107 protein-coding genes, 1 tRNA gene, 5 pseudogenes and 1 riboswitch (1 of these 114 running past the window's edge) are annotated in these 115,343 nt (G+C 69.5%); of the genes and pseudogenes, 23 read left to right on the forward strand and 90 right to left on the reverse strand.

Translation table 11 applies throughout. The annotated features are described in order from the left end of the window. The first annotated feature begins 371 nt into the window (after positions 1-371). Together VNG13_08630 and VNG13_08635 are read left to right on the forward strand one after the other, a co-directional pair. Positions 372-1,112, forward strand: coding sequence for a hypothetical protein (locus VNG13_08630; GenBank protein HVA60588.1), 741 nt, complete (start codon positions 372-374; stop codon positions 1,110-1,112). Next, complete coding sequence (locus VNG13_08635; protein HVA60589.1) at positions 1,109-1,582, forward strand: NUDIX domain-containing protein; 474 nt, start codon at positions 1,109-1,111, stop codon at positions 1,580-1,582. Before VNG13_08630 ends, VNG13_08635 begins: the two co-directional genes overlap by 4 nt. Here the strand turns inward: VNG13_08635 and VNG13_08640 are convergent. Both VNG13_08640 and VNG13_08645 read right to left on the reverse strand, forming a co-directional pair. Then, entirely contained in the window at positions 1,572-2,138 is a 567-nt protein-coding gene (locus tag VNG13_08640) for an HD domain-containing protein (protein HVA60590.1), read from the reverse strand. The genes VNG13_08635 and VNG13_08640 overlap by 11 nt on opposite strands. A 257-nt stretch (positions 2,139-2,395) precedes the next feature. Continuing rightward, positions 2,396-2,689, reverse strand: a complete 294-nt coding sequence (locus tag VNG13_08645; GenBank protein ID HVA60591.1) for a DUF4160 domain-containing protein — start codon at positions 2,687-2,689, stop codon at positions 2,396-2,398. A gap of 265 nt (positions 2,690-2,954) precedes the next feature. On the opposite strand from VNG13_08645, the gene VNG13_08650 reads away from it, so the two are divergent. Continuing rightward, positions 2,955-4,331, forward strand: a complete 1,377-nt coding sequence (locus tag VNG13_08650) for an IS1380 family transposase (GenBank protein HVA60592.1) — start codon at positions 2,955-2,957, stop codon at positions 4,329-4,331. A gap of 865 nt (positions 4,332-5,196) precedes the next feature. Here the strand turns inward: VNG13_08650 and VNG13_08655 are convergent. The 3 genes from VNG13_08655 to VNG13_08665 form a co-directional block, all read right to left on the reverse strand. Further along, complete coding sequence (locus tag VNG13_08655) at positions 5,197-8,058, reverse strand: RHS repeat-associated core domain-containing protein (GenBank protein HVA60593.1); 2,862 nt, start codon at positions 8,056-8,058, stop codon at positions 5,197-5,199. Beyond that, entirely contained in the window at positions 7,977-9,755 is a 1,779-nt protein-coding gene (locus tag VNG13_08660) for a DNRLRE domain-containing protein (protein HVA60594.1), read from the reverse strand. The genes VNG13_08655 and VNG13_08660 overlap by 82 nt, the downstream gene beginning before the upstream one ends. Before the next feature lie 1,056 nt (positions 9,756-10,811). Beyond that, a tRNA-Tyr gene (locus tag VNG13_08665) sits at positions 10,812-10,896 on the reverse strand. 76 nt (positions 10,897-10,972) lie between these two features. Between VNG13_08665 and VNG13_08670 the strand changes: the two genes are divergently transcribed. Then, the gene (locus tag VNG13_08670) at positions 10,973-11,464 is read left to right on the forward strand and encodes a YajQ family cyclic di-GMP-binding protein (GenBank protein HVA60595.1); all 492 of its coding nucleotides are present in this window, start codon (positions 10,973-10,975) and stop codon (positions 11,462-11,464) included. On the opposite strand, the gene VNG13_08675 is transcribed toward VNG13_08670, so the two are convergent. From VNG13_08675 to nuoB, 3 genes are read right to left on the reverse strand one after another with little or no spacing between them, the layout of a single operon-like run. Further along, the gene (locus VNG13_08675; protein ID HVA60596.1) at positions 11,461-11,886 is read right to left on the reverse strand and encodes a 4Fe-4S binding protein; all 426 of its coding nucleotides are present in this window, start codon (positions 11,884-11,886) and stop codon (positions 11,461-11,463) included. The two genes, VNG13_08670 and VNG13_08675, sit on opposite strands and share 4 nt — an antisense overlap. After that, positions 11,883-12,425: an NADH-quinone oxidoreductase subunit C gene (locus tag VNG13_08680; GenBank protein HVA60597.1), complete on the reverse strand. Its 543-nt coding sequence runs from the start codon at positions 12,423-12,425 to the stop codon at positions 11,883-11,885. The genes VNG13_08675 and VNG13_08680 overlap by 4 nt, the downstream gene beginning before the upstream one ends. Continuing rightward, complete coding sequence (gene nuoB, locus VNG13_08685) at positions 12,418-12,873, reverse strand: NADH-quinone oxidoreductase subunit NuoB (GenBank protein ID HVA60598.1); 456 nt, start codon at positions 12,871-12,873, stop codon at positions 12,418-12,420. Before nuoB ends, VNG13_08680 begins: the two co-directional genes overlap by 8 nt. Positions 12,874-12,983: 110 nt before the next feature. Here nuoB and VNG13_08690 point away from each other — a divergent pair, with 110 nt between their 5' ends. From VNG13_08690 to VNG13_08700, 3 genes and pseudogenes are all read left to right on the forward strand, one after another. After that, entirely contained in the window at positions 12,984-14,843 is a 1,860-nt protein-coding gene (locus VNG13_08690) for a 2-oxoacid:acceptor oxidoreductase subunit alpha (protein ID HVA60599.1), read from the forward strand. A gap of 35 nt (positions 14,844-14,878) precedes the next feature. Further along, positions 14,879-15,889: pseudogene (locus VNG13_08695) on the forward strand (2-oxoacid:ferredoxin oxidoreductase subunit beta). Between the two features lie 28 nt (positions 15,890-15,917). Then, complete coding sequence (locus VNG13_08700) at positions 15,918-17,063, forward strand: acyl-CoA dehydrogenase family protein (protein HVA60600.1); 1,146 nt, start codon at positions 15,918-15,920, stop codon at positions 17,061-17,063. Between the two features lie 16 nt (positions 17,064-17,079). On the opposite strand, the gene VNG13_08705 is transcribed toward VNG13_08700, so the two are convergent. The 23 genes and pseudogenes from VNG13_08705 to VNG13_08815 all read right to left on the reverse strand — a co-directional run bounded on the left by VNG13_08705 (position 17,080) and on the right by VNG13_08815 (position 42,319). Then, positions 17,080-18,078 (reverse strand): polyprenyl synthetase family protein, encoded by a 999-nt coding sequence (locus tag VNG13_08705; protein HVA60601.1) that lies wholly within the window; start codon positions 18,076-18,078, stop codon positions 17,080-17,082. A gap of 16 nt (positions 18,079-18,094) precedes the next feature. Next, positions 18,095-19,651, reverse strand: coding sequence for an NADH-quinone oxidoreductase subunit NuoN (gene nuoN / locus VNG13_08710; GenBank protein HVA60602.1), 1,557 nt, complete (start codon positions 19,649-19,651; stop codon positions 18,095-18,097). Then, positions 19,648-21,219: an NADH-quinone oxidoreductase subunit M gene (locus VNG13_08715; protein HVA60603.1), complete on the reverse strand. Its 1,572-nt coding sequence runs from the start codon at positions 21,217-21,219 to the stop codon at positions 19,648-19,650. Before VNG13_08715 ends, nuoN begins: the two co-directional genes overlap by 4 nt. Next, positions 21,216-23,138, reverse strand: coding sequence for an NADH-quinone oxidoreductase subunit L (gene nuoL, locus VNG13_08720; GenBank protein HVA60604.1), 1,923 nt, complete (start codon positions 23,136-23,138; stop codon positions 21,216-21,218). Before nuoL ends, VNG13_08715 begins: the two co-directional genes overlap by 4 nt. A 58-nt stretch (positions 23,139-23,196) precedes the next feature. Further along, positions 23,197-23,496, reverse strand: a complete 300-nt coding sequence (nuoK, locus tag VNG13_08725) for an NADH-quinone oxidoreductase subunit NuoK (protein HVA60605.1) — start codon at positions 23,494-23,496, stop codon at positions 23,197-23,199. Then, a complete protein-coding gene (locus tag VNG13_08730) occupies positions 23,493-24,269 on the reverse strand; it encodes an NADH-quinone oxidoreductase subunit J (GenBank protein HVA60606.1) in 777 nt (258 codons plus the stop codon). The genes nuoK and VNG13_08730 overlap by 4 nt, the downstream gene beginning before the upstream one ends. Next, positions 24,266-24,823: an NADH-quinone oxidoreductase subunit NuoI gene (gene nuoI, locus VNG13_08735; protein HVA60607.1), complete on the reverse strand. Its 558-nt coding sequence runs from the start codon at positions 24,821-24,823 to the stop codon at positions 24,266-24,268. Before nuoI ends, VNG13_08730 begins: the two co-directional genes overlap by 4 nt. Positions 24,824-24,878: 55 nt before the next feature. Beyond that, positions 24,879-26,138 (reverse strand): NADH-quinone oxidoreductase subunit NuoH, encoded by a 1,260-nt coding sequence (nuoH, locus tag VNG13_08740; protein HVA60608.1) that lies wholly within the window; start codon positions 26,136-26,138, stop codon positions 24,879-24,881. Beyond that, positions 26,135-28,567 carry an NADH-quinone oxidoreductase subunit G gene (locus VNG13_08745; protein ID HVA60609.1) on the reverse strand — a complete coding sequence of 811 codons (2,433 nt, stop codon included), beginning with the start codon at positions 28,565-28,567 and terminating at the stop codon, positions 26,135-26,137. The genes nuoH and VNG13_08745 overlap by 4 nt, the downstream gene beginning before the upstream one ends. Then, complete coding sequence (gene nuoF, locus VNG13_08750) at positions 28,564-29,856, reverse strand: NADH-quinone oxidoreductase subunit NuoF (GenBank protein HVA60610.1); 1,293 nt, start codon at positions 29,854-29,856, stop codon at positions 28,564-28,566. Before nuoF ends, VNG13_08745 begins: the two co-directional genes overlap by 4 nt. A 2-nt stretch (positions 29,857-29,858) precedes the next feature. After that, positions 29,859-30,665 carry an NADH-quinone oxidoreductase subunit NuoE gene (nuoE, locus tag VNG13_08755; protein HVA60611.1) on the reverse strand — a complete coding sequence of 269 codons (807 nt, stop codon included), beginning with the start codon at positions 30,663-30,665 and terminating at the stop codon, positions 29,859-29,861. Beyond that, entirely contained in the window at positions 30,665-32,005 is a 1,341-nt protein-coding gene (locus tag VNG13_08760) for an NADH-quinone oxidoreductase subunit D (GenBank protein ID HVA60612.1), read from the reverse strand. Before VNG13_08760 ends, nuoE begins: the two co-directional genes overlap by 1 nt. Beyond that, positions 32,002-32,634: pseudogene (locus tag VNG13_08765) on the reverse strand (NADH-quinone oxidoreductase subunit C). The gene VNG13_08760 and the pseudogene VNG13_08765 overlap by 4 nt, the downstream one beginning before the upstream one ends. A 122-nt stretch (positions 32,635-32,756) precedes the next feature. Further along, positions 32,757-33,209: pseudogene (locus VNG13_08770) on the reverse strand (NADH-quinone oxidoreductase subunit B family protein). Between the two features lie 17 nt (positions 33,210-33,226). Beyond that, positions 33,227-33,589, reverse strand: coding sequence for an NADH-quinone oxidoreductase subunit A (locus tag VNG13_08775; GenBank protein ID HVA60613.1), 363 nt, complete (start codon positions 33,587-33,589; stop codon positions 33,227-33,229). A gap of 101 nt (positions 33,590-33,690) precedes the next feature. Then, positions 33,691-34,965 (reverse strand): geranylgeranyl reductase family protein, encoded by a 1,275-nt coding sequence (locus VNG13_08780; protein HVA60614.1) that lies wholly within the window; start codon positions 34,963-34,965, stop codon positions 33,691-33,693. An 84-nt stretch (positions 34,966-35,049) separates the two neighbouring features. Beyond that, positions 35,050-35,742, reverse strand: a complete 693-nt coding sequence (locus VNG13_08785; protein HVA60615.1) for a demethylmenaquinone methyltransferase — start codon at positions 35,740-35,742, stop codon at positions 35,050-35,052. Continuing rightward, entirely contained in the window at positions 35,739-37,016 is a 1,278-nt protein-coding gene (locus VNG13_08790; protein HVA60616.1) for an amidohydrolase family protein, read from the reverse strand. Before VNG13_08790 ends, VNG13_08785 begins: the two co-directional genes overlap by 4 nt. After that, the gene (gene mqnC / locus VNG13_08795) at positions 37,013-38,197 is read right to left on the reverse strand and encodes a cyclic dehypoxanthinyl futalosine synthase (protein HVA60617.1); all 1,185 of its coding nucleotides are present in this window, start codon (positions 38,195-38,197) and stop codon (positions 37,013-37,015) included. Before mqnC ends, VNG13_08790 begins: the two co-directional genes overlap by 4 nt. 95 nt (positions 38,198-38,292) lie before the next feature. Further along, the gene (locus tag VNG13_08800) at positions 38,293-38,643 is read right to left on the reverse strand and encodes a response regulator transcription factor (GenBank protein ID HVA60618.1); all 351 of its coding nucleotides are present in this window, start codon (positions 38,641-38,643) and stop codon (positions 38,293-38,295) included. Between the two features lie 113 nt (positions 38,644-38,756). Continuing rightward, positions 38,757-39,605 (reverse strand): menaquinone biosynthesis protein, encoded by an 849-nt coding sequence (locus tag VNG13_08805; protein ID HVA60619.1) that lies wholly within the window; start codon positions 39,603-39,605, stop codon positions 38,757-38,759. Positions 39,606-40,522: 917 nt separating this feature from the next. Beyond that, positions 40,523-41,308 carry a heavy metal-binding domain-containing protein gene (locus VNG13_08810; protein HVA60620.1) on the reverse strand — a complete coding sequence of 262 codons (786 nt, stop codon included), beginning with the start codon at positions 41,306-41,308 and terminating at the stop codon, positions 40,523-40,525. 60 nt (positions 41,309-41,368) lie between these two features. Next, entirely contained in the window at positions 41,369-42,319 is a 951-nt protein-coding gene (locus tag VNG13_08815; protein ID HVA60621.1) for a heavy metal-binding domain-containing protein, read from the reverse strand. A 44-nt stretch (positions 42,320-42,363) separates the two neighbouring features. Here VNG13_08815 and VNG13_08820 point away from each other — a divergent pair, with 44 nt between their 5' ends. After that, positions 42,364-42,744, forward strand: a complete 381-nt coding sequence (locus VNG13_08820) for a hypothetical protein (protein HVA60622.1) — start codon at positions 42,364-42,366, stop codon at positions 42,742-42,744. Here the strand turns inward: VNG13_08820 and VNG13_08825 are convergent. The 3 genes from VNG13_08825 to VNG13_08835 are packed head-to-tail and all read right to left on the reverse strand — an operon-like array spanning position 42,737 to position 45,794. Then, positions 42,737-43,054, reverse strand: coding sequence for a DUF4229 domain-containing protein (locus tag VNG13_08825; GenBank protein HVA60623.1), 318 nt, complete (start codon positions 43,052-43,054; stop codon positions 42,737-42,739). The two genes, VNG13_08820 and VNG13_08825, sit on opposite strands and share 8 nt — an antisense overlap. Further along, positions 43,051-44,190: an aminofutalosine synthase MqnE gene (gene mqnE, locus VNG13_08830; GenBank protein HVA60624.1), complete on the reverse strand. Its 1,140-nt coding sequence runs from the start codon at positions 44,188-44,190 to the stop codon at positions 43,051-43,053. The genes VNG13_08825 and mqnE overlap by 4 nt, the downstream gene beginning before the upstream one ends. Positions 44,191-44,228: 38 nt before the next feature. Further along, the gene (locus VNG13_08835) at positions 44,229-45,794 is read right to left on the reverse strand and encodes a hypothetical protein (GenBank protein ID HVA60625.1); all 1,566 of its coding nucleotides are present in this window, start codon (positions 45,792-45,794) and stop codon (positions 44,229-44,231) included. A 212-nt stretch (positions 45,795-46,006) separates the two neighbouring features. On the opposite strand from VNG13_08835, the gene VNG13_08840 reads away from it, so the two are divergent. Continuing rightward, entirely contained in the window at positions 46,007-46,255 is a 249-nt protein-coding gene (locus VNG13_08840; protein HVA60626.1) for a BldC family transcriptional regulator, read from the forward strand. Between the two features lie 7 nt (positions 46,256-46,262). Here the strand turns inward: VNG13_08840 and VNG13_08845 are convergent, their stop codons facing one another. From VNG13_08845 to VNG13_08920, 16 genes are all read right to left on the reverse strand, one after another. Next, entirely contained in the window at positions 46,263-46,883 is a 621-nt protein-coding gene (locus VNG13_08845) for a UbiX family flavin prenyltransferase (protein ID HVA60627.1), read from the reverse strand. Next, positions 46,880-47,797, reverse strand: a complete 918-nt coding sequence (gene mqnP, locus VNG13_08850; protein ID HVA60628.1) for a menaquinone biosynthesis prenyltransferase MqnP — start codon at positions 47,795-47,797, stop codon at positions 46,880-46,882. The genes VNG13_08845 and mqnP overlap by 4 nt, the downstream gene beginning before the upstream one ends. Continuing rightward, positions 47,794-49,239, reverse strand: a complete 1,446-nt coding sequence (locus VNG13_08855; GenBank protein ID HVA60629.1) for a menaquinone biosynthesis decarboxylase — start codon at positions 49,237-49,239, stop codon at positions 47,794-47,796. Before VNG13_08855 ends, mqnP begins: the two co-directional genes overlap by 4 nt. 18 nt (positions 49,240-49,257) lie before the next feature. Beyond that, the gene (ccsB, locus tag VNG13_08860) at positions 49,258-50,286 is read right to left on the reverse strand and encodes a c-type cytochrome biogenesis protein CcsB (protein ID HVA60630.1); all 1,029 of its coding nucleotides are present in this window, start codon (positions 50,284-50,286) and stop codon (positions 49,258-49,260) included. A gap of 2 nt (positions 50,287-50,288) precedes the next feature. Next, on the reverse strand, positions 50,289-51,914 hold the full coding sequence (locus VNG13_08865) for a cytochrome c biogenesis protein ResB (GenBank protein HVA60631.1): 1,626 nt from the start codon (positions 51,912-51,914) through the stop codon (positions 50,289-50,291). Further along, a complete protein-coding gene (locus VNG13_08870) occupies positions 51,914-52,708 on the reverse strand; it encodes a cytochrome c biogenesis protein CcdA (protein HVA60632.1) in 795 nt (264 codons plus the stop codon). The genes VNG13_08865 and VNG13_08870 overlap by 1 nt, the downstream gene beginning before the upstream one ends. Continuing rightward, positions 52,705-53,283, reverse strand: a complete 579-nt coding sequence (locus VNG13_08875; GenBank protein HVA60633.1) for a TlpA disulfide reductase family protein — start codon at positions 53,281-53,283, stop codon at positions 52,705-52,707. Before VNG13_08875 ends, VNG13_08870 begins: the two co-directional genes overlap by 4 nt. Then, positions 53,276-53,923, reverse strand: a complete 648-nt coding sequence (locus VNG13_08880; protein HVA60634.1) for a histidine phosphatase family protein — start codon at positions 53,921-53,923, stop codon at positions 53,276-53,278. The genes VNG13_08875 and VNG13_08880 overlap by 8 nt, the downstream gene beginning before the upstream one ends. After that, positions 53,920-55,236 (reverse strand): glutamate-1-semialdehyde 2,1-aminomutase, encoded by a 1,317-nt coding sequence (hemL, locus tag VNG13_08885; protein HVA60635.1) that lies wholly within the window; start codon positions 55,234-55,236, stop codon positions 53,920-53,922. The genes VNG13_08880 and hemL overlap by 4 nt, the downstream gene beginning before the upstream one ends. After that, a complete protein-coding gene (hemB, locus tag VNG13_08890) occupies positions 55,233-56,219 on the reverse strand; it encodes a porphobilinogen synthase (GenBank protein ID HVA60636.1) in 987 nt (328 codons plus the stop codon). The genes hemL and hemB overlap by 4 nt, the downstream gene beginning before the upstream one ends. Beyond that, on the reverse strand, positions 56,216-57,802 hold the full coding sequence (locus VNG13_08895) for a uroporphyrinogen-III synthase (protein HVA60637.1): 1,587 nt from the start codon (positions 57,800-57,802) through the stop codon (positions 56,216-56,218). The genes hemB and VNG13_08895 overlap by 4 nt, the downstream gene beginning before the upstream one ends. Continuing rightward, positions 57,803-58,741 (reverse strand): hydroxymethylbilane synthase, encoded by a 939-nt coding sequence (gene hemC, locus VNG13_08900; GenBank protein ID HVA60638.1) that lies wholly within the window; start codon positions 58,739-58,741, stop codon positions 57,803-57,805. After that, on the reverse strand, positions 58,738-60,051 hold the full coding sequence (locus VNG13_08905) for a glutamyl-tRNA reductase (GenBank protein ID HVA60639.1): 1,314 nt from the start codon (positions 60,049-60,051) through the stop codon (positions 58,738-58,740). The genes hemC and VNG13_08905 overlap by 4 nt, the downstream gene beginning before the upstream one ends. Then, positions 60,048-60,740 (reverse strand): redox-sensing transcriptional repressor Rex, encoded by a 693-nt coding sequence (locus VNG13_08910; GenBank protein HVA60640.1) that lies wholly within the window; start codon positions 60,738-60,740, stop codon positions 60,048-60,050. The genes VNG13_08905 and VNG13_08910 overlap by 4 nt, the downstream gene beginning before the upstream one ends. 86 nt (positions 60,741-60,826) lie before the next feature. Beyond that, entirely contained in the window at positions 60,827-61,081 is a 255-nt protein-coding gene (locus tag VNG13_08915; GenBank protein HVA60641.1) for a glutaredoxin family protein, read from the reverse strand. A gap of 3 nt (positions 61,082-61,084) precedes the next feature. Then, the gene (locus tag VNG13_08920) at positions 61,085-62,620 is read right to left on the reverse strand and encodes an AMP-binding protein (GenBank protein ID HVA60642.1); all 1,536 of its coding nucleotides are present in this window, start codon (positions 62,618-62,620) and stop codon (positions 61,085-61,087) included. A gap of 167 nt (positions 62,621-62,787) precedes the next feature. Continuing rightward, a riboswitch (cyclic di-GMP riboswitch) is annotated at positions 62,788-62,867 on the forward strand. Positions 62,868-62,940: 73 nt separating this feature from the next. Here VNG13_08920 and VNG13_08925 point away from each other — a divergent pair. Next, positions 62,941-63,645, forward strand: a complete 705-nt coding sequence (locus VNG13_08925) for a CAP domain-containing protein (GenBank protein ID HVA60643.1) — start codon at positions 62,941-62,943, stop codon at positions 63,643-63,645. A gap of 48 nt (positions 63,646-63,693) precedes the next feature. Here the strand turns inward: VNG13_08925 and VNG13_08930 are convergent, their stop codons facing one another. Beyond that, positions 63,694-65,829, reverse strand: coding sequence for a transglycosylase domain-containing protein (locus VNG13_08930; GenBank protein HVA60644.1), 2,136 nt, complete (start codon positions 65,827-65,829; stop codon positions 63,694-63,696). A gap of 183 nt (positions 65,830-66,012) precedes the next feature. Here VNG13_08930 and VNG13_08935 point away from each other — a divergent pair, with 183 nt between their 5' ends. From VNG13_08935 to VNG13_08950, 4 genes and pseudogenes are all read left to right on the forward strand, one after another. Continuing rightward, a complete protein-coding gene (locus VNG13_08935) occupies positions 66,013-66,771 on the forward strand; it encodes an ECF subfamily RNA polymerase sigma factor, BldN family (protein ID HVA60645.1) in 759 nt (252 codons plus the stop codon). 151 nt (positions 66,772-66,922) lie between these two features. Then, positions 66,923-68,038 carry a DUF5667 domain-containing protein gene (locus VNG13_08940; GenBank protein HVA60646.1) on the forward strand — a complete coding sequence of 372 codons (1,116 nt, stop codon included), beginning with the start codon at positions 66,923-66,925 and terminating at the stop codon, positions 68,036-68,038. Between the two features lie 237 nt (positions 68,039-68,275). Further along, entirely contained in the window at positions 68,276-69,754 is a 1,479-nt protein-coding gene (locus VNG13_08945; protein HVA60647.1) for an LPXTG cell wall anchor domain-containing protein, read from the forward strand. Between the two features lie 170 nt (positions 69,755-69,924). After that, positions 69,925-70,632: pseudogene (locus VNG13_08950) on the forward strand (HAD-IB family hydrolase). 208 nt (positions 70,633-70,840) lie between these two features. Here VNG13_08950 and VNG13_08955 read toward each other — a convergent pair. The 11 genes and pseudogenes from VNG13_08955 to VNG13_09005 form a co-directional block, all read right to left on the reverse strand. Next, complete coding sequence (locus VNG13_08955; GenBank protein ID HVA60648.1) at positions 70,841-71,875, reverse strand: lysophospholipid acyltransferase family protein; 1,035 nt, start codon at positions 71,873-71,875, stop codon at positions 70,841-70,843. Continuing rightward, positions 71,868-72,908, reverse strand: a complete 1,041-nt coding sequence (locus VNG13_08960; GenBank protein HVA60649.1) for an NAD-dependent epimerase/dehydratase family protein — start codon at positions 72,906-72,908, stop codon at positions 71,868-71,870. Before VNG13_08960 ends, VNG13_08955 begins: the two co-directional genes overlap by 8 nt. A 132-nt stretch (positions 72,909-73,040) precedes the next feature. After that, positions 73,041-73,853: an SAM-dependent chlorinase/fluorinase gene (locus VNG13_08965; protein ID HVA60650.1), complete on the reverse strand. Its 813-nt coding sequence runs from the start codon at positions 73,851-73,853 to the stop codon at positions 73,041-73,043. A gap of 56 nt (positions 73,854-73,909) precedes the next feature. Continuing rightward, positions 73,910-74,008 carry an AURKAIP1/COX24 domain-containing protein gene (locus VNG13_08970; GenBank protein HVA60651.1) on the reverse strand — a complete coding sequence of 33 codons (99 nt, stop codon included), beginning with the start codon at positions 74,006-74,008 and terminating at the stop codon, positions 73,910-73,912. 85 nt (positions 74,009-74,093) lie between these two features. Next, positions 74,094-74,306, reverse strand: a complete 213-nt coding sequence (locus VNG13_08975) for a helix-turn-helix domain-containing protein (GenBank protein ID HVA60652.1) — start codon at positions 74,304-74,306, stop codon at positions 74,094-74,096. Between the two features lie 132 nt (positions 74,307-74,438). After that, entirely contained in the window at positions 74,439-75,239 is an 801-nt protein-coding gene (locus VNG13_08980; GenBank protein HVA60653.1) for a phosphatase, read from the reverse strand. Next, positions 75,236-76,405, reverse strand: coding sequence for an acetoin utilization protein AcuC (locus VNG13_08985; protein ID HVA60654.1), 1,170 nt, complete (start codon positions 76,403-76,405; stop codon positions 75,236-75,238). Before VNG13_08985 ends, VNG13_08980 begins: the two co-directional genes overlap by 4 nt. A gap of 3 nt (positions 76,406-76,408) precedes the next feature. Continuing rightward, entirely contained in the window at positions 76,409-77,218 is an 810-nt protein-coding gene (gene proC, locus VNG13_08990) for a pyrroline-5-carboxylate reductase (protein ID HVA60655.1), read from the reverse strand. Between the two features lie 88 nt (positions 77,219-77,306). Next, entirely contained in the window at positions 77,307-78,227 is a 921-nt protein-coding gene (locus tag VNG13_08995; protein HVA60656.1) for a proline dehydrogenase family protein, read from the reverse strand. 67 nt (positions 78,228-78,294) lie between these two features. Continuing rightward, the gene (locus tag VNG13_09000) at positions 78,295-79,071 is read right to left on the reverse strand and encodes a class I SAM-dependent methyltransferase (protein HVA60657.1); all 777 of its coding nucleotides are present in this window, start codon (positions 79,069-79,071) and stop codon (positions 78,295-78,297) included. A 128-nt stretch (positions 79,072-79,199) separates the two neighbouring features. After that, a pseudogene (locus tag VNG13_09005) lies at positions 79,200-79,982 on the reverse strand (sugar phosphate isomerase/epimerase). 41 nt (positions 79,983-80,023) lie between these two features. Here VNG13_09005 and VNG13_09010 point away from each other — a divergent pair. From VNG13_09010 to disA, 3 genes are read left to right on the forward strand one after another with little or no spacing between them, the layout of a single operon-like run. Next, positions 80,024-80,761, forward strand: coding sequence for a hypothetical protein (locus VNG13_09010; protein HVA60658.1), 738 nt, complete (start codon positions 80,024-80,026; stop codon positions 80,759-80,761). Positions 80,762-80,810: 49 nt separating this feature from the next. Then, complete coding sequence (gene radA / locus VNG13_09015) at positions 80,811-82,208, forward strand: DNA repair protein RadA (GenBank protein HVA60659.1); 1,398 nt, start codon at positions 80,811-80,813, stop codon at positions 82,206-82,208. A 48-nt stretch (positions 82,209-82,256) separates the two neighbouring features. Next, positions 82,257-83,351, forward strand: a complete 1,095-nt coding sequence (disA, locus tag VNG13_09020; GenBank protein ID HVA60660.1) for a DNA integrity scanning diadenylate cyclase DisA — start codon at positions 82,257-82,259, stop codon at positions 83,349-83,351. Here disA and VNG13_09025 read toward each other — a convergent pair. The 14 genes from VNG13_09025 to VNG13_09090 all read right to left on the reverse strand — a co-directional run bounded on the left by VNG13_09025 (position 83,253) and on the right by VNG13_09090 (position 98,032). Next, positions 83,253-83,762, reverse strand: a complete 510-nt coding sequence (locus tag VNG13_09025; protein HVA60661.1) for a chemotaxis protein CheW — start codon at positions 83,760-83,762, stop codon at positions 83,253-83,255. The genes disA and VNG13_09025 overlap by 99 nt on opposite strands. Next, positions 83,759-85,156, reverse strand: coding sequence for a CheR family methyltransferase (locus VNG13_09030; GenBank protein ID HVA60662.1), 1,398 nt, complete (start codon positions 85,154-85,156; stop codon positions 83,759-83,761). Before VNG13_09030 ends, VNG13_09025 begins: the two co-directional genes overlap by 4 nt. After that, positions 85,153-86,286 (reverse strand): chemotaxis-specific protein-glutamate methyltransferase CheB, encoded by a 1,134-nt coding sequence (gene cheB / locus VNG13_09035; protein HVA60663.1) that lies wholly within the window; start codon positions 86,284-86,286, stop codon positions 85,153-85,155. The genes VNG13_09030 and cheB overlap by 4 nt, the downstream gene beginning before the upstream one ends. A gap of 1 nt (position 86,287) precedes the next feature. After that, entirely contained in the window at positions 86,288-86,641 is a 354-nt protein-coding gene (locus tag VNG13_09040) for an Hpt domain-containing protein (GenBank protein ID HVA60664.1), read from the reverse strand. A 101-nt stretch (positions 86,642-86,742) separates the two neighbouring features. Beyond that, a complete protein-coding gene (locus tag VNG13_09045; protein ID HVA60665.1) occupies positions 86,743-87,807 on the reverse strand; it encodes a HAMP domain-containing sensor histidine kinase in 1,065 nt (354 codons plus the stop codon). 27 nt (positions 87,808-87,834) lie between these two features. Beyond that, on the reverse strand, positions 87,835-90,369 hold the full coding sequence (locus VNG13_09050) for an ATP-dependent Clp protease ATP-binding subunit (GenBank protein HVA60666.1): 2,535 nt from the start codon (positions 90,367-90,369) through the stop codon (positions 87,835-87,837). 171 nt (positions 90,370-90,540) lie between these two features. After that, positions 90,541-90,882, reverse strand: coding sequence for an Lsr2 family protein (locus tag VNG13_09055; protein HVA60667.1), 342 nt, complete (start codon positions 90,880-90,882; stop codon positions 90,541-90,543). Positions 90,883-91,029: 147 nt separating this feature from the next. Further along, a complete protein-coding gene (lysX, locus tag VNG13_09060; GenBank protein ID HVA60668.1) occupies positions 91,030-92,514 on the reverse strand; it encodes a bifunctional lysylphosphatidylglycerol synthetase/lysine--tRNA ligase LysX in 1,485 nt (494 codons plus the stop codon). Further along, the gene (locus VNG13_09065) at positions 92,507-93,277 is read right to left on the reverse strand and encodes a type III pantothenate kinase (GenBank protein HVA60669.1); all 771 of its coding nucleotides are present in this window, start codon (positions 93,275-93,277) and stop codon (positions 92,507-92,509) included. The genes lysX and VNG13_09065 overlap by 8 nt, the downstream gene beginning before the upstream one ends. 5 nt (positions 93,278-93,282) lie before the next feature. Further along, positions 93,283-94,176, reverse strand: a complete 894-nt coding sequence (nadC, locus tag VNG13_09070) for a carboxylating nicotinate-nucleotide diphosphorylase (protein ID HVA60670.1) — start codon at positions 94,174-94,176, stop codon at positions 93,283-93,285. Beyond that, on the reverse strand, positions 94,173-95,801 hold the full coding sequence (locus tag VNG13_09075; protein HVA60671.1) for an L-aspartate oxidase: 1,629 nt from the start codon (positions 95,799-95,801) through the stop codon (positions 94,173-94,175). The genes nadC and VNG13_09075 overlap by 4 nt, the downstream gene beginning before the upstream one ends. Further along, the gene (gene panD, locus VNG13_09080) at positions 95,798-96,223 is read right to left on the reverse strand and encodes an aspartate 1-decarboxylase (GenBank protein HVA60672.1); all 426 of its coding nucleotides are present in this window, start codon (positions 96,221-96,223) and stop codon (positions 95,798-95,800) included. The genes VNG13_09075 and panD overlap by 4 nt, the downstream gene beginning before the upstream one ends. Positions 96,224-96,236: 13 nt before the next feature. After that, complete coding sequence (panC, locus tag VNG13_09085) at positions 96,237-97,112, reverse strand: pantoate--beta-alanine ligase (protein ID HVA60673.1); 876 nt, start codon at positions 97,110-97,112, stop codon at positions 96,237-96,239. Further along, positions 97,109-98,032 carry a DUF2520 domain-containing protein gene (locus tag VNG13_09090; GenBank protein ID HVA60674.1) on the reverse strand — a complete coding sequence of 308 codons (924 nt, stop codon included), beginning with the start codon at positions 98,030-98,032 and terminating at the stop codon, positions 97,109-97,111. The genes panC and VNG13_09090 overlap by 4 nt, the downstream gene beginning before the upstream one ends. Positions 98,033-98,104: 72 nt before the next feature. Between VNG13_09090 and VNG13_09095 the strand changes: the two genes are divergently transcribed. Together VNG13_09095 and VNG13_09100 are read left to right on the forward strand one after the other, a co-directional pair. Further along, complete coding sequence (locus tag VNG13_09095) at positions 98,105-99,103, forward strand: SAM-dependent methyltransferase (GenBank protein ID HVA60675.1); 999 nt, start codon at positions 98,105-98,107, stop codon at positions 99,101-99,103. A gap of 60 nt (positions 99,104-99,163) precedes the next feature. Continuing rightward, entirely contained in the window at positions 99,164-100,318 is a 1,155-nt protein-coding gene (locus VNG13_09100) for a hypothetical protein (GenBank protein ID HVA60676.1), read from the forward strand. 31 nt (positions 100,319-100,349) lie between these two features. Here the strand turns inward: VNG13_09100 and VNG13_09105 are convergent, their stop codons facing one another. The 13 genes from VNG13_09105 to dacB form a co-directional block, all read right to left on the reverse strand. After that, entirely contained in the window at positions 100,350-100,640 is a 291-nt protein-coding gene (locus VNG13_09105; protein ID HVA60677.1) for a hypothetical protein, read from the reverse strand. A 20-nt stretch (positions 100,641-100,660) separates the two neighbouring features. Beyond that, the gene (locus VNG13_09110; protein HVA60678.1) at positions 100,661-101,119 is read right to left on the reverse strand and encodes a DUF3180 domain-containing protein; all 459 of its coding nucleotides are present in this window, start codon (positions 101,117-101,119) and stop codon (positions 100,661-100,663) included. Then, on the reverse strand, positions 101,116-101,610 hold the full coding sequence (gene folK, locus VNG13_09115) for a 2-amino-4-hydroxy-6-hydroxymethyldihydropteridine diphosphokinase (GenBank protein HVA60679.1): 495 nt from the start codon (positions 101,608-101,610) through the stop codon (positions 101,116-101,118). Before folK ends, VNG13_09110 begins: the two co-directional genes overlap by 4 nt. Next, complete coding sequence (folB, locus tag VNG13_09120) at positions 101,607-101,969, reverse strand: dihydroneopterin aldolase (protein HVA60680.1); 363 nt, start codon at positions 101,967-101,969, stop codon at positions 101,607-101,609. Before folB ends, folK begins: the two co-directional genes overlap by 4 nt. Then, positions 101,966-102,391, reverse strand: coding sequence for a nuclear transport factor 2 family protein (locus tag VNG13_09125; GenBank protein ID HVA60681.1), 426 nt, complete (start codon positions 102,389-102,391; stop codon positions 101,966-101,968). Before VNG13_09125 ends, folB begins: the two co-directional genes overlap by 4 nt. Continuing rightward, positions 102,388-103,281, reverse strand: coding sequence for a dihydropteroate synthase (folP, locus tag VNG13_09130; protein HVA60682.1), 894 nt, complete (start codon positions 103,279-103,281; stop codon positions 102,388-102,390). The genes VNG13_09125 and folP overlap by 4 nt, the downstream gene beginning before the upstream one ends. 23 nt (positions 103,282-103,304) lie before the next feature. Then, positions 103,305-105,056 (reverse strand): phosphatidylglycerol lysyltransferase domain-containing protein, encoded by a 1,752-nt coding sequence (locus tag VNG13_09135; GenBank protein ID HVA60683.1) that lies wholly within the window; start codon positions 105,054-105,056, stop codon positions 103,305-103,307. Then, positions 105,053-105,652, reverse strand: coding sequence for a GTP cyclohydrolase I FolE (gene folE / locus VNG13_09140; GenBank protein HVA60684.1), 600 nt, complete (start codon positions 105,650-105,652; stop codon positions 105,053-105,055). The genes VNG13_09135 and folE overlap by 4 nt, the downstream gene beginning before the upstream one ends. Before the next feature lie 13 nt (positions 105,653-105,665). Beyond that, positions 105,666-107,867, reverse strand: coding sequence for an ATP-dependent zinc metalloprotease FtsH (gene ftsH, locus VNG13_09145; GenBank protein ID HVA60685.1), 2,202 nt, complete (start codon positions 107,865-107,867; stop codon positions 105,666-105,668). Between the two features lie 331 nt (positions 107,868-108,198). Next, on the reverse strand, positions 108,199-108,780 hold the full coding sequence (hpt, locus tag VNG13_09150) for a hypoxanthine phosphoribosyltransferase (protein ID HVA60686.1): 582 nt from the start codon (positions 108,778-108,780) through the stop codon (positions 108,199-108,201). Then, positions 108,689-109,693: a tRNA lysidine(34) synthetase TilS gene (tilS, locus tag VNG13_09155; protein ID HVA60687.1), complete on the reverse strand. Its 1,005-nt coding sequence runs from the start codon at positions 109,691-109,693 to the stop codon at positions 108,689-108,691. Before tilS ends, hpt begins: the two co-directional genes overlap by 92 nt. A 45-nt stretch (positions 109,694-109,738) precedes the next feature. Next, on the reverse strand, positions 109,739-110,824 hold the full coding sequence (locus VNG13_09160) for a zinc-dependent metalloprotease (protein ID HVA60688.1): 1,086 nt from the start codon (positions 110,822-110,824) through the stop codon (positions 109,739-109,741). Between the two features lie 5 nt (positions 110,825-110,829). After that, complete coding sequence (dacB, locus tag VNG13_09165; GenBank protein HVA60689.1) at positions 110,830-112,200, reverse strand: D-alanyl-D-alanine carboxypeptidase/D-alanyl-D-alanine-endopeptidase; 1,371 nt, start codon at positions 112,198-112,200, stop codon at positions 110,830-110,832. 25 nt (positions 112,201-112,225) lie between these two features. Between dacB and VNG13_09170 the strand changes: the two genes are divergently transcribed. Beyond that, complete coding sequence (locus tag VNG13_09170) at positions 112,226-112,714, forward strand: inorganic diphosphatase (GenBank protein ID HVA60690.1); 489 nt, start codon at positions 112,226-112,228, stop codon at positions 112,712-112,714. Positions 112,715-112,767: 53 nt separating this feature from the next. Here the strand turns inward: VNG13_09170 and VNG13_09175 are convergent, their stop codons facing one another. Continuing rightward, positions 112,768-113,082 carry a hypothetical protein gene (locus VNG13_09175; protein ID HVA60691.1) on the reverse strand — a complete coding sequence of 105 codons (315 nt, stop codon included), beginning with the start codon at positions 113,080-113,082 and terminating at the stop codon, positions 112,768-112,770. 130 nt (positions 113,083-113,212) lie between these two features. Here VNG13_09175 and VNG13_09180 point away from each other — a divergent pair, with 130 nt between their 5' ends. The 3 genes in view from VNG13_09180 to VNG13_09190 are tightly spaced (at most 31 nt apart) and all read left to right on the forward strand, a layout consistent with a single transcriptional unit that may run on beyond the window. Beyond that, the gene (locus VNG13_09180; protein ID HVA60692.1) at positions 113,213-113,812 is read left to right on the forward strand and encodes a sigma-70 family RNA polymerase sigma factor; all 600 of its coding nucleotides are present in this window, start codon (positions 113,213-113,215) and stop codon (positions 113,810-113,812) included. After that, on the forward strand, positions 113,812-114,225 hold the full coding sequence (locus tag VNG13_09185; protein HVA60693.1) for an anti-sigma factor: 414 nt from the start codon (positions 113,812-113,814) through the stop codon (positions 114,223-114,225). The genes VNG13_09180 and VNG13_09185 overlap by 1 nt, the downstream gene beginning before the upstream one ends. Positions 114,226-114,256: 31 nt before the next feature. Beyond that, positions 114,257-115,343, forward strand: partial view of a cysteine--1-D-myo-inosityl 2-amino-2-deoxy-alpha-D-glucopyranoside ligase gene (locus VNG13_09190; protein HVA60694.1) — the 5' portion only. The gene runs 14 nt beyond the window's last position; only the first 1,087 of its 1,101 coding nucleotides appear in the window; it begins with the start codon at positions 114,257-114,259; the stop codon falls past the right edge of the window.

Genomic DNA, 115,343 nt, shown 5'->3' on the forward strand with positions numbered 1-115,343 from the left:
TGTCGTGGGGAAGAACGACAATCTCTCAGAATTCCCGAGGAGTTGTCAACTTGTCGCCGGGAGCCCGAGCACCCCCTCTCGCCTGCATCGCAGCAACCGCCGGACCAACGGCGTGCTGAAGAACACGCGGGCTTTCATGCAGTGGCGACCAGGAACGTGATCCCGGTCGTATCGATAGGTAGCCGCATCGGGCCACCTCCTTCCGCCCTCATCGGGCGCTCAGGGGCACTGCTTGCTTGCAGTGCTTCAGATCGGACGAAGCACACGATGAAGGGACGGAGGGGACGCCGCATTACCTTTGCGAGGCACTCCACATGTCCTGGCTACGCTCGGAAGCGTCCGAAATGTCCAAGCAGTGCGAGGGTGTGCCCGTGCGGAACGATCGACTGCGGGATGCCATGCGGGTGGTGCACGTCTCCGAGGCGCAGGTCGCGCGGGATCTCCAGGTCGATCCCAAGACGGTGACCCGGTGGCTGAGGGAGGGCCGCCTACCGCGTGAGCAGCATCGGCGCGCGATCGCCCGCCTGCTACACGTCAGCCCAAACGTGCTCTGGCCGGACGTCCGACTGGCCGGCGCAGACAGCACAGGCGAACTCATCGCGGCCTACGCTCACCGCGCGGACGTCCCAACGCATCAGTGGCGGTCGATGTTCGCGGGGGCCGAGGAGCGGATCGACCTGCTCGGCTACGCCCTGCTGTTCTTGCCCGAGTCGTGTCCCGGCCTCGTCGACCTGCTCCGGCGCAAAGGCGAAGCCGGTGCCTGCGTGCGAATCTCCTTCGTCGATCCAAGCTGCGCCAGCGCCGTGGCGCGCGACGCCGAGGAGGGACTGTCCGAGGGTCTACTCGCCCGGATCCGAACGGCCATGAAGTACTTCCGAGGCGTCGAGGGCTGCGCCGGCGTCGACGTGCGCTGCCACACCGCCCCGATGTACAACTCGACCTTCCGTTGGGACGACGAGATGTTCGTGACACCTCACCTCTACGGGCTACCCGGCTACCACGCCCCGTTGCTCCACCTCAAACGCCGAGGAGAGGACGGCATCTTCGACAACTTCGCCGTCCACTTCGAAGCCCTCTGGACCGACTCCCTTCCGATTGTGTGGCCTTCGTGATCAAACGAACCGAGTACTACGACGACCCGACCGCACCGCAGCCGAACACCCTCGTGCCCGCTGCGTCCGCAATCATCGTGGACGACGACGGCGCAGTGCTCCTGCATCGCAGGGCCGATAGCGAACTCTGGTCAATCCCCGGCGGGGGCATGGAGATTGGGGAGAGCATCGCACGGACAGTTGCCCGGGAGGTCAAGGAAGAAACCGGCCTGGATGTGGCTATCGAGCGACTCGTGGGCATCTACTCCGACCCCCGGTTCGTCGTCGCGTACGCAGACGGCGAGGTTCGCCAACAGTTCTCGATCTGCTTCTCATGCCGGGTGGTCGGCGGGTCGCTAGCCGCCAGCGACGAGTCGAGCGAGGTCCGGTTCTTCCCGTCGAGCGAGGTGGCCGCGCTCCCCATGGGGCCGGGGACGCGGGTTCGCCTACGCGACTTTCAGGAAGGCGGTACAACGCCGGTTATCGCCTGATCGGGGCGATCTCCGAAGCGAGGGCAGCGAGTCGTCGGTCCACACCCTCGATACGAGACGCCAGGACGGGCAAACCCATCTTCAGCGACTGTGTGACCGGGTGGTCCGCGCCGTAACGGCGCTCGACGTCGTCTATCCGCGCCCGCAGTTCCATCGGCTGGCCGGAGGGCCCCGTGAGGACGTCGCAGTAGGTCAGAACGTCCGCGGTCAGCGACAGCTCTTCATCGAACTCGGTCAGTTCATCAGCGAGCCCGCGGATTTGGCCTTCCCAACAGCCCGCTGAATGGTAGGCAACCAGGTTGGCGAGCCGCTGCTCACCGAGTTCTCGCAGATGCCGGGCGCCGTCCAGGTGATGGAAGCCAGTCGTCGCGATACCCTCTGCGTAGCCGATGTCGTGCACGTAGGCGGCCGCTACGGCGACGTCCCGCTCGGCCTCGGGTAGCACAGCCACAGCTACCTCCGCGCGGTTCGCGACTGCCACGGTGTGCGCCCAGCGCCGACCAAGCGTGCGCAGCCGCGCCTCGGCATACGCTCTCGCCCACTCTGCTCCTGCCATCCTCGCACCGTAGACGACCTCACTCTTTCTCATCGGCCGGTGTCCACACTGGCCGGGCCCGTGCGCAGACCAAGGGACGTCGTAACCGGAGCGAGACGAGAGGGACTAGGAGAGTTGTTGTCGACTCCTTCAGGACGCGGCCTGCGGGCGGCCGCAAGCGGCCGTCCTCGGCCGCCTCGATGACCGGTGAGGCAGTGCGGGTTTCGGACTGCATAGCTGACGGACGAGGCGGCAGCAGGGCCCCTGCCGCTACCACGTCACGGGCCTGCCGCCTGCGCCAGCCCTGCCGACCAAAGTGTGTCGATACTTTCTTTACTTACATCAAGAGTCGCCGCGAAGGCCCGGAGTGCTTCCTCCCGATGTTCGGCAAGAAGGGCGCGCACCGCCTTCAGAACCCGAGGCGGCAGGGCGCCGGCCAGCAGCTCGCCGGAGACGAGGTCGACCGTCGCGTGTTCGGCGCCGCGCCGCACGCCGACGTGCGGTCGCTCGTGCCGCTCGGCAGCGTAGAAGTAGAGCCCGTAACCGGCGACAGTTGCCCAGCGAGGACTCACAGCGCCCCTACCCCTCGCCATCGCGCCTCGGGGAAAGCCTGGCAGAGCCTTCCGGCTCGATCGCCTGCAGCCGCCGATCTCGATCGCGGAGGCGGCAAGATCAACAGCCCCGAGCCAGCACACTGGCCGGGTCCCGGACGGCTAACCTCGATCTTTCACGGGAAGTCGCGCGACACGGGGGTTGAGAAGCCGAAAGTGCCTGCCCTGCAAGGGAAAATGGGCTTGTCGAAGAGTCCAACAACCCTCGCAGAGAGGCACCTCGTAGATGCAGAGTAACAGGGGTTCGGGTCGGGTCAAGGTCAGCGCGGACGGCACCGGGTTGGTGTCGCGGGCGGGGGCCGCGCTGCTGCGGGAGTTGGCCGACGAATGCGGGTTGACCAGCGGGTGGACCGAGGCGTTGCTGGACACATACCGGGCGGCGCCGATCCACCAGCCGGGGGCGGTGCTGCGGGACCTGGCGGTCGTGATCGCCGACGGTGGGGATGCGCTGGCCCATCTAGGTGTGCTGCGCGACCAGGCGAAGCTGTTCGGGGCCGTGGCCAGCGACCCGACCGCCTGGCGGGTAGTCCAGCGGGTGGACGCCACGCACCTGGGGCGGCTACGGGCGGTGCGCGCGAACGCGCGGGAGCGGGTATGGGCGGCCGGCGGCGGGCCGATGCTGTTCCGCGGGCGGCAGCTGATCGTCGACATCGACGCGACGATCTCGATCGCGCACTCGGAGAACAAGGAGAACGCGGCGGCGACCTGGAAGCACACCTTCGGATTCCACCCGCTGCTGTCCTACCTGGACCGGTCGGAGATCTCCGGCGGGGAGGCGCTGGCCGGGCTGCTGCGGGCGGGCAACGCCGGGAGCAACACCGCGGCCGACCACATCGAGGTGCTTGACCTGTCGCTGGCCGCGTTGCCGAACAACGTTCGGCCGGGCAACCGCAAAGGCATCCGGCTGCTGGTCCGCACCGACGCGGCCGGGGCGACGCACGCGTTCGCCACCGCGGTGCGCGACCGCGGGTGCGAGTTCTCCTTCGGGTTCCCGGTGGACGAGCGGGTGCAGCAGGCGGTGCTCGCGCTGCCGAAGCGGGCCTGGACGGAGGCGATCGAAGCCGACGGAACCGAGCGGGACGGGGCCTGGGTCGCCGAGATCACCAGCGCGATCGACCTGTCGGCCTGGCCGGAAGGCTCCCGGCTGATCGTGCGCAAGGAGCACCCGCACCCCGGCGCGCAACTGACCTTCACCGACGCCGACGGGTGCCGGGTGACCGCGTTCATCACCGACACGGTCGGCTGGCATGTCGCCGACCTGGAGATCCGCCACCGGGGGCATGCCCGGGTCGAGGACCGGATCCGGACCGGTAAGGACACCGGGCTGCGGGCCTTCCCGCTCACCGACTTCGCCGCCAACGCCTGCTGGCTCGAACTCGCCCTCACCGCCGCCGACCTGATCAGCTGGAGCCAAGCGCTGTGCTTCACCGGCGAACTGGCCAAGATCGAACCGGCCACCTTCCGCTACCGGATCTTCCACATGGCCGCCCGACTGACCCGGTCGGCCCGCACCTGGACGCTGCACCTGGACCGGGACTGGCCATGGGCCATCGCCCTGGAGCAAGCCTTCGCCCGGCTGCGCGCCGCACCCTGGCCGGCCTGACCCGAAGTACCCCAGGTCCTACTTCCCAGCGCCCCACCCGGAGCACGACCGCCGGCGACAGCCGGCCCCGAGGCATACCTCCAACCCGACCCCCCCGCGCTACCACCACACAGCGCCAACCAGCAGCCCGCACCAGGCGCCCAAAACGATCACTCAAATGATCAGCTGTGCCCAGCGTGAAAGATCAAGGCTAACTGTCGGGGGGTGGATCCGCGCTGAAGCCAGGCTCCCGCTGGGAGGCACGGGGGAGGGTGCTCGCGAACCCCGGCATCTGACGGGCCAGCGCCGCCCGATTGCCCTAGGAGCCGACGCCAGCTTATTCGGCAGCATGCGTCTTCGAACCACCTTCGCTTCGCGTGTCCATACCGCGCGATACTGGACGGGTGTCGCCACTCCTCATAGCGATGTCTCCACGCTACGAGGGGAAACCCCCTCAAGCAATCATCGCAATTTTCGCGATCGAGGTTAGTGGCGTCGAGCCACTTTTAGTTGGCCACCACCGCGGACCGCAACTTGGCCACGGACAGCCTTGGCCCCGTTCCTATCTTTCGCGTATGAGAACCAGAATTGCCAACGCGATGCCGATTAGAAATGTGATACAACCCACTGCGATCAAGGCGGCTATGCCATCGGGCACCTTCCCGGTGACGACACTGGTGATGACCCCTGCCAGAACAGCGGTAGGAACCATGCTCACTGCCGCAAATCCAATGCGACGTCTTTGCTGGGGGGTCGCCGGCCGAAAAGCCGAACCGCGGCGCCGTCCCTGTCCGTTGGGTTGATCGGGACTTTGAGAGGCAGTCACGACATTGCGCTCCATGGCTTGTAGCCGATCCGCCGAATCCCTAGAAACTGATTCCCGCAGTTAACAGAATATTTCGCAAAAACCAACTGCCAACAATCCGACGCCGATTACTCCCAAGCCAATCCCGGTGAATGCGGCGAATCCCACACCTAGGCCGGAGACTCCGGCAAAGGACACACCTGCACCTAAGTCGCCACCCGTGATAGCGGCGCCTGCCAAACCAAAGCCAAAAACACTCTGACTAACGCCCTCGAAGATTGCCTCGGCTGCACTAAAAGCATTCTGACCAGTTGGATCGGTGAGGTTGATCGGGTTGTCATTCGCGTAGACATACGGATCAACTGATGCCGGGTTCGAAATACTCCCCGCGACCGAGTCTTGTTGGGTAAATCTGCCGACGGCCTGGTTGTAATAGCGGTCGCCCATTTTGGCGAGCCCGGTGACGGTCTGGTAGTAGCTGCTTGCGTATTCCCAGGGGTTGGTGGTGTCGAGGCTGCCACTTTGGCTGGTGACATTGCCATAGGGGTCGTAGGTATATAGGGCGGTGTCGGTAAGACCGCTCGAACTAGTGACGCCGATGACGCTGCCGAGGATGTCGGGGGTGTAGTAGTTGTTGGTGGAGCCGGATCCGGCGCCTTGCCGCAGGCCGATCAGGTTGCCTTTGTTATCGCGGGTGAAGTAGATCGGGTCGCTGCGCCCGGTGAGCCCGAGTAGGCCGTTGAGGTAGGTGACGCCGCCGCTGGCGGTGCGTTCCGACTGGCCGGTGTCGGCGTAGGTGAAGGTGTGCGATCCGACGGCGGTGGTCTGGTTTTTCGCGTTGTAGGTGGACACGGTCGCACCGGATGGGGGACTGGCGCAGCTGTAGCTGGTGCCGGTGCTGGTCGCACTCCAGCAGGTGTTGCCGTCGCCGTCGTAGAGGTAGTCGGTGTTCCCGGACGGCCCCGGGTTGGATGTGCAGTTCGAACCGGGGCTGGGAATCGTCCCGCTGCTCGTTCCGGACCAGCAGAGCTGGTCGGCGTTGTTGTAGCCGTAGTAGACGGTGGAGACGCCGGTGTGGGTGGCCTGGGTGAGATTCCCGACCGCGTCGTAGGTGTAGCCGAGGGTGGTCGTGCCGGTGACCGCGCTGGTCAGCTGGTCAAGGGCGCTGTAGCCGTAGCTGGTCTTCGTCCCGGCCTGGTCGGTGACTGACTGGATCAGTGCGGAGTCCGTCGACGCGGAGGTGGTGTAGCTGTAGGTGCGGGACAGGAACGTGGTCCCCAGCGGGCGTTTCGCGGTGACCGAGGTTTCCCGGCCGGAGCTGTCGTAGCCGATCGCGATCGACTCCCCGGACGGGTAGTTCACCGCGGTGCGCTGGTTGTTCGCGTTGTCGGCGAAACCGGTGCACACCGTGGTGTTCGGGAAACTCGGCGCGGTCGGGTAGGCCGCGCAGGACCCGCCCGGTTCGGTGAGGTCCCACAGGTTGTTCGACGGGTCGTAGTGGTAGGACACCGTGCCGCCGGCGTCGGTGTAGCTGGTGATGTTGCCGGCCTTGTCGTAGGTGACCGTCGAGGTCGTGGCGTCGGGGAAGGTCTTCTGGTACACCCGGCCGAGCCCGTCGAGGGTCCAGCTGGTGGTGCCCGTGTTGTCCAACCGGGACGTCAGGTTACCGTCGGTGTCGTAGGTGTAGCCGATGCAGTTACCGGCGGCGGCGGCCGACGACGAGCAGGGGCTGGCGGTGTACCCGCCGAAGCCGAGTTCGATGATCCGCCCGAGCGGGTCGTAGAAGTAGCTGGTTTTCTGGCCCTTCCCGTCGGTGACGCTGCTGACCAGGTTGGTGTTCGCGTCGATCGCGACGCTGCTCGCCGGACGGGGGGCCGGCGGGGTGATCGAGGACAGGTTGCCGTTGCTGTCATAGCCGTAGGTGGTTGTGTTCCCCCGCCCGTCGGTGGTCGTGCACAGCTCGCCGGCTTTCCCACCGCACGAGGGCACCCCGCTGTCGCCCTGATAGGCGTCGGACAGATGCGTGCCGCCGGTCTTCCCCGCGCAGCCGGAGGCCTGCCCGGTGTACACGTCGGTCTGGTTCCCGGCGCTGTCGTAGGAGTAGGCGGTGCAATTGCTCTGCGGGTCGGTCGCGGCGTTCGGCCAGTAGTCGCTGCTCGGGAATGGCGCGTTGCCACTCGCCGTCGGGTAGCCGAGGTTCGTCGTGGCGCCGCTGGTGCTGCCCTCGGCGGGCAGCTGGATCGACTTGAGGTTGTTCAGGTTGTCATAGGCGAGGGTGACGGCGTTGCCGGGGCTCATCGCGTCGGTGAACATCGACGGGTGATCATCCCCGCTCCAGGTTCCCTGGTGCGCGTGCCCGAGCGGATCGGTGACCTTGGTCACCTTCAACTCGTCCGTTTCGAAGGTGTACGTCGTCGCGTGACTGTTCGCATCGGTGACGGTCGCCTCGTGCGTCGTGTAGTTCGTCGCGAACGTGTCACACGGCGTGGTGGAGGTGTGCGGGTCCGGCCGGCACACGCTGGACACCACACCGTAGGTGTAGGTGATCTCGATCTGCCGCCCGGCCGGGCTGGTGATCAAATTCAGCTGGTCGTTACTGTCATAGCCGTAGGAGGTGGTCTTGCCGTTCGCGTCCACCACGGACGTCAACAACGTGTGCCCATCCGGGGCGGTGCTGTAGTCGTAGGTCACCGTGCGGCCCGCCGCATCCGTCGCGGTTTCCAGGTAGCCGTACCCGGCGCCGGCGGACCAGTAGCTGGTCGTGTACGCCCGGCCTTCGGTGTCGGTCCAACCGTCCAAATCCTCATCCGACGTCGGATCGTTCACGGTGATCGTGTTGCCGTTGCGGTCCTTCACCGAAGTCAGCTCGTGTGGGGAGAAGGTCTGCACCAGCCCGCCGCCGTGCCCGGTGAGGGTGTAGCTGTTCGACCCGGACGTGTACACCAAGTCCGCGTCGATCCCGGCGGGGCCGTGAAATGCGAGCCGTCGCCAGTCGGGGTGAACGTCCACGCCGTGCCGGTCGGACCGTAGTAGGTGATGCTGCCGTCCCCCCACACCCCCAGCGACGTGTCCGAGCTCGGCGACAGGCCCCAACCCTGACCGAGGTAGCCGGTCAGGTTGTACGGGCCGGCCCCGGAGTTGTACGCGCGGGTCAGCTGGAAGTTCTGCCCGACCCCGGTCACCGAATCGTCGTTCGCCTCCAGCACCGCGTTGCCGCTGACCACATCGACCTTGACTGTCTCCTTGTCATCGACCGGGTAACTCCGGTAAGTCGCGATCGGGCGGTCCCCGGTCGGCATCTGCCAGTACACCGTCAAATACGGGGTCTGCCCGGCCGGCGCGGTGTTGTCGGTCACACACAGCTTGCCGGCCGACGACGTTTCGCTCGTCGCCTTGATCAGGAACCCATCCTGCGGGTGGTCACCGTGCAGCCAGGCCGCGACCAGCGCCGTCGGGTACAGGTGCGCGTAGCCACTCGTCGTGGTCACCGTCGCGGCCACCGTCGGGCCGCCGCTGATCGTGTCCCCACCCGCGTTCGTCCAGCTATTCGTGCCGTCGTAGGTGTTCCAGGTCACCCCGCTCGGGGTGAACGCCCGCGACAGGCCCAGCGCGGTGATCGACACCGAGCCGGTGTTCGACGTCACGTACAACCCCAAATCAGCGTTGAGGACCTGCACCTCGGGCGGCAGGTTGCCGGTCACGTCGTAGCTCATCAGCACCCGCTGGTAGGCGGTGTACGTGCCGTCGTAGCCGATGCACATCGGGGTTACCCCGTCGAAGTTCGTGCTCGCCTGGGACCCGCCCTCGATGTAGCTGTCGCCGGTGTCGCTCAGGGTCACGCTCGGATCCACCACGACCGGGAACACCCGGGCCGGCGCCGCCAGCCAACCCGGATTCACCGTCAGCGTCACCGTCGGCGCGGCGGCGGTACCGCCGAGGGTGTAGGAGACCGGGCCCGGATCAGCGACCACGGTTGACCCGGAGTCCCTGACCACCGGCGTCGGCAAGCGCAACCGGGCGGTTCCGGTAGCATCCAGCACCTCGAGGCCGCCGCCGCTGGCCACGAGCCGCGCGCCGCTCGGCAACCCGAGACTGAAGGTGAACCGGGAGCCGGCCGCCGCCGACGCCAAACTCAACGTTTCCTTTGGGCCCTGCCCCGTCGCCGTCTCGGTCAGCGTCACCCCCGGCAGCGCGTCCGGGTAGGTCACGGTGGCACCCGACACCGACCCGGCGCCGGTCGCCCCCTGCAAAGCCATCGACACGCTGAACCCACCGACGGCGACACCCACGGCTCCGGAAGCGTCGCTCGGCACGGTCAGGGCGTACCGGTCCGCCCGATTCCGCCAGCCCGACCCGGCGGGGTTCGCGATCAACGAGTCGTCGATCTTCTGCCAGGCCCCCGAGGTGTCCCGGTAGTTCACCGGCGTCGGGAAAATCAACGTCTTGTAGGCATGCCCGGACACGTACGTCCGCGACGTCGCCCGCCGCAGCGAACTCACCTCTCCGTCGCGCGCGACCTGGCCCGAAGTCGGCGTGCCCACCCCCGCAGCCGACCCCGTGCTCACCGGCGCCGGCGGCGGTGCCGACGCCGCCCGCGCGGCAACCGGTGCCGCGACCGGCACCAACAGCGCCGACAGCACCGCCCCAACCGACAACACCGCCCGGCCAGACAGGCCCCCAGTTAGCACACCCCGCCGCCGGGCGGCGTGACGACCCCCACGAGCAGGCTCAAACATCGCGACCTCCGCGTAGGTGTGAAGCTGCCAGCCCGACCACGTCGACGAGCTCGACCACTGACTGGACCCAGACAGCCGGCGCCAGGCGGTGTTCAGCTGACCGCGGGGCGTCAATCTGTGGCAGCACCATCGGCAAGCGTGTCATCGGCTCACAGCTCCCCGATGCCGGTCGCTGGCCGAAACCCGAAGCCGGCAAGGCGGCCTCTCGCCCGCGGACAGTAGGTCGCCGGGCCTGTCCCCGCTGGAGATTGAAGCGCGATCGGTGCTGAGAGGGGCGAACCCCTCGTCCCTACAACCGCCATCGGAGACGCCGCCAGCGGCATCGACTCGGTCGATGCTGCCGCTCCTGCCACGCCAGGTCGGCTCCGCGCCCGAAGGTAATCGGTAGCGCTATCCGCAGCCAGCAACCAAGACAGTCCACTGCGGGCAGCCGCCACGGTCATCGGCCGGCAAGCGAACGCCCGGAGGCGTGGTCGGCGCCCGGCAAGAGACGATGGTCGGAGACGCCAGGGCCTTGAGCGACCCTCGGTTAGGTCGGGCGCAATGTTCGTATTTGCGACCGCGACTCGGTCACAAAGCGGATCCGCCATGGTCTCGCCGCCTGAGGCGTCAGCTAGTCACGGAGCGGCGAGGGGAGCATGAGGTCCGGACAGACCCAGGCGCGCTGAGCGCCGCAGTGTTGCACGACACGACCACGAAAACAAGTCGCCTGGTGTTCTCGTCAATCTCGCGCCGTCCCAGCGCCGCGAGGTTGCACACCGCGGGTCCCCGAATACCGCGCAACGGGAACCCGCAAGACGACTTAGCTTAGGCAACTGCCGACATCAAGATCGTCGTGCCAGAGTTGTGCCAGAAGCAACGGCTGGCAGCAGGGTCACACGGGCAGTACGGGGCAGCTAATCGAGACCGACGCGATCATCGCCCATGCGCGTTTCCGCAGGTGAGCGAGGTTCCAGCAGATGGTGGCAGGTGTTGGGTTCGAACCAACGTAGGCTTAGCCGACGGTTTTACAGACCGCTCCCTTTGGCCGCTCGGGCAACCTGCCGTCCGTCGCCGGGGCGACGCGGTTCGAGGATATCGGACGGGCGGCAGCGCAGCGCCCCACAGGGAGGGCGGCATAGGTGGCGGACCCGTCGTTCGACGTAGTGAGCAAGGTCGACCGCCAGGAGGTCGACAACGCCCTCAACCAGGCTGCCAAGGAGATCGGGCAGCGCTACGACTTCAAGGGGACCGGGGCGGCGATCACGTGGTCCGGCGAGACCGTCGAGATCCGGGCCAATGCCGACGACCGGGTCCGCGCGGTTCTCGACGTGTTCCAGGAGAAACTGATCCGACGCGGGGTGTCCCTCAAGGCCCTGGACCACGAAGACCCGGAACCGGCCGCTGGCGGAACGTCCCGGCTCGTGATCCGGATCCAGCAGGGCATCGCCGACGAGCAGGCCAAAGCGATCGCGAAGCGGATCCGCACCGACGGCCCCAAGGGGGTCCAGGCGCAGATCCAGGGGGATCAGCTGCGGGTGAGCGGGAAGAAACGAGATGACCTGCAAGCCGTCATCGCGATGCTTCGCGAAGCCGACTTCGGGGTGCCGTTGCAGTTCGTCAACTACCGCTAGCTCCCGGACTCGGCGGCTTCGCTCGGGAGCGCGCCACCCGGAGCGGCTGGGACGGTGCCCATCCAGTCCCGGAGCTGGGGCAACTCGTGGGTCAGGTCGCCGAGCAGAGCCGCCGGGTAGGCGTACTCGGGCGACCAGAACAACGCGTCGAACGGGCAGGCCTCGATGCAGATACCGCAATACATGCACAGGCTGAAGTCGATGGCGAAACGGTCGAGCACATTCCGGACCTGCCGGCGCCGGCCGGCTGGCTGCGGGGTGGCTTCCTGGTGCCCCTCGATGAGGATGCACCAGTCCGGGCACTCCCGGACACAGATCATGCAGACCGTACAACTTCCCTCGTCGAGGGCGATGACGCCTCGGCCGGCCGGCTGCGGCCGCTCTTCGGCGGCCGCCTCCAGCCGAACCTCGAACTCGCTCATGCCGGGCCCGGCGTTGGCGGGTCGCCCGCCCCCGGCGGGACAAGACGTCGGCGGCCGGATGTCACCGCCGGATCGGGATCGAGGGCTCCGGGCCAGTCCCGGCGGCGAGCCGCAAGGACGAAATCCTTGCGCAGCGGGTTCCCCTCAAAGCCGTCCGGTAGCAGCAGCGGGGCGAGGTTGGCATGACCTGGGAAATCGATGCCGAACATCTCGTGGGTCTCCCGCTCGTGCCAGTCGGCGCCGGCCCAGACCGACGTCAAGGAGTCCAGCTGCGGGCGCGCCGAGGGGATCCGGGTGCGGAGCAGGACCGCGCACCGCCCGCTGATCGACCACAGGTGAGCGGCGACGATGAAGTCGCCCGCATCCTCGTAGGCGCTGAGCCAGTCGAAGAAGCCGAAACCGAGGTCGTCCCGATCATGCAGCGCGGTCGCGGCGCTCACCCAGCGATCCGCGGCTACCTCCAACGTGACCAGCCCGAACCCGCGGTGGATCCGGGCGGAGCCGTCCACCGTGGCCAGCCGCTCGTGGACCTCAGCCACCGGCGTCTCCGGCGCCCAACCTGTGTAGCGCGTCCAACAAGGCCTCGGGACGGGGCGGACATCCCGGGACATACAGGTCGACCGGCACCAGTTGATCGACTCCTTTCGTCACACAGTAGGAGTCCCAGTACGGGCCGCCAGAGTTGGAGCAGGCACCGAAAGAGATGACCCGGGAGCCCGCCGGCAACTCCTCGTAGATCTCCCGGACAACCGGCGCCAGCTTGTCGGTCACCGTGCCGGCGATGACCAGCACGGTCACCGGCCCTCGGCCGGGGGCCACGGGCTCCGGGCTCGTGCGGGCGGCCAGGGCCCGCAAGGCGGCGGCCGACACCTCGACCGCACAGCAGGCGAGACCAAGGCTCACGACGGACAGGCGGTACTCGCGACCATAGGTCAGGTTCAGCCGGACAGGGGCGCCTAGGGCAGACGTGGGCGCGGTCGGTGTCACCCCCTGATTGTGGCCCGGATCGACCACGGGCGCCCGAGGGCGTCGAGCGGACGTACGATGAGGACAGGCGCGGGTGCGGAAGCCGCTGCGCGCCAGGGAGGTTTTCCACCGTGAGCAAGCAGGTCCGTCAGCTCGACCGCGTCATCATCCGGTTCGCGGGGGACTCCGGGGACGGCATGCAACTCACCGGGGACCGGTTCACCTCGGAGACGGCTTCCCTCGGAAACGACCTGTCCACCCTGCCCGACTTCCCGGCCGAGATCCGTGCCCCGGCCGGCACGCTCCCCGGAGTGTCGGCTTTCCAACTGCACTTCGCAGATCACGACATCATGACGCCAGGTGACCGGCCCGACGTCCTCGTCGCGATGAATCCCGCCGCGCTCAAGGCCAACCTGCGCGACCTGCCGGCCGGGGCGGACATCATCGTCAACACCGACGAGTTCACCGCCCGGAACCTGGCCAAGGTCGGATATGGGGCCAACCCGCTCGAAGACGGCTCGCTGGACGCCTACCGCGTGCACGCCATCGCGTTGACGTCCATGACCGTGACGGCACTCGAGCAGTTCGATCTGGGTAAGAAGGAAGCCGAGCGGGCGAAGAACATGTTCGCCCTGGGGCTGCTGTCCTGGCTTTACAACCGCCCGACCGAGGCGACCGAGAGGTTCCTTGTCATCAAGTTCGCCAAGGCCCCGGAGATCGCACAAGCGAACGTGGCGGCGTTCCGGGCCGGCTACGCCTTCGGTGAGACTACCGAGTCCTTCTCGGTGCGATACGAGGTCAAACCGGCGCCGCTCCCGCCCGGGCACTATCGCAACATCTCGGGCAACGTCGCGCTCGCCTACGGGCTGATTGCCGCATCACGGCTGTCCGGCCTCCCCCTCTTTCTCGGTTCCTACCCGATCACGCCGGCGAGCGACATCCTGCACGAGCTGTCCAAGCACAAGCAATTCGGCGTGCGCACCTTTCAAGCGGAGGACGAGATCGCCGGAATCGGCGCCGCCCTCGGCGCCGCGTTCGGCGGATCGCTCGGCGTCACCACCACGTCGGGTCCTGGCGTAGCGCTCAAGTCGGAGACGATCGGGCTCGCGGTCTCGCTAGAACTTCCGTTGCTCATCTGCGACATCCAGCGCGGCGGGCCCTCCACCGGACTACCGACGAAGACCGAGCAGTCCGACCTTCTGCAGGCCATGTTCGGCCGAAATGGCGAGGCCCCCGTGCCGATCGTCGCTCCCCAGTCGCCGGCCGATTGCTTCGCCGCGGTCATCGAAGCGGCGCGGATCGCGACCAAGTACCGAACCCCCGTGTTCCTGCTGTCCGACGGGTACCTAGCCAACGGCTCCGAACCGTGGCAGATCCCGGACGTTGGCGAGCTGCCGGACCTCCGAGTGGAGTTCGCCACCGAGCCGAACGCGGTCGACGATGCAGGGGCTCCGGTTTTCTGGCCGTTCAAACGGGACCCCGAGACGCTGGCCCGCCCATGGGCCGTACCGGGGACCCCAGGTCTCGAACACCGAATCGGCGGCCTGGAGAAAGCAGACGGCTCGGGCAACATCTCCTACGACCCGGCGAACCACGACACGATGGTCCGGCTCCGTGCCGCGAAGGTCGACGGGATCGCCCGGGACATCCCGGAACTCGAGGTCGACGACCCGGACGGCGACGCCACGGTCCTCGTTCTCGGTTGGGGGTCTACGTACGGCCCAATCGGCGCGGCCTGCCGGCGAGTCAGGTTGGCCGGAGCCGCGGTGGCCCAGGCGCACCTGCGCCATCTCAATCCGTTCCCCGCCAATACCGGGGACGTACTACAGCGGTACCGCAAGGTGCTGATACCGGAGATGAACCTAGGCCAGCTCGCGCTTTTGCTGCGGGCCCGCTACCTCGTCGATGCGATCTCCTACAACCAAGTCCGAGGCTTGCCGTTCAAGGCGGACGAGCTCGCGGGCGTGATTCAGGACGTGATCGAACAATGACCGAGAGCACGGGCCGCCGGACGGCCCTCGACCTGGTCCCGCGAAGCGACGAACGGTACGTGGCCAAGGACCTCAAGACCGACCAGGATGTCCGGTGGTGCCCCGGCTGCGGTGACTATGCCATCCTCGCCGCGGTTCAGGGCTTCCTCCCGGAACTGCAGCTTGCCCGGGAGAATCTGGTCTTCGTTTCCGGGATCGGATGCTCCTCCAGGTTCCCGTACTACATGAACACCTACGGGTTGCACTCGATCCACGGTCGGGCTCCCGCGATCGCAACCGGCCTGGCCACCGCGCGGCCGGACCTGTCCGTATGGGTGGTAACCGGCGACGGCGACGCGCTTTCGATCGGCGGTAACCACCTGATCCACGCCCTGCGCCGCAACGTCAATATCACCATCCTGTTGTTCAACAACCGGATCTACGGCCTCACCAAGGGCCAGTATTCGCCGACTAGCGAACTGGGCAAAGTGACCAAGTCGACGCCGCTCGGTTCACTGGATCACCCGTTCAACCCGGTGTCGCTAGCGCTGGGCGCGGAGGCCGGCTTCGTGGCCCGCACCCTGGACTCGGACCGCAAGCATCTGACCGCGGTTCTGCGCGCGGCGGCTCAACACCGTGGCACGTCTTTCGTGGAGATCCTGCAGAACTGCAACATCTTCAACGATGGTGCCTTCGATGCGGTCAAGGATCCCGCCACGCGGGATGAAGCGACGATCCGACTGGAGCACGGCCAGCCGATCAGGTTCGGGACGGACGCGGCGCGCGGCGTAAAGCTCACCGGCCGAGGGGGGCTCGAGATCTGCGCCGGCGACGATCCGGAACTCCTGGTGCACGACGCGCACGCGCCCGAACCCGCAATCGCCTTCATGCTTTCCCGGTTGGGCAACATCGATGATCGGCCGACGCCGATCGGCGTCTTTCGCGACGTCGACCGCCCGGTCTATGACGACCTAGTCCGGGAACAGATCGCCCAGGCGACTGCGGTGAACGGCGACGGCGAGTTGGCCACGCTGCTGGCCAGCGGCGACACCTGGGCGATCAACTGACCCCCGGGTCGCCGAACCAAGGAGCGCCGTGCCCCCCGACCCATGGCACATCCCGGAACGTGATGCGCTGCGCGGACTGACCCGGTCGTTCACCGAGCGGGAGATAGTGCCCTTCCTCGCCGAATGGGAGAAGGTGGGCGAGGTCCCCCGCAGCCTGCATATCGCGGCCGCGGAGGCCGGCCTGCTCGGCTTGGGCTTCCCGGAGGCCGTCGGCGGGAGCGGCGGCGACCAGATTGACGTCGCCGTCATGACGGAGGCGATGATCGGTTCCGGGGCATCGACCGGACTGATTGCCGCACTGTTCACCCACGGCATCGCCGTGCCGCACATCGTGTCGAACGGAGACCCCCACCTCATCGACCGCTACGTGCGGCCCACGCTCGCTGGGGAGATGGTGGGCGCCCTCGCGGTGACCGAACCCGATGGCGGCTCGGATGTCGCCGCGGTGCGCACCCGGGCCGAACGCCACGGCGACAGCTACCGGGTCAATGGCGCGAAGACGTTCATCACCTCCGGCGCGCGGGCAGATTTCGTCACGACCGTGGTTCGGACCGGAGGGGCCGGCCACGCCGGGCTGTCGCTGCTCGTCGTGGACACCGATCGGCCCGGCTTCCAGGTCGTCCGCCGCCTGGAGAAGATGGGCTGGCGCTGCTCGGACACGGCGGAGCTGGGCTACGTAGACGTGTCGGTACCGGCGGGAAACCGAATCGGCGAGCCCGGCTCCGGATTCGTCCAGGTGGCCCGGCAATTCGTCGGCGAGCGGCTCGCCCTGGCCACCCAGGCGCATGCAACCGCGCAGCGTTGCGTGGATCTCACGGTCGGTTGGGCCCGGGAACGTCAGGTCTTCGGTGGCGCCCTGATCCGCAAGCAGGCCGTGCGGCATCGGCTCGTCGACATGGCTCGACGCACCGCCGCAGCCGCTACCTACACCCGCTGGGTCCTCGAACGCCATGTCGAAGGCGCGGCTAGTTTCGTCGAAGCGGCGATGGCGAAGAACACCGCCGTCGAGGCCTGCGATTTCGTGGTCGCCTCCGCAGTCCAGTTGCACGGAGGGGCCGGCTACATGGCCGACATGGAGGTCGAGCGGCACTACCGCGACGCGAAGATCCTGGGCATCGGTGGCGGGGCCACTGAGGTCATGAACGACCTGATCGCCAAAGGGCTCGGCTGGTAGGGCCCGGTTGCCCGGCTTAGCCGGTACGGGCCACGACCGCGACACAGAGCGCTTCGAGGGCTGCCTTCGCGGCGATCGGAGGCAGCGGCGCAAGCGCGGCGTGCGCCTCGGAGGCCCAGCCGGAAAGCAGCTGACGTGCCTCGTCCATCGCCGGGTGGACGCGCAGGCCGCGCAGCGCCTCGGCGTGCTCGGATTCGCCCGACAGGTCGGCACCGAGCAGCTCCCGGAGCCGGGTGCCCGCTGGATCGCGAGAGCGCATCGCGAGCAGGACAGGCAGCGTGCGCACCCCCTCGCGGAGGTCGGTCCCAGGAGTCTTGCCGGACTGATCGGAATCGCTGGCCACGTCGAGCAGGTCGTCCGAGAGCTGGAATGCGACCCCGATCCGTTCGCCGAACCGGGCGAGGCATTCGACGGTCGCCTCGTCGGCGCCGGACAGCAGGCCGCCGAACCGGGCGCAGGTCCCGATCAGCGAACCGGTCTTGTCGGCGACCACACGCAGATAGTGGTCCACCGGGTCGCGACCGGGCTCCGGGCCCACCGACTCCCGGATTTGACCCTGCACGAGGCGTTCGAAGGTCCGCGCTTGGATCCGGACCGCCTCCGGACCCAGGTCGGCGAGGATGTCCGAGGCACGGGCGAACAGGAAGTCGCCGGTGAGGATCGCCACGGTGTTCCCCCAACGGGTGTTCGCGCTGATCGCGCCCCGGCGAAGGGTCGCCTCGTCCATGACGTCGTCGTGGTAGAGCGTGGCCAGGTGCGTGAGTTCCACCACAACCGCAGCCGGGACGACACCCGGCGCGTGCGGATCGGCGAACTGGGCGGCGAGCAGCAGCACCAGCGGGCGAAAGCGCTTGCCCCCCGCCTGAACAAGGTGCCGCGAGGTTTCCGTGACGAACGGGTAGTCGCTCTTCACCGCCTCGCGGAGGCATGTCTCGACTCCGGTCAGGCCATGCCGCACATCCGCCTCGAGGACAGCGTCCTGAAAGGTCACGCCGAGATCGTGAAGCACCGGCACGGTGGGAAGGCTCCTGTCAGCGGAGGAACAGTCCGGCGTGCTTCGCCAGGTTCAGGACCGGGTCGGGGAAAACCCCAAGCACCACGGTAACGGCCACCGAAAGGGTCAACGCGGCCGAGGTCAGCACCCCGGGGATCACGACCGTCGGCCCGTCCGCAACCGGAGGTTGGAAGAACATGAGCACTATGACGCGTACGTAGAAAAAGGCCGCGATCGCACTGCTCACCGCACCGACGATCACCAGCGGGACCGCGCCCCCGTCGATGGCTGCCGCGAACACCGCGAACTTCCCGGTGAATCCGCTGGTGAGCGGGATACCCGCCAGGGCCAGGAGGAACAGGGCGAAGGTGCCGGCGATGACCGGCGAGCGCCGCCCCAGGCCGGCCCACCGGGACAGGTGGGTGGCCTCGCCGTCGGAGTCGCGAACGAGGGTTAGTAGTCCGAACGCCCCGACCGTAGTCACCCCGTAGGCGAGCAGGTAGAAGAGCGAGCCCGACAGGCCGAGCCGATTGGCGGCGACCACTCCGGTGAGGATGAAGCCGGCATGGGCGACCGAGGAGTAGGCCAGCATCCGCTTGACGTCGGTTTGGGTGATCGCAAGTACCGCCCCGACCAACATGGTCAGGATCGCTACCCCCCAGAGCACGGGTCGCCAATCCCAGGTGAGCCCGTCCGCCACGACGTAGAGCACGCGAAGGAGCGCGCCGAAGGCGGCGACCTTGGTCGCGGCGGCCATCAGCCCGCTGATCGGGGTCGGGGCGCCCTGGTAGACGTCTGGGATCCAGGAGTGGAACGGCGCGGCGCCGATCTTGAAGAGCAAGCCGACCCCGAGGAGTGCCAGTCCGAGGAACAGCAATGTGTCGTGGCCGCCACCGTTCGCGATCGCGTTGTGAATGTCGCCCAACTCGACGGAGTTCGCGTAGCCGTAGAGCAGCGCCAGCCCGTACAGGAAGAACGCGGAGGAGAAGGCGCCGAGCAGGAAGTACTTGACTGCGGCTTCCTGCGAGAGCAGGCGACGACGGCGGGCCAGGCCACACAGCAGATAGAGCGGTAGCGAAAGAACTTCGAGGGCGACGAACATGATCAGCAAGTCGTTGGAAGCCGGGAAGAGCAGCATGCCGGCGACCGCGAACATGAACAGCGGGAAGATTTCGGTCTGGAGCCGACCGGCGGCGACCGCGGTTCGCTCCCCCACCGAACCGGGTGGCGCGGACGCCTGAGCGGCGAACGAACCACCACCGGCGTCCACGGACCGTTCACCGAGAAACAGGACGGCGGCGATGCAGATCACCAAGATGCTGCCTTGGAGAAACAGCGTCGGCCCGTCAACTGCGATCGCCCCGTCCGCGGTGAGCGACCCCGGCCGACCAGCGTTGGCGATGACAGCGGCGAGGGCACCGAGGAGTCCGGCGACGGAAACGCCCACCTGGGTGGCCCACCGCCGGGCCGGACCGACAAACGCGTCGACAAGCACCCCGACGGCGGCCGCCACAGCGACGACGAGGATCGGCGCGAGCGCCGCGTAAGAGATCGAGGGGACGTGGAAGGACACCACGCCGGCGGGGAGCGTCACTGGCCACCTCCGGGAAGGGCGAGCCGATTCGGGCTCGTGCCGGAGGTTTCCGGGAGGGGGACGGCGGGGTCGTGCTCCTGCATCTGGGTCAATGTGGCCTGCACCGCCGGGTCGATCACATCTAGCACCGGCTTGGGGTAGACGCCTAGCCCGACGATGATCACGAGAACGGGCCCGATGACCCAGGCCTCCCGACGACTCAGGTCGGCGAGCCCCTCGTTCCCCTCGCGCAGGGGACCGTACATGGTCCGCTGGATCATGATCAGGATGTAGAGGGCGGCGAGCACGATCCCAAGGGTGCCAAGAACGGCGAAGACCCGATGGCGGGTGAACGTGCCGACCAGCACCAGGAACTCACTCACGAAGCTGTTCAGCCCCGGGAGCGACAGGCTCGACATTCCGGCGACGAGGAAGGCGCCGGCGAGCCAAGGCGCCACCTTCGCCACCCCCCCGAACTGCTCGAGGAGCCGGCCCCCCCGCCGGGTCGCGAGGAACCCGACGATGAGGAACAGCGCACCGGTGGAGAACCCGTGGTTGAGCATGTACAGCGTCGCGCCGACCTGGCCCTGGCTGGTGAACGCGAAAATCCCTAGGCCGATGAAACCGAAGTGCGCGACCGACGTGTAGGCCACCAGTCGCTTTAGGTCTCGCTGGCCGATCGCAAGCAGGGCACCGTAGAGGATGCCGACGACACACAACGTCAGAATGTAGGGAGCGAACACGCGGGACGCGTGCGGGAACAAGGGCAGACACCAGCGGAGAAATCCGAAAGTCCCCACCTTGTCCATCACCCCGACGAGGAGAACCGCGATCCCAGTCGGCGCCTCAGCGGCTGCATCCGGGAGCCAGGTATGGAACGGCCAGAGCGGGGCTTTGATGGCGAACGCCACGAAGAAACCGAGGAATAGCAGGTCTTCGGTCCCGGAGGAGATCTTGCCATGCAGCTGGGTGACCGCGGAAAAGTCGAAGCTCCCGGTACCGAGGTGACCGGCAGTCGCTACGTAGAGCCCAACGACGGATGCCAGCATGAGCAGGCCGCCGGCGAGCGAGTAGAGAAGAAACTTCACGGCCGCGTACGACCGACGCGGTCCGCCGTAGCTCCCGATCAGGAAGTACATCGGGACGAGCATGGCCTCGAAACAGACGTAGAAGAGGAAGACGTCGGTCGCGCCGAAGGCAGCGATGAGCAACGTTTCGGTAGCCAGGACTAGGGCGAGGAAGGTTTTCACGCCATGCCGCGCACCGGTCGCCTCGTGCCAGGAGGCGAGCAGAACGACGGGCACGAGGACAGCGGTCAGACCGATCAGGACGAGACCGATTCCGTCGACGCCCACGGCGTAGTGGGCGCCAAAGGCCGTGATCCAGTCGTGGTGCTGGGTGAACTGGAATCGCGGCCCGTGAATCGAGAAGCTGGCGGCCATCGCGATCGTCCCGGCGAGCACAACCAGGGACGCGGCGAGGGCGACCGATTTAACCAGTTGGTCCGCACCGCGCGGGACCAGGGCGAGAGCGATCATCCCGATGATCGGAACGGCGGCAAGGATGGACACCCAGGGCACCGTCCTCACCCGACCCGAACGAGCAGAAGTGCGATCGCGACGACCGCCGCCCCGAGGAACATCGACAGCGCGTAGGACCGGACAAACCCGGTCTGCCAGCGCCGGAGCCGCCCCGACGTGCCACCGATCGACGCGGCGATTCCATTGACTGCACCATCGACGCCACGCCCGTCGAAGAACACGAGGGCGCGAGCGAGGTACTGACCCGGGCGCATGAAGACCGCCTCGTTGAACGCGTCGCCGTAAAGGTTGCTCCGGGCAGCCCGCGTCACCCCGGACACCGCGACGGGGGGGGCCACCGGGATCTCCCGCCGGCCGTACTGGACAACGGCTCCCAGGATCCCGCCGGCCATCGACGCGATCCCGAGGAGGGACAGGACGAGCGGATTCAGGGTATGAGCAACCGCCCCCGGGGTCGGTAGCACCGGGCGGAGCCAGTCGACGAGCGGGAAAGCCAAGGTGAACAACGCCCCGAACAGGACCGAGCCCACCGACAGCACGATCATCGGGACCGTCATCACCCGTGGCGACTCGTGCGGATGCACGTCCTCGGTCCACCGCGACTTGCCGAAGAACGTCAAGACCATGAGTCTGGTCATGTAGAACGCCGTCACGGCCACCCCGACCAGGGCGGCGACCCCGAGGGCATAACCGGTCGCACCGCCGTAGTCGAACGCGGCTTCGATGATCTTGTCCTTGGTCCAGAACCCGGAGAGGCCGGGAAAGCCGATTATCGCTAGGTAGGCGAGCCCGAAGGTGGCAAAGGTGACCGGCATCACCTTGCGCAGGCCGCCGAATCGGCGCATGTCAACCTGGTCGTTCATCCCGTGCATGACCGACCCGGCCCCGAGGAACAAACCGGCCTTGAAAAAGCCGTGCGCGAGAAGGTGGAGGATTCCGAATGCGTACCCCACCGGGCCGAGTCCGACCGCCAGGAACATGTAGCCGATCTGGCTGACCGTCGAGTAGGCCAACACCCGCTTGATGTCGTCGTAGGCGCAACCGATGACGGCTGCCCCGAGCAGGGTGAGGGCACCCGTACAGGCGACGGCAAGCTGGGCGACGGGGGCGCCATTGAAAATGGGGCTGGACCGGGCGATCAGATACACGCCGGCGGTCACCATGGTCGCGGCGTGGATGAGGGCGGAAACCGGCGTCGGCCCTTCCATGGCGTCAGCCAGCCAGGACTGCAGCGGAAACTGAGCCGACTTCCCGCACCCGCCGAAAGCGAGCAGTAGGCCGATCGCGGTCAGCGTGCCGGTCCGGGCCAGGCCCGACGATGCCCCCGTGAACACGGCATCAAAGGACGTGGAGCCGAACGTGGCGAACATCAACATGATCGCCAGCAACAGCCCTACGTCGCCGACGCGGTTGACTATGAAAGCCTTCTTGGCAGCGGTCGCCGCCGACGGCTTGTAGGACCAGAAGCCGATCAGCAGGTAGGAGGCTAGCCCGACTCCCTCCCATCCGACGTAGAGCAACAGGAAGTTGTCGGCGAGCACGAGCAGGAGCATGGCTGCGACGAACAGGTTCAGCTGACCGAAGAATCGACGACGGTCGAGATCGTGGGCCATGTACCCGATCGAGTAGATGTGGATGAGGGCGCCCACGCCGGTGATCAGTAGCACGAAAAGCATCGAGAGCGGATCGATGAGCAGGTTGGCGCTCACCTGGAATCCCGCGACCGGGATCCAGTGGAACAGGTGCTCGTCGAACGTCCGCTGGCTCGGGTGATGCCCGAACATCGCGAGGAAAAGAGCTAGCCCGACGAGGAAGGCCGCGACGATGGTGCCGCAGCCGAGCAGATGCCCCCACCGGTTGGCCCGCCGGCCGCCGAGCAGGAGCACGGCCGCCCCCAGCAGCGGGAGCGCAACGAGCGCCGCCGTGAGATCGAAGATGCCCGTCGCCTGCGGGTAGGCGTACGTCACGTCGCGCCCTCGCAGCCAGTGAACACCCGGAGATCCCCTTCGGTGCGGTAGGAGTTAGCTAGTACTTGAGCAGATTGGCGTCGTCGACTGACGCCGACTTTCGGGTTCGGAAGATGGTGACGATGATGGCCAACCCGACCACCACTTCCGCCGCGGCGACCACCATGACGAAGAAGGCGATCACCTGCCCGTCGAGGGATCCGTTGATCCGGGAGAACGTGACGAGCGTGAGGTTTACGGCGTTGAGCATCAGCTCGATGCACATGAAGATGACGATCGCGTTGCGCCGAACGAGGACGCCAACCGCACCGATCGTGAACAGCACGGCAGACAGGTAAAGGTAGTAGGCCGGGTTCACGGCTCGACTTCCTTCTCGAGCCGCTCGACGTGTGGCCGACCCGGGCTGATCCGCAGCCCGCCGGACACGCTGTTGGTGGCGACCTCGCCACCGGGCAGCAGGGCCGGGGTGTCCACCGAGTCGTGATCGGCGTATACGCCCGGACCGGGCAGCGGCGCTGGGTTAGGGCCGCCGAGGGAGAACCGCTGCTGCATAAGCTCGCGCTGGGTCTTCGCCGGCACGAGGCGCTCCCGATGGGCCAGGACCATGGCGCCCAGCGCCGCGGTTATGAGCAGCGCGCTGGTCGCTTCGAAGGCGAACACGTACCTGCTGAACAGCAAGTCAGCGATCGAGGTTACGTTGTGCCCGCTGTCGGCTTGGTCGACCCCGAGCGCCTTCACCCCGTTAACCGAACTACCGATCGCGGTGATCAGAAGCACGGAGAAACCGATGCCGAGCAAGATTGCAGCCACCCGTTGGCCGCGGAGGGTCTCCACCAGCGAATCGCTGGAGTCCACGCCGACGAGCATCAGAACGAACAGAAATAACATCATGATCGCGCCGGTGTAGACGATCACCTGCACGAAGGCGAGAAAAGGCGCCTTCTGAGCAGCGTAAAATACAGCGAGACCCAACATGTCGACAGCAAGGAAAAGAGCCGCATGCACGGCGCTTCGGGCAAGCACCAGTCCTAGCGCTGCGAGTACGGCCAGCGGACCGAGGATCCAGAAGAAGGCGGCCTCGCCGGGCCCGGGCTGGGCCGAAGCGAGGACGCCGATTGCGTGCCCGGTCACGGCGCGTCTCCGACCCGCGACCGTAGGCCTGTCACATTCGGCCCATTCCCGTGAACTGGCTCAGCATCGGCGCGCCCCTCCCCAGGTCCCGCCGGAACCGGCGCCACCGCAACGCCGAGATAGTAGGGCCGCTCATCCGCTCCGAGACGCATCGGGTGCGGCGGTTGCTCCATTCCGGGAAGCAAGGGGGCGAGCAACTGCTCCTTGGTGAAGATGAGGTCGGTCCGGCTGTCGTCGGCCAGCTCGTAATCATTGGTCATCGTGAGCGCGCGGGTGGGGCAGGCCTCGATGCAGAGGCCGCAGAAGATGCAGCGCAGGTAGTTGATCTGGTAGATGCGACCGTAGCGTTCGCCGGGGGAATACCGCTCCTCCTCGGTGTTGTCAGCGCCCTCGACGTAGATCGCGTCGGCCGGGCACGCCCAAGCGCACAGCTCGCAGCCGATGCACTTTTCGAGCCCATCCAGGTGTCGGTTGAGGACATGCCTGCCGTGGTAGCGCGGGGCCGTGGGCCGCTTGTCTTCCGGGTAGAGCTCTGTCGTCACCTTCTTGAACATGGTGGAAAACGTGACACCGAACCCGCGGACCGGGGCAAGGTAGGGATCGAACAGGCTAGGCACGGCTGACCTCCTGCGTTTCCGCCGTCGAATCCGGCTCGCCGGGCAGAGCAGGCACCGGATACCCGCCCGGCTCGGGCCGCTCGGCAGTGGGCACTTCCTCCGGTTGCCGCTGCTGCTCCGGCCAGATCCAGATGACGGCGAGCAGGATTAGGACCGGGATCCCGATGTATTCGAGCAGGTGGGCGCGCGAGGTGGTGTGAACTTGGCGGATGGCCCCGACCAGCATGATCCAGATCAGGCTCACCGGGATCAGGACCTTCCAGCCCAGTCGCATGAACTGGTCGTACCGCAGCCGCGGCAGCGTGCCGCGAAGCCAGATGAAGATGAACAGGATTCCAAAGAGCTTGATCAGGAACCAGAGGACCGGCCACCAACCCGTGTTGAGAGTCGGGTCGAGGGACAAGGGCCATGGCGCGCGCCAGCCGCCGAGGAACAACGTGGTGGCCAGCGCCGACACCGTCGTCATGTTGATGTACTCCGCTAGGAAGAACATCGCGAACTTCAACGACGAGTATTCGGTGTGGAAGCCGCCAACCAGCTCACCCTCGGCCTCGGGGAGGTCGAACGGGGCACGGTTTGTCTCCCCGACCGCCGCGACCGCGTAGATGATCATCGATGGGGCCAACGAGATCGCGTACCAGACCGAGTGCTGACCTGCCACTATCTGCGACGTGGACAACGAGCCCGCGTAAAGGAAGACAGCGACCAGAGACAGGCCAAGAGCTACCTCGTAGCTGATGACCTGCGCCGCCGAGCGCAGGCCGCCGAGCAGCGGATAGGCCGAACCGCTCGCCCAGCCGGCGAGCACGATCCCGTACACGCCGAACGCCGAGCAGGCCAGGATGTAAAGCACGGCCACCGGGAAGTCGGTGATCTGCAGCGGGGTGTGGTGACCCGCGATGGACACGACGGGACCGATCGGAATCACCGCGAAGGCCATCAGGGCCGGGATCGCCGAGACCAAAGGCGCCAGCAGGTAAACCGGCTTGTCGGCGAGCTTAGGGATGATGTCCTCTTTGAGGGCGAGCTTGATCCCGTCGGCCAGGCCCTGTCCGATGCCGTAGGGCCCGACCCGGTTCGGGCCGAGCCGCTGCTGCATTCGCGCGACCACCCGACGCTCGGCCCAGATCATGAACAAGGTGGTCGCCACCAAGAAGACGAAGATCACCACAACCTTGCTGATGATGAGCCACCACGGGTCCGAGCCGAAACCTGACGGCACGGCCACGTCGGCGAACGGCAAAGCCCTCATGACTGCCCCCCGGCCGAGAGCGCTACGAGGGCCCCCGCGTCGACGCCCAGATCGCGACGAACATGACATCCCGGCGACCTGGTGGGTAGCCAGACCACACGATCGGGCAAGTCGGCGATTCCAGATGGAAGGGTCACCGCACCTCGTTGCGTCGACACCGTCAGCGGGCCGCCTGCCTGCACGCCTATCTCGGCCGCGGTACCGGCCGAGATCAACGCCCGCGGTAGGCGCCTAGTCCCGGCGAGGAACGGTTCACCGTCCTGAAGGGCTCCGTCATCGAGCAGGTGGTGCCAGCTAGCCAGGATCGCCTGGCCAGCGTCCGGCACCGGGACCGTCGCGCCTTGGTCGTCGATCGTGCGTGCGGACGCCGGCGCCGCGCCGATGCGGCGGAGTTCGTCCCGCGCGGCGTCGGCGTGCGGCAACCCGAGATCGACATCCAGCTGACCAGCCAGGGCGTGCAGCACCCGACCGTCCGGGAGTGCACCGGTCTGTTCGAAGGTGGCCGAGAAGGGCCGAACCCGACCCTCCCAGTTGAGAAACGTGCCGCCCTTTTCGACTGTCGGCGCAACCGGGAGGACGACGTCCGCGCGCTCGGTGACGAAACTCGTGCGCAGCTCGAGGCTGATGACGAATGGCGCCGCAGCGAGGGCGGCCTCCGCCAGGTCCGGATCCGGTAGGTCCGCGATGTCCACCCCGCCGACAATGAGCACGTCGAGCTCGCCGCCCCGGGCTGCCTCGAGAATCTCGGTCGTATTCCGCCCGACAACCGTCGGGATCTCGCCGCCCCAGACCCCGCTGACCTCGGCGTGCGCGCCCGGATCGTCGATCCGGCGGCCGCCCGGCAACAGGTTCGGGAGCGCGCCGGCCTCGACCGCCCCCCGATCGCCGGCCCGTCGTGGCACCCAGGCAAGCCTCGCCCCGGTCTGTTCGGCCAGTCTTACCACTGCCGAAAGCGTGCCCGCCAGCGATGCGACCCGCTCGCCGACGAGGATGACGGCCCCCGGTCGGCTTAGGCCCGCCGCCGCAGCCGCGACGTCCTCCCCGCGGCCGGCGCCGCCGCCAGCGATGGCCCCAAGCAGGTCCGGCTCGGCTCCCGGGATGGTGCGAATCAGGATCCCAGCCAGCTTCGTGAGCCCGGCAGTCGTCCAAGAGGCCACCGAGTAGACCTTCGTCTGCCCTGTGCGCACCGCCTTGCGCAGCCGGAGGAACACGATCGGCGACTCTTCTTCCGGTTCGAAGCCGACCAGCAGCACCGTCGGCGCGGACTCGAGATCGGCGTAGGTCACCTCGAGGTAGCGGCCCGCAACCCTGCCGGCGAGAAACTCCTCCTCCTCGCGCGAGTGCGGCCGGGCCCGGAAGTCGATGTCGTTGCTGCGGCAGACCCGGCGGGCGAATTTGGCGTAGGCGTAGGCATCCTCGACCGTGAGCCGGCCACCGGTCAGAACGCCCACCCGGCCGGCGGCCGGCCGAAGCGCGTCCGCCGCAGCGTCCAGCGCCTCGGTCCACGAGGTCTCGACGAGGTACCCCTCGGGGTCGCGGACCGCCGGCGTCGTGAGCCGGTCCGCGGCGGTGGCGTAGGCGAATGCCCAACGGCCCTTGTCGCAGTTCCACTCCTCGTTGACGTCCGGGTCGGATCCGGCGAGGCGGCGCAGCACGCGTCCGCGACGCCAGTCGGTTCGTTGCTGGCAACCGGAGGAACAGTGCTCGCAGACCGACGGCGTGGACACCAAGTCGAACGGCCGGGCCCGGAACCGGTACGCCGTTCCGGTCAACGCCCCCACTGGACAGATCTGCACGGTGTTGCCCGAGAAGTAGGACTCGAACGGCTCGTCCTCGTAGATGGCGACCTGTTCGAGTGCTCCCCGCTCGAACAGGTCGATGAACGGGTCCCCCGCGATCTGCTGGGAGAAGCGGGTGCACCGGGCACAGAGCACGCAGCGCTCTCGGTCGAGGAGTATCTGACTCGAAATCGGAATCGGCTTCGGGAAGGTGCGCTTCCGGTCGAGGAACCGGGATTCGGCGTAACCGTTGCTCATCGCCTGGTTCTGCAAGGGACATTCCCCGCCCTTGTCGCACACCGGGCAGTCGAGCGGATGATTGATGAGCAGCATTTCCAGCGTCCCGGCCTGCGCTTTGCCGGCCACCATCGACGTCAACTGCGTCTGGACCACCATGCCGTCGGTACACGTCGTCGTGCACGCCGTCATGGGCTTGCGCTGGCCTTCGACCTCGACCATGCACTGACGGCAGGCGCCGATCGGATCGAGCAGCGGGTGGTCGCAGAACCGAGGGACTTGGATACCCAGCTGCTCGGCGGCCCGGATGATCAGGGTCCCCTTGGGCACGCTCAGCTCGATGCCATCGATGCTGAGCGAGACTTCGTCAGCGGGACGGGTGGCATCCACGTCGCGGGATGGACCGTCGGTCATGGATGCGCTCCGGCCAGCACGGCATCCAACTTGAGCGGGCAACTGCCCTGCTCGTAGTGCGCGACATACTCGTCGCGGAAGTACTTGATCGAGGACACGATCGGACTCACGGCTCCGTCACCTAGCGCACAGAAGGCCCGACCGAAAATGTTGTCGCAGGTGTCGAGAAGCGTGGCGATGTCCTCGTCGCTGCCGGTGCCCTGCTCGAGTCGCTGGAGGATCTGCACCATCCAGTAGGTGCCCTCCCGGCAGGGGGTGCACTTGCCGCACGACTCGTGCGCGTAGAACTCGGTCAGGCGCAATGCCGTGTTCACCATGCAGACCGAGTCGTCCATCACCATGATCGCGGCGGTCCCGAGCAGCGATCCGGCTTCCTGAACGCCCTCAAAGTCGAGCGGCACATCCAAGTGGGCATCGGTGAGCAAGGGGGTCGAGGAACCACCCGGCGTCCAGGCCTTGAGCTGATGACCTGCGCGGACGCCACCGGCTAGCCCGAGCAATTCACGCAGAGTAGTCCCCAGCGGCACCTCGTACTGGCCGGGCCGGGTGACGTGACCAGACAAGCTGAAGATCTTCGGGCCCGGGGACTTCTCGGTGCCGATCGACCTCCACCACCCGACCCCGCGATCGACGATGAACGGGACGCTGGCGATCGTCTCGACGTTGTTGACGACGGTGGGGCAGGCATACAGACCGGCCACGGCGGGGAAGGGCGGCCGCAGCCGGGGCTGTCCCCGGTAGCCCTCCAGCGAGTCGAGCAGTGCGGTCTCTTCCCCGCAGATGTATGCCCCGGCCCCACGGTGCACCGTGAGTTCGAGATCGAATCCGGATCCGAGGATGTCCCGCCCGAGATAGCCGGCCGCGTACGCTTCCCGGATCGCACCCTCCACGCGACGGCCGGCGTGGACCAGCTCGCCGCGCAGATAGATGAAGGCGTGTGCACACCGCACCGCGTAAGCCGCGATGACCGCGCCCTCGATCAGCGCGTGCGGGTCGGCCATCATCAGCGGCGCGTCCTTGCACGTACCGGGTTCGGCTTCGTCGGCATTGACCACGAGATAATGGGGCTTGCCGTCCTCCTGTGGAATGAAGCCCCACTTCTGCCCGGTCGGGAAACCCGCGCCGCCCCGACCGCGCAGGCCCGAGTCCTTCACCAACTGGGTGATCTCGTCCGGCGGCATGCCCAGCGCCTTGCGCAGAGCGGTGTACCCACCGGTCCGCTCGTAGCTCGCTAGGGTCCAGGACTGGGGCTCGGCCCAACGCTCGGTCAGAACTGGGGTCAACGGCACCGTTACGCACCCCCCTCGGGCGCCTGCGCCGCGCCGCCCGGGGCGGCGTCCGCTGCACCGCCGGCACCGTAGGTGCTAGCCGCCTCGGCGGCGCTCACGCGTTCCTCGGTGATCCCGTCCGGGACCCCGTAGCGATCAGAACCTGGCGGAGGGGCCAGGTCGGTGCCCTCGAGGCCGGCGCCGCTCCGGCTGTCAACCGGAGTCGGCGGGTCCGGATGCGCCGGCTCGCCCGTGTCCGTCGCTGCCGAGATCGACGCGGCGCTGAGGAAGCCAGCCAGCTGAGCCTCGATTTCCCGGAACGTCACGAGTGGCTCACCACGGGTGGGATGGGGGCGTTCGCCGCGCTGCAACGCTTGCACGACTCCGAGTGCCGACTCCGGGGTGGCGTTGTCGAAGAACTCGTAATTCACTGTGAAGACCGGCGCGTAGTCGCACGCGGCCAGACACTCGGCGTGCTCAAACGTGATCCGACCGTCGGGCGTGGTCTCGTCGTAACCGACCTCGAGGTGGCGAGACAGGCAGGCATAGATCTCTTCACCGCCGAGGATTTGGCAGGCCAAGTTGGTGCACACGCTCACCAACCATTCACCGGTGGGCCCCCGCTTGTACATCGTGTAGAAGGTCGCGACCGCACCCACCTCGGCCTTGGTCAGCCCCAGCTCCTGGGCGCAGAACGCGACGCCATCCGGTGAGACGTAGCCCTCCTCCGACTGCACGAGATGCAGCATCGGGAGCAGCGCCGACCGAGGCCTCGGGTAGCGCGCGATGATCTGCCGGGCCCGGCTCCGGGTCTCGTCGGTGAACGGCACTAGCGATCCACCCCGCCCATCACCGGGTCGAGACTGGCCACCGCGGCGATCACGTCCGCGATCATGCCGCCCTCGGAGACAGCTGGCACGGCCTGCAGGTTCGTGAACGACGGGTCCCGGAAGTGGCAGCGATAGGGCCGGGTGCCCCCGTCACTCACCAAGTGGACGCCGAGTTCCCCTCGCGGGGATTCGATCGCCCGGTAAACCTGCCCGGCAGGGACGCGGAAGCCCTCCGTCACGAGCTTGAAGTGGTGGATCAGGGCCTCCATGGACGTTCCCATGATCCTTCGAATGTGGTCGAGGGAGTTGCCCAGGCCGTCAGCGCCCAGTGCCAACTGGGCCGGCCATGCGATCTTTTTGTCCGCCACCATCGTCGGGCCCGGTCGGAGCCGATCAAGGCATTGCTCGACAATCGCCAGCGACTGCCGCATCTCGCCGATCCGGACCAGATAGCGGGCGAAGCAGTCGCCTTCGGTTTCGGTCACGACCTCGAAGTCGTAGGTCTCGTAACCGCAGTACGGCATGCTCTTTCGTAGGTCCCAGGGCAAGCCGGTGGCCCGCAGCACCGGACCGGTGATGCCAAGCGCGACGCAGCCGGTCAGATCGAGATAGCCCACCTCCTTGAGTCGCTTGTGCCAGATCGGCTGCCCGGTGAGGAGCGCCTCGTACTCGTCGATCCGGGACGGCATGAGCTGGAGGAATTCGCGGACCTTGTCGACCGCGCCGGGCGGGATGTCCTGGGCCACGCCGCCCGGCCGGATGTACGCGTGGTTCATCCGGAGACCAGTGATCATCTCGAAGATGTCCAGGATGAGTTCGCGCTCCCGGAAGCCGTACAGCATTGCGGACAGCGCGCCGACCTCGAGCCCGGTCGTGCCGAGCCAGACACAGTGCGAGGAGATCCGGTTGAGCTCCATCATGAGCACCCGGATGACGTTGACCCGCTCCGGGATCTGGTCAGTGATGCCCAACAGGTCTTCGACGGCGAGACAGTAGACCGTCTCGTTGAAAATCGGCGAAAGGTAATCCATCCGGGTGACGAAGGTGACGCCCTGAGTCCAGGTGCGGAACTCCGTGTTCTTCTCGATCCCCGTATGCAGGTAGCCGATGACCACTCGGGCCTCGGTCACCGTCTCGCCTTCGAGCTCCAGGATCAGCCGGAGCACGCCGTGCGTCGACGGATGCTGCGGCCCCATATTGATGACGATCCGCTCGCTGTCCAGCGGGTCGAGCCCCTCGATGATGGTGTCCCAGTCCGCCCCGGTGACCGTGTAGACCCGGCCTTCAGTCGTGTCCCTGGCCGGCGCGGCGGATTCCCAGTCAGCGTCCTGGCCGTTCACGCGTACGACCGCCGCTCGTCCGGGGGTGGAATCCGCGCACCCTTGTACTCGACCGGGACACCACCGAGCGGGTAGTCCTTTCGCTGCGGGTGACCGGGCCAGTCGTCGGGCATGAGGATCCGGGTGAGCCCGGGATGGCCGTCGAAGATCAGGCCGAACATGTCCCACGTCTCGCGCTCGTGCCAGTTGGCGCCGGGCCACAGACCAGTGACGGAGGGGACGTGCGGGTCGACATCGCTCACCGCGACTTCGAGCCGGACCCGGCGCCCCCGACTCAACGAGGTGAGGTGGTAAACGGCGTGCAACCGCCGACCGTTCGGGTCGGCGGGGTAGTCGACGCCCGAGACGCTGTGGCACACCTCGAAGCGCAGCCGAAGCTCGTCGCGCAACCGCTGGGCAACCTCGAGCAGCCGCTCACGCCTGACGTGCAGCGTGAGCTCACCATGATCGACCACGACCCGCTCGACGGCGTCTTCGAAGTCGGGAAGCACCCGGGCAAGCTCGTCGTGCACCTCGTCGAGGTAACCGCCATACGGCCGTGGGCTCGACCCCGCCGGGAGCGGCTGAACCACCAGCCCACCGAAGCCAGAGGTGTCGCCGGATCCGGTAACCCCGAACATGCCGGCTCGGTGGGGAGGCTGCTCACTCATGCGAGTGACCCCCTCGCGGCGGCCGTCGCCTTCTCGATCGGCTTCACGTAGGGGGAGTCGCCAATCGTCGTGTGCGCGAGCTTGCCGTCGAGCGGCCCCACCCTGATCTTGTCGTGCAGCTTGAGGATGGCGTCCATGAGCATCTCAGGGCGGGGCGGACAGCCCGGGAGGTACATGTCGACCGGGACTACGTGGTCGACGCCCTGCACAATCGCGTAGTTGTTGAACATCCCGCCCGAGGAGGCGCACACCCCCATGGCAAGAACCCACTTCGGCTCTGGCATCTGATCGTAGATCTGCCGAAGGACGGGCGCCATCTTCTGACTGACCCGGCCCGCCACGATCATCAGGTCGGCCTGCCGGGGCGAGGCCCGGAAGACCTCCATCCCGAAGCGGGCGAGGTCGTAGCGGCCGGCGCCAGTGGCCATCATTTCGATGGCGCAACAGGCCAGGCCGAAGGTCGCCGGCCAGAGCGAGTTCTTCCGCGCCAGACCGGCGGCTTCTTCGAGCGTGGTGAGCAGGAACCCGCTGGGGAGCTTGTCCTCTAGGCCCATTACGACGGCACCTCCGCTCAATCCCATTCGAGTCCGCCGCGCCGCCAGACGTAGGCGTACGCGACGAACACGGTCAGGATGAACAGGACCATTTCGATGAGCCCGAAACCACCTAGATGCCCGAACGCCACGGCCCACGGGTACAAGAAGATGATCTCGATGTCGAAGATGATGAATAGCATCGCGGTGAGGTAGTACTTGATCGGAAAGCGATGGCCGGTGAACGCCTGCCGGGTGGTTTCGATGCCGCACTCGTAGGGGTCGAGCTTCGCTCGGTTATGCCGTTTCGGACCGATCAGGCTGCCCCCGACGACGGACAACACGGCGAATCCCGCCGAGAGGATGAACACGGCGATGATCGGCACGTACTCGTCGAGCATGCAGTCCTCCTCTCTACATCGAGGGGCCTCTGAGCCCGCCCGAGTCTAGGTGCCGCGACCATGGCTCCCGTCGGCAGGGTTTCCGCGGGTTGACCAGGCTTTCAGGCCGCCGGAGCGAGCCGGCTCAGCGCGTTGACCAGGCGATCCATGGCGTCGCCGCCGGATGGGTCGGTGAGGTTGGCGAGCAGCTTCAGGGTGAAGCGCATGAGGGTGGGATGCGGAAGCCCGTGGCGGGTCGCGAGCTTCATGACCGACGGGTTCCCGATCAGCCGGACGAAGGCCCGGCCGAGTGTGTAGTAGCCGCCGTAGGCCGCGGCGAGGGCGTTCGGGTAGCCGGCAAGGGCCCGCTCCCGGGCGGGCCCTGCCGGCCGGGCCAGGGCCTGGACGACGATCTCCGCGGCCAGGCTCGCGGACTCCATCGCGTAGGCGATCCCCTCGCCATTGAACGGGTTGACCATGCCGCCAGCGTCACCGAGCAAGAGCACTCCGCGGGTGTAGTGGGGGGTGCGGTTGAAGCCCATCGGCAGCGCGCTCCCCCGGATCGGTCCGGTTGCGTTCTCCTCGACGAAGCCCCACTCGGGGGGCATCTGGGTCAGCCAGCCACGTAGCAATTCGCGGTAGTCAACATTCTGAAAGGCCTGCGAGGTGTTGAGGATCCCGAGCCCGACGTTGCTCGTGCCGTCCCCGATGCCAAACACCCAGCCGTACCCCGGGAGCAACTGATCTCCTGCGACGAGCTCCAGCCAGGATTCGAGCCAATCATCGTCGTGGCGAGGACTGCGGTAGTACCGGCGAACCGCGACCCCCATCGGCCGGTCTGGTCGCCGGGCCAGTCCGAGCCCGAGCGCGAGCCGGCTCGAGTTGCCGTCGGCGGCGAGCACGAGCGGGGCGCGGTAGGTGCGGGTCTCGCCTTTCCCCCCATCGGGCTCCAGGTCCCGTGCGGTTACGCCGACCACCTGGCCGGTCCGGTCGTTGAGCAGCGGACCGACGACAGCCGTGCGTTCGCGCAACCGCGCCCCGGCTTTGACCGCATGCCGGGCGAGGAGTTCGTCGAAGTCCAGGCGGGGGCGAACCAGTCCGAAGTCGGGGAAACTGGCGAGGTCGGGCCACGGCAACTCGAGGCGCATTCCGCCGCCGAGGATTCGCAGCCCGCGGTTGCGCAGCCAGCCAGCTTCTGGTCCGAGGTCGATGCCGAGGTCGACAAGCTGTCGCACGGCGCGGGGAGTCAGGCCATCGCCGCAGACCTTTTCCCGTGGTAACGCGCACTTCTCGAGCAGCACGACGTCCAGCCCGGCCCGCGCCAGGTGATGGGCCGCGGTCGAACCAGCCGGCCCGGCGCCCACGATTACGACGTCGGCGTCCCGCTCATCGGTCACGTCGAGCCCCCAGCCGGGCGGCCCGGGCTTGTGAATCCGTTCACGAGCATGCCGTCAGTCTAGTAAGGGGGACGGCGCCCCGCATCACGCCCGTACCGCCCGGTGCACGGCGACAATGCCCGAAGACAGGTTGCGCCAGCCGACCTGTTGCCAGCCGGCGCGGCCGATCCGCTCGGCCAGCGCAGCCGGATCCGGCCAGGCTCGGATCGAGTCGGCCAGGTATTCGTAGGACTCGGGGTTGCTACTCACCCGGCGGGCGACGGCGGGCAGGCCGCGGACCAGGTACTCGAGGTAGATCCGGCGCAGCGGAGCCCAGCCGGGGTGGCTGAACTCGCAGACACACAGCCGGCCTCCCGGCCGACAGACTCGGTAAAGCTCGCGCAGCGCCGCGTCTACGTCGGCCACGTTGCGCAGGCCGAAGGAGATCGTGACCGCGTCGAAGGCAGCGCCGCGAAAGGGCAGCCGCAACGCGTCCCCGGCAACAAATCGCAAGTGACGGTAGCGGCGGCCCCCGACGGCGAGCATGCCGAGTGAGAAGTCGCAGGACACGACAGTCGCGCCGGCCGCGGCGAACGGCAACGACGAGGTCCCAGTTCCGGCGGCCAGGTCGAGAATCCGTTCCCCCGACGCGGCGGCAACCACCGAAGCGACGACCCGCCGCCATCTGCGGTCCTGCCCCAGCGAGAGCACGTCGTTCGTGAGGTCGTAGCGAGCAGCCACGTCGTCGAACATTGCCTGGACCTCGGCCGGACGTTTGGCGAGGCTGGCCCGGCTCACCGCGCGGCCACCGGCACCTCGTGGACCACCCGACCGTGCAGGATGGTCGCTACACACCGCCCGGACCCGTGCTCGACGAGCTCCCGGTAGACGTCCCCGGAGGTGTCGACATCGATCACGGCCAGGTCAGCTCGGGCGCCGGGGGCGAGCCGCCCCACGTCATCAAGCCCGAGCGCGGTCGCACCGCCGATAGTCGCTGCCTCGAGCAGCCGCTGGTCGAGGCCCGACGTTTCCTCGCGGGACTGCTCGCCAACCAGGTGGCGTACCGCGCGTAGCTCCTCGAACATGTCGAGCGAGCTCACGGATGCGAGCGAGTCCGTTCCGATCGCCAGCGGACTGCCCTCGGACAGGTAGTCGAGGATCGGCGCCCGGCCAGCCCCTAGTGTCCGGTTTGAGCGGACGCAGACCGCGACGGACACCCGGTGCGCCCGCAGCAGCGCCCGCCCCTCGGCATCCACGTGGATCCCGTGCGCAACGTGCAGATCCGGCGCCAGTGCGCCGAGGTGAGCCAGCTCCGCCGCGGGAGTGCGGCCCGACCCAGAAGCACCGACGAGTTCCAGGCGAAGCCCGAGCCGTCGGGACCATTCGGCGAACGGGCCGGTACCGGCGCCCACGAACTCGACCTCTGCCGCGGTCTCCGCAAGATGGGTGTGTAGCCGCAATCCGCGCTCGCGGGCGAGCTGAAACGCGCTCCGGAACACCGCCGAACCGAGCGTGTACAGCGAATGCGGGCTCACCCCGACCCGGCGACCCGGCGGAGCGGCCCGAAGCGCGGCCTCGAGCCGATCCGCGACGGCCGGCCATCGCTCGTCGTCGACTCCAACAAGCTCGAGGTAACTGATGCCGGCGAGGCCGACCTCCGCGGCCGGGCCGAGGGCAGCCGGGTCGGTAACCACGTCGGCAACGCAGGTCGTACCGGCCTCCAAGGCCAGCCGGACGCCGGTGGCCGCGCTGTCCGCCCAGGCCGCGTCGTCGAAATCCCGGCGGCGTGCAGTGAGCGCCGAGATCCAACTCGGAAAGTCCACCGGCCCGGTCGCGAGATCGGCGAACGCCGAGTACTGGAGGTGGGTGTGCGCGTTGACCAGCCCGGGAAGCAGCACACCCGGCCAGCGTCGGGCCGGGGCGGCCGGGAAGCGCCTGGCGAGCATTTCCGCGTCCCCAACCGCGCAGATCCGGCCGTTGGCGACGGCGACGGCACCCTCGCGGATCGGCGACGCGGTGATCGGCAGGACGACCGACGCGCGGTGCAGTTCGACGTCGGCCGTCGCGCTCACGCGGGCGTTAGCGTGAGCGCCGCTCCCCGACCCCTCTGAACCGCGGTCGAGGAGAAGTGCGAAACCACCCGGTCGTCGGTTGGGTCATGCGCGGGATCGGCGTGAACCAGGAGGCGGCGGTAGCTGGTGTCCCGCTGAGCCGGAATGCGGCCCGCGGCGCGGATGAGCTGGATCAGCTCTAGCCGGTTGGACCGATGACGCGCGCCGGCAGAGGACACCACATTCTCCTCGAGCATGACCGAGCCCAGATCGTCGGCACCGTAATGAAGGGTGAGCTGACCCACGTCCTTGCCGACGGTGAGCCATGATCCCTGGAGGTGAGCGATGTTGTCGAAGAACAGTCGGGCAAGCGCAACCAGCCGGAGGTACTCCACGATCGACGCCTGGGTGCTGCCCTTGAGGTGGTTGTTCTCCGGCTGGTAGGTCCACGGAATGAACGACCGGAATCCGCCGGTGCGGTCCTGAACGTCACGGATCAGGCGCAGATGCTCGATCCGTTCGGCGTTTGTCTCACCGGTCCCCATCATGAAGGTGGCCGTCGACTCGACGCCGAGCCGATGCGCCGTCTCCATGACTTCGAGCCAGACCGTACCGGCCTCTTTGAGCGGGGCGATCGCCTGCCGCGGACGTTCGGTGAGGATCTCGGCTCCGGCGCCGGCGAAAGAGTCAAGCCCGGCATCGGTCAATCGGACGATGACGTCGCGGATCGGCAGCTGGCTCACCCGGGAGATGTGCACCACCTCCGATCCACCGAGGGAGTGCAGTACCAGCTGCGGATATCGGGACTTGATCGCCGCGAAGGTCTGCTCGTACCACTCGATTCCGAAGTCGGGGTGGTGGCCGCCCTGGAGCATGATCTGCGTGGCGCCGAGTTCGACGGCCTCGCCGCAGCGGCGCAGGATCTCCTCCAGGTCACGCACCCAGCCTTCGGAGTGCTTGGGCGCTCGGTAGAAGGCGCAGAACTTGCAAGCCGTGACGCAGACGTTGGTGTAGTTGATGTTGCGATCGATGATGTAGGTCGCGATCCCGTCCGGGTAGCGCTGGCGGCGAACAGCGTCCGCCGCCCGGCCGAGGGAGTGCAACGGGGCGTCTCGGTAGAGCGCGAGCGCCTCGTCCGGGGTGATCCGCCCACCGGCTGCAGCCCGGTCGAGGACCGCCGACGTCTCGCTCGACTGCCGCAAGGACACTCCTCGGCTCGGGGCGGATCCCGAGATCTCCCCGGAAACGGATGCCTTGAGCGTAACCAGTGCGCCCGGGCCGGCGACCGCCCCCCCGATCAGCTACCGGACCGCAGCCGGGCCAGCAGATCGAGTACGCCGACACTCTTGTCGATGTAATCGTCGGCCCCGAGCGCGAGCGCCTGTCGGCGCGCAGCAGGTTCGTCGCACCCGGTGAAGACGACTAGCCGGGCCTGTGGCAGCAGGGGCCGCAGCCGGCTGAGCGTGGTCATCCCGTCGAGCACCGGCATCGTGAGGTCGAGCAGCACGAGCTCCGGGTGTTCCCGGATCGCCAGGTCGAGCAGCTCGGCGCCGTCCGCGGCTGCGCCGACCAGTTCGAAACCGCCGTCGTCCTCGAGAAGCAGGCTCAGCAGCTCGCGCAGGCTTGACGAATCATCCGCGAGCGCCACCCGGATGCGACGCTGTGTGACAGCAATCCTACGCTGCGTAGTCGGCCCCACGGCCCGAGTGTGCCCCCGAACGGACGAACGGTCAGTAGCCCGGACAGACTATTCCGGCCCGGTCACGTGACGAACTCGGGCTCCACCCCGGCCGGGACGACGCCGCGGGCCGCGGCCCTCCGGGCGAACTCGGCGAGCCCCGCCAGTTGGCGCGGCCCCAAGGAGAAGTCGAGCGTCCGGAAGTACCTGGCGAGCGTGGCAGCGTCGAAGTCCTCCCAGCGCGCCGCTCCGGCGGCGACCTCATCAACCCGGTCGAGCGATAAATCGCGGGACCTGATGAATCCCTCGTGGACCTCCTTGACCAACCCGGGGTGCCCCGCGGCGAATTCGCGCCGGGCCGCCCACACCGCGAAGACCATGGGCAGGCCGGTCCAGTCCCGCCAGGCCCCGCCGAGATCGTGCACCGCCAACCCGAGCCGGGGGCCGTCCACGAAAGTCGCCCGCAACGCCACGTCGCCGATAAGAACTGCCGCCCGGGCCTCCTGCATCATCGGCCCGAGCTCCGGGGGGCAGCTGAAGTAGCGAGGGCGCACCGAGTGGCGCTCCTCCAAGAGCATCGCGGCGAGCAAGACGCTCGTCCGACTGGTCGAGCCGAGCGCGACCGGCTCACCACCCAACTCGGCGAGCGGCAGCTGACTCACCAGGTTGACCGAGAGCACAGGCCCATCGCTGCCGACCGCGAGATCCGGCAGGAGCAGCAGGTCGTCGGCGTGCCGCAGGTACTCGACGAGGCTGATCGGACCAATATCGAGTCGGCCGGCGACTAGGTCCTCACCGAGCCGTTCCGGGCTGTCCTTGGTGAGCTCGATGTCGAGCAACGCGCCGGAATGCACCAGTCCCCAGTAGATGGGCAGGCAGTTGAGGAACTGAATATGTCCCACGCGAGGTCGTCCAGTGATGCGCTCGCTCATCGGCGAAACCGCAGGCCGCTAAGGGGAAAGTGGGATGCAAGCCGTGTCATCGAATGACCGCTCAACTCCGTTGTTGACCGTGGTTCTGTGGTCCAAAGTGGTCCACGATCTTGGCTGTCCACAGCCTACGGCGAGTGGTCCGAGAAGGTCGCGGCGGGTGGCCACCGTTCGAGCCGTTGCCGGCTTGGAGAGGAGCGTGCCGTGAGTCGACCAAGCGGGATTCGCCGCCTGGTACGGGATCCGCCGCCGGGTACGGGCCACGGGGGCCGTCTACGAGGTTCGCTGCCGCGATCTGGGGTCTAATCGCAAGCCCAGGGCGGCATCGAGGAAGACTTCGAGCGTGAGACCGACGCCCGGCGCTGGTCCGACTAGACGCCTAGTCGCGCGGGCTGCTCGGGGGTCGGCGTGGGGCGGTGTACGCGGCGCGACGCGCGGCCGTAGTGCCTCACTCATGGGTGTCCGGATCGGGTCGTTTCCTCACTGAGACGTCCGGATGCGCGCGGGGGCTTCACCTCCTACTGACCCCGGGTGTTCTTCGTACTGACGAGGTCTACCAGACGCTGCTGGCAGGCGATGATGTCCCGCAGCTGGGGTGCGGCGGGCGAGGCGGGCGAGGTAAATGAGGCGGGCGAGGCGGCGCCCAGCCGGCCCCAACCGGCCCCAACCGGCCCCAACCGGCCCCAGCCGTCGGCGAGTGTGCAATTTCCGACCGAGGGCACGCTCACGGACGGGTACGGGGCGTCGGAAATTGCACACTCGGGGGTAAGCGGCGGCGCCTGGGCACACATCCGAGCCGACGCTCGGCCTTGACAACAGGCGGTTGAGGAACTGAATGTGCCCGACCCGGGGCCGCGCCGAGGAACTCACCTGGTCACCCTACGGAGCGGGTCGACGGTTGCCGGCCGGTGCCCCGGCGATCAGTCGTCGAGGGTTAGCACCAGCTGGGGTGGCGGCACCACGTGGTCGGCGGCGAGCGGGCGGACCGCCGTCCCGATCGCAAGGTACTCGATGGTGTGCGAGCCCCAGGTGTGGCTGAACTGGTTGAGGGCGACACCGACGATGCCTTCGGCCTCCAGCGCCTCGGCCTCCTTCTGCATCCGTTCCATGGCGAGCTCCCTGGCGTCGTACAGCGCCTGGGTGAACGTAGGGAGCTCGGCATTCTGCCCGACGTTCGACAGCGTCGAGGCGATTCCCCGATGGGCGACGTGGTAGACGCAGCTCCCCATCACCAGGCCGAGCGGGGCGTAGCCCGTCTGAAGCAGGGTCCAGAAGTCCTGTCCGGACAGGTCACTGGTGAACGGTTGACCCTTGTTGTTGCGCCAACCGGTCGACGTGGTCTTCTCGTGATCTGCCCGCACGGCCGTGCCGACCGCGATGAACTCGGCGATGTCGGAGCCCCACTCCTTGAACTCGACGTCGAGCCGGACTCCTACTACGCCGTCGGCGCCCAGCAGGTTGGCCTCCGCCTCCATCCGGCTGATCGCGAACTCCCGGGCCTGGTACATCGCCTGGCTGAGTACGTCGAGTTCCTGATTTTTGCTCCAGCGGCCGAGCTGAAGCCCGACGTGGTAGATGGAGCTACCGAAAACGAGGCCGAGCGGATGGAAGCCGGCCTCCTTCACGAGCAGGAATTCGTTGACGGACAGGTCGCTGGTGAAGATGGACCCGCGGTTGCCGGGTTTCAACTCGCCGAGCCGCTTCATCGCAGCTTCGGGGAGGCCGTCGGCTTGGGGCTCGGTGCTCACGTGTCTTCCTTCCGCAGATCAGACATTGATGACGGCTTCGGGCCGACGCCGGCGAACCCGGTCGGACAGCGGCAGGACAGCCAGCCGACGGCCATGGGTCCGTTGGCCGGATGCGTACTGGGCGAGCGCAGTCCCGAGCACGGTCGCCTCGCCGATGTGGTCGCGCCCACCCTGGTAGGCGCGACACTCCTGCTCGTGCATTTTGAGATCCATGGCGGCCACGACGGCCACCTGCCCGCCCACCCGGGCGAGATCAGACTCGACCGACACCCGGGCCGCGGCCCGGGTGTCGGTCACGAGCTGGGTGTAACCGGGAATCTCCGCATTCGCGACGTTGAACATGCTGCGGGTCATGACCGTGCGGTAGTCGTCATGACGGATTTCGACCGCGATACCCATGACGATGTCGACCGGGATCCAGCCGGCTTCGAAGATCTTGGCGAAGTCTTGACCGGATAGGTCGGAGAGAAACGGCCGGGGGGGCCGGTGCGGGCCGGGCGCGCGGATCGCCGTCCCGATCGCCTGGAACTCGAGTGCGTTCATGGCCCCGGGGAAGCGGCTCATCGACAGGCGCACGGCGACCACCCCATCGCCACCCAGCGCCGCGGCCTCGGCGCGAGCCCGCTCCATGGCCCGGTGTCGCACGTCGCGCAGGGCGTGCACCAGGTAGCCGAAGCCAGCCCAGGCCCCCCCCGCCCCGGACATCGTCTGCCAGCTCGTCTGGAGCGGGACGCCGCAGTAGCCCGGTCCGGCGAACCCGATCTGGTAGACACTCGAGCCCATCACCTGTCCGACCGGCTCGAAGCCCACAGATCGGACCGCTTCGAATTCCCCGATCGTCAGGTCGCTGGTGAAGGCCCGGGAACCGGCCAGGGCGGCTAGCCGCTGCTGGGCGCGCAGCGGAAGCCGGCCAGCCGCGATCAGCGCCGCGCTACGCTCGTCGTCGGACGGGGGCTCGGACGTGGTCACCATTCCTCCTCGGAGGTAAGCCCCAGGATGGCAGACTCGGCCGAGTGACGGAACCAGCCGACGTCGATGCGCTCGCGGCATCGATTCGCGCCGACTCGGCGGACCTGTCGGTTTTCCTCGAGGTGCTCGCCGCGAAGTTCGAGGATGCCCTGCCGAACCTCACCACGGTCGACCGTTCCGGCGGCCGCTTCGGCCGACGCAGCCGGGTGGAACGGGTGTCGGTCGGCATCGGCGACCGCAAGTTTCTCGTGGCCCGTGCGTCGACCGGAGTGACCTCGGAGATCGTGCACGAGGTGCGTGGGGTCCGGCTGTCCGGGGATCAGGTCGACTTCGACACCTGGTCGCGGGCCCTGGCGACCGAGTTGGCTCTTTACGCGACCGCGGAAAGCCGCGGCCGGGAGGCGCTGTCCCGGCTGCTCAGCTGATCGGGCGACCCGCCGGCCCGTCGCTGCGGTCGGCGAGGGCGTCGACCACCGCGTCCTCTCGGGCAGCTCGTGCGGCGAACTTGCTCCGCCGGGTGTCGACCGCCTGGCTCAGCGCCGCGGCAAGCTCGATCCGCAGCCGGCTCAGCACGAAATAGCTGAGCACTCCGGATACCAGCAGGGCGGCGACCGCGAGCAGGACGCCGCGGAGACCGGCCACGTAGCCAAGGCCCAGGGCGGCGACCAGCAACCCGAGGCGGGCCACGTTGTACCGGAACCAGACCCCGCGACGGGGCGCCGCGGGGGCGGTCACGCCGGCATCGGCTGCGGAGACTCGCGCAGCCGTGGATCGGGGCCGTCATAAGACCTGAGCACCTCGTAGCGGGTGTTGCGCTCTACCGGGCGGAACCCGGCTCCGCGGATGAGGTCGAGCAGGTCCTCTCGGGTCATGACGTCCGGCGTGCCGAAGCCGTCCGCGTCATGGGTGATCTTGTATTCGACGACCGAGCCGTCCAGGTCGTCCGCGCCGAACGACAGCGAGAGCGCCGCGGTCGCGAGGCCGTGCATGACCCAGAAGTTCTTCACGTGCGGGACGTTGTCGAACAGCAGACGCGACACGGCGAAGGTCTTCAGCGCGTCGACACCGGTGGCCATCGGAAGATGCGACAGCGCATTGTTGTCGTTGTGGAACCGGAGCGGGATGAACACCGCGAAGCCACCGGTTTCGTCCTGCAGCTCGCGCAGCCGCAGGACGTGGTCCACCCGGTGCCGCGGCTCTTCGATGTGCCCGTAGAGCATCGTGGCGGGGGTACGCAACCCCTTGCCGTGAGCCAGCCGGTGGATCCGGGACCAGTCCGGCCAGTGCGTGTCGTGGTCGACGATCTTGCGCCGCACCTCCCAGTCGAAGATCTCGGCGCCGCCACCGGTCAGGGAGTCGAGACCGGCGTCGATCAGCTCGTCGAGCACCTCGTCGGCAGGCAACCCGCTGATCTTTTCGAAGTAATGAATCTCGGTTGCCGTGAAGCACTTGAGTGCCACCCCGGGCAGGGCGGCCCGTAGCTCTCGTAGTACCCGCGGGTAGTACTTCCAAGGCAACGTTGGATGGAGCCCGTTGACGATGTGCAGCTCGGTGATCCCCGCGGACTGCATGGCGGTCGCGAGCCGAACCGCCTCCTCGACCCGCATCGTGTAGGCGTCGCTCTGGCCGGGCTTGCGCTGAAACGAACAGTAGGCGCAGGAGGCCGTGCACACGTTGGTGAGATTCAGGTGCCGGTTCACGTTGAAGTAGACCGCGTCGCCGTGGCGGCGGGTCCGCACCTCGTGCGCCAACTCACCGAGCCACGCCAGGTCGTCGCTGGCGTACAGCGCCACCCCGTCCTCGTAACTCAGGCGGTCGCCGGCGTGCACCTTTGCCTCGAGCTCACGCCGCCACCCGGCGTCCACCACCACGGGGTCTCCCTCTGTATCCGGGAGACCAGCCTACGTCGTCAGTGCCCGGCACTCCCGCGCCACCGCCGGACCACCAGGGCGCAACCCACGAGGACCATCGCGGCGATCGGGATACCGACGGCCAGGCCGGTGTCGGGAAGTGCCCGCCCCGGGCTAGTGGGCGCTTTCGGAGCCACGGCCGGGGCCTGCTGAACGGTCGCGGGGACGGCCGCCTGGAAGACCGCCGACTCCGCGATCTGCCCGATGGTCAGCGTCCCGGTCGGGCTGGCCACCGAGACGATGCGCGGAGCACTGAGGCGGGCTCGGCTGGGTACCGCACGCAGAGCCGCCGGGACGGTGATGGACGGGAGGGTGACGAGCAGTCCGGCAGCCCAGGCGTAGGCCTTGGTCTCACCGCCACTACGGGCAGTGGCGTGGGCGACTTGCCCCAGGGAGATAGCGGGCGGCACGAACCGCACCCCGGTGATCGAATCGAGGGTCGTGGTCAGGTTGGTGACCACGGCGGCGAACTGCGACAGGGAGGACGCCAGGCCCAGCACATCGACCGAGCCGATCGTGGCGGTGGCCCCGGCAGTCGGCGATGAACTGGCCAGCGCGCTCACCGCTACGCGAACCCCGTTGACCACGGCCAACGGATTGGCATGCAGCGCCGTGCCGACGTCAGTTAGCAGGTTGCTGATGGCGCTGACGAGGCTCGCGGCCTCGACCATCGTCGTGTTCGCGGCCGCGAGGCCGCTGTGCAGGGCGAGAAGAGCGGTCTGGCCGACACTTCCCAGGCTGTTCCAGTAGGCGAGTGTGTCGTCGCCCACGGCGACAAGTGGCGAAAGGGCGGATAGGAACGCCGCCTCCGCCGTATTGGACAGCGTCTGCGCGGACGCGAGGCTCTGTGCCCCGACCCCGAGCGCGGCCTGACCGGAGGCGACCGCCGCGTTGTCCGCGGTGATCGCGGCAGCCGTCGTGGCGGACACGGTCGAGCCGAGCACTGCGACGAGCCCGGCGATCTGACTGGTCGTGAGCTGTCCGAGGTTGAGCCCGAAGGCGTCCAGCAGAGAGCCGATCGACGGCAGCCCGAACTTGCCGACCGTCAAGGTCTTCGCGGCCAGCGCCTGGCTGCGGGTCACGGTCGAGGTGGCAACGAGGTTCGCGGTTCCGACCGTGAGCGGAATGCCCAGCAGATTGACGCGTCCGAGACCGGACATGGTCGCCGACGCCAGCGGGTAACCGCCAGCGGTGCTTGCCACGACATTCACGGTCGGGCCGGTGATGCCCCCAATCGGCAGGCTCGCCGACTGACCACCCACGGTCTGGGGCGAGTCCGCGGGCGTGACCCGTACCTCGCCCACCTTGCCGGTAACGCTCGAGTCGATGGGCACTACATCTAGCGTCGAGCTGAGCGTGCCGAAGGTCGAGCTGGCCAACCTGAGCTCGCCAGCGGCCACCGAGGTCGTGCCGGACGTCAGCTGGAACAGCGTGAACTCCGACACCGCCGAGCCGGCGGCCGGTACCGCCGTCGTCGCGGCGAGGGCCGGGACGACGAGGGCCGGGACCAGCGCGACCGCCAAAACAGCCGAGGCGGTGCGCAGAACGGGCCGGATGGCGGCCATGGCTAACCCCCCTAGTTTCTTGCTGTGTGCAGCCTGCCCGGCCGCCTGGTCCGGGGACAATGGCCCATCGGGACCATATGTCGGGCGATTCCGGATCTTGCGGGTCCTCGCCATTTCGCTGCGGACAACGGCCCGGATAGATCACAATCCGGGAAAGCGGTTCACCGGGTGCGGTGTCCTGCTACCTGACGGCAGAGAGAACTGGGGGAAACATGGAGACCCGTGAGCGGCTCCTGACGCCGGGAGAGGTCGCCAGCCTGTTCCGCGTCGACCCGAAGACGGTGACCCGATGGGCCGCCGCCGGGCGGATCAGCAGCATCCGCACCCCGGGCGGCCACCGTCGCTTCCCCGAGTCCGAAGTCCGCGCCCTGCTTCGCGGCGAGGAGCCGGCGCGAGCGGACGGCACCGCCGCGGTCCCGCCGGCTCGGAGCCCCCGGGAGAACGACACCGCTCCCGCGTAGGTTCCCGCTAAGACCCGCGCAACCGGCCCGTCCAGCGGGCGAACAGCGTGTGGTCGATACCGATCGCGTCGAGGATCTTGCCGGCTACGAAATCGATGAGCTGCTGGACCTCCCGCGAGTCGGCGTAGAACGCGGGTGACGCCGGCGCGACCACGGCACCGGCTTCGGCCAGGGTCAGCAGGTGGGACAGCGTGGCGCGGGCCAAAGGCATCTCGCGGGGAACGACGACGAGGCGCCTGCCCTCCTTGAGGGTGACTCCGGCAGCCCGCTGCAACAGATCCTTGGAGAGCCCCAGCGCGATCCCCGCGACCGCGTCCGTACTCGCCGGGACGACGATCATTCCGGCAGCCGGGTACGACCCGCTGGACGGACCGGCGGCCAGGTCCGCTGGACTCCAATGCGCGAGCCCGTCCACGTCACGGCCCAGCCAGCGTTCGGCGCGCTCCGCCCAGTTTGCGTCGTTCCAGCTCACCCCGGTCTCGTCGAGCAGGGTGAGCCTGGCGGCCCGGGAGATCACGAGGTCGACCGGCGCCCCGGCGTCGAGCAGGCCACGGATGACCGCCGCCGCGTACCCGGTGCCGCTGGCCCCGGACACGCCGACCACCCACGGGCTGCGGGTAAGGCTCACCAGTGCAACCCGCCCGAGGCCAGATCGGCCACCGCGAAGCCGAAAAGCAGGAAGCTGACGAGGCCGTTCGCGGTGAAGAAGGCCCGGTTGACCCGGGAAAGGTCTCCCGGCCGGACGACGGCGTGCTCGTAGCCGAAGATGACCGCGGTCACCGCGAGGCCCGCGTCCCACCATCCGCCTAGGCCGCTGAGCGCGCCGAACCAGACGAACAGCGCAAAGGTCACCAGATGCGTGACCGCCGACGCGACCAGCGCGGTCCGCACCCCGAATCGGGCGGGGACCGAGCGCACCCCGATGACCCGGTCGATCTCGGCGTCCTGGCAGGCGTAGATGAGATCGAAGCCCCCGATCCACAACCCCACGGCCAGTCCGAGCACAACCGCCGGCCCGGACCAGCGGCCGGTGACCGCGACCCAGGCCCCGATCGGCGCGACCGCTTGGGCGAGGGCGAGTACCGCGTGCGGTGCCCAGGTGACCCGCTTCGCGTATGGGTAGGCGACCAGCGGGACGACGGCGAGGGGAGCCAGCTCGAGGCAGAGCGTGGACAGGGCGGCCGCCGCGGCGAAGAACACGGCGAGGGCCAGGAGCGCTCCGGCCAGCGCGGTCGGCACAGTGACCTCGCCGGTCACCAGCTCGCGCTGCGCGGTCCGCGGGTTGCGGGCGTCGATCGAGCGGTCGATGACCCGGTTGGCCGCCATTGCGAACGTCCGCGCTGCCACCATCGCGACGGTGATCAGCAGCAACTCCCCGACCCGGAGCCGGCCCCCGTTGCGTGCCATCGCGGTGAGGGCGGCGAGGTAGGCGAACGGAAGGGCGAAGACCGAATGCTCGATGACGACGAGTCGGAGGAACGCACCGACTGGGCGGCGCCTGGCCGGGGGGGCGTTCCCTGCCAGCATCGTCGGGGAGCTCACAGCCCGTACTCCGGCCAGCGCCGGTCGACCAACTCCACGATCTCGGGATCCATCCGGATCGGCTCCGGCCAGCCTCGGTGATAGCCCTCGGCCGGCAGCTTGCGCGTGGCGTCGATTCCGATCTTGCCACCCCAGAACTGCTGATAGGCCGCGTGGTCGAGGTGGTCGACCGGCCCGACCGTGGTCAGCAGATCGTGGGCGTAGTCCACGTTCCCGAAGGCCCGCCAGGCAACCTCGGAATAGTCGTGCACGTCGCAGTCGGCGTCGACGACTACAACGAGCTTGGACAGCGAGAGCAAGCCGGCGCCCCACACGGCGTTCATGACTTTTTGTGCCTGCTTGGGGAAGCGCTTTTCGATGGACACGATGACGCAGTTGTGGAACACGCCCTCCACCGGCAGGTCCATGTCGACGATCTCGGGAATGGTCAATCGCACGAGGGGGAGGAACAGCCGTTCGGTCGCCTTGCCGATCGGGCCGTCCTCCTGGGGCGGGCGGCCCACCACGATGCTCTGGAAGACCGGGTCCGGCTGGCTGGTCATGCACTCGACGCGCAGCGCGGGGAAAGGCTCGACCGGCGTGTAGAACCCGGTGTGGTCCCCGAAGGGCCCCTCGGGACGTCGGGCGCCCGGCTCCAGCCAGCCCTCGAGAACGAGCTGCGCGTGAGCCGGCACCTGCAATGGCACGGTGAGGCAGTCGACCAGCTCGACCCGCGAGCCCTGAAGGAAGCCGGCGAAAAGGTACTCGTCGATCTCCGGCGGCAGCGGGGCGCTCGCCGCGTAGGTGACGGCCGGGGGGCAGCCGAAGGCGATTGCGACCGGCAGCCGCTCCCCGCGCCGCTCGGCGACCGCGTGGTGGGCCGTGGAGTCCTTGTGGATCTGCCAGTGCATGCCGATGGTCCGCGGATCATGGCGCTGCAGTCGGTAGAGGCCGAGGTTGCGCGCACCGGTCTCCGGATGCCGGGTGTGGGTGAGCCCGAGGTTGAGAAAGACGCCACCGTCGTCGGGCCAGGACTGCAGGCCGGGCAACGACGTGAGATCCACGTCTTCGCCCCGGCGGACCAGTTCCTGGCACGGTGCGGTCTTCACCCGCCGGGGAGGTGCCGCGCGTAACCCGGAGAGCCGGGACACCGCCGCCCGCAGCCCACCGATCCCGTGCGGCAGCTCGGGGCGCAGCAGCTCGGCGATCCGGCCGCCGAGCTCGTCCAGGGACGCCGCCCCGAGCGCGGACGCCATGCGACGCTCGGTCCCGAAGACGTTTATCGCCAGCGGCATGTCACTTCCGGCGACCCGCTCGAACAGCAGGGCCGGCCCGCCCGCCCGGATGACCCGCGTGACGATCTCGGTGATCTCGAGCCGCGGGTCGACCCGTGTGCGGACCCGGTGCAGATCGCCGGCTCGGTCCAGATGCCCGAGGAAGTCCCGTAAGTCGTCGAAAGCCATGCCGAGTCCGGACGGCGGTCAGACGCCGGCGTAGGAGTGCAGCCCGTTGATGAATATGTTGATCACGTAATAGTTGATCATCAGCGCCGCGAAGCCGAGCAGCGCGATGGCGGGTGCGGCCCCGCGGAAGGCTCGGGTGGAACGGGCGTGCAGATAGGCCGCGTAGATGACCCAGGTGATGAACGACCAGGTCTCCTTCGGGTCCCAACCCCAGTACCGGCCCCAGGCCGATTCGGCCCAGATGGCACCGGCGATGATGGCGAAGGTCCATACCGGGAAGGCGAAGGCGAGCACCCGGTACTCCGCCCGGTCAAGAGCGGCCGCGGTCGGGAGCCGGTGCGCGATCGGGAATCGGGGTTCCGGTGCGCCGGCCGCACTCCGGCGGTCATACCGGCGGCGGATGAGGTGCAGGCAACTGACCACCCCGCCGACGAACAACGTCCCGGTGGCGGTCATCGCGGCGACCACGTGAATCTTCAGCCAGTAGGAGTGCAAGGCCGGCACGAGCGGACCGGCTTTGACGTAGAGCACAGTGCCGGCCAGGCCGAGATAGAGCGCGACCGGCAGCATGACGAACACACCGAGGTCCCTGGTCCGAGGCTGCCGCCACTGCAGGACGAGGAACCCGACGACGGCGATCAAGCCGACCATGGAGCTGAACTCGTACATGTTGCCCCAGGGCACCCGCCCGTTGCCGAACCCGTCGGCGATCCCCCGGGTGACGACTTCGCCGACGTGCAGGGCGACACCGAGCAGCGACAGGGCGATGGCGATCCGGCCGAAGCGCGCACCGCGCGCCCGTCCCGGTTCGCCGGGCGACGCCTGGGCCGGGTGGGCTGTCGGCTCCGGACCAGCCGTATCCGCGGGCATCCCGCCGGCACCGACCAGTACCGGTTGGCGTTGTGAGACCGGCGCGGCGGAGCCAGCCATCGGCACCCGGCGGCCGAAGGCGAACGAGGCCGCGAACGCGAACATCGCGCAGACGTACACGGTGAGCGCCGAGGCGAACAGGTCGTCGGAGATGGCTGCGACGTGCGGGTCGGGCACGATCACTCCTCATCCAGGTCCGGCCGGCCCGCGCTGCCGCGGCCCGGATCCAGGAGCCCGACGAGCTCCGCGAACTCGTCGGCGAAGTCGTCGTGGTCGGTCCGGGCGAGCCCGGCGACGTCGACCACGGTACGCCCGTCCGGCGACCCGGCCCCGGCGGGGGAGGCCCTGAGCCAGACCCGCCGGCGGCGTACCCGCAGCGACAGCACAAGGCCGGCAACCATCGTCAAGGCCGCGATCAGGGCCAGGGTCCGCCCTGGATCGTGGGTGACCTGGAAGGCGCCGAACTGCTCGACGTCGACGAACTCGATCCGGCCACCACCGGGCAGCCGCATGGACTGGCCCGGAACCAGAACTCCGATCCCGATCTTCTTCAGGTGCGTGGTGTCGAGCTCGAAAACGTTCTGCGGAGCGCCGCCAGTCAGGCCGAGGTCTCCTCGATAGGCCGTCAAGGCGACCACCGGGTGGCGAGCGGCCGGATACAGCGAGAGCGGCAGCCCGCTCGCTGACAGCCCGGCGGTCGGAAAGAAGAAGCCGGTGAACCCGAGCTGAGGCACGGCGTCCGGGACCTTGATGACACCGGTCGACGCGAAGTTGGTCACCTCGATCGGAGGAAAGATCGTCGCCTGGTCGTAGACCAGATTGCCGTGCGCGTCCCAAACCTCGAACCGGGGGGCGTACCCGTGCCCGAGCAGGTAGACCTTCGTTCCGCCGATGTCGAGCGGATGGTTGACCCGGATGTCGTAGCTGCGGGCGGCCTCGCCCGGGGCCGCCGTGTACCGGACCGGGGCATCGAAGCTGACCGCCTCGCCGGAGGCGGTGTAGATCGCCCGAAAGCCGGTCAGGGTCAGTGCGAACGGCGCCAGCTCACGGTCGCTGAAGACGCGCCCCGGATGGAAGGTGTCGTACCCGATCAGCGTGTTGGAGAAGCCGCCGCCCTGGACGATGTTCACGGTGCCCTTGTACCCGAACACCCCGCCGAGCCCGATCCCGGCGAGCAGCCCGAGCAAGGCAAGGTGGAAGAGCAGGTTGCCGGTCTCCCGCAGGTAGCCCTTCTCCGCCCCCAGGCTCACCACCCCGTCCGGCTCGGCCCGCACGTCCACCCGGAAGCGGCGTTTCCGAAGCAGGCGCCGGGCGGCGTCCACCGCGGCCGTCGGATCGCCGGGGACGGTCCAACTGGCGTGGCTGCGCAGCCGGGAAAGCCGGCGCGGGGCGGCCGGTGGGCGAGCGGCCAGGGCCCGAGCGTGCAGTCGGATGCGCGGGACAAGACATCCGATCAGCGACACGAACAGCAGGAGGTAGATCGCGGCGAACCACCAGGCGCCGAACACGTCGAACAGCGACAGGCGGTCGAGCAACGGCGCGAGATGCGGATGCGCCGCGAAGAACCGGGCAACCTTGTCCGCGTTGAGCCCGCGCTGCGGCAGCAATGAGCCGGGCACGGCGGCTAGGGCGAGCAGGAACAGCAGAAGGATCGCCGTCCGCATCGACGTGAGCTGCCGCCACCACAGCCGAACGGTGCTGCGCGGGCTGCGGCCGCGCGCCGAGGGCGGCGGCTCGGGGGCCGTGGACAGCGCCGATCCCGCGCCGTCGTCCACAGCCGCCGGATCGGTCCGCACCTCGGTCATCAGATCGACGTGGTGAAGCCGGGGTAGAGGCGCAGCATCCACCGCGACACGTCAGCCCAGGCCCCGGTCACCAGCAGCACACCGAGGACCACGAGCAGGCCACCGCCTACCCGCACCACCCAGCCGGCATGCCGCCGGACGAAACGGAAGGCGCGCAGCGCGCGGCGGAAAGCGAGGCCGGCCACGATGAACGGGAGACCCAGCCCGAGGCAGTAGACGAACGCGAGCAGTGCCCCGCGGGTGCCGGTGGCGCCGTTGTAAGCGAGGGTGAGCACGGCGCCGAGAGTAGGCCCGGTGCAGGGGGTCCAGCCGAGTCCGAAGATGACCCCCAAGACCGGCGCCCCGGCCAGGCCGACGGCGGGAAGACGGTGAATCCGGGCCTCGCGCTGGAGCCCCGGGACCACGCCGAGAAAGGCGAGCCCGAGAACGATCGTCATGACCCCGAGGCCCCGATCCACGCCGATCTCGTGGACGAGCAGCTGCTTGCCCAGGTGACCGAAGAGTGCTCCCAGGCTGACGAACAGGACCGAGAAACCGACGACGAACAGGACCGAGCCGGCGAGCACCCGCCCGTACCTCCGGATCCATGGCCGGGGGGCCGGGTCCGCACCGTCGACCTCGAGCTCGGCCCCCGACAGTCCGGTGACGTAGGACAGGTAGCCCGGCACGAGCGGCAGCACGCATGGCGAGGCGAACGACACCAACCCGGCCAGCGCCGCGATCGGGATCGCCAGCAGGAACGACCCGTTGGCGGTGGCGGCGACCCCGCCCGCGTCCCCGGCGAGGAGGATCACGACGGTTCCGCAGCGACCTGGCGGACCACCGCGAGCAGCCCGGTGAATTCGACCGCGCCGAGGATCCGGACCGCCTCCCGGCCGCGCCGGTCGATGACGACCGTGCTCGGGATGGTGTCGGGCGGAAGGTCCGGGAAGCTCAGGGCGGTCTGCTCCGAGGGATCTTCGATGCTCGGGTAGGTGATCCCGTGTCTCCGGTCGAACGCGGACGCCTCCACGGCGGTGTCCCGGACGTCGATCCCGAGTACATGCACACCGAGCGGCGCGGTCTGGTCGGCGACGGCTTCAACCGCGTCGGCCTCGGCGATGCACGGCGCGCACCACGATCCCCAGAAGTTCACGACGATGACGCTGCCCGACCAGGCTGAGCTCGAGAAAGGTTGCCCGTCGATCAACGTGCCGGTCAGATCGGGCACCGCCGGGCGGTCAGCAGCGGCGAGCACCGTCTCGCCTTGGCCGAGGTCTATGTAGTCCTTCGGATTGCCGGTCGTCGGATCCACCGCGTTCGATCCGCTGCACCCCACGAGCACCGCCGTCGACAGGATGAGCGGAAGGAGCAGGCGGTTTCTAGGCACCGGGCATCCACGCGCTCCCGGCTGCGGAGCCGGCCGGCTCGGTGTAGCTCACCGCCGCGATCCGGTCGCCGTCGTAGTGCAGGGCGGTGATGCTGGCCAGCCCGCATTGCCGGCGGTCCGGACGATGCCAGAGCCTGCGCCGCTCGACCGACCGGCGGGCGACCCAGATCGGCAACTGGTGGCTCACCAGCACCGCGTGGCGACCGGACGCCGCCCGGCGGGCGTCGTCACAGGACGCCAGCACCCGCGCGGCCACCTGACGGTACGGCTCGCCCCAGGACGGGGTGAACGGGTCGCGGAGGCTCCACCAGGTGGACGGCTGGCGCAGGGCGCCGTCCCCGACGCCGAAGCGGAGCCCCTCGAACCGGTTCCAGCTCTCGATTAGCCGGTCGTCGACGACGATCTCGAGGCCGAACTGCTCGGCCACCGGCTCGGCGGTCTCGCGGGCCCGCTCCATCGGCGAGGCGACGACCACGGCGACATCGAGGTCGCGCAGCGCGGCGGCGGCCAGTTTGGCCATCGCGACGCCCCCCGCCGAGAGCCGAAACCCGGGCAGTCGACCGTAGAGGACCCCGTCGGGGTTCGCCACCTCGCCGTGGCGGAGCAGGTGCACGGTCGTCCGGCTCGGCGGGCTGCTCATGGGTCGACGTCCGCGGCCGCCCGGGCCGCCGGGCCCAGAGCGGATTCGATCGCCTCCAGGGCCGCGTCGTCATGAGCGGAGCTCAGGAACCACGCCTCGTAGCCGGACGGGGGAAGGTAGACGCCGCCCTCGAGCATCGCGTGGAAGAACGCCGCGTAGCGGGGCGCCGAGGTCCGCCTGGCCGAGACGAAGTCGCTCACCGGCTCGGCCGTGAAGAACACCGAGAACAGGCTGCCGGCCCGGTTGATCTGGTGTGCCACCCCGGCCTCGGTCAGCGCCGCTTCCACCCAGCCGGCAACCAGGCGCGCACCCGCGTCGACCCGGTCGTACACGTCGGGGGTGCAGGCGCGCAGCGTGGCCAGCCCGGCGGTGACCGCGACCGGGTTCCCGGAAAGCGTCCCCGCCTGGTAGACCGGGCCCCCGGGCGCCAGGCGGCTCATCAGCTCGGCCGACCCGCCGAATGCGGCCGCCGGCAGACCGCCGCCCATGACCTTGCCGAACGTCATGACATCGGGCGTGACCCGCTCGAGCCCCCACCAGCCGCTTGGCGACACCCGGAAGCCGGTCAGCACCTCGTCGAGGACGAGCAGGGCACCGCTGTCGGTAGCGAGCCGGCGCAGCAGGGCGTTGAAGCCGGGCCGCGGCGGAACCACCCCCATGTTGGCCGGCGCGGCCTCCGCGATGACTGCGGCGATCTCCGGCCCGCGCTGCGCGAAGAGGGACTCGACGGCAGCGGCGTCGTTATAGGGAAGAACGACGGTGTCGGCCGCCGACGCACCGGTTACCCCAGGCGTGTCCGGCAGGGCGAATGTGGCGGCTCCGGAGCCGGCGGCCACCAGCAACGCGTCGACGTGCCCGTGGTAGCAGCCGGCGAACTTGACGATGAGGCGGCGCCCGGTGGCGGCCCGGGCAAGCCGCAGCGCGCTCATCGTCGCCTCCGTGCCGGAGTTGACCAAACGCACCTGCTCGACGGCCGGCACCCGGCGGACGATCAGCTCGGCGAGCTCGATCTCGGTGCTGGTCACCGCTCCGAAGCTGGTGCCCCGACCAACCGCCGCCCGCACCGCCGCGACAACCTCGGGGTGGGCATGGCCGAGGAGCAGTGGCCCCCAGGAGCAGACCAGGTCGACGTAGCTGCGGCCGTCGACATCGGTGAGGTAGGGCCCCGAACCCGACGCCATGACGACTGGAATCCCACCCACCGCCCCGAATGCGCGGACCGGTGAGTTCACCCCCCCGGGGGTGACCGACAGCGCCCGGTCGAACCAGTGCCGGGAACCCTCCCCCGGGAAGGCGGTGGCTTCCGCCGTCACGACCGGCCCAACCGGGCGGCCAACTCCGCCGCCCAGTAGGTCAGCACGACATCCGCGCCGGCCCGGCGGATGGCGGTGACCAGCTCGAGGATGGTGCGATCGCGGTCGAGCCACCCGTTGTGGGCCGCCGCCTCGAGCATGGCGTACTCGCCGGAGACCTGGAACGCCGCGACCGGTACGTCCACCTCGTCGGCGACCCGTCGGATCACGTCGAGATAGGCCAGGGCCGGTTTCACCATGACCGCGTCGGCGCCCTCGTCGATGTCGAGGCGGACTTCGCGCAGGGCTTCTCGCGCGTTGCCGGGATCCTGCTGGTAGCCCGCTCGGTCGCCGAGTTGGGGGGCGCATTCCGCCGCGTCGCGAAATGGTCCGTACAGCGCGGACGCGAATTTGGCCGCATAGGCGAGGATCGCGACATCGACGTGTCCGGCGTCGTCGAGCGCGGCGCGGATGGCCCCGACCTGGCCGTCCATCATCCCGCTGGGTGCAACGACCTGGGCGCCGGCCGCGGCTTGGGCGACGGCGATCGAGGCGTACCGGTCCAACGTGGCGTCGTTGTCGACCTGGCCCCCTGGGGTGAGCAGTCCGCAATGCCCGTGATCGGTGTACTCGTCGAGACACAGATCGGCCATCAGGACGGTGGCGTCGCCAAGCTCGGCAGCCAGATCGGCAAGGGCCAGCGCCACGATGCCTTTCGGGTCATCCGCCGCGCTCCCCCGGGCATCTTTCGAAACCGGGATGCCGAACACGATCAGTCCGCCGACACCGGCGTCGACCGCATCGTGGGCGGCTTTGCGCAACGAGTCCCGCGTGTGCTGGACGACCCCGGGCATCGATCGGACCGGAGCCGGTTCGGTGATCCCCTCCTTGACGAACAGCGGCAACACGAGGTCACCGGGATGAACCACGGTCTCCCGGGTAAGCCGCCGCAACGCCGGCGTCCGCCGCCAGCGCCGCGGCCGCTGGGCGGGGAAACCGCTCACTTCGCCTTCTTCACCGGCCGCGCGGCTGGTCGGCTGCGGTTGGCCTTACCCGGCGGCTCGTGCTCGTTGGCCAACCGGCGCGCCGACCCGAACTCGGCGAGACCGTCGGCCAGGACGAGTGCCGACGCCGACCCGGCCATGACGTCCACCCGCAGGCCGAGTTCCTCTGCGGTCTTCGCGGTCTGCGGGCCGATCACGGCGATCACCGTGGACGCGTGTGGCTTTCCGGCGATGCCGACCAGGTTGCGCACCGTGGAGGAGGAGGTGAAAAGGACCGCGTCGAATCCGCCGGTCTTGATGGCTTCCCTGGTCTCGGCCGGCGGCGGGGCCGCGCGCACCGTGCGGTAGGCCGTGACGTCGTCGATCTGCCAGCCGCGCTCGAGCAGACCGGCAGCCAGGGTCTCGGTCGCGATGTCGGCTCGAGGGAGGAACACCCGGTCTAGGGGGTCCAACCCCGGCTCGTAGTCCGGCCAGTCCGCGAGCAACCCTTCGCTCGACTGCTGGGCGGCGGGAACCAGGTCCGGGCGGATTCCCCAGGCCTGCACCGCCGCGGCGGTGATCTCCCCGACGACGGCGACCCGCACCCCGGCGAATGCCCGGGCATCCAGGCCGAGCTCTTCGACCTTCTCGCGCACCGCCCGGACCGCATTCGTCGAGGTGAAGGCGATCCACTGATAGCGACCGGACACCAGGCCGTTGATCGCTCGGTCCATCGCCTGCGGGGTGCGCGGCGGTTCGACCGCGATGGTCGGGACCTCCACCGGCACGGCGCCGTAGGACCGCAGCCGCTCCGAGAGCCCGACGGCCTGCTCCTTGGTTCGAGGCACGAGCACCTTCCAACCGAACAGCGGCCTCGTTTCGAACCAGCTGTAGCGCTCGCGGACGGCGACGGCGTCACCGACGACGAGCACCGCGCGCCGCTCGGTCAACGCCGCGAGCCGGCCAGCCGCCGCCTCGAGGTCCACGTCGACGGTGCGTTGCACTGTGGTCGTGCCAGCCACCGTGACCGCGGCCGGCGCACCCGAGCGGCCCCGGGCGGCGAGAGCCACGGCAAGGTCGGCCAGCGCGCCCGGCGAACCGCTGGCCACGACCGTCGTGGTCGGGTCGACGAGAGCCTCCCAGTCGACCGACGCAGCATCGGCATCAACGAGCGCCACCACTCCCGACCGACGACCGGCAGGAAGCACGCCCATGTAGGCGGCGACACCCAGGTGGTCGGAGACGCCGGGCACGATCTCGAGGACGATCTTGGCCTTGGCACAGGCGTCGATCTCCCGGACCGCCGCGTAGCCGAGCCCGGGGTCGCCGTCCACCAGGCGAACCACCCGCCGGCCCTCCCGGGCCGCGGCGGCGAGCAGCTTCGCTACGACGGCCGGCGGATCGGCCGGGTCGATCGCGCGCAGCTCGACGCCCACCCGGCAGTGGTGACCGTGCGCCTCCAGCAGGGCCGGATCACCGACCAACACGTCGGTGCCGGCGAGCAGCTCGGCACCTCGCAGGGTGAGCAGGCGCTCGTCGCCGGGTCCGGCGCCCACGAAGGCCACGCTGCCCGGCTGCTTCCGCTTCGTTCGGGTCGTGCTCACTCAGGACTCCATCAGATCGGCCGCACCCGCGGCGAGGAAAGCCGCGGCCAGGCGTTGTCCGGCTCGGTCGGGATCGTCGACCGGGCCGGTAGTGGACAGGCGAAGCACCCGCGTGCCGTCATGGCTGACGACGACCGCGGACAACTGGATACCCCGGGGCCCGGTGACCGAATCGGCACCGACGACCGTGGCGAGGGCGCCGACCGGGGCACTGCACCCGGCGCCAAGAGCGGCCAGCAGGGCGCGCTCGGCCCGGACCGCGACGTGGCTCGCCGGGTGATCGATCTCGCGGAGCAGCAGTCGAGTCCCCTCGTCGTCGGCCCGGCATTCGACTGCCAGCGCCCCCTGCCCGGGGGCCGGCATCATCCGTTCCGGCTCGAAGATCTCGCCCGCCGCTTCAGACCGGCCGAGCCGGAGCAATCCGGCCCGAGCGAGCAACACTGCGTCGAGATCACCGGGGGCGACCCGACGCAACCGGGTATCGACATTGCCACGCAGCGGCACAATGTCGAGCTGCGGACGGAGCGCCCGCAGCTGGGCCGCCCGACGTGGCGAGCCCGTGCCGATCCGGGCCCGATCGGGCAGCTCCGCGAGCGTTCGCCCGGCGGCGACCAGCACGTCGCGGGGATCCTCCCGGGCCGGGACGGCGGCGATGACGAGTCCCGGATGATCGATCGCGGGCAGGTCTTTCGCCGAGTGCACGACGACGTCGACCTCTCCGGCCAGCAGCCGGTCGCGGAGCGCGGCGACGAAGACGCCGGTGCCGCCGATGTCGGTAAGGCGCGCTGCCGACCGGTCCCCGTCGGTCAGGCTCGGCCGCAGCTCCACCGGACGCCCGGTAGCCGCCGTGAGCGCGCTCCCGACGGATCCGGCTTGCGCTCGGGCCAGGGTGGAACGGCGGGTGCCGACCCGAAGGCTCGTGGTCGCGGTTCCGGTCATCGGCTCTCCGGCGACCCGGGCAGCGTCACGTCGGCGAGGATCACCGCGGCCGGTCCCGCCGGATCAAGTCCGAACAGCTCCCGCAGCGCCTCGGCATAGGCGTCACCACCGGGGGCCTCTGCCAGTTCCTTGACTCGGACGGTGGGGGCGTGCAACAGCTTGTCCACCACCCGACGCACCGTCGCTGCCACCTCGCGGCGGGCGCGGTCGTCGAGGTCCGGCAGCCGGGCGGCCAAGCGCAGGAGCTCGGTGTCCACGACGTCCGCGGCCTTCGACCGGAGCGCCGCGACGGTCGGGGCCACCCGGGCCGACCGGCGGGCCGCCAGGTAAGCGGCAACCTCGTCGACGACGATGCGCCGGGCAGCGTCGACGTCGGCCGCGACGGTGCCGGCCCCCCTCGCCTCCAGCGTGACGCGCAGCGTTTCCAGGTCGGCCACGGTGACCCCGGGCAGATCGCGGACCGCGGGATCCACGTCGCGGGGCAGAGCCAGGTCCAGGAAGAACCTCGATCGACCGCTGATCGCCACATCCTCGGCGCCGATGACAACCCCGCTCGCGCCAGTGCAGGAGACGATGAGATCCGCTCCGGCCATCGCCTCGGCGAGCTCGGCGAGCGGGCGCGCGCGACCGTCGATCTCGTCGGCCAGCCGCCATGCGTTGGCCGCGGTCCGGTTGACGACGGTGACGTCCGTGACGCCAGCCCGCCGCAGGCTGGCTCCCACCAGGGCGCCGATCGAGCCCGCGCCGACGACCAGGGAGGGTCGTCCCTCGAGAGCGCCGAGGGTGGCCCGCGCCAGGTCCAACCCGACGCTGACGAGGGACCGGCCAGCTTGATCGATGCCCGTCTCGGCGTGCACCCGCTTGCCAGTCCGAAGGGCGTGCGGCAGCAGGCTGCCCAGCGACCGACCCACGGTCTGTGCATCGCGGGCCACCCGGAAGGCGGCGCGCAGCTGTCCGAGGATCTGGCTCTCCCCGACAACCATCGAGTCCAGCCCACTCGTGACCGTGAACAGGTGGTGGACCGCCCGGTCCTCGTAGTGGACGTACAGATGCGCGGTCAGCTCGTCGGCAGCCAGACCGGTGGCGCGGGCCAGCGCCAGCGAAACCTCCTGAAGGCCGGCGTGGAACATCTCCACCTCGGCGTAGACCTCTACCCGGTTGCACGTCGAGACGACGAAGGCCTCGGCCACCGTGGGGCAGGCCATCAGGTCCTCGAGCAGCTTGTCGCCGTCCGTCGCGCTGAGCACGGCCCGCTCGAGCAGCTCCACCGGAGCACCGTGGTGCGAGAGCCCGATGCACAGGACGCTCACTGGAGCACCGCCTCGAGGTAGTCGGGCTCGCCGCGGGCCGACCTGCGCTGCTCGTGAAACGCCAGGATCTGCAACTCGACGGCCAGGTCGACCTTGCGGACCTCCACCCCGTCCGGAACGGTGAGGACGACCGGTGCGAAGTTCAGGATGCTCCGGACCCCTGCGGCCACCAACCGGTCGCAGACGTCCTGGGCCGCCGCGACCGGCGTCGCGAGCACGGCAATCGACACGCCGAACTCCTCGATCAGGCGCTCGAGCTCGTCGAGGTGGCCGACCCGGAGGTCGCCGACGGGCTCGCCGACCCGGGCTCGGTCGGCATCCACGAGCGCCGCGATCCGGAAGCCGCGGGAGCTGAAGCCGCCGTAATTTGCCAAGGCATGGCCGAGGTTCCCGACGCCGACGATCACGACCGCCCAGGGCTGGGTCAGCCCGAGCTCGCGGGAGATCTGGTAGACGAGGTACTCGACGTCATAGCCCACGCCACGGATGCCGTAGGAGCCCAGATAGGACAGGTCCTTGCGGACCTTCGCCGAGGTGACACCGGCCGACCCGGCGAGCTCCTCGGACGAGGCCGTGGCGATGCCTGCCTCGCCCAGCGCGCCGAGCACGCGAAGGTAGACCGGCAACCGCGCGATGGTGGCTTCCGGAAGGCCGGTGCGCCGGCCGGGCCGGCGGGGGGCAGCGGGCAACGTCGGGCTCCTGGCGGGAGATGACCGCGGCGATGCGGTGCTGCTTCGAGGTTACGACCTTGTGAACAGATGCACAAAGTCGACGATCAGCCGGGCCCAGCGCGCAGCGCGGCCAGCAGCCGCGTCTCGTCCACCTGGAACCAGCCGATCACGCGCCCGTCGACGAGGAAGACCGGCACGTAATCGGCCCAACGCGCTTCGAGGTCGGGGTCGCCGACGATGGAGCGCTCGTTAAAGCCGATTTCCAGGTCCGAAGTGATCCGCCGCAGCGCTACCCGGGCGTCGTCACACAGATGGCAGCCGGGCCGGCCGAGCAGGGTGATCCGGCTCGGCGCGGTCATCGGTCAGGCTGTCTCACGCAGGCGACCCTTGGCCACCTTCCCGGTCGCGGAGTGCGGCAGGGCGTCGACGAACTGCACGGCGGTCGGGCACTTGAATCGCGCGAGAGACCTGGCGGCGTGGTCGATGACGACTTCGGCGGTTAGCCGGGCGCCGGAACGCACCACGATCAGCGCCTTGACCGACTCGCCGGTATAGGGGTGCGGGATCCCGATGACCGCCGCCTCCTCGATGTCCGGATGGCGGACCAGGACGTCCTCGACCTCCCGCGGGTAGACGTTGAAACCGCTGACCAGGATCAGCTCGCGCCGGCGGTCGACGAGGAAGAGATCGCCGTCGCCGTCGGCATACGCGACGTCGCCGGTGTGGAACCACCCGTTCTCGTCCGGACCGTCTTCGCCAGCCGGCCAATACCCGGAAAACAGGTTCGCGCCGCGCACGACGATCTCGCCGGGGTCACCGTCCTCGACCTCGTCGCCATCCTCATCGAGCAGTCGCAGGGCGACCCCGGGCACCGGCCGCCCGACCGAGCCGGCCTTGGCCTGCTCGCTGACCAGGGTCGACGTGAGCACCGGCGCGGTCTCGGTCAGGCCGTAACCCTCATGGACGTACCGGCCGGTGGCGTCGACCACGGCGCGCAGCACGCTCGGCGGCAGCGGGGCCGCGCCCGAGACGGCCAACCGAACGGTCTCGAACGCCCGGCCGGCCTCCGGCAGCATCGACCAGGCGACGTACATCGGCGGGGCGCCGATGACGTTGGTCACGCCTTCACGGCGGATCTCCTCCAGCGTGTCCACCGGGTCGAAGCGCTCCACGAGAACGCCGGTGGCTCCGGCCCGCGCTACCAGACCCAGTCCGGCGTTGAGGCCGTAGATGTGGAACAGCGGAAGAACGAGCAGAACGATGTCGTCGGCGGTGACCACCGGCGGCGCGACCGCGGCAAGCTGGTCGAGGTTGGCGAGCAGCGCCCGGTGGCTGAGCATTGCGCCCTTGGGGCGTCCCGTGGTGCCCGAGGTATAGAGCAGCATGGCCAGGTCCTCGGCGCCGGCGGCGGAGCCCGGCCCGGAGTCGTGCTGGGCGTCGGCCAGGTCAGCGAGGGAGATCGTCCCGACGGGCGGGTCCGCGTCGTCGACCACGACCCGCAGGCCTTCGATGCCGGCGCCGGCGGCAATGACCGTCTCGGCCAGATCCCGGCCGCAGATCGCCAGGCTGACCCCGGCGTCGCCGAGCAGATGGGCCACCTCCGTCACGGTGTAGGCGGTGTTCACCGGAACCGCGACGAGGCCGGCCCGCAGGACCGCGAAGTAAGCAGCCACGAACTCGGGCGTGTTCCCGATCGCGAGGGCCACCCGGTCGCCGCTCCCGAGTCCCTGCCCGCACAGTCCGGCCGCCAACCGATCGACGCTGCGATCGAGCTCCGCCCAGCTGGTCCGCCGGCCATGAAAGACCAGCGCCACCTTGTCCGGATGCGTGTGGGCGGCGGCCGTCACCAGGTCCGCGAGGTTCCGGGGATGCGGTACCGGTCCGATGCCCTCGGTCATCTGCGGGAGCCTCCTCCGCCTGCCATCCACCCGCTGCGCAGTGTTGCACAGTTGCAAGCAGCCGGGCCGGCCCAGGCCTCAAGCGGACTCCCGGTCCTGTCGAACATCTACGTGTTACGTCCTGATCGACCAGACCGAAAGGCCGACCCCACGCCGGGGCGACCGCCGACCGACAAAGGCACACCGTGCGCGAGCACGGGCCGCAAAGGCACGGGACTGCGCCCACGCAGTAAGCCGACCTGCCGATAGTCGTTGGTTGCCCCACACCGCGAGATCACACAGTCGCGGCGCAAGCCCCGGCGGCACCCAGGAGGTGCCCCGTGCTGCCGCGTTTCCACGTCCGCCCCGTTCTTCGACGTCTCGGCGCCCTGTCCGCCGCGACCGTGGTCACCGGCACGCTCGCCCTGACGGTCGCCCCGGCCCCGTCGGCGTTCGCGGCGAACGCCTCGATGGAGCAGCAGTTCGTTGCCGACATGAACCAGGCACGGGCCTCAGCCGGCCTCGCCCCGTACAGCGTCGCCTGGGATCTCACGTCGGTGGCCCGCCAGCACTCGGACGACATGGCCCGCCAGCAGCAGCTTTACCACAACCCGAATCTGCAGACCGACATCACCAACTGGCAGTCCTGCGGGGAGAACGTCGGCGAAGGTCCGACGGTCTCCGCCATCCACAACGCGTTCATGAACAGCCCCGAGCACCGAGCGAACATCCTCGACCACGGGTTCACCCAGGTCGGGGTCGGGGTCACGGTCGACTCGAACGGCCAGATCTGGGTGACCGAGGACTTCCGTCAGCCGATGGGCGGATCCACCGCGGCCGCGCAGCCGGCCGCCCCGGCGAGCTCCGCGTCGCCGGTCACGGCTGCGGCCCCTCCGGTCGTGGCCGCCGCGCGGCCCACCCCGACCCAACAGCTCGGTCAGCGGCTCGCCTGGGTGCAGAAGCACACGGTTCCGGCCAGCCACTCGACGGACCCGCTCGCGCAGGCCATGAACTACGCCCGACTGATGACGGTCCTCGCCGCCTGACCCGCCGGGGCACTGTCGGGCCACCGTTCGCCGGCACCGTCCGCTGCGCTAGGGCGGCGCGGTGGTCGGTACCAGCGTCGGCTTGGGCGTGGGCCGGACCGTCGGGCTGGGCGCCGGCGAGCGAGTCGTCGGAACCGGGCGCGGCGAGGCGCTCGCCGACTTGGTCGACTTCGGCAGCGGGCTCCTGGTAGCCGGGGACGTCGGCGCGACCGGAGCCGGTGGCGTGATCACCGGCGAGGGCTGGGTGACCGGCGGGGCACCGAGCGCCCGATAGTTGGCCCAGGCCCGGGCGAAGATCTCCGCCGGGAACGTCCCGCCGAAGACGTCGCCTGACTGGCCCTCGACGTTGACCATCGCCCGCGACCGGTCGTAGCCCATCCAGACCGTGATGCACAGCGTCGGGGTGCAGCCGGTGAACCAGGCGTCCACATAGTTGCTGGTCGTCCCGGTCTTCCCGTAGACCGGGAACGGCTGCTGGGCCGCGGTGCCGGTGCCCTGGTCCACGACGCCCAGCATCGCCCCGGTGACCTCATCGGCGATCCCCGCCGGGAGGACCGCCCGGCCGGCCGGCTGCGCCGGCGCCGTGTAGAGCGAGCCCTGCGGTCCGGAGATCGCAAGCACCGCCCGCGGATCGTGCCGCACACCGTGATCGAGCAGGGTCGAATACGCGACCGCTTCCGACTCGGGGGTGACCGCCACGCCGAGGGCCTTCGCGCTGTTGTACGGCGGCGCAAAATCGTTGCGGGTGTTCGTGCCCGAGCTCATCCCCGCCGCATGGGCCAGCGCCAGCACCTTGGGCAACCCCACCTTTAGCGCGAGCGGCAGGTACACCGTGTTGATCGAATGCCACAGCGCGGCCTCCAGCGTGTAGTAGCCGGCCTCCGCCGGATCGGCGTTCGTCGCGCAGTGGCCCGGGTCGTCGGGGTAGGGGAAGCAGCGCGGGGCGTAGACGCTCTCGCCCAGCTGGTGATGCTCCTCGAGGGCCACCGCCAAGGTGAAGGGCTTGATGGTCGACCCGGAGGATCGTGAGGCATCCTCCGCGAGATCGAACCCGTGCGCGCTGTAGCCCCCGTCCTTCTTCTCTGCGAGCGCCCGGATGTCGCCGTTGCGGGGGTCGATGGCGACGACCGCGGCCTCCGGGTCGCTCGCCTTGGGGAGCACCTCGTGCAGCGCCTGGACCACCGCCTGCTGGAGCGTGAGATCGAGCGTGGTGCGGACCGTGAGGCCGGCGAACACGACGTTCGGGGTGGCGGCGTAGCGCTCGTTGAGCACCTGCTCGACGAGGTCGCGAAACTCCGGTGCCACGGTCGGCAACCCCGGCGCGGTCTCCGCCACGATGCGTGGCAGACCGATGCCGTACGCCGCGGACGCCTCGGCGGGGCTGATCACGTCGGTTGCGACGAGCCGGTTCAGCGTGTAGAGCTCCCGGCTGCGGGCCGCGGCCGGGTCGTGCACCGGATTCCAGATCGACGGGGCCGGCACGATCCCGGCGAGTACCGCCGCCCGGGCGAGGGCGAGCACCGGACTTCGGCTGTGCGTGACCGGGTCTAGGTCCAGGTCGCTGATCTTCACCCCGAAGTAGAAGGTGCTCGCCGCCTGCACCCCGTAGGTGCCGTTGCCGAGATACAGCGTGTTGAGGTAGCGGGTGAGGATCTCGTCCTTCGAGAAATGCTGTTCGATGCGGATCGCGAGGGCGGCCTCGCGGAGCTTGCGCAGCACGGTCCGCTGGCTGCCGGTATAGACGTTCTTCACGTACTGCTGGGTGATGGTCGAGCCACCCTGCGTGGGGGAACCGGTGAGGTCCTTCCAGAGGGCCCGGGCCAATGCCAACGGGTCGATCCCCGCATTCTGGTAGAAGCGCGAGTCCTCCGCCGCGACGATCGCTTCCTTCATGACCTGCGGAATCTGACTGCTGGTGACCCGTTGTTGGATCTCCGGGGAGCGGATGGTCGCGAAGGTACGGCCATGCTCGTCGACGAGCACAGCCGACTTGGGAGGAACGGTGTCGGCGAAGGTCACCGGGGCCACGAGCAAGCCGGTCACGAACGAGACGAGGCCGATCCCGAGGGCGGCCACCAGCCAGAACGCCACCAGCCGGCGGCGGCGGCGGGCCCGCAAAGCACGGCGCCGGCGCAGGGCCCCGGCCACGACGGAGGCCCGCGCCGCCGGACGGGTGGGCGTCACGGCCCGAGCCTAAACGGCGTACGGCGGCCCCCACGGATCCGGCAGCCGGGATGTTCCGGGGCATACCCGACACAGACGGCACGAATCCGGCGGAGCTCGTGACCCGAAAGCCCCTCGGCGCCTAGAATCGATCATCGGGTGCCCACCGCCGCAAGCTCATGACCTGCACGATCGGAGCCGAGAATGGTCGGCCGCCCGCTCGCCGCACTCGCCGGACCCGGTGCGCCCGGCTTCGACCGCCTCGGACTCGCGGCCGGCTTCGACCGCCTCCGGCTCGCCTTGTCCGTCACCGGGGGCGCACCGATCCCGGACACCGGGGGCTATCAGCTGCCCCGGCCGCGGGCCTCGGCCCCCGCCGGCGGCCCGGACCCGTCCCCGCCGGAGGGCGAGCAGGCCGAGGTCATGGGGGCGGTGGCCCGGGCACAGAACGGCGACGCGGCGGCCTTCGGGGAGCTTTACGACCGGTACGTGGATCAGGTCTACCGCTACGTCTACTACCGGGTCGGGGCGGCCGCACTGGCCGAAGACCTGACCAGCGACACCTTTCTGCGAGCGCTCCGGCGGATTGGCAGCTTTCGGTGGCAAGGCCGGGACTTCGGCGCCTGGCTGGTCACCATCGCACGCAATCTGATCGCCGACCACTTCAAGTCCAGCCGATACCGGATGGAACTGAGCAGTGCCGACCTCATCGAGTCCGGCGCGGAACAAGCCGCCGCCGGCCCCGAGGGCGCCGTGCTCGAGGCCCTGACAAACGCCACCCTGCTCGAAGCGGTGAAACGGCTCAATCCCGAGCAGCAGGAGTGCGTCGCGCTGCGCTTCCTCCAAGGCATGTCGGTCGCGGAGACAGCGCTCGCCATGGGGAAGAACGAAGGCGCGATCAAGGCGCTCCAGTACCGGGCGGTGCGTAGCCTGGCGCGGTTGCTGCCCTCGGAGCCCTGGTGAGCCGCGTCCCGCCTCGCCTGGTCATCGTGGGGGGCCGGATAGCCCGGATGGGTCATTTCGGGCATAGACCCGTAACCCGGTCGGGAGGCCCCTCGTTGAAGACGATGAGGCCGCCGGTCGGACCGGCGCGAACGAAGGGAGCGTGGCCGCCATGAGCGTGCTGCCCACCCGTCGGCGCGCCGATGCGTTCGACCGCCGGCTGCTCGGCGGCACCCCCTCGTCCGACCCGGCGCTGGCTGCGATGGCCACGCTCGCCGGCCGCCTCCAGGCGCTGCCGATCGGACCCGCTCCGGACTTCCGGGCAGCGCTCCGCCAGCGCGTGGTCGCAGTCGCGGCGGTCCAACCCGGGCCGGCCGCCGTTCCGCTGCGGGCCCGAACCGCGGAATACCTCGGGGGCTGGCGCAGCCAGCGCCGGATCGCCGTCGTGGCCGGAGGGGTCGCCGCTGCGGTCGTCATCGCCGGGGTCGGGGTCTCGGCGAGTCGGTCCCTGCCGGGAGACCCCTTCTACCGGCTCAAGCAGGCGAGCGAGGCGATCCAGCTCGACCTCGCCCACGGCGGCTTGGCGAAGGGCCGGCTCGAACTCGAATTCGCCCGGACCCGGATGCACGAGGTGCGCCAGCTGACCGGCGTGGATACGGCGCTCGCGACCGGCCGGCCGGGGGTGGCCTCGGCCGCGGACATCGCCTTCGGTGGCAGCCGATCCGAGCGGATCCGTTCGGCCTTCGGGGCCATGGATTCCGAGACCCTCGCCGGTAGCCGCTATCTGACGGGTTACTTCCAGCAGACCGGCGAACGCGCCGCCCTCAACGCGCTGCGGAGCTTCGCCGTCCGCCAACACCGCGATCTCGAGTCGGTGCTCCCGCAGCTGCCCGCGGATGCCCGCCCCGCGGCGGATGCCGCGCTCGCAATCGTCGCGGAGGTGAGCAGTCGGGCCGGCACTCTCCTAGAGGTCGGTGCCTGCACGGCCGCGTGCACGCCGATCGCCGGGCCGCAGGCGGCTCCCAGCCCGCTGCCCAGCGACCGGCTCGGGGTGCTGCCGTGCAGCTGCGCCAACGCCAGCGCCCAACCCACGGCGGGCCCGTCCCCCTCCGCCAGCCCTGAACCGACAACCACGCCGACGCCGACGCCGTCCGGCTCCGCGTCTCCGACGCCCTCACCCACGCCGAGTCCTTCCTCGAGCCTGCCGATCCCATTGCCCACCCTGCCCACCCCGCTGCCGACGCTCCCGCTGCCGATACCCACCCCGTCGCTGCCGGTACCCGGGTAAGCGCACGCCGGTCGCCCGCCGCACCGGCAAACCGGTTCGCGAAAACTGCGTAACCTTCCGGCGCCACGGTCGTTGAACCGCTCGAACGAACTCCTGCCCCCGCCCGCGGAGTGAGCGGTTCGTCCGAAATGCACGGTTCTCGGGGTGGATTCGTCATCGCAATATGCCGATACATCCCAACAAAGTCCCCGCCGTCGGTAGCATCGCGCCACCGCCCAACTCGGAGGTATCGGATCAATGGCACAAAACCTGCGGCGTAGGGGTGCGGCAGCAGCCGCGCTCACGGTCGCCAGCGGCACGCTCCTGGCCACGGTCGCGGTAGCCGCCCCGGCTGGAGCGGCGACCAACGTCGCGCCCGCGTTCTACTCCGGCGCGACCCAGGGCAACGTCCTCGGCGTCACCCTCAACCTTCCGACCGCGCTGCCCGGCCTGCCGAACCCGGCGGCCCTGGGCCTGATCAGCGCCACCGGCACCGCCGTGCACAACACGCTCAGTGCCGCCGTGACCAACACGGCAAGCTCGTTCGCCGGGCTGGCCTCAGGCAGCCTGGTCCAGTCCGGCCCGCTCGGCATGCTCAACCGGTCCGCCTCGGCGACGACCAGCGGGGCGCGCGACGCGACCAGCAGCCTGGGCACGATCCCCAGCAACGTTCTGGTCAGTGGCTCGCTCGGCAGCCTGGCCGCGCATGTCCTGAGCGCCCTCCCGAGCAGCGTCTCCACCGCGAACCTGGCCAACCTCAGCGCGGGCCGGCTTCGCGACATCCTCGGCTCGTCCCTGGTCAACCAGATCACCAGCGTCTACAACTCGATCGAGTCCAACGCCCAGTCGACCGTGAGTTCCGCGGTCAGCACCATCGACTCGGTGCTGGGCCCGCTCGCGAGCCAGGACCCGACCGGCGCGGCCGCGCTGCTGGAGTCGCAGGTCAACAGCCTGCCGAGCCAGCTCGACTGCTCGAAGAACACGGCCTGCCTGCTCAACACCCTGCTCGACAACAACCTGCTCTCCTTCGACGCACTCGACGCCCACCAGGGGATCGTTCAGGTCGCCGACGGCGTTCAGTCGACGGCCCACGCCGGGTTGCTCGGGGTCAACGTGCTCGGTGGCCTGGTATCGGTCAACGGCTTCACCAGCGACGCGACCGCGTTCGCCGACGGCCGGCCCGGACACGCCACCGCCGCGGTCAACCCGGTCGTCGCCACCGCGAAGGTCGGAAAGCTGCAGATCACGCTGGGCAACGGCGCTACCGGAACCATCCTCGGGATCAACGTGGGTGGCCTCACCGGCCAGACCGTCACGCAGATCAACTCGGCGCTCACCACCGTGGTCAACACGCTGAACAGCGTGCTCAACACGCTGGGCGTCTCGGTCTCCGCCACCAAGGGCACGACCAGCGTCAACCCGGACGGCAGTTCGGCGACTGCGACCGGTGGCGTGCTCACCATCGACGTCTCGGCGCCGTCACTGCCCACAGGTGGGGCGGCCACGACGGCCGGGGCGAACTCCTCCTCCGCCGCGCCGCTCGTGCAGATCCAGCTCGGTGGCGCCTCGGCGGCCGCTCGGGCCCGGCAGGCCGTGCTGGTCCCCAACAAGGTGATCACCCCGGCCACGACGGCGCTCCCGCACACCGGGGCGAACCTGCCGTTGACTGCGGGTATCGGCATGGTGCTGCTCGGGGCTGCTGCCCTGGTGCGTCGCCGGCTGATGAGCAACGGCTGAACGCTGCGCCGCTAAAGCGCGAAACCGAAGCCCGGCCCTCCTCGAGGGCCGGGCTTCGGCGTGTTCGCGGGTAGATTGCCGCCGTGGCCCGCCGGAGCAGACCCGACACCCGGGCCGTGCTCGCCGGCGCGGCTTCCGCGGCGGTCGCCGAGGTGGAGGCCAGCCTGACGGTGCCGCTGGACTCGTCGGCGGCCGCATTCTTCGACGTCGACAACACGATGATGATGGGCGCCTCCATTTATCACTTCGCCCGGGGTCTCGCCGCACGGCACTTCTTCACCTGGCGGGACCTGGCGAAATTCGGCTGGCAGCAACTGGCGTTCCGACTGGTTGGCCGGGAGCAGCTCGAGCACATGGCCGAAGCGAAGGAAGCCGCGCTGGCGTTCGTCGCGGGCCATCGGGTGGACGAGGTGGTGGAGCTAGGCGAGGAGATCTACGACGAGCTGATGGCCGATCGGATCTGGTCCGGTTCCCGGGCACTCGCCCAGATGCATCTCGACGCCGGCCAGCGGGTGTGGCTGGTCACGGCTGCGCCGATGGAGCTGGCCGGGCTGATCGCGCGCCGACTCGGGCTTACCGGAGCGCTCGGGACGGTCGCCGAGTCCCGGGGCGGCGTGTACACGGGGGCCCTGGTCGGCGAGCCGCTGCATGGGCCGGCCAAGGCCGAGGCGATCCGGGCGCTGGCCGCCCGGGAGGGTCTCGACCTCGGGCGATGTGCGGCGTACAGCGACTCGGCCAACGACCTGCCGATGCTCACGGCGGTTGGGCACCCGGTCGCCGTGAACCCGGATGGCGAGCTCAGGCGGGTGGCCCGGGAGCGCGGATGGGAGGTCCGCGACTTCAGAACCGGACGCAAGGCCGCCCGGGTCGGGCTCCCAGCCCTGGCCGGCGCCGCCGGGATCGCCGCGGGGATCGCGGTCGGCCTCTCCTTCCGCCGGCGGTTCCGCTCGCGGAGCCGCTCCAGCAGCCTGCCCAGCCGGTCCAGCCGCCGGCGAGTGTGCAATTTCCGACAGGAGGTCACGCTCACGGACGGGTCCGGGGTGTCGGAAATTGCACACTCGGTGGTGCGGGGGGTGGGGGGTCGGGTCAGAAGAAGACCGAACGGCGCTGCATTAGCAGCTTGTACAGGGTCTGCTGGATCGTCTCGCGCACCTGGTCGGTGAGGTTGAACACGAGCATCGGGTCGTCTGCCGCCGCCCGACCGAACTCGTCGGTGGGGATCGGCTCGCCGAACTCGATGATCCACTTGGACGGCAGTGGCAGCAACCCGAGCGGACCGAGCAACGGAAAGAACGGCGTGACCGGGACGTAGGGCAGCCCGAGGAGGCGGGCCAGCGTCTTCGCATTGCCGACGATCGGGTAAATCTCTTCGGCACCGACGATCGAGCAGGGAACGATCGGGACGCCGGTGCGAAGCGCGGCGGAAACGAAGCCTCCACGGCCGAACCGCTGAAGCTTGTACCGCTCCGAGAACGGCTTGCCGACGCCCTTGAAGCCTTCCGGGTAGACCGCGACGAGCTCCCCACGACCCAACAGTCGCTCGGCATCGGCGTTGCAGGCGAGCGTGTGACCACCCTTGCGAGCCGCCGGCGCGATGATCGGCATCCGGAACACGAGGTCCGCGGCGAGCATGCGCAGGTGCCGGTGGGCGGGGTGGTGGTCGAGGATCGCCAGCTGGGTCATCACCCCGTCGAGCGGGACGGTGCCCGAGTGGTTGGCAACGACGAGTGCCCCCCCGGCATCCGGGATGTTGTCGAGTCCGCGGGTCTCGACCCGGAAATACCGCTCGTACAGCGGGCGGACGGCTGCCATCAGGACCCGGTCGTTGAGATCGGCATCGAAGCCGAAGTCGTCAACCTCGTAGTCGCCGGTGACGCGCCGCCGCAGGAACGCCAGCGCGCCGGCCACCTTCTTCTCCCACTCCGGCGCCGGCGCCACCAGGGACGGACTCGCCGCGCGAGCGTGCGCATCGCACAGCCCGTCGACCACCGCCGGCTCGGCACAGCGACGACCCGCGTCGTCCGTCGCGGCACATCGCGCGACCCCGCGCCGGCGCGGGCGGGAACCCGGAGGCCGGACCTCCCCGCGGGACTCGATCGGGATGACCCGCGCCTCAGGCATCGACGGTCCTCCGCCGCTCGAGCGCGTCCAGCACGACCCGTTCGGCGCGGGCGAGCCGCTCGGGTGGCAGATGCCGATTGAGCCCCCGTCCGCGGACGAAGTCGTCAAAGGCCTCGAGCGTCGTGTAGCTCGGCCGGAAGCCGAATCCATCGATCAGCCGCGCGATGTCCACCACCCGGCCGAACTGGAGGAACTGCATCTGCTCCGGCGAGAAGTCGACCAGGCCGGCCCGGCGAAAGGCCTGCCCGACGAAGGACACCGCCGGCGACGGTACCTGCACGGCCAACCGGCCGGCCCGGCGAATCCCCTGGGACAGCAGCAACACTCCTTCGCCGGCGACGTTGAAAGTCCCTGGATGCCCGCCGAGAGCGGCCCGGCGCAGGACTTCGATCCCGTCGTCCTCGTGCACGAACTGCATCCGGGGGTCGAAGCCGAGCACCCGGGGGACGACCGGGAGCGCGAAGTAGCGGGTAAGCGGGGTGTCAATCCGGGGGCCGATGAAGTTCGCGAAGCGCAGCATGGTGACGGCGACGTCACCCCGCCGTCGCCCGAATCCGCGAACGTAGCTTTCCACCTCGACCGCGTCCTTGGTGTATCCGGAGCGTGGGAGCGAGCGTGGCTCTTGATCCTCGGTGAACATCGCCGGATCGCGCGGCGCGGACCCGTAGACCGAGGTCGTCGACTTCACCACCAGCCGGCGCACGCTCGGGGCCTTCTGGCATGCGGCGAGCAGCTGCATCGTCCCGATTACGTTGATCTCTTTCATCGCGGTGCGTCCGCCGGCCCCGAACGGGGTGGCGATCACGCTCATGTGGACGACGGTGTCCACTTCGGCCGAGGCGATGACCTTGGCGATGATCGGGTTGCGGATGTCGGCGCGGACGAATTCGGTCCGGCCGAGCTCGGCGCGCGGCGGAACGACGTCCACCCCGATGACCTTGGCTACTGACGGATCGGCCTGGAGCAGGGTGGCAAGTCGGCCACCGAGATAGCGGGAGACGCCCGTGACGAGAACGACACGCTGGGCAGCCAAGCGTCTCTCCTCAGGTGTCGGCAGGATCGGGGGGCCCCCGCCGGGTACCGCGGAGGAACCCTCATGCTAGCCGCCGGTCACGGATTCCAGGTCGGTCAAGCTCGGCGGCAGTCCAGGGCGGCCGCGGCAGGGTCAGCGGCGCGCGGATCCGGCCGGCTGCTGGATCCGGCTGATCACGATCGGATCTCCCCGCCCCACCCGCAGGGTGCGCCCGGCATGCCCGAGGTTCACCGCGAGGGTGACGGCGCGGAAAGCGTCCTCGCACAGCGCCAGCCGGCCCGGCGGCACGTCTCCGTAGGTCACGGTGAACGGGACGGTCAGGCTTCGCCCGTTGCACCGCAGCTCCACGCTGTCGCCGAGCGACATCCCGGCCGCCTCGAGGTCGGAGCGGGCGACGTTGAGCGACAGGTTGCCGAAGTGATCGACGTTGCGCACCTCCGCATGCACGTGATCGTCGTCCACGACAGCATCCCGCACCCTCAGGCGCACCAGGCCGTCAACCGTGACCGACGGACCCACCTCCGCGACGGGTGTCCCGCTGGCCAGATGCGCGGCTACGGGCGCGAAGACATCCCGGCCACGGAAGGTATCGCTCGGGGTGTCCAGCCAGAGCGCGTCATTGGCGAGAACGTACGCCGCGACCGGCCCGCCGAGGACTTCCCACGCCAGCGAAAGCACACCGTTGTCGGGACCGACCAGAAGCGAGCCGTCAGCGGTCCGGACAGCCACTCCGCGAGTCGGTGTGGCCCCGCGGGGGTCGACCAGCCCGAGGTGTACGGCGGTTGGCAGGTAGCTCATCGCCGAGGCGAACACCGTCGCCCCCTGGCCGACGTCTTGCGGCGCAACCAGGTGGCAGATGTCGAGGATCCGAACGTCGGGCGCGATCCGGCCCATCACGCCCTTACAGACACCTACGAACACGTCGTCGAGTCCGTAGTCCGACATGAACGTCACCCACCCGGAGGGCGCGGCCGGGCGCGGGCTCGTTCGCCGAGGCATGGCTACTTCTTGTTGCGGCGCTGCACGCGAGTGCGCTTCAACAGCTTGCGATGCTTCTTCTTCGCCATCCGCTTGCGGCGCTTCTTGATTACCGATCCCACGATGACCCTCCGGTGGTGGCGCCGCCCCGCCACGAGGGTCCGGCCTGGGCAGCCTACCCCCCGGGGATGGCGCCGGGGCCGGGCGCTAACCCGCCTCGATGAAGGCTCGGCGCAGGTACTCGTGCACGGCCTGCTCGGGCACCCGGAAGGACCGACCGACCCGGACACCTGGGAGGTCGCCGGCGTGCAGCAAACGGTAGACGGTCATCTTCGACACCCGCATGAGTGCCGCCACTTCGGCGACGGTGAGGAACCGCAGGTCCCCGAGGATCGGTGGATCGGAGGATGGGCCAGGCATGGTCGCACCAGCTTTCGGTACGGGCTGGTGCACCGGCTTCCCCTCCGGCGACGTCGTCCCGCCCGTTGCCAACTCAGAGTAGCTGGTGAGGTAGCTGTGTGTCACTGGGATCGGTGAGGTCGATCCGGCGGGTCAGCGGACGTCGCGCAGCAGGTAGGCGGTCAGCGGCGCGTACAGGTGGGGAAGCACGTTGTCGTCCAGCGGCACCGCCACCGAGATCTTGCCTTCCGCCTCGCCCACGAACAGCGCGGGGTCGTTGCAGTCGGCGAATCCGACGGTGTCGATCCCCGCGTGGCCCGCCGCGCCGGCCCAGCCGTGGTCGGCGATGACCAGGTCCGGCGGCGCTTCCGCGTGGTTTCGAAGGGCGGCCAGGGCCGCCTCCATCGCCCGTGGCGAGTGCGTGTGGTTGAGCTCTCCCCGATTGCTCACCATGCCGACCCCACCGACCCAGCGGATCTCGCGGTGGGCTCCGGCGTTCGTCCGGTAGCTCCAGCCCGCGGCCGGGGTGACGAGGGTCGCGCCGGCGGCCTCGATTGCCGCGGCGACCGCGGCGTGGACAGCGAGCACCCCCGCCGGATGACCGGTTGCCACCATGACCCGCTGCCGGTCCACGGCCGCCCGGGAGAGTCGTTCGGCCATCGCGTCGAGACGCTCGATCGTGCGGCCGGGGTCGATGCTGTCGGGCCCCTCGGTCCGGCTCGGGTCGGGGTCGATCCCGACCCGCTCGACCATCACCTCGAACACCTCGTCGGTGGTCCACTCGTGGTCCACCGCCAAACCGAAGGTCCAGCCCTCCTGCCGGTCGCACATCCGGACGATGTTGCGCAGGTTGTTCTCTCGCGGGGTAGCGACGGCGCCGGCGATCCGATGGGCGACCAGGTGTTCCCGCAGCGCGGAGCGGTCCGGAGGCCGCCCAGCTCGTCGCTGGCTCACGCCGGTTGCTCCGGGTCGAGGTCGTGCAGCGGGAAAACCGCCTCCCGGCAGGCTCGGATCGACGGATCGACCGGGTTCGGCCGGGCCGGGTCGTAGCGCTCGAACTTGGCGTCGCGTCCGTCAGTCATCCGCAGCGGTGCCGGCTCGGCGGATCGGCGGGCGACGTGGTCCCGCCAGGTCTGGGGGGTCTCCAACGCCGGCGAAAGAGGCCGCCCGGCCGCCTCGGCGAGCAGATGGGTCCAGGTGCGCGGCACGACGTGAACGAGCTCGTAGCCGCCGCCGCCGACCGCCAGCCAGCGGCCCCCCCCGGCTTCGTGGGCCAGCGCATGCAGCGCGGCGTGCGCCGCCCGCTGGCCGTCGACCGAGAGCTGCAGGTGGGCCAGCGGGTCGAGCGCATGGGTGTCGCAGCCGTGCTGGCTGACCAGGATGTCCGGCCGGAAACCCCGAACGAGCGGCGGGACGACAGCAAAGAACGCCCGCAGCCAACCGGCGTCGTCGGTGCCAGGCGGGAGCGCGACGTTGACGCTGGTCCCGGCACGACCGGTCTCGTTCGGGAAGCCGGTACCGGGAAACAGGTATTCGCCGCTCTCGTGCAGGCTCACCGTCAGCACCCGCGGGTCGTCGGCGAAGACAGCCTGAACTCCGTCGCCGTGGTGGACGTCGATGTCCACGTAGGCCACCCGCCGGGCGCCCATGCTGAGCAGCCAGGAGATGGCGACGGCTGGGTCGTTATAGATGCAAAAACCGGAGGCGGCCGCCGGCATTGCATGGTGCAGACCGCCGGCCACGTTGATCGCGTGCTGATGGGTCCCGGACCACACGGCACGGGCGGCGGCCAGGGTCGCACCGCAGATCAGAGCAGAGGCGTCGTGCATGCCGCTGAACACCGGATTGTCCGGGGTGCCCAGACCGTGGCGCAGGTCGGCCGGGCCGCCGTCGGCGCAGGTTCGGACCGCGCGGATGTAGTCCGCCGTGTGCACGAGTTGGATTTCGGCGTCGTCAGCCGCCGGCGCCGGGAGCAGCTCGACCCCGGGCAGGTCGAACACCCCGAGGTCACGCGCAAGTGCCACGGTGAGCTCGACCCGGATCGGCGCGAGCGGGTGGCTCGGACCGAAGTCGTAACCGGTCAGCGCCTCGTCCCAGACGACGGCCAACGTGGTGCTCACCGGTTACTCGTGTCCCCCGGCGAGCTCGCGAGATCGGTCCCGAGCAGCCTCCAGGGCAGCCAGCAGGGCCGCCCGCACTCCATGGTTCTCGAGTTCGCGAATCGCGTTGATGGTCGTCCCGGCCGGCGAGGTCACGGCCTCCCGCAGGGCAACCGGGTGTTCCCCGGAATCGCGCAGCATGACCGCCGCGCCGATCGCGGTCTGGACGATCAGGTCATGTGCCACCTTTCGCGGCAGGCCGAGCAGGATCCCGGCGTCGGTCATCGCCTCGACGAGGTAGAAGAAGTACGCCGGCCCGCTCCCGGACAGCGCAGTCACCGCGTCCTGCTGCGCCTCGGGGACGCGCAGCACCTGCCCGACCGGGGCGAGTAGCGCCTCGGTCCGAACCAGGTGCTCCTCGCCGGCATGGGCGCCGGCGGACAGCACGGACATTGCCTGGTCGACCAGCACAGGCGTGTTGCTCATGACCCGGACCACGGGGGTCCCGTCGGCAAGGCGGCGCTCGACGAATCCGGTCGGGATACCCGCGGCCAGCGAGACGACGAGCCGATCCGGTGTCAGCACCGGACCCAGCTCAGCCAGCAGCGCGGCCATGTCCTGCGGCTTGACCGTGAGCACGAGCGTGTCGGCGCGTTCCGCCGCGCTCGAGTTGCTGACCGCGACGACCCCGTAACGGTCGACGAGCTCCGTGGCCCGCTCCGGGCGCCGGGCGGTGATCAGCAGGTCGGCCGCGACACGCCCGGCCCGGAGCAGCCCGGACAGAAGTGCCTCGCCCATCTTGCCCGCGCCGACTACCGCAACCCGTTCGCTCATGGCGTCCATGATGGCAGCAGCTTCGGGGCCACCCCTGGGGTCGAGGCCCGATCGCTCGGACCGGGGACGAGCCGGACCTGGTTCGGGATCAGGACCGGCTGGCCAGCGAGCGGAGGAAGAAGGCGACATTTGCCGGGCGCTCGGCGAGCCGGCGCATCAGGTAGCCGTACCACTCGTCGCCGTACGGCACGTAGACCCGGACTCGGTGACCCAGGCCGGCCAGCCGGCGCTGCTCCACCGGCCGGATGCCGTAGAGCATCTGGAACTCGAAATCCCGCGGGCCCCGTCCGGCCGGACCAGCGAGCCGCTCGGCGAGGCGGACCAGGCGCGGGTCGTGCGTCGCCACCATCGGGTAGCCGGATCCGGACATCAGAATGGAAAGGCAGCGCGCGAAGGACCGGTCGACCTCGCGGCGCTTCTGGAAGGCCACCGCCACCGGCTCGTCGTACGCCCCCTTGCACAACCTCACCCGCGAACCGGACCCGGACAGGGCCCGGCAGTCCCCCTCGGATCGGCGGAGATAGGCCTGGATCACCGCGCCGGTGGCCGGGAAGTCTCTACGCAACTCGGCCAGGGTCCGCAGCGTGGAATCGGTTGTCGTGTGGTCTTCCATGTCCAGGGTGACCGTTGTTCCGACCGCACCGGCAGCCGCGCAGATCGTTCGTGCGTTCTCCAGGGCCATCGCCGGATCGAGCGCCTGACCGACGGCGGACAGTTTCACCGACACCTCGGCGCCACCGGTCAGCCCGTCCCGGTCGAGCCGGCCGAGCAGCGCGACATAGGCCTGGGTGGCTGCCCGGGCCTGGCCGCGGTCCCGGGTGTCCTCCCCGAGGTGGTCAAGGCTCACGTCCAGCCCGCGGCCGATCAGCTCAGCCGTCACCCGAACCGCGTCGTCGAGAGACTCACCGGCCACGAAGCGGGCCACGACCGACCGCGACACCGGAGCTCGGGCCACCAGGTGGCGGATCCGCTGGTCCCGGGCGGCCCATTGCAGCAGGCGGCGGAGCACCCGTACTCCTCCTCGGTCGACGCCGCACGCGCCGGCTCAACGCACGCCGGTCCAGCGCGGGGCCAGGCTATCCCGGGGCGGCGGTCAGGCCGGCGAACACGTACGGCGCAACGAACCGCTCACGGATCTCCCCGAACGGGTCGAGGGCGTGACGGACCTCGTCGAGGAACTCGAGGCGGCGGCCACCGAGGCGGAGCACGATCGAGTGGGTGCCCAGGAGGCGGACATGGTCCTCGACACCGACGATTCGCGACCATCCGATCGACCCGGTGCGGGCGACCCACAATCCGGCCTCGCGCAGCACGTCGGCGTAACCCCGGGCGAGCGCCGTCGGGTCGGCCGACACCGGATGCGAACCGAGATCCCAGCGCGCGAAAACCTCGCCCTGAGCGAGCTCCCAGTCGACATCGTCGGACAGCTCGGCGTTGCCCCACCACAGTCCCAACCAACCGCGGCCGTCGGTTACCCGGCGGACCTCGGCAGCGGTGGCCGCGCCGTCGAACCAGTGCCAGGCGGTGGCGCTGGTGACGACATCGAAGCTTCCCGCCCGGAACGGCAGCCGCTCGGCTCGGGCGACGACCGCGGGCTCGCGCCCGCAATCCTGGCTACGGAGTAGCTGGATCATTCCGAATCCGAGGTCGGCGCTGACGACCCGGGCGCCCCGCTCGCGCAGCGCCCGGGTCGCAAGACCGGTTCCGGCTCCGAGGTCGAGCACTCTCCGGTCGGCCAGTCGACCCACGGTCTGTTCGACGAGGTCGTACAGCTCGGGGGGATAGGCCGGTCGGAAGGCGTCGTAGTCCCCGGCGACCTCGGAGAACCACGTGCCGGGCGATTCCGCCGTCACGCGGTCGTCCCCGCGGCGTCCGCCGGAGGGCCGCTCACCGCCGCGTGGCCGCTCACCGCCGGATCCGGGGCCCGGGCGCCGGGCTGCGACCGGCGCCAGGCGGCGGGATCGGTCTCCAGACCGACGGCGAGGTTGAGCCTGGTGAACGCCAACGCCTCGGCCAGATCCGCCTCCCGGTCGGCCCGGCTCTCCGCCCGACGGGTGTTCACCTCGACGACAACAGTCCCGTCGAAGCCACGACCCGCGAGGAACTCGAGCATTCCGACGCACGGCTGTTCGCCGCGACCGGGGATCAGATGCTCGTCGCGCGCAGACCCGACCCCGTCGGCCATGTGCACGTGCACCAGACGGTCGCCCAACGCGCTCGCCATGGCCAGCGGGTCCGACTGGGACACCGAGGTGTGCGACAGGTCCAGGGTCACATGGCGGTAGTCCTGGTCGACCGGGGACCAGTCCGGCGCATACGGCACTACCGAGCGCCCGCGGGCCCGCAACGGAAACATGTTCTCGACCGCGAAACGGACGTCGGTCTCGGCGGCCATCCGCTCGATGCCTTCCACGAAGTCCCGCGCATAGTCGCGCTGCCAACGGAACGGAGGGTGCACAACGACCGTGCTGGCGCCGAGATCCTCGGCCGCCTTGCGGGCGCGCAGGAGCTTCGGCCAGGGCTCGCTGCCCCAGACGCGCTGGGTCACTAGCAGGCAGGGCGAGTGGATCGCGAGGATCGGCATGCCGTGGTAGTCCGAGAGCCGGCGCAAGGCGTCGATGTCTTGGCTCACCGGATCGGTCCAGACCATGACCTCGAGGCCGTCGTAGCCGAGTCGCGCGGCCATCTCGAAGGCGCTCGCCGTCGATTCGGGATAGGTCGATGCGGTGGACAGTGCCACTTTCGCCTCGGGCACGCGGAGCACGCTCACTCCCGAAGCGTAGACGGAGCCTTAGGCTGCCTCCCGTGACCGAGGTTGACCTGGAATTCCCCCGTGAGTGGCTCGAGTTCACCGATCCTTCGGACCCGGAGGTGATTTTCCGCTGCGACCTCACGTTCCTGCTTTCGCATTGGGGCTGCATCTTCGGCCGCGGCTGCAAGGGGATCCGGGCCGATCGCCCGGACGACGGCTGCTGCTCGCTCGGAGCGCACTACAGCGACCGTGCCGACGAGCAGCGGGTGCGGGCGGCCGCGGCGGAACTTACCCCCGAACTCTGGCAGTACCACGCGGCCGGCCGGCGCGGGTTGTCCACCGTCGACGAGGGCAAACGGCGAACCCGAACCGTCGATAGTGGCTGCATCTTCCTCAATCGGCCTGGCTTCGCTGCCGGCGCCGGCTGCGCATTGCACGGTTTGGCGCTGGCAACCGGGCGCCATCCACTCGAAACCAAACCCGATGTCTGCTGGCAGCTTCCGATCCGCCGCTCCTTCGCCTGGGAGGATCGCCCGGACGACACTAAGGTTCTCGTCACGACGATCGGGGAGTACGACCGAAGGGCCTGGGGGCCGGGCGGGTCGGAACTGCACTGGTGGTGCACGTCGGATCCGAAGGCGCACACCGAGCCCGAGCGGCTCTACCGCACCTACGCCCCCGAGCTGACGGCGCTGCTGGGGGAGCCGGCCTTCGCCGAGCTCGAGCGGTTGTGCGATCTGGCGGTGTCGACCGGACGGGCCGCGCCACACCCGGCCGATTCTTCGCCTTAACGAGGCCTCCTCTCCCATTTCCGTCACTGCCTGCGGCTAGCGTGCCGGCATGGCGATCCGCGGGGTGCGGGAACGAGCGACGTTCCGGTGTGCGGAATGCTCGACGGTGGCCGCGAAATGGGTAGGTCGCTGCCCCGAATGTCAGGCGTGGGGATCGGTCGTCGAGCACGGGCGCGCCCCGGCCGCCGGGCGGGTAACCGCACCCGCGGTCGAGATCGTGGAAGTCGACCCGATGTGCGCGGGACCGGTCCCGACCGGCCTCGGTGAGTTCGACCGGGTGCTCGGCGGCGGCCTGGTCCCCGGCGCGGTCGTTCTGCTCGCCGGCGAGCCGGGGGTGGGGAAGTCGACGGTACTGCTCGACGTCGCGGCTCGGGTGGCGCGGGGCGGTGGCCGGTCGCTCGTCGTCAGTGCCGAGGAATCGACCGCCCAGGTCCGGCTGCGGGCCGAACGAATCGGCGCGCTCAGCCGGTCCCTCCTGCTGGCCGCCGAGACCGACCTGGCGGCCGTCATCGGCCAGGTGGAGGCGGTGGATCCCACCTTCCTGGTCATCGATTCGGTTCAGACGGTCGGGCACGCCGAGGTCGACGGGCTGCCGGGCGGGATCAGCCAGGTCCGGGAAGTCGCGACCGCGCTGACCCGGCTGGCCAAGGCGCGCGGGATGGCCACGGTGCTCGTCGGCCACGTGACCAAGGACGGCTCCGCGGCGGGACCTCGCACCCTCGAGCATCTGGTCGACGTGGTGCTCTATTTCGACGGCGACCGGCATTCCAGGCTCCGGCTGCTCCGGGCGGTGAAAAACCGTTACGGAAGCACCGAGGAACTCGGCTGTTTCGATCTCGGCCCGGGGGGCATCGTCGGGCTGCCCGACCCGAGCGGCCTGTTCCTCTCCCGCTCTGACGTCCCGGTGCCGGGCAGTACCGTGACGGTTGCGCTCGAGGGGCGGCGGGCGCTCGTCGCCGAAGTGCAGGCTCTCGTCGGCGGGGCGGTTCAAGCCAGTCCGCGTCGGGCGACCAGCGGGCTCGACCCGGCCCGGCTGGCCATGGTGCTCGCCGTGGTCGAGCGCCGCGGCGGGGTCGCGATCGGCGGCCGTGACGTCTACACGTCCACGGTGGGAGGGGCGCGGATCGTAGAACCCGCGGCCGACCTGGCGCTCGCCCTCGCCGTCGCCGGGGCGGCGGTCGGCGCCGCGCTCCCGCCGGATCTCGTCGTCATCGGTGAGGTCGGGCTGACCGGCGACATCCGGGCGGTCCGGGGCCTTGACCGCCGGCTCGCCGAGGCCCGACGCCTCGGATTCAGCCAGGCGGTCGTACCGCGCGACGTCGGCGAGGCGCCGCCCGGACTGTGCCTGCACCCGGTACCGAACCTCCGGTCGGCACTCGGATTTCTGACCGGAAGTCCGCCGCAGGGAGGCCCGGTCGTGACCCTTCCGTCACCAACCAGAGCATGATCGTCAAGTAGACTCCCACGCAACCCGGACGACCAGCGAGGAGCCTGCGTGGCAGCGAGCGACCGAGCCGACGGCCCGGATCTGCTGCGATCCGTGCTGGCCGCTGTCGCCCCGGGGACCGCTCTGCGCGATGGGCTGGAGCGGATTCTGCGCGGCAACACCGGCGGCTTGGTCGTGCTCGGATATGACCGGGTGGTCGAGTCGCTGTGCACGGGCGGATTTCCGCTCGACGTCGAGTTCTCGGCGACCCGGCTGCGCGAGCTGGCCAAGATGGACGGCGCCATAGTCCTCGACGACACCGCCGTGCACATCATCCGGGCCGCAACCCACCTGGTGCCGGATCCGACGATTCCCACCGAGGAGTCCGGCACCCGACACCGGACCGCGGAGCGGGTCGCCAAGCAGACCGGCTACCCGGTGATTTCGGTGAGCCAATCGATGCGGATCATCGCGCTCTACGTCGACGGCCGCCGCTACGTCCTCGACGACTCAGCCGCCATCCTCTCGCGGGCCAACCAGGCGCTGGCCACGTTGGAGCGTTACAAGCTGCGGCTCGACGAGGTGAGCGGGACCCTGTCCGCGCTCGAGATCGAGGACCTCGTAACGGTCCGCGACGCCACTGCGGTGACCTTGCGGCTGGAGATGGTCCGCCGAATCGCCAGCGAGATCGACGGCTACGTGGTCGAGCTGGGCACCGATGGCCGGCTGCTCTCGCTACAGCGGGACGAGCTGATGGCCGGCGTCGAGAGCGAACGCGAACTCGTGGTCCGCGATTACATGCCACCGGCCACCGGGCGAAGGCACCGCAGCGTCGACGACGTGCTCAACGACCTCGACACGCTGACCGGCACAGATCTGCTCGACCTGGGAACGGTGGCAAAGGTCTGCGGGTTCGCCGGGTCACCGGACGTGCTCGACGCGCCGGTCAGCCCCCGCGGCTATCGGTTGCTCGCCCGGGTTCCGCGCCTGCCACGGTTGGTCGTCGACCGGCTCGTCGAGCACTTCGGCGGGCTCCAGAAGCTCCTGGCCGCGACGATCGAGGACCTACAGGCGGTGGAGGGCGTCGGGGAGTCCCGAGCCCGCAGTGTCCGCGAGGGCCTGTCCCGACTGGCCGAATCCTCGATCCTCGAGCGCTACGTCTGAGCGGGCCGCGGTCAGCCGGACCAGCCGGTGCAAATCGACGAGGAGAACTGGCCCGTCCGGACCTTGCCGCACGTCGATGACGTAATCCGGTAGGGCCCGAGGGGGCGCCGCGCCGGATTCGGCGAGCTGGTCTGGGTCGAGCACGGCCACGACGCCGTCGACCGCGATGCCGATCGGCTGTCCGCTGCCATCGTCGAGGACGAGGATGTCGCCGGTGTCCCGGTCGGCGCCGGCGCCCCGGACGTCTAGGACCGGTAACGGGTTGCCGCGCAGGGTAATCACCCCGGTTAGCGGCGGTGCCATCCCGGGCAGTTCGGTGAGGCCCACGAGTCGGACCACCTCGCGGATCTCGTTGAGCGGGGTGGCGAAGATCCGCTGCCCAAAGGCGAACGTGACGAAGCCTTGGCTCATCGCCGTCCAACCGATCCCGTGACGGCGCCCTGCGGCTCGGTCCGGTCGGCGAGCTGCCGGCAGAGCGTGGCAAGCTCGGCTGGCCGACGCCCCCCGAGCTCCGGGGCGATGGTGGTCGGCGGCCAATCGCACAGCGCGCCGGCCGCGGCCCGGTATGCCCGGGCCGCGGCTGCCGGCTCGCCAAGCCGCTCGAGCGCGCCACCGAGCAGGAACTGGGCGAGCCCGTCGGCCGGCTCTAGGTACACCGCCTTACGAAGGCTCGACATCGCCTCCGCATCCCGGCCAAGGTTGGTCAAGGACAGGCCGCGTAGATAGTGCGCCTCGGCGCGCAGCGGGTCGAACTCGATCATCGAATCGGTGAGGTTGACCGCCTCGTCGTAACGACCACCCGCCAGGCTGGCGCGCACCGCGCCGACGGTTGGTCGGCTCGGCGCCGGCGGGGCCGTTACCCGCTCTGCCCGGCGCGGCTGCAGCCGCCGCTCACTGCGACGGGCGACCGGGGGTTCAGCGGTGCGGCGGTCCGGGAGGACGGCCCGGCGCTCCGGAACCCCGTCCAAGCGCCGGTAGACGAAGGCGTCGCCCAGGCCAACGAGGGAAAACTCGTCCGAGATCTGCCAGAGCGTTTCGGCGTGGCCGAGAAAAAGGTAACCCCCGTCCCGGACGGCGGTGTGCAGCCGGCGCATCAGCGCGACCGTCGTGTCCCTCCGGAAGTAGATCGTGACGTTGCGGCAGAGAATGAGATCGAGACTGCCCGGCTCGAACGGAGTCGGGTCGGTGACCAGGTTGTGATGGCGAAACTCGACGAGGCGTCGGACGTCCTCGCGCACTTCGAGCATGCCGGGTTGGTCGGCACACGGGGTGAGCCACCGCGCGACGTCGACGGGGTCGGCAAGGTGCAACGACCGTTCCCCGTAGCGGGCGCGCCGGGCAGCCGCAAGCGCGCGAGTCGACACGTCGGTGGCGATGATCTTCACATCCAATCCCGGGTTGGCGGGAAGCAGCTCCCCGATCAACATCGCGACCGTGTAAGGCTCCTCGCCGGTCGAGCACCCGGCGCTCCATACCCGCAGGTGGCCGCCACGCTCGCCGGCGGACTGGAGGAGCTGCGGCAGCACGTGCCGGCGAAGAGCGCGGATCTGCGGCGGGTTCCGGAAGAAGTGGGTCTCCGGGATGGTCACCTCGTCCAGCAGCAGCTGACGTTCGGGCTCGCCCGCCGGGGTGTCGAGCAACCGCAGGTAGCTGTCGACGTCGGGGCAACCGGACGCCCGAAGCCGCTCGCCCAGCGACAGCGCGAGCGAGTCCCGTCGGGTCCCGTCGAAGACCAGGCCCGCCGCTTCCCGCAAAACCAGACAGAGCGCCTCGAACTGCGCGTCGTCGAGGATCACTCGGTTCACGGTTGCGCCTCGGCTGGCACGGCCAACAGGTCGAGCAGGGTGGAGCCAATTTCCGGTAGCGGGAGGACCCGGTCGGCGGCACCGAGCGCGGCCGCCGCGCCCGGCATCCCGTATACGGCCGAGGTGGACTCGTCCTGGGCGATGGTCATGGCGCCGCGGTCGTGCATCTCCTGCAACCCGAGCGCCCCGTCACGGCCCATCCCGGTGAGGAGCACGCCGATCGCCTCGGAGCCCAGCTGGGCGGCCACCGACCGGAAGGTCGCATCGATGCCGGGGATATGGAACTGGGTCGGCGGCGGGACCTCGGTGGTCACCCGCAGGTGATCGTGCACGATGAGGTTCAGTCCGCTCGGGGCGACCGTCACCGTTCCCGGTGCCAGCCGCCGTCCGGACTGGCCAACCGCAACCGGCAGCGCGATCAGCTCGTCGAGCCAGCCGGCGAGGCCCTCGATGAATCCGTCGGCCATGTGCTGGACGACGAGAACTGCGATGTCAAGGCCGGCCGGGAGACTGCCGAGCACGGTCGCCAGTGCCTGTGGACCGCCGGTGGATGCGCCGATGGCGAGCAGTCGCACGCCGCTCGGCCGGACGTTCGGAGCCGGTTCCGGGGTCACGTCGGACCGGGGTTCTGGCGCGGGGCGTTTCGGGCTGAGCGCGGTGCCGCCGGCATGGCCGCGCAATCGTCCACGCGGATGGGTGATCACCCGGATCCGGCTGGCGACCCGAAGCCGGCTGCGGAGCTCCTCCGCGTGGTCCTCCATGCGGCCGGCGTGTTCCGGGCCCGGCTTCCCCACGACGTCGACCGCACCCGCGGCCAGCGCCGCCCGGGCGTTGGCATTGTCGGTGCCGTCGACGAAAGAGGAGTAGACCAGGATGGGCGTGGGTCGCGTTGCCATGATGCGCTCGATCGCTTCGATCCCGTTCATCAACGGCAGATCGAGATCCATGAGCACGGCGCCCGGGCGCAGGCGTTCGACCAGAGCGATCGCCTCCCGACCGTTCCGCGCCTCGCCGACGACACTCAGATCGTCACCGGCCTCGATGACCGCGCGGAGAAAACGTCGCTGGACCGGGGAATCGTCGACGACGACGACGGCCAGCGGAGGCCGCTTTGCGGGCAGGACGCTCACGTCAGTTCCCGACACACAACTCGGCCTGCATCGCCTCGACGCAATGCGCTGCCGCGTCAGCGACCTCCGTCGGCACCCGGTCCATGCCAGGCTCGCAGTACGGGTTGAGGAGTAGCTCGCACCGGCGGGCCAGTTCGGCGACCGCCGGCCGGTTCACGATGATCGCGCTACTGGCCAGGGTGTGCGCGTCGCCGCGCAGGGCGATGGCGGCGTCCGGGGCGCCGGCGGCCCGCAGCCGCTCGACAGCGTCGCGCATCCGGGGTAGGCGCTGCGCGACTTCGCCGGCGAACGCCGCCGCGAGCGCCTCGGCGAGAGTCGACGCGGATGGCGGAGCGGCAACTGCCGGATCGGACACCAAGCCCTCCGCCCTAGGTCGGAGCCGGAAACGGCCCCTAGGTGGTGTCGTCCGAGATCGTCTTCGGCTTGAGGTCCCGACGGTCCAGTGGGGTCCGGCGGCTACGCATCCCCCGACCGAGCCGTCAACGGGAACGTCGCCCAGAAGGTGGTCCCGTCCTCCCCGCGGCTGGAGACCCCGACCGAGCCTCCGTGCCCGATGGCGATTCGGCGGGTGATCGATAGGCCGAGACCGAGGCCCGGCACCCCGCGGTGGTCGCTGCTCGCGGAACGGGCATAGCGTTCGAAGATCCGGTCCTGGTCGGAGGCCGGGATCGGCTCGCCCGGGTTGTGCACCTCGAAGCGAGCGAAACCTCGGCTTCGGACCACCCGCACCGTGACCGTGGTGTCGTCCGCCGTGTACGTGACCGCGTTTCCGACCAGATTGTCCAGGGCCTCGCGGATCAGCTCGGGCTCGGCGGCGCACGTGTCGGGCGCGTCGGGGCCCCCAACGATCTGGATCCGGATCCCCCGCCGGGTCGCGGCGAGGTCGTGGTCGCCCAGGATCCGGTCGAGCAACGGCCGGACGGCCACCTCTGTCCACGCCGGGCGCACCCCGGTCACCGCGATCCGCTCGTCGATGAGCACCCGTCCGATGAAGCCGCTGATCCGGTCGAGAGACTCCAGGAGGCCGATCCAGGACCGCTCGGTCTGCTCCGGTTCGAGCTCGGCGCCCTGCTGGCGGAGCAACTGGGCATACCCCTTCGCCGCGGCCAGGGGCGAGCGCAGGTCGTGCCGCGCGGCATCGGTGAGCTCGCTGCGCCGCACCGCTTCCGCCGCCCATCCCAGCGCTACGGCGGCGTACGCGGCCAGGTCGGTGAGCAGGGCGGTGTCGTGGTCGTCGAACGTCCGGCCGCCGGGCGCGTTCGCGACCGTGATCTCCGCGCGGCCGGCCCCTTCCAACGGGACCGGCACGGTCAGGCAGGGACCGTCCGGGCCGGGGTCGCCCGGGACGACGACATCATCGAGCACGACCTCGGCGTGGTCGGCCGCGCACAGGTCGCTGGCGGTGGCGGCGACGGTCGCGAGCACCCCGGCGACATCGGGGGGGGTGCCGAGGAGGCCTGCCGAGAGCGCGGTGAGCCTGCGCAGCCCGTCAACGTACGAAGCGGTGCGGTCCTCGCTCAACACGGTCCCCCGGACGAGACGAAGGCCTCAGCCAGCCGTCTCGCCGGCCGCCGAGGGCCCGGTGGCGGCCACCGGTGGCGCGTCGGGAACGGGAGCCGGGGCAGCTTCGCCGCGGAAGGTGAACGACGCACCCTGCCCCTGCTCGTCGGGGGTCCCCTCGAGGTCAACGACCACGATATGGCCCGGCTTCAGCTCCCCGTACAGAATCTTCTCGGAGAGGACGTCCTCGATCTCGCGTTGGATGGTGCGCCGCAACGGCCGCGCACCGAGTACCGGGTCGTAGCCCTTGGTCGCGAGCAGCAACTTCGCCGCGGGGGTCAACTCCAGCCCCATGTCCTTGTTCCGGAGCTGCTCGTCGAGCCGCTTGAGCAGGAGATCGACGATCTCGATGATCTCCTCCTGGGACAGCTGGTGGAAGACGATGACGTCGTCGATCCGGTTGAGGAACTCGGGGCGGAAATGCTGCTTGAGCTCCTCCATGACTTTCGCTTTCATCCGGTCGTAGTCGACCTGCTTGTCCCCGCCTTTGGAGAACCCGAGGTTGAAGCCCTTGGCGATGTCCCGGGTGCCGAGGTTCGACGTCATGATGATGATCGTGTTCTTGAAGTCGACCACCCGGCCCTGGGCGTCGGTGAGCCGCCCGTCCTCCAGGATCTGCAACAGCGTGTTGAAAACATCGGGATGGGCCTTTTCGATCTCGTCGAACAGGACCACCGAGAACGGCTTGCGGCGGACCCGCTCGGTGAGCTGGCCGCCCTCCTCGTATCCGACATAGCCGGGGGGGGAACCGACCAAGCGGGACACGGTGTGCTTCTCCATGAACTCGCTCATGTCGAGCTGGATCAGCGAGTCCTCGTCACCGAAGAGGAACTCGGCGAGGGTCCTGGACAGCTCGGTCTTCCCCACCCCGGACGGGCCGAGGAAGATGAACGAGCCCCCGGGGCGCTTGGGGTCCTTGAGCCCGGCCCGGGTCCGGCGGATGGCCTGCGACACAGCCTTGATCGCCGGTTCCTGACCGACCACTCGACGGTGCAGCTCGTCCTCCATCCGGAGCAGACGGCTGGTTTCCTCCTCGGTCAGCTTGAAGACCGGAATTCCGGTCCACGTAGCGAGCACCTCGGCGATCTGCTCGTCGTCGACCTCGGCCACGACGTCCATGTCGCCGGCCTTCCACTCCTTCTCGCGCTGCGCCTTCTCGCCGAGCAACTGCTTCTCGTTGTCGCGCAAGGCGGCGGCCTTCTCGAAGTCCTGCGCGTCGATCGCGCTTTCCTTCTCCCGGCGCACCCCGGCGATCCGCTCGTCGTACTCACGAAGGTCCGGCGGTGCCGTCATCCGGCGGATCCGCATCCGCGAGCCGGCCTCGTCGATCAGGTCGATCGCCTTGTCCGGCAGGAACCTGTCGCTGATGTAGCGGTCGGCCAGGGTGGCCGCGGCAACCAGAGCGGCATCGGTGATCGACACCCGGTGGTGCGCCTCGTAACGGTCGCGGAGCCCCTTGAGAATTTCGATCGTGTGCACGAGGGTCGGCTCGCCGACCTGGATCGGCTGGAACCGCCGCTCCAGCGCGGCGTCCTTCTCCAGGTGCTTGCGGTACTCGTCCAGCGTGGTCGCACCTATCGTCTGCAGCTCGCCACGAGCCAGCATCGGCTTGAGAATGCTCGCGGCGTCGATGGCGCCCTCGGCGGCACCCGCGCCGACCAGCGTGTGCAGCTCGTCGATGAACAAGATGATGTCCCCGCGGGTGCGGATCTCCTTGAGAACCTTCTTCAGTCGCTCCTCGAAATCGCCGCGATAGCGGGAACCGGCGACGAGGGCGCCCAGGTCGAGGGTGTAGAGCTGCTTGTCCTTGAGTGTTTCCGGCACCTCGCCCTTGACGATGGCCTGGGCCAGACCTTCGACTACGGCGGTCTTGCCGACCCCCGGCTCCCCGATGAGCACCGGGTTGTTCTTCGTCCTCCGGGAGAGGACCTGCATCACCCGCTCGATTTCCTTCTCCCGACCGATGACCGGGTCGAGCTTGCTCTCGCGGGCAGCCTGAGTGAGGTTGCGGCCGAACTGGTCGAGGACGAGGCTGGTGCTAGGGGTGCCCTCGGCCGGGCCCGCACCGGCCGGCTCTTTCCCGCCCTGGTAACCGGACAGCAATTGAATTACCTGCTGGCGCACCCGGTTCAGATCGGCGCCCAGCTTTACGAGCACCTGGGCGGCTACGCCCTCTCCTTCGCGGATCAAGCCGAGCAGGATGTGTTCGGTGCCGATGTAGTTGTGACCGAGTTGCAATGCCTCGCGTAGGGAAAGCTCGAGAACCTTCTTCGCCCGGGGGGTGAACGGAATGTGCCCGCTCGGTGCCTGTTGGCCTTGCCCGATGATCTCCTCGACCTGCTGGCGCACCCCTTCGAGGGAAATGCCGAGACTTTCCAAGGCCTTCGCCGCCACGCCCTCGCCCTCATGGATCAACCCGAGCAGGATGTGTTCGGTTCCGATGTAGTTGTGGTTAAGCATCCGGGCCTCTTCTTGGGCCAAGACGACAACCCGCCGCGCGCGGTCGGTGAATCTTTCGAACATGTGTCGCTCCTCACAGAGCGGGTGCGGGAAACCCCGCCACCGCATGCTAGCCCCGTCCCGGCCGACCTGCCGCCGGGACGACCGCGACGGTTCCGCTGGCCCGCCGCTGTAGCCATGCAACGAGTCGTCGGCCCTGGCTGTTCCGCACTGAACCCCCGTGGCGGCGATCTTTCAGTGTGCGGCGTCGTAGCGTTCGGCGAGCGACGCGGGAATCCGGCCACGCTCGCTCACCGCGATGCCCTGATTGCGGGCCCATGCCCGGATCTCCGCGCTGCGCTGGCGGTCCGGCCCCCCGCCGCCTCCGCGGCGGCTGTTCCGGCGACCAGGGCGGCCCCCCACCCGACGACCGGCCGCGACGTAACTGGCCATCTCGTCGCGCAGCCGACTGGCGTGCGCGGCACAAAGATCGATCTCGTAGCCGACACCATCCAGACCGAGAACCACGGTTTCGTCCCCGGGCGTCTCGTCGCCGTGCAGATCACAGACGAGAATCACCCGAACTCGTTGCGCCATGTCAATTCCTCCCACTGGTGTCAATTTGCTAAACGGGCATCAAGTTTATCCGAAATCGACCAGCCGGTATCCGTCGATAGTTTCCTAATCGGAATTTTCGGCGCAGGATATCGAGTGGTTCCGGACGGCGGATCGGTTTTCCACCGACTATTGCGGTCGGACCAGGGGAAAAAGAATGGTCTCCCGGATGTTGCCGCCGGTTAGCAACATGAGCAGCCGATCGACGCCCAGCCCCAACCCGCCACTCGGCGGCATGCCGTATTCCAGGGCGCGGAGAAAATCCTCGTCGAGGTGCATGGCCTCCGGGTCCCCACCGGCGGCGAGCAGCGACTGCTCGGTCAGGCGGCGCCGTTGCTCCACCGGATCGACAAGCTCGCTGTAGGCCGGGGCGAGCTCTACCCCGCGCACGACGAGGTCCCAGGCTTCGCTGAGTCGCGGGTCGAGCCGGTGTGGTCTGGCCAGCGGCCTGACCTCGGCGGGATAGTCCCTGACGAAGGTTGGCTCGACCAGCGTGTGCTCGACTAGCTTCTCGAACAGTTCGAGGACAACCGCTCCGGCACCCCAGTCGGGCTGGAGCCCGACCCCGTGCCGCTCGGCGATCAGGCGGAGCGCCTCGACTGGAGTGTCGACCGTCACCGACTCCCCGCACACGGCGGCAACGGCGTCGTGGACCGTGACGGCATGCCACGGAGCGGCGAGGTCGAGCTCGCCGCCGCGCCCGTCCGGGATCAGCGTCGTCCCGAGGGCCGTCGCGGCGTCGATCACCAGGGCGCGGGTGAGCTCGGCCATCGAGTCGTAGTCGCCATAGGCCTGGTAGGCCTCGAGCATCGTGAACTCGGGGCTGTGGGTCGTGTCCACGCCTTCGTTGCGAAAGATCCTTCCGATCTCGTAGACGCGCTCGATCCCACCGACTACGAGCCGCTTGAGGTGCAGTTCGAGTGCGATCCGCAGGTACATGTCCTGGTCGAACGCGTTCAGGTGGGTGCGGAACGGCCGGGCGGCCGCCCCGCCATGCATCTGCTGCAGGACCGGGGTCTCGACCTCTACGAATCCGCGCAGGCGCAGGGTCTGTCGGAGCGAGGCGAGCACGGCATCCCGCGCGTGCACCATCCGGCGCGCTTCGGGGTTGACGATCAAATCGAGGTAGCGCTGCCGGACCCGTGCCTCCGGGTCGGACAATCCCTGGTGCTTGTCCGGCAACGGATGCAGCGCCTTGGCGGTTAGCCGCCAGCTCGCTGCCCGAACCGACAACTCGCCCCGCCGCGAGCTGACCACCTCGCCCTCGACCCCGATGTGGTCGCCGAGATCGACATCGGACTTCCATGCCGCAAGGGCATCCGCCCCGACGCCGTCGAGGTCGAGCATGACCTGTAGGTCCGCAGTGCCGTCGCGCAGCGTGGCGAAGCAGAGCTTGCCGCCGTCCCGGCGCAAGACAACCCGGCCGGCGACGGCGACCCGTTCGCCGGTCGCGCTGTCGGGTGACAGGCCGACGAAGCGCGCGTGCAGGTCCGCCGCGGTCGCGGTTCGTGGGTACCCCACCGGATAGGGGTCCCCACCGGCTGCCCGGATGCGGTCCAGTTTCGCTCGCCGAACAGCGGACTGCTCCGGAACGTCACCCGCCGGATCAGTCATGGCGCAACTCCGCATTCTTGTCGAAGACCAATCGGAGGCCGATCAGCGTGAGGTCCGGCTCGTGGATCTCGATCGTCTCGCTCTCGGCCAGCAGGAGCGGCGCCAGCCCGCCGGTGGCGACCACCCGGACGTCCCCGCCGAGCTCGGCCACGATCCGCCGCACCAACCCGTCGACCTGGCCGGCGAACCCGTAGAGCACACCGGACTGCAGTGCCTCGACGGTGCTTTTCCCGATGACCGAACGCGGCCGGGACAGCTCGACCTTGAACAGCCGGGCGCCGCGCGCGGCTAGGGCGTCGAGGCTGATCTCGATCCCCGGCGCGATGGCACCGCCGAGGAACTCGCCCTTGGCGGATACCACGTCGAAGTTCGTCGAAGTCCCGAAGTCCACGACCACCGCCGGGCCGCCGTGCAGGTGGAATGCGGCCAGTGCATTGACGATCCGATCGGCCCCCACCTCCCGGGGATTGTCGTAGAGCAGAGGCACCCCGGTCCTGACTCCAGGTTCGACGATGACCGCCGGCACGTCCGGGTAGTAGCGGGCCAGCACGCCACGCAGCTCCTGAAGCACGGCGGGCACGGTCGAACAGGCGCTGATCCCGACCGGGCGCGGCAGGCCTTCGAGGAGGCCGCGCAAGAGCAGGGCTAGCTCGTCGGCAGTGGCCCGGGCGTCGGTCTTGATCCGCCAGGATTCGGTCAGTTCGTCGGCCTCGAAGCAGCCGATGACAGTGTGCGTGTTGCCGACGTCGATCGCGAGCAGCACCGGGTTCACCCTTCTCTGATCGGGCGCAGGTCCATGCCCATGTCGAGCGCCGGCGCGGAGTGCGTAAGCGCCCCGACGGAGAGGAAGTCGACCCCGGTCTCCGCGACCGCCCGGGCCCGGTCCAATGTGAGTCCGCCGGTGGCCTCGATCACCGCACGCCCGGCGACGCGGCGCACCGCCTCGGCCAACTCGACGACGGTCATGTTGTCGCAGAGCAGAAACCCGGCGCCAGCCGCGACGGCGTCGTCGACCTGCTGAAGGGTGTCGCACTCCACCTGAACTTCGATTCCGGGAAACGTCGCGCCGATCGCCCGGAAGGCCTCGGCCACGCCTCCGGCCGCCAGAACGTGGTTGTCCTTGACCAGGCCGCCGTCGTAAAGCCCCATCCGCTTGTTCCGGCCCCCACCGCAACGAACGGCGTACTTCTCCAGCACCCGTAGGCCAGGCGTCGTCTTGCGGGTGTCGAGGATCACCGCGCCGGTCCCAGCCACCGCGTCCACCCAGCGGCGGGTCGAGGTCGCGACGCCGGAGAGGTGGCACAGCAGGTTGAGAGCTGTCCGCTCGGCCGTCAAGAGGGCCCGGACGAGGCAGCGGGCAGAAAGGACGACGTCCCCGGATGCGACCGGGTCGCCATCGACCCGGCACGCCTGGATGACCACCGCGTCGTCGCTGACGATCTCGAGGACAGCGGCGACGACCGGCAGCCCGGCGATGACCCCGTCCGCGTGGGCCACGAAGTCCGCGGCACCGTCGAGGTCGAACGGGACGGTCGCGACGCTCGTCACGTCGAGCCCATCCCCCAGGTCTTCGGTCAGGGCCCGGTGAACCAACTGCTCGATGTCCTCCGGGTCGAGCCCGGCGGCGGCCAGGGTTTCCCGGGTCGACGCCCGCAGGGTCATAACGGTCCCAGCGTCGCCCGCGGCGTCCCGTCGCCGTCGAGCCGCACGTGGACGCGCACCTGCCCGAAGCGGGTCCGCTCGGGATTCGGGAAGTCCTCCCGCCAGTGGCAGCCGCGGCTCTCCTCCCGCGCGGTCGCGGCTGCGAGCAGGGCCCGCGCCACGAGGTGGAGATTCGTCGCCTGCCAGGCATCCGGGTCGCAGGGGACGCCCGACCGCTCACCCAGCACGGTCAGCGTCTTCTCCGTGGCGCTGAGGCTTCCGGCACTACGCAGGACGCCGGCCCCGTCGCTCATCGCCCGAGCCAACTCCGCACAGGCCCGGGGCTCGACAAGGCCGACCACCCGGGGTTCCGGCGCCCCCGGCGGGGGGGAACCGGCTTGGCCATCCGGATCGGCCACCAACGCGTCCCCGATCCGAGCAGCGAAGACGAGACCCTCCAGCAGCGAGTTCGATGCAAGCCGATTCGCACCGTGCACACCGGTGCAAGCGACCTCTCCGCACGCGTAGAGGCCGGGCACCCCGGTTCGACCGGACAGGTCAGTGCGAAGGCCACCGCTCGCATAGTGCGCCGCCGGGGCGACCGGGATCCGGTCCGTAACCGGGTCCACTCCCGCCGCTCGGCACGACGCCATGATCGTTGGGAAGCGGGCGTTCAACGTCTGCGCTCCGAGCCGGCGAGCGTCCAGGAAAAGGTGATCGGCTCCGGTCTCCGCCATTACCCGAGACATTCGCCGGGTCACGACATCGCGCGGCGCCAAATCCTCGAGCGGGTGCACGCCGGACATCACGCGACGACCGGAGGCATCGAGCAGGACGGCGCCCTCACCACGCATTGCCTCGCTGACCAGGGGCTGCTGGCCACGTGCCTGCGGCCCCAGCCAAAGCGCAGTCGGATGGAACTGGACGAACTCGAGGTCAGCCACCTCCGCCCCCGCACGCAGGCCGAGGGCCACCCCGTCGCCGGTCGATACCCCCGGGTTCGTGGTCACCGCATAGACCTGACCCAGGCCGCCGGTAGCCAGCACCACGGCCCGCCCCAGCGCCGCCCCGACCCCGTCTCGTGAGCCCTGGCCGAGAACGTGCAGAGTAACCCCGGCCGCTCCGCCTTCGCGGCCGAGGATGACGTCGAGGACAAGCGCGTGCTCGATCACCTCCACGTCGTCGCTGGCTCGGACGGCGGCGACCAGCGCCCGGGAGACTTCGGCGCCGGTGGCATCCCCGCCAGCGTGTGCGACCCGGCTGCGGTGGTGCCCGCCCTCCCGGGTGAGCGCGAGCGATCCGTCCGGATCACGGTCGAATGCGGCACCCAGCCCGAGCAGTTCGCGGACCCGGTGCGGCCCCTCCCGGACCAGGACATCGACGGCCGCAGGATCGCAGAGTCCGACCCCGGCCTCCAGCGTGTCGTCACGGTGCTGCTCGGGGCTGTCGCCCACACCCAGCGCAACGGCGATCCCACCCTGCGCCCACCGGGTGGAGCCGGCGTCGAGAGCGGCCTTCGTCACGAGCAGCACCCGACCCGCCCGGCGGGCATGGAGGGCAGCGGTGAGACCGGCCACCCCACTGCCGACGACGACCACGTCCGCCCGGACGGTCCAGCCCGGGGCGGCCGCAGGCAGCCGGATCATCCGGTGTCCGCGCGGAGTGCGTCACCGCGAACGGTGGCCAGGTGCGGCAGCGGCTCGGCCGGATCGGTTCCGAGCTCCGTCATCTTGTTGTCCGCGTCGACGAAGACCACCCTCGGCTGGAAGGATCGCGCGTCGGCATCGGAGAGCGTGCAATAGCTGATCAGGATGACCAGGTCGCCACGATGGACGAGCCGGGCAGCCGCGCCGTTGATGCCGATGATCCCGCTGCCCCGCGGCCCGGGGATCACGTAGGTCTCCAGCCGGGCTCCGTTGGTTACGTCGACCACGGCGACCTGCTCTCCGGCGAGCAGGTCAGCGGCCTCCATCAGCTCAGCGTCCACCGTCACCGATCCGACGTAGTCCAGATCCGCCTGCGTGACCGTGGCCCGATGGATCTTGGACTTCAGCATGGTGCGGAACATAGGGAAGGCTCCTTCAGCCGAGGGGAGGGTTCTCGGGGACGCGCACGTCGAGCCGGCAGTTGTCGATCAGCCGGGTAGTGCCGACCCGGGCTGCCACGAGCAGCCGAGCCGGACCTCGCCAGTCGTCGGGTACCTCATCGAGGTCCGCCTCGTCGACGAGCACGCAGTAGTCGAGCTCCAATCCCTGCTGACCGGCCAACACCCCAGCCGCGGCAGCTCGCCCCGGGACGGCACCGCGGGCAACCGCGACCCGGGCGGCCTCGAGCGCGCGCGGGATGGCGAGCGCCGCGGTCCGATCGGCCGCGTCCAGGTGGCGGTTGCGGCTGGAAAGGGCCAACCCGTCGTGGTCACGAACCGTCGGCTCGGACAGCACCGCAACCGGTAGGTCGAGGTCGGTTACCAGGCGGCGGACCAGGAGGAGCTGCTGGGCGTCCTTCTCGCCGAAAACGGCGACGTCCGGCCGGGTGAGCTGGAACAGTTTCGTCACCACGGTCAGCGCGCCGTCGAAATGACCCGGTCGGCTGGCACCTTCCCAGCGATCTCCCAACCGGCCGGCGCTCACCCGGATCGCCGGCTCACCGTGCGGATAGACGTCGGTCACGGTCGGCGCGAACACGAGGTCGACCCCGGACGCGGCGCATTTCTCGAGATCGTCGTCTGGGGTTCGCGGATACCTGGCGAAGTCCTCCGCCGGTCCGAACTGCAATGGGTTCACGAACAGCGTCACCAGGACGCTCGCCGCCGCGGCCCGCGCGGTCGCCAACAAAGCCGCGTGGCCCGCGTGCAGCGCGCCCATGGTCAGCACGACGGCGACCGGCCCGGGCATCGCGAGCCGCGCCGACGCGAGCTCGTCCCGGTTACGGGCCACGGTCATGGCGGGGGGCGTCACGACGCTGAGCCTCCCTCGGTGGCGAGCACGTCGAGCAGCGCCTCGGCGGCGGCCGGCGTCAGCCGGCGACGAGCCAGCGCCCGATCGGCGGTGAGACGGGCCAGCGCCACGTATCCGGGCACGGTCTCCGGGGCGGCCGCCCGCAGTGCCGCCAAATGCACCGCCACGGTGCCGGCGTCACCGCGGGCGACCGGTCCGGTCACGGCCGAGTCGCCATGGCGCAGCGCGTTGTCGAGCGCCGCACCGAGCAGGGGGGCGAGCATGCGTTCGGGCTGGTCGACCCCGGCCGCGCGGAGCAGGTCCACGGTCGTAGTCACCAGCGTCATGAGGTGGTTGGCGCCACCGGCAAGTGCCGCGTGGTACAGCGGCCGCGCGGCTTCCGGGACGAAGGCCGGCTCGCCGCCCATCTCGATGACCAGCGCCTCGGCCACCGGACGCAACGGTTCCGGCGCGGTGACTCCGAACATCGCGCCGGCGAGTCGGGCCAGGTCGGTACCGGTACCGGCGAAGGTCATGACCGGATGTAGGGCGAGCGGAAGTCCACCGGCCCGAGTCAGTGGCCCGAGCACGGCCAGCCCATATCGGCCACTGGGGTGGACGGTCAAGGTGCCGGGAGCGAGCCGGTCGCTGGCCGCCAATCCGGACACCAGCCCGGGAAGGACGTCGTCGGGGACCGCCAGCAGCACCAGCCCGGCACCGACTAGCACCTCATCCGGGGCCACCAGCGGGACACCGGGGAGCATGACCTCGGCGCGGCGCCTGGAGTCGGTCGAGACGCCGCTCGCGGCGATCACCCGATGGCCGGCCCGCTGAAGCGCCGCCCCCAACGTCGCCCCGACCCGGCCCACCCCGAGGACCCCGACGGCGAGCCGGCCAGGCCTCGCGTCGGGCAGCGTGGCGGAGGGCCCCTGAGCGGCCATGGGCGCGTTCCAGTCCTCACCGGGTACCGGACGATGTCGGGTCCAGGGTAGCGGGTGGCTAGGTTTGCGGTCATGGCCGGCCCAGCGCTCGGAGAGCGAGGCTGGCAACCCTGGCGGTCCGCGATGGCCGCACTCACCGCTCCCGGCGGTTTCTACCGCCGCGGCGGCGCCAGGCAGTTCCGCACCGCGGCAAGGTCCGAGCTGTTCGCGGCGGCATTGCTCCGCCTCATCCAGACCGTGGACACGGCGCTGGCTCGCCCGGCCCGACTACAGGTCGTCGATGTTGGCGCCGGTGGGGGGGAGCTTCTCACGGCGTTGGCCGCCCTGGCCGATCGGGAACTGGCCAGCCGCCTCGACCTGCTCGGGGTGGATGTGGAAACTCGACCGGACCAGCTCCCGGCCGTGATCGGCTGGAGCCATCGGCTGCCGGCCGCGATCTCCGGCTGTGTCGTGGCCCACGAGTGGCTGGACACGGTGCCGATCGACGTCGTCGAGCGCACACCGGCCGGGCTGCGCGTGATCGAGGTCAATGGGCGCGGTGAGGAGCGCCGGGCCGGAAAGCCGACCGCCCGGGACGCGGCCTGGGTCGGCGAATACTGGCCCGGCGCTCAGCGGGCCGAAGTGGGCTGGCGACGCGACGTCGCATGGCGGGCACTGGTGCGCCGGGTTCGGGCCGGGTTGGCCGTAGCGATCGACTACCAGGCCGACCCGACGGTCAGCCCGCTCGGGACTCTCACCGGCTACCGGGATGGCCGGCAGGTCCGACCACTCCCGGATGGCCGGACCGACATCACCGCCCACGTCCTGTTCGGCTCGCTCATCGACCCGGAAAGCCGCCTTCTGACCCAGGCCGAGGCGCTCGAACGGCTCGGCCCGCCGTCGAGCCTCCCCCCGCGGAGTGCGGCCGACAACGATCCGGGCGGCTACCTGCGCACCCTGGTGCGCATCGGGGAACGGGCCGAGCTCGCTCGACCGACCGGGTGGGGTGGGTTCGGCTGGTTGGTCCGGGCCGTGGGCATGCCCCACCCGGACGATCTCGTCGGGTCAACCGCCATCGGAGCCTCCGATTAGCCGAGCCAGCAGGGCCCCGGTGAGCTTCGCGGTCCAGGGCAACGCCTTACCCCAGCGCGGGTGCCGGCCCGGCGCACGATGACGACTCCCGGCAGCGTGGGGGTCGGGGGCGCCGGAGCGGGGGCCGACGCCATCGTGACGATCGGTCCGCAACACCCGTCCGCGCACGGCGCCCTCCGGCTCGCGGTGCACCTGGACGGGGAGGTGATCCGCCGTGCCGAGCCGGTGATCGGATACATGCATCGCGGCGCCGAGAAGCTTTACGAGGTTCGGGACTACCGGCAGATCGTCATGCTCGCGAACCGGCACGACTGGCTATCGGCGTTCGCCAGCGAGCTCGGCGTCGTGCTGGCCGTCGAACGGATGATGGGTCTCCGGATTCCGGAGCGGGCCACCTGGCTCCGCACCCTGCTGGCCGAGCTCAATCGCGCAGTCCATCACCTGGCTTTCCTCGCCGCATTCCCGCTCGAGCTCGGTGAAACGGCCGCGGCCGCGGCCGCGACCGCCGGTCGCGAGTCGCTCCTCCGGTTGCTGGAGGCGGCGTCCGGTGGCCGGGTGCACTTCATGTTCAACCGGGTCGGCGGACTCAAGTCAGACGTGCCGGACGGGTGGCTGGCCGAGCTGCTGCGTGCCCTGCCGGCGGTCCGGACCACGATCGACTCAGAGCTACGGTCGGCGCAGGCCGCGGCGAGCTTCCGGGAGGCCACCGAAGGCGTCGGGCGGCTCGCCGCTTCGGTAGCCGAGGCGTACGGGGTGAGCGGCCCGGTGGCTCGGGCCTCCGGTCTAGACCTGGACCTGCGCCGGGACGACCCCTACCTCGGCTATCCGGAGCTGGATCTGCCGGTCGTCGGCAGGACCAGCGGTGACTGCCTGGGCCGGTTCGACTGTCTGCTCGAGGAGACGTGGGTCGCCCTCGACCTCGTCGAACAGTGCGCGCAACGGCTAGCCGGGCTCACCGGCCCGGTTTCGGTCCGGCTCCCCAAGGTCGTGCGGGCTCCCGAGGGCGAAACCTACGCCTGGACCGAGAACCCCTCCGGGATCAATGGATATTTCCTCGTATCGCGCGGCGAGGCCACCCCCTGGCGGCTCAAATTGCGCACCGCGTCTTTCAACAACGTCCAGGTCCTCCGCGAGATCCTGCCCGGTGCACAGCTCGGGGAACTCACGGTCATTCTGTCGTCGCTGTTCTTCGTCGTCGGAGACCTGGACAAGTAACTCCGACCTCGGGCACCGCGCCCGTGCACGGTCAGTCGCGGGTCCGCAGGTAGTCGATGAAGCGTGCCCGCATCAGCGGCTCCGCGTCACCGAGGTCGTGACCGAACACCTCCCGGACCGCTGCCACGGCCTCGGCGATACCTCCGGTGATGTTGCCAGCCGACCCATCCTCGGTGGCGATGCTGCGTGCCGCCGGGACGTGTTCGAGCAGGTCCCAGAAGAAGGCGACGTCGATGTGGCGCTCGGCGACGGCGAAGGCCTGATGCCGCAGCTCCTCGGTCGTGAGGCGCTCGAGCTCCTCGACAGTCCGACCCTCGGTCACGCCGTCACTGTAGCGACCGGTCACTCGGCGGCCGCACGCTCATCCTCGGAACCAGCCGGCGGACGTGGCACGCGGCACACCCCCTCGAGGAGCAACGCGGCAACGACCAGAGCCACCGCCCCCACGAAACCGGCCGCCCCGATCGGGACGTCCCGACCGGCCCCGTGCGAAGCAAGGTAACCGAGCAGCCCGGCGTAGCCGCCCGCGAAGACCGCGCCGGCAAGCGAAGACGCCTTGGCGAGGGCAGCCACCCTGGCGACCGCGAGTGGCATGATCGGTTTGGTCCGCGGCCGCCCCTGCAATCGGGAGCGGACGGACTGGGCCATCCCGGCCTCGGCCAGCGCAAGCACGAAGAGCAGGACGGGTGCGCTGACGGGCAGCGGCGGCAACGCCGAGTAGACGACCCGGGCTCCGACGAAGGCGGCCAGAGCAACCGCGGCGAACACGGCAGCCAGTACGACCGGTCGGGTCGGTCTCACGTCGACCGGAGGGTCAAGTCGTCGCGGCGGCGAATGCCCCGAACGTCGAGTTGCGCCAGGAGATCCGCGGCCCGTCCCGCGCCGGCGATCCTGGCCTGCGGGTCGACATCGAGCCACGGCGCGAGGACGAACGGGCGCAACCGGGCACGCGGATGCGGCAGGGTCAGCGCGGGCTCGTCACTGACCAGCTCATCGACCGCGATGACGTCCACGTCCAGCGAACGGGGGGCCCAGCGTTCAACACGCTCGCGACCGGCCCGGTGCTCAGCCGCCAATGCCGCGTCGAGCGCGAGACGTGGCCCGACGACCGCAGTCAGACAAACGGCGTTGAGGAAAAGCTCGGATCCCAGCATCCCCTGCGGGACGGACTCGTAGACCGGGGACACCCGCACGGCCCCGCACCGTTCGGCCAGGGTGTCCACGCCCAGTTGGAGCCGGCCGAGCCGATCCCCGAGATTGGAGCCCAGCGAGAACACCGCGGGCCAGGTCACCGCCGGGACCGGCGCAGGCTGACGAGGACATCCGCGACCGAGACGCCGACCGGCGCCTGCGGCTTGTGGACGGTGACCTCGACCTCGAGGATGCGCTCGTCCTCGAGGACCACCCCGGCAATCCGTTCAGCCAGGGTCTCTAGCAAGGCGACCGGCTCGCCACCGAGAACCGCGGCCACCCGGCCGGCGACGGCCGCGTAGTCAACAGTGTCCGCGAGCTCGTCGCTCGCCGCGGCCGCGCTGGTGTCCAGGTGAACCGTGACGTCCGCGACGAACAACTGGCCGGCCACTCGCTCGGTCGCGAGTACCCCATGGCGCCCATGCACCCGCAACCCGCGGATCTCGATCCGGTCGGTCACGAGAAGCTGGGCCCGCTCGGAGCGATGACGGGTGAGGCATGGTGAACCCAGAGCCGCCATTCGGACCCACGGCGACGGAAGACATTGGTCGCGCAGGCTCGCGCACTTTCGGCCAGGCCACCCGCGTCGTCGGCCACACCGGTCAGAATGTTCTCCTCGCATGTCACCACGGCGACATCCCCCTCGACCCGGGCGACGATCCCGGTGAGGAAGAACTGGATGTAGACCGTATTGGCCATGATCACCGACCAGGACCGGAGCACTCGCCCACGCCCGGACACCGGCGGCCATCCGGGGTGGACGCAGACCACGTCGTCGTCGGGGTCCCAAACCACGGACATCCGATCGATGTCACCGGCCTCGAAGGCGGCGTAGAGCTCGGCGTTGGCAGCCGTGACCGCGGAGATCTCGGTGGAATTCACCGAGTCCGCTCCGATGCCGCGGCCCGGGCGGCGGCGGCGACCTTGACGGCATCGAGATTGGGTCCCACCTCATGCACCCGCACCCCCCAGGCGCCGGCCGTCGCGGCCAGGGCGGTCACCGCCACGGTCGCGTCGTCGCGAGCCGACACTGGGCGGTCGGCACCGTCCGGGGCGGCCAGCACCTTGCCGAGAAACGACTTCCGGGAGGCACCCACGAGAACCGGTCGGCCCAGCGCAATCACGGCCTCGAGCCCGGCGATCAGCGCCCAGTTGTGTTCCGCGAGCTTGGCGAATCCAAGGCCCGGGTCGAGGATCACCGAACCCGGGTCGACGCCGGCGTCTACGACGGCGTCCATGGCCCGGCGCAACTCGGCGCAAACCTCGTTGACGACATCGGCGTAGACGGCCCGCTCGAGCATGTCTCGGCTCGGTCCGCGGTTATGCATGACGACATAGGGGACACCCGTGTCCGCTACCAGCCTCGGGAGCTCCGGATCTGCCGCGCCTCCGCTGACATCGTTGACGACGCGGGCACCGGCGCGCAGGGCCGCCTCCGCGGTCGACGCCCGGGAGGTGTCGATGCTCACGATCGCGCCCGCCTCCGCAAGCGCGGCAACGACGGGCTCGACCCGACGAAGCTCCTCGGCCGCGGTTATCTTGACCGCCCCCGGTCGGGTCGACTCACCACCGACGTCGAGGATGTCGGCCCCCGCCGCGAGCAGGGCCAGGCCGTACTTGACGGCGCTGTCAGCATCGGCGAAGGCACCCCCGTCGGAGAACGAGTCCGGCGTCACGTTGATGACCGCCATGATCCGGCAGCGCGGGAGTCCGGGCAGCCCACGCACTGACGGGAAGGCCGGCCCGGAGTCGCGCCAGCCGGAGTCGGACATGACCTCAGCGTAGGTGAAGTCGCTCAGGCCGACCGGGCCCCGGCAAGCCGGCGCAGCCGACGCAGGGCCGGCCGAGGCCAGACGATGAAGGCTTCCGCCTCGAGCGCGGCGACGGCGATCCGGGGCAGGTCGCGAGCGCTCGGGTAGCAGATGAAGCGCGGCTCCCAGATCGGCCTGAACTTCGCGTTGAACCGGTACAGCGACTCGATCTGGAACCACCGGGAGATGAAGACGAGCAGCCCGCGCCATGCCTTGAGGACCGGGCCTGCCCCGAGCCGCTCCCCCCGCTCGAGTGCGGACCGGAACACCGCGAAATTCAGCGAGATCCGACGAACTCCGAGATCCGGCGCGCAGCGAAGGGTCTCCACGATGAGGAACTCGTTGAGTCCGTTGTCAGCCGAGCGGTCCCTACGCATGACATCGAGGGAGAGCCCGTCACGGCCCCACGGCGCGAAGTGCAGGAAGGCGCAGAGCGTCCCATCCCGCTCGGCGGTCACCGCCACGCAGTCCCGGTCCGCTGGGTCACCGAAGCGGCCCAGGGCCATGGAGAACCCGCGCTCGGTCTGGGCGCCGCGCCAGGCAGCTGCCTGCATGCGCAGCTGCTCGATCTCCGCGGGCGGGATATCACCGACCCGGCGCAAGCGGCAGCAGTACCCGGCGCGCTCTACCCGGGCAGCAGCCTGACGGACGTTGCGCATGGCCCGGCCCTCCAGGCTGAAATCGCAGACCTCGATGATCGCCTCGTCCCCGAGCTCTAGGGCGGACAGCCCGGCCTCGCGGGTCCACACCTCGCCGCCGAGTTCACTGCAGCCCATCACGGCCGGTACCCACGCGTGCCGATGCGCGTCGGCGAGGAAGGCGGCGATTGCACCGGGCCAGGCCTCCGGATCGCCGAGCGGGTCACCGCTAGCCAGCATGACGCCGGAGACCACCCGGTAGGCGATGCATGACTTTCCGGTGGTCGACCAGACGACGTTTTTGTCTCGTCGCAGGGCGAAGTAGCCCAGGGAGTCCCGGGTCCCGAACTGACCCAGCAACTCGCGCATCCGTCGTTCGTCCTCGCCTCCCAGCGACGCCAGCGGCTCGGGTGGGCGCAGGGCCAGGTACGCGGTGGTCATGGCGATGAGGACACCGAGTGCTACCAAGCTGTCGCTGACGATGTCCTCGACCCGGGAGTTGCGGAACCGGACGTGCCCGGTGACGCCGATCAGGCCCTTGAGCACGTACCCGAGCTGGGTGCTCAGCGACGGCGCGCCGATCAGGTCGTGTCGGCGAACCGCGAGCATCGCAAAGCCCAAACCGACCGAAAGTGCGAGAAGGCCAAAGAAGGCGAGGAGGGCTGACCACCGGGTCCGAGGGTCGCCGGCAGCCGGAAACTCCGCACGGAGCAGCAAACTGGCGGCGAGCAGGACGACCGAGATGGTCGCCTCCTCGATATCGAACCCTTTCACGACGTGAAGCACGACGCTGATCGCGAGCAACGCGACGACCGCTTGCCATGCCCTCCGCTTCCGTCGGCGCAGTCCGTGCGCGAGCAGAAGGAACAGGATGCCAACGACGATGGTCAGGGCGGTCGCTGCATGGGTGATCGCCCCGGGCAGCACCCGGTTGAGCGCGGCCACTCGACCGCGCAGTCCCGGGGTAACTCCGCTGCCGATGTCCAGCAAACCGATGAACGTGGCCAGCCACCCGGCCAGCCTTGGCACCCACGGCCAATGCCAGGTGCGGTCCAATCCGACGGGGTCGGTACCGGGGACGGCGCTCGGCCGGCTCACCGACCGAGGATAAGGCTCAGCGCCTCGCTCCGGGTCGACTGCGAGCTGCGCAGCTGACCCCGGACCGCGGAGGTGATGGTTTTCGAGCCGGGCTTGCGCACCCCGCGCAGTGCCATGCAAAGGTGCTCGGCCTCGATCACGACAATGACTCCCCGCGGCCGTAGGTGGCGGTCCATCTCGTCGGCGATCTGGGTGGTCAGCCGCTCCTGGACCTGCGGTCGGCGAGCCAGCACGTCGACCAACCGGGCGATCTTGGACAAGCCGGTGATCTGACCCTCCGGGTTCGGGATGTAGCCGACGTGGGCGACACCGTGAAACGGCACCAGGTGGTGCTCGCACATGGAGGCCAGCTCGATGTCGCGGACGATCACCATCTCGTCGTGTCGGGCGTCGAACATCGACCCGAGCACCTCGCCCGGATCAAGGTGGAGGCCCCCGAACATCTCCGCGTACGCCCGAGCGACCCGCTGGGGGGTGTCGCGCAAGCCAGCCCGTTCGGGGTCTTCGCCGATCGCCAGGAGGATCTCCCGGACTGCCGCGCTGATCCGCGCCAGGTCGATCGGGCCGGCGTCCGGCCTGCCGGTCCCGGGCGCCAGGTGTCCGGCCACGTCAGCCGGTCGCCCCCGGTTCGGGCCGACGCCGCGGCGTCCGGCCCTTCTCCTTGGCCGCCGGCCTACCCTTCTTGGCACGCGGTACGTCCGCGGTGCGCTCGGCGCCGCCGGTCGAGCGTCGGGAGCCGGGTGGCTCCGCTGCGGTGGCCCGGCGCCCGCCCGCGCGTCCGCTCCGACCGGATCCATCGCGGGTTCCGTTCCCCGCGCCATTCCCGCCGTTCGATGCCGAGCCGTTACCGCTTCGAGGCGTACGGGCCCGACCGAGTCCGGCGACGTCCTTCGGGCCCAGCAGGGCCAGTTCGTTCGGCGTGAGAACGGGGGGGACGTCCTTGGCCGGCCGACGGCGCGGGCTGGCAAACACCCGCGAAGGACGTTTCGTCACCGAGGCGAAGACCTCCGCGAGGTCGTCCTTGTTCAGCGTCTCCTTGTCGAGCAGGCGCAGGACGAGATTGTCCAGAACGTCGCGGTACTCGACGAGGATGTCCCAGGCCTCGTCGTGGCCCTGCTCGATGAGTGCTCGCACCTCGTCATCGATCTGGGCCGCGACGTCTTCGGAGTAGTCCCGCTGATGCCCCATGTCGCGACCGAGAAAAACCTCACCGTTCTCCTGGCCGAACTTGCGGGCCCCGAGCCGATCGCTCATCCCGTACTGGGTGACCATTGCCCGGGCGGTCGCCGTCGCCTTCTCGATGTCGTTGGCCGCACCCGTCGTGGGCTCGTGGAAGACGAGCTCCTCGGCGGCCCGGCCGCCGAGGGCGTAGGCAAGTGTGTCCATCATTTCGGACCGGGTCAGCGTGTACTTGTCTTCGGTCGGCAGCACCATCGTGTAGCCCAGGGCGCGACCACGCGGCAGGATCGTCAGCTTGTGCACGGGATCCATGTTGGGCAACGCGAAGGCCACCAGGGCGTGACCGCCCTCGTGGTAGGCCGTGACCTTCTTCTCCTTGTCCGACATCACCCGACTCTTTCGAGTCGGGCCGGCGAGGACACGGTCGATCGACTCTTCCAGCATGGCGGTGGTGATCTGTCTGGCATTCGAGCGAGCCGTCAGCAGGGCGGCCTCGTTTATGACGTTGGCCAGGTCGGCCCCGGTGAAACCCGGCGTGCGCCGCGCGATCACGTCAAGGTCGACTTCGGGGGCGGCGGGCTTGCCCTTGGCGTGCACCCGGAGGATCGCTTTCCGCCCTTCCAGATCCGGCCGATCGACGACGATCTGCCGATCGAAGCGACCTGGGCGCAGCAGGGCCGGGTCGAGGATGTCCGGGCGGTTCGTCGCGGCGATCAAAATGACGCCGCCCTTGACATCGAAGCCATCCATCTCGACTAGCAGCTGGTTGAGGGTCTGCTCCCGCTCGTCGTGGCCGCCGCCGAGTCCCGCGCCGCGGTGGCGTCCCACGGCGTCAATCTCGTCGACGAAAATGATGGCCGGAGCATTCGCCTTCGCCTGCTCGAACAGGTCCCGCACCCGCGAGGCGCCGACGCCGACGAACATCTCCACGAAGTCCGACCCGGAGATCGAATAGAAGGGCACCCCCGCCTCGCCGGCGACCGCCCGGGCGAGCAGCGTCTTCCCGGTTCCGGGCGGACCGTAAAGCAGCACGCCCTTCGGGATCTTGGCGCCGATCGCCTGGAATTTCGCCGGATTCTCCAGGAACTCCTTGATCTCTTGAAGTTCCTCGATCGCCTCGTCCACACCGGCCACATCGGCGAAGGTGGTCTTCGGCGTGTCCTTGCTGACCAGTTTCGCCTTGGCCTTGCCGAACTGCATAACGCGGCCGCCGCCGCCCTGCATCTGGTTGAGGAAGAACAACATGATCAACAGAATGAAGACGAAGGGCAGGAGGCTGAAGATCAAGCTGATCAGCTGGTTGGGGTGCGAGACCTTGATGTCCGTGGCGACACCGTGAGAGTCGAGCTCGCTGACCAGGGCGGCGTCGTAGTGCTGGGTGTAGGACGAGGTGAGCTTGGTCGCGTTCTTCGTGGCGGCGCTGGCCGACTTCACGACGACCTCGATCGCCTGATTCTTGTCGTCGACGATGGCCGAGGCGACGTTGCCGACGGCAATCTGGTGCTCGATCACCGAGAGGTCGACCGACGTATACCCGCTGGCGTTGGCCAGGACCGAACTGAGCGAGAACACGAGTATGACGAGGACAACGATCCAGAGGATCGGACCCCGGGACATCCGCTTGAAATTCATCGATTCGGGCCGCCGGCGGCGCCCGTCCCTCCTGCCACGCTCGTGGTCCCCTGTACGGCCCGGAAACCCGCCGAACAGCGTTCAGCCCGCCCTCCGGTCCCGCAACCGCAGGAATGTTGACGGTACACCGCACCGGATCGCACCGCCGCGCAGCGGGCTACCCGACTGAACGTTCGGCCAGGCTCCGTTGTTCCGAGTTATCAGAGCTGTCCGAGGTATCGGAGCTGTCCGAGCTGTTGCAGCCGAGAGGCACCGGAGCCGGGCCGACCTCGGCCAAGTCTACCAGCGGACGAAGCCCCCCCGCGGCAGCAGCGAGGTGCCCCGGGGGGGCTCAGCCGCCGGTCGTCCGGGCGAGCACTTCGGCCCGCAACGTTGCGACGAAGGGCAGGTTGCGGTATCGCTCGGCATAGTCGAGCCCGTAGCCGACGACGAAGTCGGTCGGCAAGTCGAAACCGACGTAGCGCACCGGCACGCCGAGCTTGACCGCCTCGGGCTTGCGGAGGAGGGCGCACACTTCGACGGTCGAGGGTCCCCGCGAGCGCAGGTTACGAACGAGCCAGGACAGGGTGAGCCCGGAGTCCACGATGTCCTCGACTACGAGCACATCACGGCCGGCGATGTCTCGGTCAAGGTCCTTGAGAATGCGTACCACCCCGGACGAGGAGGTCGAAGACCCGTAGGAGGAGACGGCCATGAACTCCATGGACAGCGGGGAGTGCATCGCCCGGGCCAGGTCTGCCATGACCATGACGGCGCCCTTGAGTACCCCGACGAGCAGGACCTCCCGGCCGGCGTAGTCCGCATCGATGGCCGCCGCCAGGTCAACAATCTTGCGGGCGATCTCCTCCTGGCTCACGAGCACCCGATCGACGTCCGGGTGCTCGGCGCGCAGGGCCGGACGGATCGGGGGCATCGAAGCGCAGCCTTCCATACGCCCGAACGGCGACCAAGCCGCCCGGCAATGAGACCGGCCCCTGCCCCCGCCAGGCGGTCACGAGGCGGTCCATCGCGGCGACATGAGCGGCAGTCACGGCGGTGGGCGGCGCCCCCGCATCAAGGGCCGCCCGACGAAGGACGCGGCTGCGCACGCCCGCCGGAAGCCTGGTCAGCGCCACCGTGCTGAGCGGGTCCGCGTCGGCAAGGGCCATGTCGGCCCAGACGTCGAGGGCCTCCGCGTCGGCGCGCAGCAGCGCGGCGGTCCGAGCGAGCGCCCGGGCGACTCCGGGCCCCAGCGCGGCCTCGAGCACCGGCAACGCCTGGTGCCGAACCCGGCTCCGAGCGTATTTCGGGTCTCGGTTGTGCGGGTCGTCCCACACCGGAAGGCATTCGGCGGCGCAGGCGGCTCGCATAGTGGCCCGGGGGAGGTCGAGCAGCGGCCGTCGGTAATGCCCGCGGATCGGTGCCATCCCAGCGAGGGATCTGGCGCCAGAACCGCGCGCGAGGCCGAGCAGCACCGACTCCGCCTGGTCATCCCGGGTGTGCCCCAGCAGGATGACGGTCGCGCCGAGCCGCTCCGCGACCGAATCGAGGACGGCGTAGCGAGCGTCCCGAGCAGCGGCCTCCGGTCCGGTGCCTCGCTGCACGACGTCGACCCTCGTGGTCTCGACCGGCGCCAGACCGATCCGGGCCGCCCATAGCGCGACCGCAGCGGCCCGCTCGGCGGATCCGTTCTGCAGTCCGTGGTCGACGGTGACCGCCCCGGCCCGAAAGCCAGCCCGCGGCGCGATTCGGGCGAGCGCAGCGGCCAGCGCTACCGAATCCGCCCCCCCGCTGACCGCGGCGACGACCAGGGTTCCGGCTGGAAGATCGGCCAGGGACCGTCGCACGGCTCGCCGGACCTCGGCGACCGGCCCAGGCGGCCCGGCCACTGGTCAGGCGGACTCGATGGCGGAGCCGACGCCCGGCACCCGGCGTAACCAGGCGGCTGGGTCTCGGATCTCGGCACCGGTGGGCAGGGTCCGGGCGGACGCCCAGATCCGGTTGAAGCCGGCCATCCCTACCTGCGAGACGACAGCGCGGACGAAGGCGGCCCCCTCTGCATACTGCTTGAGCTTGAGGTCGATGCCGAACAGGCGACGCACCATGCGTTCCAATGGGTTCGCCGTGGCACGGCGGTCCTCGAAACGGCGGCGGAGTTCGGGTACCGACCGGACGAGCCGCTCGCCAACTTCATCCATCACGTACTCGGCGTGGCCTTCGACGAGACTCATGAATCCGGTCAGCCGGTCGAGGATGACGCGCTGCTCCGGGGTCTGAACGATCTCGATGAGGCTGCGTTCGCCACGGTGCCGGGCCGCGTCAGCGACGACCACGAGAGCGTCGCGCAGCCGAGCCGCCAGAGCGGCCGGATCGAGGTCACTCGCCAGCAGGAACGCCGAGATCTCGCTGAGCACGTGCTCGCGCAACCAAGGCACCGCGGTGAACTGGGTCCGGTGGGTGACCTCGTGCAACGCCACCCACCGCCGGAAGTCCCGCGGGTCGACCCCCAGGCGGCGTTCGGTCTCGACGATGTTCGGCGCCACCAGAGAAAGCCGGCCGGACCCCTGGCCGGGGGGGAGGAACACCTCGTACTGGCCGAGGACACGGGTCGCGAGGTAACTCAGCAGGGCCCCCACCTGCACGGCAGCAACCCGGGAGCCGATCGCCGTTACCGCCGCAGACGCGCTGACCCCGCGGGCCGACAGCAGCTGCTCGGCGAGCGGATCGACGACGAGACGGAAACCGGTGATGTTGCTCCGGATCCAGTCCGGCCGGTCCACCACAACCACCGGCCCGGCCGTCGGATCCCCAGTCAGGCTCGTGAGCGCGCTGACATGCTCTTCGGCCTCGACGGCCGCGGCCCGCAGGTCGACGACGACGGCCTCCGCCGCCGCGTAGCCGATCGCCGGTCCGGGCGGGACGAGCCGGCATGCCGTGGCGACCGCGAGGTCCCAGTCGACGAGCCGGGGGGCTGACATGTCCCCTACGGTACGGGCGCACGCCGGCAGCCGCAGCCGGCGAGGGTCGCCACCAGGTTGTCGAGGGCTGGTTCGGCGAGCTCGAACCTCGGCGCATGCGGGGCCAGGACGACGAACACGAGCAACCGGCCGGAGGTGTCGACCACGGTCCCGGCGAGGCTGCTCACCCCGTCCAGGCGCCCGCTCTTCGCCCGGACCAGTCCGGCCGCGGCCGCCGCCGGACCGGAGCGGTAGCGACCCGCGAGGGTCCCGGTGAAGCCGGCGACGGGTAGCCCCTCGAGCACCGGACGCAGTTCCGGGTGGCCGGGCTCGGCGATCACGGTGAGGAGGCGGGCCAGCAGCATCGGCGGCACCACGTCGAGCCGAGAGAGCCCGCTCGCATCGGCGAGGTAGAGCCCGGTCGGATCCAGCCCCAGCCGAACCAACTCGGAACGGGTAGCGGTAGCGCCCCCCAAGAACGTCGCCGGATCGCCCAGGCGCACTGCAACTGCCCGGGCCAAGGCCTCGGCGAGGTCGTTGTCGCTGTCGGTCAGCATCTGCTCCACCAGGCTCAATACCGGCCGGGAATCGACCTCGGCCAGGATCCGGTCGCCGGCAGCGGACGCCTGCCGCTCGATCGCGGTGGAGACCACGAGCCCCGCCGACCGCAGGTCCGCGGCGAAGACCTCCGCAGCTTGATCGGCTGGATCCTCGGTGCGCAGCGGCCCGGTCCCCGAGCTGAGCCGTCCCTCCTGGTACTCGAGCGGGACCACCGGCGCGACGTCACCCTCGGCCACGTAGTGCGGTAGCCATCCGGCGGCCACCGAATCCCCGGCGTATCGAGAGAGATCAACGGCCAGCTGAACCTGCCGCAGGCCACGGGCACCGAGCGCCCGGGCGGTCGCGGTGGCCAGGTTGGGCAGGCCGTCGAACTGCGGGTCGCCGCCGCCCACGAGGATCACGGTGCTGCCGTCGAGGACGGTCACCGTTCGCAGCCGGGCCTGCGGACCCAGGGCCTCGAGGGCGGCGACCGCGACCACGAGCTTGACCGTGGAAGCGGGCGGCAGCGGCACGTCGGCGTTGCGACCGAAGAGTACTGATCCGGTTACCGGGTCTAGCACGACCGCGCCCACGCCCGGCCCGGCGCCTCCCGCATCGATCGCAGCGCCGAGACGGGCGGCCAAGGCGCTGGGCCGCGGATCCGGGGCCGCCGGAGACAGCTCGGGGAGCAAGGCCGGCCGCTCCGTCGCGGAAGGCGGGGCGACGGGGACCGACGCGCCCCCACGGGCCCCCGCCGCCGAGCTCCAGGTCGCACCTCCTCCGGCCGCCGCGAGGGCGACGGCCGCCGCGAGGGCGAGCCGGCTCGCGAGCATCTGCGGGCCTCCCTGCTCGGACATCAGGTGCAGGCGCGACACTAGCGGCGTGGACTTCGAGGTCACGGTGGAGATCCCGCAAGGGAACCGGAACAAGTATGAGATGGATCACGACACTGGCCGGATCCGGCTCGACCGGATGCTGTTCACCTCAACCCGCTATCCCGCCGACTACGGGTTCATAGAGGGCACCCTCGGCGCCGATGGCGACCCGCTCGACGCGCTCGTTCTGGTCCAGGAACCGACTTTCCCGGGTTGCTTGATCACCTGCCGAACGATCGGCATGTTCCGAATGACGGACGAGAAGGGCGGCGACGACAAGGTGCTCTGCATCCCGGCCCACGATCCGCGGCTAGCCCATCTCCAGGAAATCGACGACGTGGCGCACTACGACCGGCTCGAGATCCAGCACTTCTTCGAGGTCTACAAGGAGCTGGAACCCGGTAAGAGCGTCGAAGGCGCCACCTGGGCGGGACGCGAGGCAGCCGAAGCGGAGATCCTCGTCTCGCGGCAACGGGCCGAGAGAACCCACAGCTGATCGTGCCCACGGCTCTCCGTGGGCACGATCAGTTCGGCGGTGATGCAGTGCGGTCAGGCAGTCTTCGTCCGATCGCGGCTGCCGAAGCTCATCGAGAACCCGAGGCCGCCGACGAGCACGCGAAGGAACTCGCCGACGCCGATGAGCACGATGCCGCTCGCGACCGGGTTCATCCATGCCTCGCGCAAGTGCTGGCCGAAGACGGTGAACACCGAGTAGTTCAACGCCCAGCACACAGCCATGGCGACGAGAACCGAGCCGGTACGGCGGAGCGAGCTCGGAATCTTGACCGGAGATAGCTCGTCGACCACCTCGCCGACGACAGCTAGCGCGAGCGCGAGGCCCAGCAAGACGACGAAGGGGTACATGGGATGTTCCTTTCGTGAACACCGGTTCCGGTGCGGGGGCGACGCGGCGCGCCGCTCACCCTGGTTGGACTCGTTCGGCGACCATTGGTTACCGGTAACCCCTGCGGATTCGCGGGGTCCAAGGAGTCGGATGGACGTCGACGCCGCCATGGTGCGTGCCTGCCAGCGGGGCGAGCCCGGGGCGCTGGACGCGCTGATCCGGGCCACCTATGCCCAGGTGTACCGCTTGTGTCAGCGGATGCTGGCCGACCCCGAGGAGGCCGCGGATGCGACCCAGGAAGTGTTCATCCGGGTCACCCGGTCGGTACTCGGCTTCCGTGGCGAGTCGGCGTTCGGCACCTGGCTGCACCGGGTGACGGTCAACGTGTGCCTGACGGCGCTGCACCGACGTACCAGGGCGCGATCCACCGGGGTCGTGGCTGGCCGTCAGCCGTTCGCCGTTCCCGGCGACCTCACGGCGGAACGGCTGGCCGCCCAGAACCCGAACCCTGCCGACCAGGCGATCCGCGCCGAGCTGGCCCGTCGGGCGGAACGCGCCGTAGCGACGCTGCCCGAGGACGCGCGAACCGTGGTCGTCCTGCGTGACCTCGAGGGACTGTCGACGAAGGAAGTGGCCGACCTGCTCGGGGTGAGCGAATCCGTGGTCAAGGTTCGGCTGTGTCGCGCGCACGCCAGACTGCGCCGCGACCTCGCGGACGGTCCGCCGGGCCGTCTGGCGGGCGACGCGTGATGACGCCGAAATTCTGCCGCGAAGTTCAGGCACAACTGCCCGCGCTGGCCGGCGGGGAGCTTTCCGGCTGGAGCGACCGGACGGTGCGGGCGCATCTGCGGCGCTGCCCGGAGTGTGCCGGGCAGTGGGCCGATCAGCAGCAGCTCGGCACCGGTCTCAGCGCGCTGCGGGCGCACCCACCCGAGCCCCCAGCGCAGCTGCTCGACACCCTGCTCGATCAGGCCCGGGAGCCCGGCCTGAGGGCCCGCGCAGCGGTCCCTGCCCGCGGCGCCCTGAGCGGCGCGCGCCCAGAACTGTCGGTCGCGTTTCTCACGGTCGGGGCGCTGGCTTCGACCGCGCTGGGTTGGGCGGCCTGGCAGGGCGGACGGTCCGCCTGGCGGCACGGTGCCCGGCTGGCGACCCGACGTCGCTAATGGCCCGGCCCCGGCCAGTAGCCTCGCGCCCATGACCCTCCCCGTTCTGCGCCTCGCCGGAGTGCCCCTCCCGCTGGTCGGGCCGGCCCGGATCTACGTCTGCGGAATCACGCCCTACGACGTCACGCACCTAGGCCATGCTTCGACGTTCGTCTGGGCCGACGTGCTGGCTCGGATCCTGCGCGGTGGCGGAGTCGAGACCGCGACCTGCCGAAACATCACCGACGTCGACGACGTTCTCGACGCGGCGGCTCACCGAGCGGGCGCGTACGTCGACCGGTTCGCCGCCGTGCAGCAGTTCCGCTTCGACCAGGACATGACCGCCCTGGGCGTACGCCGGCCCGAGCACGAGCCGCGTGCGCGCGGCCACATCGGCCAGGTGATCCGACTGGCCGGCATCCTGCTCGACGGGGGGCATGCCTACCGGCGCGGCGGCTCGGTCTTCCTCCCCGGCGAGGCCGTGGCCCGGCGAGCCGGACTCGACCAGGGGAGGGCCGGGGCGCTCGTTGAAGAGTTTGGTGGTCATCACGAGGCTGCCGAGAACGCACTCGACGCCGTGGTGTGGCAGTCCTCTTCCGGCGACGAGCCAGCCTGGGACAGCCCGTGGGGACGCGGCCGGCCGGGTTGGCATGCCGAATGCGCCGCTATGGCGCTCGCGACTTTCGGCTCCTCCGTCGACGTACACGCCGGCGGGCGGGATCTTGCGTTCCCGCACCATGCCTTCGAAGCCGCGATGGCCGAGGCCGCGACCGGCGTCGTCCCGTTCGCGCGCGGATGGCTCCATGTCGGGGCCGTGCGCAAGGACGGCCGGAAGATGGCGAAGTCCGTCGGGAATCTCGTGCTCGTCGGTGACCTGCTGGCGTCCTACCCAGCGCCCGCCGTACGGCTGCTCATCCTCGACCGACCGTGGGCTTCGGACTGGGACTTCGAGCCGGCCGCGGTCGACGCGGCCGCTGGCAAATTGCAAGATGTGTACGCGGCGGCTGCCCGCAGTTCCGGACCGACGTCGGCCGTGCCCGAGGTGGAGCGAGCGCTCCTCGACGAACTCGATGTGCCGCGAGCGCTCAGCATCGGCTTGGAGGCGGGCGGCGAGGCGGCCCGCCGACTATCCGCCATCC

Source organism: Mycobacteriales bacterium (genome assembly GCA_035533475.1).
Lineage (GTDB): Bacteria > Actinomycetota > Actinomycetes > DATLTS01 > DATLTS01 > DATLTS01.

Excerpts from the sequence above, each read along its gene's own strand:
- VNG13_08640 (HVA60590.1), bottom strand. The coding sequence starts at position 2,138 with ATGGCAGGAGCAGAGTGGGCGAGAGCGTATGCCGAGGCGCGGCTGCGC.
- VNG13_08650 (HVA60592.1), top strand. The coding sequence starts at position 2,955 with ATGCAGAGTAACAGGGGTTCGGGTCGGGTCAAGGTCAGCGCGGACGGC.
- VNG13_08675 (HVA60596.1), bottom strand. The coding sequence starts at position 11,886 with ATGAGCGAGTTCGAGGTTCGGCTGGAGGCGGCCGCCGAAGAGCGGCCG.
- nuoI (HVA60607.1), bottom strand. The coding sequence starts at position 24,823 with ATGTTCAAGAAGGTGACGACAGAGCTCTACCCGGAAGACAAGCGGCCC.
- nuoH (HVA60608.1), bottom strand. The coding sequence starts at position 26,138 with ATGAGGGCTTTGCCGTTCGCCGACGTGGCCGTGCCGTCAGGTTTCGGC.
- VNG13_08745 (HVA60609.1), bottom strand. The coding sequence starts at position 28,567 with ATGACCGACGGTCCATCCCGCGACGTGGATGCCACCCGTCCCGCTGAC.
- VNG13_08775 (HVA60613.1), bottom strand. The coding sequence starts at position 33,589 with ATGCTCGACGAGTACGTGCCGATCATCGCCGTGTTCATCCTCTCGGCG.
- VNG13_08805 (HVA60619.1), bottom strand. The coding sequence starts at position 39,605 with ATGAGCGAGCGCATCACTGGACGACCTCGCGTGGGACATATTCAGTTC.
- VNG13_08810 (HVA60620.1), bottom strand. The coding sequence starts at position 41,308 with ATGAAGCGGCTCGGCGAGTTGAAACCCGGCAACCGCGGGTCCATCTTC.
- VNG13_08835 (HVA60625.1), bottom strand. The coding sequence starts at position 45,794 with ATGGCCGCCATCCGGCCCGTTCTGCGCACCGCCTCGGCTGTTTTGGCG.
- VNG13_08840 (HVA60626.1), top strand. The coding sequence starts at position 46,007 with ATGGAGACCCGTGAGCGGCTCCTGACGCCGGGAGAGGTCGCCAGCCTG.
- VNG13_08855 (HVA60629.1), bottom strand. The coding sequence starts at position 49,239 with ATGGCTTTCGACGACTTACGGGACTTCCTCGGGCATCTGGACCGAGCC.
- VNG13_08865 (HVA60631.1), bottom strand. The coding sequence starts at position 51,914 with ATGACCGAGGTGCGGACCGATCCGGCGGCTGTGGACGACGGCGCGGGA.
- VNG13_08880 (HVA60634.1), bottom strand. The coding sequence starts at position 53,923 with ATGAGCAGCCCGCCGAGCCGGACGACCGTGCACCTGCTCCGCCACGGC.
- hemC (HVA60638.1), bottom strand. The coding sequence starts at position 58,741 with ATGACCGGAACCGCGACCACGAGCCTTCGGGTCGGCACCCGCCGTTCC.
- VNG13_08915 (HVA60641.1), bottom strand. The coding sequence starts at position 61,081 with ATGACCGCGCCGAGCCGGATCACCCTGCTCGGCCGGCCCGGCTGCCAT.
- VNG13_08920 (HVA60642.1), bottom strand. The coding sequence starts at position 62,620 with ATGACCGAGGGCATCGGACCGGTACCGCATCCCCGGAACCTCGCGGAC.
- VNG13_08935 (HVA60645.1), top strand. The coding sequence starts at position 66,013 with ATGGTCGGCCGCCCGCTCGCCGCACTCGCCGGACCCGGTGCGCCCGGC.
- VNG13_08940 (HVA60646.1), top strand. The coding sequence starts at position 66,923 with ATGAGCGTGCTGCCCACCCGTCGGCGCGCCGATGCGTTCGACCGCCGG.
- VNG13_08945 (HVA60647.1), top strand. The coding sequence starts at position 68,276 with ATGGCACAAAACCTGCGGCGTAGGGGTGCGGCAGCAGCCGCGCTCACG.
- VNG13_08955 (HVA60648.1), bottom strand. The coding sequence starts at position 71,875 with ATGCCTGAGGCGCGGGTCATCCCGATCGAGTCCCGCGGGGAGGTCCGG.
- VNG13_08965 (HVA60650.1), bottom strand. The coding sequence starts at position 73,853 with ATGTCGGACTACGGACTCGACGACGTGTTCGTAGGTGTCTGTAAGGGC.
- VNG13_08975 (HVA60652.1), bottom strand. The coding sequence starts at position 74,306 with ATGCCTGGCCCATCCTCCGATCCACCGATCCTCGGGGACCTGCGGTTC.
- proC (HVA60655.1), bottom strand. The coding sequence starts at position 77,218 with ATGAGCGAACGGGTTGCGGTAGTCGGCGCGGGCAAGATGGGCGAGGCA.
- radA (HVA60659.1), top strand. The coding sequence starts at position 80,811 with ATGGCGATCCGCGGGGTGCGGGAACGAGCGACGTTCCGGTGTGCGGAA.
- VNG13_09025 (HVA60661.1), bottom strand. The coding sequence starts at position 83,762 with ATGAGCCAAGGCTTCGTCACGTTCGCCTTTGGGCAGCGGATCTTCGCC.
- VNG13_09050 (HVA60666.1), bottom strand. The coding sequence starts at position 90,369 with ATGTTCGAAAGATTCACCGACCGCGCGCGGCGGGTTGTCGTCTTGGCC.
- VNG13_09055 (HVA60667.1), bottom strand. The coding sequence starts at position 90,882 with ATGGCGCAACGAGTTCGGGTGATTCTCGTCTGTGATCTGCACGGCGAC.
- lysX (HVA60668.1), bottom strand. The coding sequence starts at position 92,514 with ATGACTGATCCGGCGGGTGACGTTCCGGAGCAGTCCGCTGTTCGGCGA.
- nadC (HVA60670.1), bottom strand. The coding sequence starts at position 94,176 with ATGACCCTGCGGGCGTCGACCCGGGAAACCCTGGCCGCCGCCGGGCTC.
- VNG13_09075 (HVA60671.1), bottom strand. The coding sequence starts at position 95,801 with ATGATCCGGCTGCCTGCGGCCGCCCCGGGCTGGACCGTCCGGGCGGAC.
- panD (HVA60672.1), bottom strand. The coding sequence starts at position 96,223 with ATGTTCCGCACCATGCTGAAGTCCAAGATCCATCGGGCCACGGTCACG.
- VNG13_09090 (HVA60674.1), bottom strand. The coding sequence starts at position 98,032 with ATGGCCGCTCAGGGGCCCTCCGCCACGCTGCCCGACGCGAGGCCTGGC.
- VNG13_09095 (HVA60675.1), top strand. The coding sequence starts at position 98,105 with ATGGCCGGCCCAGCGCTCGGAGAGCGAGGCTGGCAACCCTGGCGGTCC.
- folP (HVA60682.1), bottom strand. The coding sequence starts at position 103,281 with ATGTCCGACTCCGGCTGGCGCGACTCCGGGCCGGCCTTCCCGTCAGTG.
- ftsH (HVA60685.1), bottom strand. The coding sequence starts at position 107,867 with ATGAATTTCAAGCGGATGTCCCGGGGTCCGATCCTCTGGATCGTTGTC.
- hpt (HVA60686.1), bottom strand. The coding sequence starts at position 108,780 with ATGCCCCCGATCCGTCCGGCCCTGCGCGCCGAGCACCCGGACGTCGAT.
- VNG13_09160 (HVA60688.1), bottom strand. The coding sequence starts at position 110,824 with ATGTCAGCCCCCCGGCTCGTCGACTGGGACCTCGCGGTCGCCACGGCA.
- dacB (HVA60689.1), bottom strand. The coding sequence starts at position 112,200 with ATGTCCGAGCAGGGAGGCCCGCAGATGCTCGCGAGCCGGCTCGCCCTC.
- VNG13_09175 (HVA60691.1), bottom strand. The coding sequence starts at position 113,082 with ATGTACCCCTTCGTCGTCTTGCTGGGCCTCGCGCTCGCGCTAGCTGTC.
- VNG13_09180 (HVA60692.1), top strand. The coding sequence starts at position 113,213 with ATGGACGTCGACGCCGCCATGGTGCGTGCCTGCCAGCGGGGCGAGCCC.
- VNG13_09185 (HVA60693.1), top strand. The coding sequence starts at position 113,812 with ATGACGCCGAAATTCTGCCGCGAAGTTCAGGCACAACTGCCCGCGCTG.